This window comes from Balnearium lithotrophicum (assembly GCF_900182585.1).
Classification (GTDB): Bacteria; Aquificota; Aquificia; order Desulfurobacteriales; family Desulfurobacteriaceae; genus Balnearium; species Balnearium lithotrophicum.
This window is the reverse complement of sequence record NZ_FXTM01000003.1, coordinates 1-115,343: the sequence shown is the minus strand read 5'-3', so window position 1 is coordinate 115,343 and position 115,343 is coordinate 1. Positions and strand designations below refer to the sequence as shown.

Here is a 115,343-nt window from a genome sequence, read left to right as displayed (position 1 = left end):
AAGCCCCAATTTACTGGAAAATCTTTATTTTCAATTTTCCTTAAACTTCGTTTTTTCTTTTTTTTAAAAAATTTTATTAGTTCATCTTGAGTTTTAGGTATATCTATAAAAAATATAGAGTTAATATCATTTGATGGATAAGAATTGATTTTATCTTTAAATTGATAAATTCTTAATTTCTTTATTTCTCTATTGGAAGAGAGAAAATCTAAATAATTAGAGAATCTATCAGAATTTATTACACCTCCTGTTTCAACATGGGGAACAGAAACAAATTCATCCTTTAGACCTAATAACCCTTTTACATGAAAAAGAGGAAATATTGATATTATCTCTCCATTCTCTTCTTCATAAAGGTAAAATGGTTTAAAACCGTACGTTTTATGTAATACTGATATCCATTTTGCAGAGTGCCAAAGATATCCTTTTTTTCTATTAAAAGTTTCCCACTTTTCTACTTCCTCTAAATTCTTAGGATTTAGTAATTTTACCAACTTCTAGCAACCTCCTTATAACAATGGAAATTTGATTTGAAACTAAACCTATAAACATTATTATCGAAAATTCTGTAAATCGTATAAATCCCATAGGATTAAGAATGTTGGGGAAAAATAAGCTAATGAGACCTCCAGCAATTGCTCCATAAAAGGAGTATATTGCGAGTGGAATAAAGAAGTACAACGGTTCAAAAACCACGACTGTTGACAGAATAATAAAAAGTGCTCTTAAAAAATCCTTTAACTTAACCTTACTACTACCAGCCTTACGAGGACTTACTTGGATATCTATAAATTTAACTTTGAATTTCAATAAATGTGCTATTATAATAAGGGCTGTTGGAAAGGAATATCTACGTGGAAGAAGGTCAAGATAGTTTAAAATTTTTTCTCTTTTTATAGCTAAAAGTCCTGAATTTATATCTTTAAATTTTTTCTTCACAAAAAAGTTAGTTACTTTTATTAAAATAAATTTTCCAATTGCCTTAAACCATCCAGAAGAAGTTAAAGATTGTCTCTGAGTAAATACTGCATCCACCTCTCCATCCAAGGCTTTAACAACTTTTTTTACTTCGGAAATAGGGTGTTGTCCGTCAGCATCTACTACTATACAGTACTTTCCCTTGGCGTTTTTTATTCCTGTAATTACGGACATTCCCGCTCCTTGATTATTTTCATGTTTCAATACAAGGTCAGCTCCTGATTTAACAGCTGCTTCATAAGTGCCATCAGTTGAACCATCGTCAACAACTATCACTTCAGCTTCTGGAAATGCCTCCTTCAATTCACGAACAACGCTCCCTACTGTTTTTTCTTCGTTGAAAGCCGGAATTACAAAACTTAAGAACACTTTACCCCTCCAAAATTTAGAAAGCAGAGTAGTAATAGTAGTGGAATCTCTTGAAAAACTTCAACGCATAATATGTACTTACAGCGGCAAATACAACGGATCCCACTGTTAAACCAACTATAGCATAATAATACTCAATTAATCTACTAAATGCGAATCCAACAGCTAGGTTAACTAGAACTCCTAATGCTATTGATTTTAAAGCAAAGTTATAACGTGAATAAGCAAAGAAAATAACACAATTAAGAAGGGCCACTGATAAAAAGGTGTAACCAATAGAGGCAAACCAAAAAACTTCTTGGTTAACTAGTATGAAAAATACATTAGCATATTTTAATTTAAACTTAACAGAAAGGATTAATGGGGCGAAAAAGGAAAATATTATTGAGATAATTCCTACAAAAATGAATACTACAAGAGCAAGCCTATATATTCTTAAAAAATGTTCATTGAATTCTTTAACACTGTAAGCGCTTATTTCTTTTATTTTTTGGAAAGAAAGAATTCCTAATTCATTAATAAATACTTCAATAAAAGCTACAGTAACAATAAAAGTAAACAGTGCCCAATCAACTCCAACTTCATAAGGCATATTAAACCACATGAAATATGGCATATAGCCATGGGATGTTGTCCAAGCCATCAACCTATCCATTATTAGAAATAGAAAATAAAGACTACCGTAAATGAAAAAAGGATACAGTGTATAGAATAAAGTTCCTGCTTTAGGTAAAACTACTCCTTCTGCATAGTTCATTAATTCTAATTTCCTTAATTTCCTAAAAGCGATAATGTTTGATATTAATATTAAAATTCCCATACCAAATATTTGAGAAGTATAGATTCCAAAGTGAAAAACTTTAAAGAAGAGTAAAACCAATAAGATTCCTATAAAAGTAAGAAGTGTAAGGGAGAAATAGTCATTTAACATGTAGAAAATAGAAAATACTAGGAATATTATGCTGAGTAAAATGTAATATAAAATTGCTAATTTGAACATATAAAAAGGGAAGAGGTTCATAAGGTAGTTAACAAACGAAATGGTTATAGCATAAACTGCTATTAAAATGAGTCCTATCAGATAAAAACGTTTTGTTATTTTACTTGCAAGTAAGTACTCTCCAAATTTTAAATAAAAAAGTCCTTTTCTACCTATCATTTGAGCTATTCCACCAGTAGAGAAAAGAGCTAACAGTGTTCCAAAAGCTATTGCAGTTGCTTCTCTTAAAGAAAAGTGTATGTATGACCAAATACCAACACCAACAATAACCATTGAAACTATTTGGATAGCCATCGGAAGGGCAAAGAGAGTACCTTTCAAGTAATTCAAGAAAATTCTAATTAGAAAAGGTCTTTCCTCTAAAGTTTCTTTCCGTACTTCATACTTCAATAAATCAACATATTTGTACAGTTCTCTTGCAAGAGAAAATATATCCTCTTTACCCCATTCTTCCCTGGCGTCTATATCTCTTATACCGTTTGACTCTAACAGAGCAGCAATTTCCCAATAATCGGTAGGTTTACTTTTGCCTTCTGTTATTTCTTTAAGGAGCTGAATATATCTATGAGAGTACACCATCTTCCTTTCTTGTAAGTGAAAGATAACTTTCCTTATAGTTTGTAGTCATGTCCTCAATTCTAAATCCATTAAGAACCCTCTGGCGCGATGCAACAGATAGTTCTGCAAGGATTGATGGATTTTCAAATAAATACACTATTTTTTCTGCAAAGGCTCTATAATCTCTTGGTTTTACTAGGAAACCATATCCTTCCAGAACTTCCCTAACTCCTCCTACGTCAGAAGATACAACTGCTTTTTCACAGGCCATAGCTTCAAGAACAGCAAAAGGAAACGCTTCAGAAATGCTGGTAAGAACAAATATATCCCCTTCATTTATCGCTCTTTCAGGAGAGGATGTCTTACCAGCAAAGATAAAATTACCTTCCAAGTTTAACTTCCTTACAAGCTTTTGGCATCTTCCAAAGTATTTTTCATCAACAGGTGGACCGAAAACTTTACAGAGAACATTTGGAATTTTTTTTCTGACTAAATCACAGGCACGTATGAAGGTTTCAATATCTTTCAAAGGGTCTATCCTGGCTATAGTAACAACTGTAGGTCTATCCATTCTGGGAACATCCAATTTTTTAAAACGTTCGACATCTATACCATTGTAGATGACTTTTATTTTTTCTTCTTTCACCTTTCCGAATGTTATTTCCCATCTTTTGTTGTATGCACATACTGGAGATATTTGGTCAGCAAAGTAATAATTAAGCCTTGAAATTAACTTTATAAGCCCCATAATAAATCTCTTTGAAAGAACAGGATACTTTTCACGAGAAACAAAGAGATACTGTTCCCGAACATAGATACCATGTTCTGTAAGTAAAAACTTACTTCCAAACTTTTCCTTTGCCAAAATACACGGTAACCCGCACAACGCAGCAGCACTAGAATGATAAATGTCTGCTTGTGGAAGAGGAGATATAAGAGTTATAAAAAATCTATAAAGCCATCTTAAAGCTTCTACAACGTCATAAATCGATGGAACTTCCTTTTCATATCGATGAATGTCAAGAATTAAGTTGTAAAAGTAATTCCATGTTTCTTCTGATTTAAAGGCCATAGAATAGTCGTGTTTTAAAAAGAAGTTATGAAAATTGTATAAAGTTTCACACACTTTATCCAAATTATTTTCTTTGCCATATATAGCTAAGGTTATAGTTTCTAAATATTCAATAAATTTACTAATGGCTACCGGGTCAGACTTTGTGTTAATTTTTTTCCAAAAAACCTTATGAAAAGGGAGATTTAATAGATATTCTGTTGGTTCCTCTGTTCCCCAGAGGGGTACATTTATCAATTTTGTTACATTTGAAGGCAAATCAAACTTTGCAGACACAAAGGGGTTCATCATTATTGCAAGTATATGGAATTCTATATCTTTAATTTCATGAACAAGGATGTGTGCCCATGTACTAACTCCGCCGGTACTATAAGGATATGTCCCTTCTGTCGTCATTACCACTCTGGCTTTATAGCTCATTTCAAATCACTTCCTTCCATTATTGAAATATCAAATAGAACTTTATTTTCTAGCAATGAAGATAACAAAAGCTTTTTCTTTGTAATTAAAAGGTCATTCCAAGAGGTCATTACAGATATGTAATCACCTAATCCTTCGATATACTTTTCCTTTGATATTTCTAATCGCTTCTTATCCAACTCCAAAATCCTTCCTAACAAGATTTTTTCTCTTTTATAAAGCTTATAATCTTCATACAAAGAAAGAAAGCTTTTGACAGTATTCTTCAAGTCCCTTTTTAAAGTGAGTTTTCTTTTTAATAAGTCAAGTTTTTTCAATAAAAGTTTTCTACCTCTTTCCTTTTCATCAAAAAGAGGATAGGTAATTGTTATTCCTATATCGTAAAAGGGAGACTTCATTACGTTAGAGGCAGTAATTCCACTAGTGAGGGTTACAAGTGGTTTATTTCTCTTTTTTTCGATGTAATAAGAAATAGCAGCATCTTTTATTTTGTACCTATCTATATTGATAATTGGAGAACTTTCCAGAGCTTTTCTTTCTCCTCTGGAAATACTTGGAAAATAGTTAATATCAGGAGGGAGTAATTTTAAGGGGGTAGTATCATTTATACCACCCATCGTTCGTAGTTCTAATTCCCACTTTTTATATACAGTTCTTTCTCTTAAAAGTGCATTCTTTAATTTAAAAATCTCTCTTTCCTCTGTAAGAAGAGCGTATTTAGAAATTTTAGTTTCTTTTTTGTACATTTGCTTCAAAGATAAAAAGAATTTCTTTCTATTCTCTAATTGTTCCTTTATAATATTTATTAGTTCTTGGTGATAAAAGGTCTGTATATACGTAGATACTGCTGAAAGCTTTAATAATTGAACTGCCCTTAGAACTTTTTGCTTTTCTAGAGATAGTACTATATAAAGCTCCTTTTCCAATAAACTTTTTACTCCTCCATCATATAGGACTTTTGAACCTTTGATTGATATAGATTTTTCATTAGAAAAACTGTTATTCATATAATACTTTTCAAGAAAGCTGCCAGAAATAGATAGATTAAAGTTGTAATAGTCTAGATTCCTATAAAAATTTAAAATATTCCTTTTAAAATCCTTAAAACTAATAGAGATGTTTTCATTATTTTTTTCAACTAACTTTAGATAATCAGAAAGGGTCAATATTCTTTCTTTATTTACTAATGTTTTAATCTCTTTGACTTTGTTGCTATGTCTAGACTGCTTCTTTTCAATTGGTTCTATTTTCTGTATTTTTTTTCTTGATTCCTTAAATATAACATTTTTTTTGAACAAATCCTTGGTGGATTTCTTTTTAACTATTTTTTTCTTTTTTTTCTCTGAAATTCCTTTTTCTCTATAAATTTTAGACTTTAACTTCGTATTGAGTTTTCGCAAATCCGAAGGAACAATGGAAATATCTTTTGTTCCAACAATATTCTGAACTTCCTTTATGTGAGAAGAAGCCTCTTTAACTGTTGGTAATAAAAATATTCTAACAGTCCACATTCCTTTATCTGTCTTATAGATAAAGAATTTGTCATTTTTAAGTTTAACTTTATTTAGAAATTGATTGGCAAATTTAAAATTGTTTGATGTATAAACCTGTAATGAATAAGCTATATTACCCTTTGCATAGCAGACAGAAAATCCAAGTAACAGAAGAAAAAACAAAAAATAACTTTTAGACGCTTTCATTTTAATTTTTTAGATTTTATATTTGATTTTATGAATATTTCATTCCCCTCTTTTGGTAAATCGAGACCCATAGCTCCAACCTCCTCAGGTTTAAACTTGAAACTAATAAGACACTTAGTTTGTGGTTGAAGAATGTAATTCCTATTATCCAAAGTCATATATAAAACCATTCTACCCAGAGTAGGGTCAACTATCGGAACAAGCTTTTCTATCTTTGCCTTACCTACATAGGCAGGAACTGTAAAACACTTAACGTCTCCCTCCATTCCCACCTTTAAAAACTGATAAGTTCCTGGAAAAAATGCTCCTTTAAGCTTAACTTTATCAATATTAATTATCTCCCCAATTTCATCGTTCTTGAAAATTTCTTGTCCCTCAATGGGGGAAAGTTTGGCAATAAAACCGCTTATAGGACTAATAATGTATCTATATTTTAGTGCTTCTTTAGCTTTTTCCAGTGCTATCTTGGCTTTTTTTAAATTTTCCAGTGCTTCCTTTCTCTTTTTTTGCAGAAGGTAACTATCTTTTCTGTAGGTATATTCACTTTTCTTCCTGCTTTTTAATAAAGTCTCATAACGTATCTCTGCACTGTGAAGCTCAGAAAGCGATATGTATCCTTTCTTATAAAGTTCATAACTTTTTAAAAGGTCCTCCTTTGCATTATTTATAGCTACGTCACTGGCTGTTATTCTCTGGGGTAGATAGAATTCCTCATACCGAATTTTTGATATTTTATAGTTTATAAGAGCTTGACGATATTTCCTTTCAAGGTCTTTTATATCAAGTTCAAGAATTACCTCTCCCTTTCTAACGTAATCTCCGGTACTTTTATAGATTTTCTTTACCCTTGCAGTAACCGGGGAAATTATCTTTCTGTCTTCTGAAGGATAAATTAAACCTTCTATTGTTACTTTTATAATGTCCTTTGATTTTTCAATTTCCTTTTCTTCAGGAGGTTCAACTTGACATGACCAGACAGTTAGTAGAATTAAAATTACTAATAATATCCTCATTCTCTGAGTTTCCTTAAAAGCTTTTCAATAAGCGTATCCACTGTATCATCCTTCTCAAGGTCAGTCACAGCAATGTTCACTTTTATAGAGTACTCCTTGCTAAATTTCTCAAGATATTTATTGATTCTTTCTATAACAGGTTGAGCTTTTTCTGAGGAAGTATTTGCCAACTGTATTATGAATAAATTTCTATTGTAACGTGCTATGAAATCACTATCCCGGATTATACTTTTTATTCCTGAAACAAGCTCAGCTAAAACTTTCTGAACTTTATGTGGATTAAGTTTTCGCAGCTCTTCTATACCAATAGCAATATAAAGAAATGGAAAGTCGTAACGTTTTAATAGAGAAATAGCTTGTTCTATTTCTCTTTCTAGCTGATATCTACTTAAAGCTCCCGTTTCTAAATCTACAGGGTATATCCTTTCTAAGAAATTAATGTAGGTACTAACTCTTAAGGACCTAATGAAAACTATAATTAGGACAAAAATATACGCAAGTAAAATATGCAGACGTAAGGAAAGTTTTGGAGGTATAACATCAAGGCTAACAATCCTGTATTTGAAGGATATATCTATACCAAGTAAAACCATAATAAGAAGAGAAAGAATCAATCCTAGTTCATATTTAGAAAAGAATGTAGCTATTATAGGATATATAAATATCCATATATTTCTTTCAGGAGGTAAGATTATTGTTAATAACGCATAGAATATAAACGTTGAGGCACTATATACATACTGGAATAAATGAATTTTATCATTCTTTAGTAAGTAAATAGAGAAAATTAAGAATATAATGTGTAACGGCGTGATGAAAAAGAAAATTTTTTCATCACTTAGAGCTACAATGCTACCTATTGTTAGAGATACAACAATGTTTATTAGTGTAAGAACATAATCAAAGTTTTTCTCTCTGTCCTTCAGGTTAAAAAGATACGTCATATCCTCTTCCACTATCTAAAGGTATAAATCGTCCTTTCCATAAGGTTAAATATAATAACGTTTAGGTATAATGACAATATTCATTGTATCTATTTCTATAAAGTTTATGTCTTATACACATTGATATTTATCAAAAACTAAAATAAACTGGAGTTAAGACCTTGTCTCTGCAAACTTTAAGACAGGCTTTAAACCATCTATTATCTGTAAATAATCTGCCTCTCCATTCTCAACTCTGTCCATTAACTCCTCAAGCTCCCTTGTAAATTCTTCCGAGGTGTACTCTGGGAAATTTGTTGATAAGTATTCGTAAACCTTTATTCCCAACCTTGTTGGATACAAGAACTTTCCCTTCTCAACGACGTATCCCCTATCTAAGATTGTTTGAACAATCTTTGCGTACGTTGATGGTCTTCCTATACCTCTCTTTCTCATCTCCTCAACAAGCTCTCCCTGTGTAAATGGGAATGCCTTTGGAATTTTTCTCCTTGAAACAGTAGTAACGTCAAAGTAGTAACTCTCTCCCTCCTTAACTTCAATGGGAATTTCATCTGTTTCAACGGGCCAAACGAGGTTCCAGCCATCTTTAACAATCTCTGTCAGAAACTCTTCCTCCGTTCTAATCTCATCGGGAAGGAGCTTTACCTCTAAAACAACCTTTTCCCCTTTAAAAGGAACCATTTGAGAGGCAATAAATCTCCTGAATATCAGGTCGTAAACTTTAAAGTGCTCCTTTGTCATTCTTGCGGAGGAACCTGAAACAGTTACAAGGGTCCTCAAACCTGACTCATCAATCGGTCTTGTAGGTCTTATACACTCGTGAGCTCCTCCCTCTCCCCAAGGCCTAAGTTTCACAAATTCACTTCCAAACTTTTCAGATATGTACTCCTTTGCAACTCCCATGCCTACCGTTGAAACCCTTGTTGAATCCGTTCTGTGGTAGGTGATAAAGCCACTCTCAAACAAGTCCTGAGCAATTTCCATTATTCTTTCTGCTGAAAGTCCCAATCTGTCCGAGGCCTCCCTGAGGAGCTCCCCAGTGTTGTAAGGAGGTCTTGGATTCTTCTCTACAGTCTCCTGTTTTAAAACTTTTATCTTTAACTTGTCAGCAACTATTCTCTTTAGCTCCTCTAAGTTTTCAACTTTAAATGAAAACTTTAAACCGTTAGACTCAACAATTAATAGACCTATTCTCTCCTTACTTTCCCTGTACCTCTCTATTACCCAGCCTAAAACGGGAGTCTGAACCCTACCGGCAGATAGCCAGTGCTTTTTAAATACCTTCCAGAGGTGCTGGCTCAGTGAAAAACCTACCCACCTGTCGGCAACTCTCCTTACAATTTGAGCTTTGACTAAGTTTTCATCAATTTCCCTTGGATTTTCAAGGGCCTCCATGAATGCCCACTTTGTTACCTCGTGAAATTCCATTCTCTTCATCTTCATCTGATAGGGCTGAAGAACTCTTCCCACGTCCCATCCAATCTTTTCTCCCTCCGTATCTGGGTCACTAGCTATGAAAATCTCATCAACCTCAAGCCCCAATTCCCTCAGTGCTTCAACAATTGTTATCTTGTCAACATCGGGTCTTCCCTCACACTTTGAGCAGAAGGGCTCTGTTGTCTGCTCGTTGCACTTTGTACAGTACTTAATAGTGTCGTAAACGGGAATGTACCTTCCATCCTCCTCCTTAACTCCCCAGATTCCGTCCCTTACGGTTAAGTCGAAGACGTGTCCCTTTGATGCCGTAAGGAGTAGGAGTTTGTTCCCTATGTTTATCTCGTATGCATCAACATCTTTAATTCTTCTCCTTATAGGTTTTCCAAAGAAATTGGCAATTGTCCTTGCCTTGTTTGGAGATTCAACAACGATAAGCCCCGTTGTCACTAAGCTTTTTGTTTCGGGTGTAATTTCCCCTGATAGAATCTTCCTAACCCTCTCCCTGTCCTTATCTATAACTTTAAAAATCCTCTCGAGGTCCCTTTCGTCCACAAGTTCAAATCCGAACTTTTCAGCTAAATCCCTACCTTTGTCATAGTTTAAAACTTTGAAGTTAATGTCCTCGAGGAATATTATGACTCTCTTTCTCAATGAGTTTAGGGCTTTTAAATCGTCCACCAACGTAAGGCTGAGCCCCTTTGTAAGTCCTCCAGCAAACATCCTTGAAGTCCTTCCAGAAGCCTGAACGTAACCTGCTGCATCTCCAACAACTACAAAAAGCTCCCCATCCTTCTCCTTCAAAGAAACAGTTTCAGACTCCTTAATTTTCTCAAGGAAACTCTTGTCTGAAAGGTATCTATCCAAAAATTCCTTAATTTCTGTAAGTTTTTCCTTTATTTTTGGGTACCTATCTAAGAGCTCCTCCTTCAGACTAAGGTACTTCTTTAAGTAGGATACGTACGAGATAGCCCTTACCTGCTCCTCCTCTGGAAGGAGTTCCCTCAAAACAAGGAGCATTCCAAAGAGCTTAATTGGGGCAAGGGTGAGTCTTACACTGAACTCCATCTTTGGAACGCCTATAAAAACGGCATACCTGACGGCCTGTGGTAAATCGATTCCCCTTGCTAAGGGATTTCTGTAACTCGCTATTCCTACTGCAGCCCAAAGGTCTCCCTCAACAAACCTTTTCTGGTTTTCAGGGTCAAAATCCTCGTAGGAAACAGCAGGAATACCGTTCTTGTTGAGAGTATCCACAACAATGTCAACGTAGTCCTTTCCCATATCGCTTGAGATAAAGACAAAAGCTCCCTTACCGTACCTCTTTACCCTCTCAACAGTTTCCTCTAAGAGGTCCTTATCTGTGTAGATGAGAACGTCCTCAACGTTCCTTAAGGCAGTAGCAGACTTTCCTACTTCAAATCCCAAAATTTCCCTAAAAAGCTTAACTCTCCTTGACTTAGGCTGAGAGGTTGCAGATGAGACAACTAAGACGTTATCTATTTCCCTCCTTCTCCTTTCCAAGTATCTCTCATACTTACGAATCCTTTCTATTAGTTTTTTATCGACTTTTTCACCTAACTTTGCAGCTCTTGCCTTTAGGTCAAGAATTTTGAGGGCTAAATTAACATCGTTATCGGTAAATCCTAAGAGCTCTATAACCTTATCAACGTTCTTTGCACTCTTTAGGAGGGAATCTACATCGTCAACAAAGACAAAGTTAAAGGGTTTGGGAATTATTTCAAAGTTCCTGTAGAGAAAGTTTGTTGTAGTAACCAAGATATCGTAATTTCCTCCCTTTATCTCCTCCTTTTCTCTCTTTTTCCCCGTGTAGGCAACGATTTTTTTATCGGTCAGCTTCTTGAGTCTCTCTACAGTTTGAAGGACCAAAAGCCTTGTCGGAACGATTATGTATACTTTTCCTTTTAAAAAGGCACTCGTAACAAGTCCCCACGTTGTTTTCCCAACTCCAGTAGGAGCTATCATAGTAAATGACTTTTTGAGAGCAACCCTTTTAGTCCACATAACCTGGAGGCTCCAAGGGGTAAAACCTGTCTTCTCCTTAAAAAACTCAGAGTACTCCTTAACAAATTCGTCAAGTTCGCAAATTTCAGAAAACCTCTTTAGGTTTCTGTCGAGAGCTCTACAGATTTCCTCCCTCTCCTTGTACTCTATCTCTTTCGGAAGACATTTTTCACATGGTAAACCCTTTCTCAACCTTTCGTCCGAAATAATTCCACCGCAGTTTGGACACATTCTGTGAAACTCAGCAATCTTCATGGTTACTCCTGTTTTATTTGTTAAACTTCACTCTATTAAGTCTATCAAAATTTCAATGGGGTGAACTATGAGACACTTTATCCCTACAAGAGTGGTTTTTGGAAGAAAAGCAGTAAACAGACTATCTGAGGAAATCTCATACCTAAATTTGAATACCAAAAGAACGGCTGTAATCTGCGGTTCATCTGCCGTTTCTTTAGGATACACGAAGAAAATTTCAGAACAGATTGAGGGGGAGGTTAAAGTTTTTCCCCTTGTAAAGGAGGACCCTACGGTAGAAAATGCCGAAGAAGTTCTTAAGGAGGTAAAGGAGTTTTCCCCTACCCTCATTGTAGCAGTGGGAGGAGGAAGTCCCTTAGACGTTTCAAAGGTCGTCTCTGTTATGCTTGAGAATGAAGGAAACATCAGGGAGTTCATAGGGATTCCGGAAGTCTTTAAAAGACCGGGAGTTCCGTTAGTTGCTGTTCCAACTACATCTGGTTCAGGTTCAGAGGTAACTCCCTTTGCAGTTTTAACCGATAGGGAAAAGTTGAGGAAGGCTCCCTTAATATCCCGATTTCTATTTCCTGCTCTTGCGATTGATGACCCTGAGCTGACGATTTCAATGCCCCAGTTTGTAACTGCAAACACAGGTATTGATGCTCTAACCCATTCAATTGAGGCCTTCCTCTCAAAAAGGGCTACACCAATAAGCAGACTCTACTCCTTAGAATCTATGAAGTTAATCTTAAACTACCTTCCCCGAGCCTTTGGAAATCCAAAGGACATTGAGGCAAGGGAAAAGGTTATGTTGGGAAGTTTACTTGGCGGAATGGCAATAGCGGATGCTGGAGCAGGACTCGTTCACACACTTGCTCACATATTAGGAGTACTCTACAGAGTTCCCCACGGACTCTCAAACGGCATCTTCTTAGTTCCCGTTCTTGAATTCTACGGTCTTTCTATAAAGGATAAGTTGGAGGAAATAGGAAATTACATCGGTATGGGAAGAAATTCTCATGGATTCTTAAATTTCCTGAAGGAGTTTCTCTCATTTTTAGGAGTACCTCAAAAGGCATCAACCGTTGGCCTTAAGGAGGACGATATTTCTTTGTTTATCTCCTTGGCAATGGAGAAGAAACACCTGATGGGAAGTCTGCCGAGAATTCCAAGTGAGAGGGATTTAAGGGTTATTTTAGAGGAGTTAATGTGACCTCCTCCCCTCACTAAAGTGAGGGGCTTCCCGCTTCACAGGGTGCCATCGCACCCTCCACGGGCATAAGTTCGGGGCGGTCCACCCCTACCACCCTTTTAAGGCGGGTGAGACCTTCTTTCAACAGGTTAAGCGCTGCGTTAATGTCCCTGTCGTGTTTTGTTTTACATAAGGGACAAGTCCACTCTCTATCAGAGAGTTTTAATCCATCGTTCTTATACCCGCACTTGCTGCACAGTTTTGACGACGGAAAGAATGTATCTACCTTGATTAGCTCTCTACCGTACAGCTTCGCCTTGTATTCAAGATACTGGATAAATCTCCTCCAGCTTGCGTCTGCTATATGCTTTGCAAGTCTTGAGTTCTTTATCATTCCCTTGATGTTTAAATCCTCCACTATCACGGCTTGGTTATCGCCGATTATCTTTCTGCTTAGTTTGTGAAGAAAGTCATCCCTTTGGTTTTTTATCTTTTCGTGGAGCTTAGCTATTCTCTTTTTGAGTCTTAGGAACCTTTTACTTCCTACTTCTTTCCTTGAAAGATGTCTTTGGAGTTTCTTTAGCCTCTTTTCGGATTCTATTAAGTGTTTTGGTTTCTCTATCTTTTCTCCGTTTGATATAGTGCAAAAATGGGTAAGTCCTACGTCTATCGCTACTATTTTGTTTTCTTTCGGTAGAGGTTCTATCTCTCTATCTACCAAGATGTTAAGGTAGAACTTTCCCGTAGGAGTCTTTGTAATCGTGATGGACTTTATTTTCCCTTTTATTTCTCTGTGTTTTATGAATCTTATCGGCTTTTTCAGTTTTGGAATCTTTACTTTGTTCCCTTCTATACGGAAGTGTTGAGGAATTGATATGCTGTTTGTTCTCTTTTTGCTCTTGAACTTGGGAAATTTTGCAAGTCCTTTGAAGAAGTTTTTAAAAGCTCTATCAAGCCATCTTACCGCTTCTTGGAGTGATTGGCTGTTTGCTTCTTTGAGAAATGAAAACTCCTCTTTCAGTTTAGGCAGGAGCTTTTTATACTCATAATAGTTCCACTTCTTACCCTCTACCTCGTAATCTTTCTTTGCTATTTCAAGAAGCTTGTTGTAAACAAATCTACAGTGCCCTATTTGACGGTTCAGAAACTCTATCTGTCCTTCCTTCGGATAAAGCCTGAACCGATAAACGTATAACATTTACTTCCTCTTCTGATTCTCTATATACCTTCGTATTACGTCTTCAGAAATTGAACCTATCGTCTCTATGTAGTAGGAAGGATTCCACAAGTGTCCTTTCCATAGTTTCTTTTTAAGCTCTGGGAATTTCAAAAACAACTTCCTTGCACTTATTCCCTTTACCATTTTTACAATATACGAGGGTGCTACTTTCGGGTGGGCTGATACAAATAGGTGAACGTGGTCTTGTTCCCCTACCTCTACCAGTGCTACGTCAAATCCTTTTTCTATTCCGGTTTCTATTATCACTTTTCTCAGGTAATCCTCTATTTCTGGAGTCAAAACTTTCCGCCTGTATTTGGTTGAAAAAACTATGTGGTAGTTACAGTTATATATGCAGGTTCTTCCTCTCTTTACAGTCGGTTTCAGCTTTGTTTTTCCCATACGGATAGTATACAACAAATTTGCAATAAAACAAGGTGATAACGCTGATTCTCTACTGTCGCATAGTCAGAACAACGGCTTACGCCGTGCGCTGTATCTCTCCTTTGAAAAGGAGAGGATTAGCGCAAAATTTATCCTAAAGAGCCACGAATGTTAGTTTGAACTTCTTACAGAGCTCCTCAACCTTTTCAGGTGTAACAACGTACGTTTTCCCTCCCTCAACGGCTATTCCTTTCCCGCCGAGCTTCTTTACCAGTTTAACCGTCTCAACACCTACCGTTGGAACATCTATTCTCATATCCTGTTTCTTCCTTGCTGCCTTACAAACGATAAATCCCTTTCCAGAGAGCTCTGCTCCCCTTCTTATACACTCATCAGTTCCTTCAACTCCCTCAACTGCAACAACAGTTCCGTTCTTTAAAACGACCGTCTGTCCTATATCAAGGCTTGCAATCTCCCTGGCTATCTCCATTCCCCTCTTCATCTCCCTTAACGTTTCCTCACTCGGAGTAATGCCTAAAACTTTTCCCTTTTTTAAAAGGAGATGTTCTAAAAACTCCTCTGGGGAGAAAATATCGACTTTTAATTTTTCTATTTCGTTAAAAACAGCCCTTATCAGCGTTTCAGGTTTAAAGTCCCTGACACTTGCTAAGACCTTTATAGCCTTTAGGTCAAAGCCTGAAAGGTTGAATGCAACCTTGTGTTCTATCTTTCCAAGGGAAGTTATTCTCTCTATTTTCCTCTTTTCAATCTCTTTAAGGAGCTTTCCCAGTTTAAACGGCTTTATCCAAACCGTTTCCTCTGAAAGCTCTGAAACCTTCCTGTCGGTTATCCCCTCAAGGGCAAAGGTTACAACGCTGACATTTCTTTCCTTGGCCGATTTTAGGAACTCTAAAGGGAGCTCCCCCTTCCCTGCAATTAAACCGATTCTACTTTTCTGCATCTTTCTTAATCTTATCAAGAACTGCATTTATGAACTTGTAGGAATTCTCATCCTCTCCGTAAACCTTTGCGAGGTCAACAGCATCGTTTATAACAACAGCAGGTGGAGAAATGTTTTCCTTCAGGAGTTCGTAGGCTGCAACCCTCAAAATAGACCTGTCCATAGGTAGAAGACGGTCTATTATCCAACCCTTTTTAAGGTGTTTTGAAATTTCTGAATCCACCTCAAGGAGGCTTCTAACTGCCCCCTTTACAAGCCTTTCTGAAAGCTCCTTAACCTCCTTCTTCTCCTTTCCCCTCTCCTCCTCAAGCTCCTCCCAGAAGGTCTCTGCAATCTCCTCAGGAGAGAATCCGGAGACGTCAACCTGGTACATTATTAGGTATGCATACTCCCTTGCCCTCTTTTTGTCCTTGTTAGTTAAATTCTCCATCAGCCTACCTCCTTGAGGAGGTTTACCATCTCAACTGCAGAGAGAGCTGCCTCCCATCCCTTGTTTCCTGCCTTTGCTCCTGCCCTATCTATCGCCTGTTCAACAGTATCCGTGGTAAGAACACCAAAGATTATCGGCTTTTCTGTTTCCAAGGATGCACTTGCAACGCCCTTGGAAACTTCGGCTGCAACATAGTCAAAGTGAGGAGTTTCTCCCCTTATTACTGCACCTAAGGCTATTACGGCATCAAACTTTCCACTCTTTGCCAGCTTCTTTGCAACGAGAGGTATCTCAAAGGAGCCGGGAACCTTGAAAATTTCTACATCCTCATCTCTACATCCGTGCCTTTTTAGGCAGTCTAAAGCTCCCTCAACCAACCTTTCGGTTATAAATGAGTTAAACCTTGATACAACTATTCCGAACCTAAAGCCCTCTGCCCAGAGTTTCCCTTCGTGAATTTTCATCCTTTCTCCCTTAGCAGTTGAAAAACTTACTGCACAATTCTTTTAGCGTTTTCTCTGCTCCCTCCATTATGTCCTTAACAATCTCCTCTGCAGACTCCTCTTTCTTAATGTACCCAACCACTTGACCGGCCATAACGGAGCCCCACTCCACGTCTCCCTTTTCAGCTGCAAGCCTTAACCTTCCCCTTCCAAGCTCCTCCAATTCCTCCTTTGGAGCTCCAGAAAACTCAAGTTCAGCAAACTTCTTGGTCAGTTTATTCTCGATTAGCCTAACAGGATGTCCTGTAGTTATTCCCGTTACTGTAACCTGGTTAAACCTGGCCTTTAGTATTTTTTCCTTGTACTTTGGATGAACGTTGCACTCCTTTGCAGTTAGAAATCTCGTTCCAACCTGAATGCCCTCTGCACCTAAGGCAAAGGCCGCAGCTGCTTGCTCTCCTAAAGCTATTCCTCCGGCCGCAATAACCGGAATACTTACTGCCCTAACAATGGAGGGAATAAGAACCATAGTTGTTAACTTTCCTATGTGTCCTCCTGCTTCCATTCCTTCAGCAACAACAGCGTCAACTCCTATTCTCTCCATCCTCTTTGCCAAGGCATCACTTGCAACAACCGGAATAACTTTTATTCCCTTCTCCTTAAATGCAGGAATGTACTTACCGGGATTTCCGGCTCCCGTAGTTACAACGGGAACTTCTTCCTCCAAACAGACCTTTATTATCTCCTCAGCGTTTGGCATCATGAGCATTATGTTAACACCAAAGGGCTTATCCGTCAGCTCCTTACACTTCCTTATCTCCTGCCTCAACTCCTCTGCACTTCTGCTTCCGCCGGCAATTATTCCGAGAGCTCCAGCATTAGAAACGGCAGCTGCCAATTCTGCATCCGCTATCCATGCCATTCCCCCCTGAAGGAGCGGATACTCAATTCCCAAAATCTCACACAGCCTCGTTTTTAACATTCTCCCTCCGATTAACTAAACTCGTCCTCCTAAAAACAGAATGTAAGGATAAGCCTCCTTTCTATTTTCCCACTCCAAATAATATTCATGAAAAGTGGAAAGAAACCAATATCCTAAAAAGGGCTGAAATTCAGCTAAAAAGTTTTTAGCCCGAGTTAACATTGTATTATAAATACCACTTATTAAATCATTCTCTATTAAGTCACCTTTAATTTCTTTAAAAACCTTTACGTCTTTTTTAGAACTTATAGCATAATAGATAGGAACAACCATAAGTACAAGTTTTTCTACCCCTTCCCATTTAACACTTCTGATTTGCTCAATAGCTTTTCCTAATAAAGTGAAGAGTTCTTTTTTTATACTTTTATCAAGGTTAAATTCTAGTTTTAGAGAATTGTAAGATATCCAACTAAATTTAGTTTCTACGATAATTTCTAAACCATTGTGAAATATAAAATAATCAACTCTTCCGATTTTTTCCTTGCTTCCATTAGTACTTCTATCTGTAAGTTTTTCCCTATCAACTGGGTATTCAGAAAAGACGATTTTCTCTTTAGAAGCCATTCTAAAAGCCGGAATGAGAACGGAAGGTAAAGTTTTTTCACCATATATAAATGGAAAATCTTCTAAATCTTGTCTTACAAAATTCATTGAAACGTTGGCAAAATTTTTCAATGATTCTAAAAGAAATTCATTTAATATCCTTGAAGACTTCCCTTTCAATTCAGATTTGAAATAAACCTTGCCATTTTTACCTAAATTTTCAAATTTTTCCATAAACTTCTCCAAGAACTCAATTTTCTAAAGCCTTACAATACAAGAACCCCAGGTGAATCCTCCACCAAAAGCAGTCATTAGGACTAAATCGCCACTCTTTACTTTTCCCTCTCTAACGGCTTCATCTAAGGCTATGGGAATTGAAGCAGCACTTGTATTCCCGTACCTATCAAGGTTTACAAAGACCTTCTCCTTTGGAATTCCTACCCTTTCAGCTACTGCATTGATTATCCTGATGTTTGCCTGATGAGGGATTAAGAGGGATATATCGTCAGCTTTTAATCCCGTCTTCTCTAAAACCCTACCGATTGAATCAACCATGGTCCTAACAGCAATTTTAAAAACCTCGTTACCCTTCATCCTAACGTAGAATGGATACTCCTCGTTTGAGCCGACGGAGGGAACGGCAAGGAGCTCGCCGTAGGAACCATCTGCCCCTATGTCAAAACCCAATACTCCTTCGTTATCGCTATGTTCTAGTAAAACTGCTCCTGCTCCATCTCCAAAGAGAATGCAGGTCGTCCTATCCTTCCAGTTAACAATCTTGGAAAACCTCTCTGCCCCTACAACTACAGCCTTTTTTACGTTCTTACTCCTCATTATGGAGTCTGCAACGTAAAGGGCGTAGATAAAACCTGAACATGCAGCGGATATATCAAAGACAACGGCACCCTTATTTTCTATCTTTGATTGGACTTTACAGGCAGTTGACGGGAAGAAGGCATCTGGAGTTGCGGTTGCAACTACGATTAATTCAACATCCTCTGGAGAGGATTTTCCGTTTAGAGCCCTTAAAACTGCCTCTGTAGCCATGTCCGATGTTGTCTCACCTTCGCTGATTCTCCTCTCCTTAATTCCCGTCCTTGTAGTTATCCACTCGTCAGACGTTTCGACCATTTTCTCCAAATCGGTGTTTTTAAGGACTCTATCTGGAACGTAGGAACCTGTTGAAACGATGGATACACCCATTTAACTACCCGTACCTCTCTATTTCTTCCTCAATGTGCCTGTTAAGTTCCGACTTAACAAATTGGGTTGCCGTTCTGATGGCGTTCTTTATTGCCTTGGCATTGGAACTTCCATGGGAAATTATAACAGGTGCTTTAATTCCTAAAAGGGGAGCTCCTCCCCACTCTGCATAGTCTATTCTCCTCTTGAACCCCTTTATTGCAGGCTTGAGGGTTATGGCCCCTATTTTTGAAATCCAACTCTTTTCTATCTCTTCCTTTAAAATCTTTGCAAGTATCTTTGCCAAACTCTCACTGAGCTTTAAAACCACATTTCCCACAAAACCATCACAGACAACAACGTCAAAATCTCCCGAGAATATGTCCCTTCCCTCGGCATTTCCGACAAAGTTTAATCCCTTTTTAGAGGCCTCCTTTAAAAGCTTGTATGCCTCCTTAGTCAGTTCGTTTCCCTTTCCTTCCTCTTCACCTATGTTTAAAAGACCTATCCTTGGGTTTTCCTCTCCTAAAACGTACTTTGCATAGGCACTTCCCATTATTGCAAATTGAAGGAGGTGGTTTGGTTTACAGTCAACGTTGGCTCCAACATCAAGGAGAAAGGTATGCCCCTTTAAGTTGGGAAAAATTGTTGTTATAGCTGGTCTTTCAATACCTCTAAGTCTCCCTATCGTAAATAGGGAGATAGCCATTACTGCACCGGTGTTTCCAGCACTAACAAAAGCATCGGCCTCTCCCTTCTTTAAGAGCTCCAATCCCTTATGAATTGAGGAATTTCTCCTCTTTAAAGCCTTTGAAGGCTGTTCGTCCATTGGGACTGAATCTTCAGCGTGGACGACTTCTATCTTCTCAGGTGGGAAAGAAAACTTCCGGAGCTCCCTCTCTACTAACTCCCTATCTCCAACCAGTAAAACGTTAACATCAAGCTCCTTAGCCGCTTGGACTGCTCCCATAACGGGAACATGGGGGGCATAGTCTCCCCCCATAGCGTCAAGGACAATTCTCATTTACTCCTCAACCTCTACTACTGTTTCCCCCTTGTAGTAACCACAGTGCTTACAAACTCTGTGGGGAAGCTTAGGCTGAAGGCAGTTTGGACACACAGAAATAGCAGGATTCTTTGCCTTCCAGTGGGTTCTTCTCTTGTCCCTTCTTGTCCTCGATACCTTTCTCTTTGGAACTGCCATCCTTCTACTCCTTATCCTTTAGTTTATTTTTTAACTCCTTGAGTTTGCTCTTCCAGCTCTCCTCTGCCTCTTCTTTTTCCTCCATATAGTTAACTCCCTCACACTCCTCACTACAGAGGGGTTTAACCGGTAAGTTGAGGAGAATCTGTTCCTCCGTTACCTCTGCAAGGTCAACTACACTTTCGTCCGAGAATTTTACATCAAGGTCGCTTCCCTTTATCTCTCCTCCACCAATTTCAGACGTGGGAAGCATCTTATAATCAAATTCGTTTTCTATCCTCTGCTTGTACTTCTTAAGGCACCTGCTACATGTAAGTTCAACTTCTCCGCTTATTTTCCCTTTAAACTGGTATCCAACGGCCTTCTTTGTTATTTCAACTTCCAACTCAAAGGGGGAGGAACTACTAACTTCCTCCTTTGGTAAGTTCATAATGGAAGGTTGAATAGTTGTTTTTACCTTCAAGGGTTCCTTTGCGGTAATTTCACTGAGATTTACTTTTCTCTTCACTTCTTCACCTTCTATAGGGTTGGGGAAAATTTCCAGCATAAAATTATGCTCGGGATTTTTCTTTGCAATTGGAGTTGAATTTTCCTAAGTTTAGAAAAAACTTTTATTTTCGGAGGATTAAGTTGAAAAGTCTAATTCTATCTGTTCCAGTGGTTTTCTCCCTATCCATAGGAGCTGTCGCAGCCGAAAAAGTTTTAGCAAAGGTAAACGGTAAGGCCATAACTGAAAAGGACTTAGACCAAATGATAAACTCACTTCCACCAAACTACCAGACACTAAAAAACAATCCACAGTTCAGAAAGCAGTTACTTCAAAATTTAATTAAAGAGGAACTTCTCTATCAGGAAGCAATTAAGGAAGGAATTGATAAGGACCCTCAAGTTCAAAAGGAAATTGAACTTATGAAGAGGAGAATACTCGTACAGGCCCTCGTTAGAAAGCACATAAAACTCTCTCCCGTTAGCGTATCAGACAGTGAGGCAAAGGCCTTCTACGAAAAGAACAAGGCAACCTTTAAGGATGCAAACGGAAAAACCATTTCGTACGATGTCATTAAACCCTTTATTGTAAAGAGTTTGCAGCAACAGAAGGAGAAGCAGGAGTTTAGTAGAGCTCTGAATAACTATGTTAACTCCGTTGAGAGAAAGTCAAAGGTTGAGATTTTAACTAAATAGGAGGAAAAAATGGGGCGATTACTTGCCCTCTTTTTTACCTTTTTATTTATCGCTGTTCCATCTTACGGTAAGGTTGTCGACTTCATAGCTGCAGTTGTAAATGGGGAGCCTGTCCTCTACAGTGAGGTTGTTGACTACGCTAAGAAGAACCACATTCCAGACTTAAGGGTAGCAAGGGACAAGGTAATTGAGAGGAAAATCCTACTTACAAAGGCAAAATCTGAGGGGATTACAGTTTCAGATGAGGAACTGAATAGAGCTCTTTCTAATTTCATTAAAAACAGTGGCTTTAAGAATAAAAAGGAGTTTGAGGAAGCCCTGAAGAAAGAGGGGTTAACCCTCTCTGATGTAAGAAAGAGTTTGAGGGAGCAGCTTCTCATTGCAAAGCTCATTGCAAGGGAAGTAAAGTCAAAGATTAGCGTAAGTGACTCTGAGGTTGAGGACGTATGCAAAAAGGAGGAGGGCAAACCTCTAAGAGACGTTTACTACATATACACAAAGAGTTCCGATAGAGCTGAAAAGGCCCTTGAGCTTCTAAAAAACGGTGTTCCCTTTGAAAAGGTTGCAAGGGAGCTCTCTGAGGACAAGGTAACTGGGAGTAGGGGAGGTTACCTTGGGAAAGTTTCACCCGGAATGTTGATTAAACCTTTAGACAGTGCCGTCTGGAGCTTAAAACCGGGTTCCTACAAGGAGGTAAGAACGAACAATGGCTTTTACATCGTATATGTGAAGTCTGAGGAGAAGGGGCACTGTGACAGGAACAGGATAAGGCAGGAGCTCTACATGAGAAAGTTCCAAAAGGCCCTAAATGACTACGTTGATAAACTAAAAAGGGAAGCGAGCGTTAAGGTTTACATGTAGTTCTGGAGGTTTTCCCCTTGGTTACTGTCAGGCTCAAATCCCTTGAGCGGATAGTTGAGGAGCTTAAGGGTTTCAAAAGAGTTTTTATCTTCGGGTGTCAGATAGGCTCTGCAAGGTGTAAAAACGGAGGACTTAGAGAAGCTTACAAGGTAGCGGGATTTTTGGAGGGAAAGGGGTTTAAAGTGACGGGGGTTAAGAGTCCCGGAGGAACGTGTATCCTTGAGAAGTTAACCTCAAAGAACCTGTTGAGAGAAGCTGAGGAATCTGCCGAGGTAATTCTCTCATTAGCCTGTGGAGCTGGAACTCAACTCATTGCTGAAAACGTGAAAATTCCAGTTAGGACGGGAGTTACAACTCTATTTATAGGTGTTGAGAGAGAAGGAAGGTTTTTTGACGAGTACTGTATTGCCTGTGGTGACTGTGTAATCTCCGATACAGGTGGAATATGTCCTGTTGCAAGGTGTCCTAAATCCCTTGTAAACGGGCCCTGCGGTGGAGCAATTGCAGGAAAGTGTGAGGTAAATCCAGACATTCCGTGTGTCTGGTACGAAATAGAGAGGAGACTGGAGATAATAGGAGAGTTAGAAAACGTAAAGGAAAACGTTCCTCCTAAGGATTACTCCAAATCGGTCTATCCAAGAAAGCTGATTCTGGAGGAGTAGTTTGACCTTTAGGGAAAAGGTAGAGAGTGGAAAGTTCGTTATAACTGCAGAGGTTGCACCCCCGAGGGGAACGGATTTTAAGCCTATCGTCGATGGAATAGAACCTTTAAGGGGAAAGGTTGATGCATTCAACGTTACAGACTGCCAGCGTTCAATGGTTAGGATGGGAGCTCTCCCAATGGCAAAGCTCCTCCTTGACTCTAAACTTGAACCAATTTTTCAGCTTACCTGTAGGGACAGAAACAGAATAGCCCTCCAGTCAGACCTTTTGGGAGCCTATGCCCTCGGAATAGAGAACGTCTGTTTAATGACGGGAGACTTTACAACACTGGGAGACCAGCCCGATTCAAAACCTGTCTTTGACGTTGATTCCGTTCAGCTCATTGAAATTGCTGAGAGGTTAAACTCAGGAGAACTGCTAAACGGTAAAAAGCTCAACGGAAAAACTTCCTTTTTTATAGGAGGCGTTTTTAATCCATTTGCAGGTCCGAAGTTCCTACAAGAACTGAAGTTAGAGAAAAAAATAAGGGCGGGAGCTAAGTTTATTCAGACCCAGCCGATTTACGATTCAAATTTGGCGAAAGAGGTTTCCGAGTTAATTTACTCGTTAGGTGCTACTCCTATAATAGGTATTCTTCCAATAAAAAGTTTGAAGATGGCAAACTTTATGAAGAAGCTAAATCCCACATCAGTTCCCAACTCACTGATTGAGGGGTTAGAGAGGGCAGAGAACCCTGAGGAGTATGGCTGGAAGTATGCAATTGACATTGCAAGCTCGTGTTTGGAGTTTGCAGGGGGAATTCACTTTATGTTGGTTGGAAAGGTTCACGAGCTTGCAAACTTCATCGATTATCTAAAGAGAGATTACAACCATAAGTTTTAGGAGCTCTTGAGAATGAAAGGGAATTTGCCTGTTCACGTTGGAATAATAATGGATGGAAATGGAAGGTGGGCCGTAAGGAGAGGTCTTCCAAGGATAGAGGGACACAGGAAGGGAGCAGAAACAACAGAGAAAATAGTAATTGCCGCAAAAAACATTGGAGTAAAGTATTTGTCACTTTATGCCTTTTCAACGGAGAACTGGAAAAGGCCGAGAGAAGAGGTTAACTTCCTCTTTTCCCTGATGTACGAGTACGTAAGGAGTAAGTTGGAGCTCTTTTTGGAAAACAACGTGAGGTTTAGAGTGATAGGGAGGTTATGGGAGCTCCCCGACTTTCTCCAGGAAGGTTTCGGTTGGATGGAGGAACAGACATCAAAGTGTAACGGAATGACTGCAGTCTTTGCCGTTAACTATGGAGGAAGACAAGAGATAGTTGATGCCGTTAACAGAATTATTGGCTCAGGAAAGGAAAAGGTAAACTTGGATGAGTTTAAGAACTACCTCTACATGCCCGAACTTCCCGACCTTGACCTTCTAATCAGGACAAGCGGGGAACTCCGAATCTCCAACTTTTTACTCTGGCAATCGGCATACACAGAACTCTGGTTTACAGATACACTCTGGCCTGACTTTACAGAAGAGGAGTTTAAAAAAGCCATCGAGGACTTTAGGAAGAGAGAGAGGCGCTTTGGTGGTATAAGATGAAAGAGAGAACAGTAGGAGCTCTTATCGTTGTAGTTTATGCACTTTTAATGATCCTCTCCCCCAAACCCCTATACGCTTCACTGGTTTACATGTTAGGAGTCTTTATTATTTCAGAACTCTTTAAAATGGCCTCTTTAGAGAAGTTTTTAACAGTTTCTGTGATAATTTACTCTTTAGTATTTATCCTTTCCACAAATCCTATAGTTGTTAGTCCATTTTTTCACAGTTTCCTCTCATCGGTTTTAATTGCATCTCCGGCCTTTCTCTTTCTGTCCCTATTTTCTTACGCCCTTATCGTTGATGGAAAAATTTCAGAAAGTTTCGTTCCGACTTTGGGATTTCTAATTTATTCAATATTCGGAATCATTTCCCTGTCACTCATATCCAAAAAGGAGTTTATTCTGCTTCTTTCAATTGTCTGGTCAACAGATACATTTGCCTACCTTACAGGAAAGTACTTCGGAAGGAGAAGGTTAATCCCCTCTGTTAGTCCTAAAAAGACGGTTGAAGGTTCAGCCGGGGGTTCAATTTTAGGAACTCTTATTTCCTATTTAGTTGCTGTTAAGTTATCAGTTTTTTCCCAAGGTTTTCAAACTTTCCTTCTTCTGTTTATGCTGACAGTGATTTCCCAGATTGGAGACCTCTTTGAGAGCTCCCTCAAGAGATTCTTCAACGTCAAGGATTCGGGGAAAACAATTCCGGGACACGGAGGAGTCTTGGATAGACTTGACAGTACATTGGCAGTTGCACCGTTTCTCTACGTAATTTCTGGAGGTTAATATGGAGAGAATTGAGATAGGTCATGGAAGTGGAGGAAAGTTAACGAGGGATTTAATTGAGGGACTCTTCTTAAAGTACTTTAAATCACCAGAGCTCCACTCCCTCCAGGATGCGACCTACCTTCCCGGATTTGAGAAAATCGCAATGACGACAGATTCCTTTGTTGTCCAACCTATCTTCTTTCCCGGTGGAGATATAGGAAAACTCTCGGTTGCCGGCACTGTAAACGATTTAACAGTGAGCGGTTCTGTTCCAAAATTCATCTCCGTCAGTTTTATCATTGAGGAGGGATTTCCTATAAGCGACTTGGAAAGGATTGTCTCATCAATCTCAAAAACTGCCGAAAGTGCGGGTGTCAAAATAGTGACCGGCGATACGAAGGTAGTTGAAAAGGGAAAGTGCGATGGAATATACATAAATACGACGGGAATCGGCGATGTGAAGAGGGAGTTATCCCCCAAGTTTGTAAAGCCCGGTGATGTAGTAATCGTTACGGGATTTATCGGAGACCATGGAATTTCCATTTCACTTTCAAGGGAGGAGTTTGAGGTTGAAACTGAAATTAAAAGTGACTGTGCTCCCTTAAACTCTCTGCTGGTTCCACTCTTTGACGTTCCGGGCTTAAGGTTTATGAGGGACCCTACAAGGGGAGGACTTGCAACTGTTCTTGTGGAGCTCTCGGAAACGTCAGGCCTTGGCGTGAGAATATACGAGGACAGGATTCCCGTCAGGGATGAGGTTAGGTTCATATGCGATATGTTAGGTTACGACCCACTGTACCTTGCAAACGAAGGAAAGGCAGTAGTTGTCGTTGATAGAAAGGATGCAGATAGGACGTTGGAAATTTTAAAGTCTCATCCCTTAGGAAAGAACTCTCAAGTTATAGGAGAAGTTACAGAGGAAAAGGGAGTGGTTTTGGTTACATCTGTTGGAGGAATGAGGAGACTGGAGCTCCTTGAAGAAGACCCTCTTCCAAGGATATGCTGATGAATCACTTAATTTTAACTGTAATTGCTTCTTACCTTTTGCTTCTCTTTGTCTCCTTTATCGATAGAACCTTTGGAGTTAAGGCCTGGAAGGAGCTGTTGGTAACCTCCTTTCTCTCCCTCATCCAGCTTTTACTAATAGCGTTTGTTATCCTCTACTTGGTTAAGCTGAAACTTACCGTAATCAATTTTCTATTTGTTCTCTTTTTCTTCTTCAACGCATCATGGATTTCCTACAGGCGGTTGAAACCATTTCCCTACCCATTCTGGAAGGTATTTCCCATTGTTTTTTTCTCAATTTCCCTCTCCTCATCCCTTGTTCTCTTTATTTTCTACCTCGTTGGAATATTAAACTTAAATGCAAATTCGATAATTCCACTTGCAGGGATAATTACCGCAGCGGGAATGAGAAGTTTATCCTTAGCTTTCAGATACTACAAGTCGAAGCTCAGGGATTTAGAGGACGTCATCTTAGGAATGTTTGCCTTAGGAGCTTCAGATTTAACCGTTTTTAAGTTTATATTCAGGGAACTTATAGACGACATTACCGTTCCCGTTAGGGACATGTTTCGCTCTGCAGGAATTGTTCACATTCCTGGGGTAATGGTAGGACTCTTACTTTCGGGAATATTTCCCCTAAAAGCTGCCGTCGTTCAATTTTCGATTCTCAGTGCAATGGTTTTTCAGTTCAGTGTTGTTCCGACAGTTGCCCTGTTTTTACTTGTTTACCTTTTTGGACTAAAAATAATTCCTGCGAGGTAGTTATGAGGGAAAAAATAAGGGATATTGTAAGGGCAATAGAGGATGTTGCCCCTAAGGATAGAAAAGTAAAGATTATGAACGTGTGTGGTTCTCACGAGCACACGATTACCTACTACGGTCTTCGTTCTCTAATTCCAAAAAACATTGAACTCGTTCCTGGACCTGGATGTCCAGTCTGCGTCTGTTCTGAAAGTGATGTTATAAATGCGATTAATCTATCAAAAAGGGATGATACCATCCTCTGTACTTACGGGGATATGCTGAGGGTTCCTACAAGGATTGGTTCAATTCGCTCAAACGGCGGAAACTATAAGATGGTTTCTGCTCCCCATGAGGTTTTGAAAATTGCAGAGGAAAATCCTGACAAGAAAATAGTATTTTTCTCAATAGGTTTTGAAACAACAACAGCCCCAACAGCTGCTTTACTTGAGATGGGCGTTCCTGAGAACTTCTATCTTTTAACATCACAGAAGCTTACCCCAGAAATCATGGAAGTCCTTGTAAAGGATTCAGAGGTTGGAGTAGATGCATTTATAGCTCCTGGGCACGTTTCTGCCATTGTAGGCTCAAACGCTTGGAGAGTTTTCCCTGAGGAGTTTGGAATCCCTACGGTTGTAGCAGGGTTTGAACCTGAAAATTTACTGTTGGCAGTTTTGAGAATCCTGATTCAGATAAGGGAAGGAAAGTCTGATTTGGAAAACGTCTACAGGGGAGTTGTAAGGCCTGAGGGGAACAGGAGAGCTCAAGAACTAATGTACAAGTACTTTGAAAAGGCTGACGTTAACTGGAGGGGAATAGGAAATATTCCAAAGTCGGGATTGGAGCTCCGCCCAGAGTATTCTTACCTGAATGCAAAGGTAGCTTTTGAACTTCCTGAAATCAAGGAGAAAAAAATCCCCGGTTGTATATGCGATAGGGTGGTTTTAGGTAAGGCATATCCCTCGGATTGTAAACTTTTTAAAAGGTCGTGTACTCCAAGGAATCCCAAGGGGCCATGTATGGTGTCTTTAGAGGGGGCTTGCAACATCTGGTACAGGTTTGGTGGAAATGAGAATTAACGAGTGTAAAGTCTTAGTTGTTGAGGACGATAAAACTCAGCTGTCCCTCATATCTGAAATACTGAGGGATTTTGGATTTCAGGTGTACTCAGCATCAAACGCAGAAAAGGGACTTCAAATTATAAACAGAGAGAACCCCTGCGTCGTTGTTACCGATGTTCGACTTCCGGGAATGGATGGCCTCTCATTTATGAGGAAGATAAAATCGGAATTTTCCGATGTTGAGGTTATAGTAATAACTGCTTTCAGCAGTATTGAGGATGCTGTTGAATCCATAAAATCTGGAGCATTTCACTACGTCACAAAACCCTACGAACCGGAAGTTTTAATAAACCTCATTAAAAAGGCGTGTCAGCTTGTAAAACTGAGAAGGGTACCCATAGGAACCTCCAAAATTATTTATGCTTCGAGGGAAATGGAGGAGGTCTTAAAAAGGGCTTCCCTTTTTTCCAAGGGAGAAGCTCCCGTTCTTATCTTAGGGGAAAGCGGAGTCGGTAAGGAGTTGGTTGCGAAATTTATTCATGAGGAGAGTGGTAGGAAGGGAAGGTTTATCTCTGTAAACTGCTCTGCCATTCCGAGGGAGCTCTTTGAATCGGAATTCTTCGGTTACGAGAGAGGAGCATTTACCGGAGCCAATAAGCCAAAACCCGGTCTCTTTGAGGAGGCAGATGGGGGAACACTTTTTTTAGATGAGATAGGAGAGCTCCCATTAGAACATCAACCAAAACTTTTGAGAGTTCTTCAGGAAAGAAGAGTAAGACGGTTGGGAAGCAGTAGAGAAAAGGAGGTAGATGTAAAAATTATTGCAGCAACGAACAGGAACTTAGAAGAAATGGCTATGAGGGAAGAATTTAGGGAAGACCTGCTGTACAGAATTAACGTTCTTCAGATAGAAATTCCTCCTTTGAGGGAAAGACCTGAGGACATAGTTGAGCTTACAGGGTACTTTCTAAAGAAGTACTCGAGAAATTACAACAAATTTGTTTCAATTACTCCAGAAGCCCTCGATGTTCTCTTAAACTACAGTTTCCCCGGAAATGTTAGGGAACTTGAAAACATAGTTCACAGGTTAGTTATAACATCTTTCGGAGAAATAACCCCACAGGAGGTTTCAGCAGTTTTAGGCAAGGGAAAAAGGAAAGTGGACATTGAAATTAACTTTGACAAACCACTTCCGGAATTCTTGGCAGATGTAGAAAGGAAAGCTATAGAAAGGGCTCTTAAATGTACCGGTTACGTCCAAACAAGAGCTGCCAAACTGCTTGGAATAGATGAAAAATCCCTGAGGTACAAGAGAAAAAAGTACGGAATATAGATGAAACATAGAAGAGTTTACCTATTTATTCTGATAATCGTTCTCACACTCTTAGCAGTTATTGCTGATATTTTTTTCATTTGGAATGAGTACAAGAAGTTCTACTACTTCTTTTTAAACGAGGAAACCTCCAGGGTAGAATCTGTTGTAAAGGGAACAATATCCGCCGGCGGTGACCCTGTAGGAGCTCTCGATAACTATCTAAAAAGGTCAAAAATTTTAAAAGGTGTTTCGTACAAACTTGAAGGGAGAAACATTTTTCTACCCAACTCCCAGATTTCTCCAAACTTCATTTCAAGAACAGTTAAGATTCCACCTTTTGAATTTACCCTCTATTACGATGTATCAAAGCTCTTACACTTTAAAGAACACCTTATATTTCTTGCTGTTTTTCTCCTTATTCTAACGTTCATCTTCGTAGCGGTTCTCTTTCTTCTTCTAAAGGAGTACTACAGGGAAAAACTTGAAAGGATAAATGAGAAAGTTCGGAGGAAAAACCTTGAAGTTATAAATTTAGCGATTCATTCAATAGTTCACGAGGTGAAAAATAGATTGAACGTTCTCAGACTGCTCATCTATAGGTACAATTCCACTAAATCGGAAATCTACATCAATAGAATGAAAAAAGAGATTGAGGAACTGAGTAGGTACATAGAGGAAACTTCCGACTTAAGAAAACCCATTTCCTTAGACAAAGAGAGAAGAAATATAGGGGAAGTTTTAAAACAGGTTGTTAATGAGTTTAACAATCTTTTTCTGTCTAAGAACATAAAATTTAACTTATCTGTAGAGGACTTGGAGTTCCCTTTTGATGAGAAGAAAATATCCTCCGCCGTTATTGATATTTTAAAAAATGCTGTAGAGGCTCTTGATTCAACTGATGGCAAACAGAAAGAAATCCGTGTGGTTGGAAAAAAGGATAGGAATAGGTACATTTTGGAAATCTGCGATAACTCTCCATTAGAACTTCCAGAAACTCTTTTTGAGCCCTTCTACTCAACAAAAGAAAAGGGTTTTGGAATTGGTCTGTACAACGTTAAAAGAATAGTTGAGGCTCACGGGGGAAGGGTAAGTGCCGAGAAGAGGGAAGGTTGGTCTATTTTCAGGATGGAGCTCCCGATAGGTTAAGTTCGGAAAAATTTCCGAACAAATAGCCTACCATTCGGAAAAATTTCCGATATCAGCTTAAGAAACTCCCCTATTTTTAATGAGTCCCTATTTGGCATGGAACTTGCTTCTCTAAAGTAGAGAAATTTGATTACAGGAGGTGTGATATGCGCAAGTTATTAACAGCAGCAACTTTAATTGTTACATCATCTGCTCTTTTAACTGGCTGTGGGGGAGGAGGTGGTGGTGCAGCTACGACATCCTCTTCCTCAAGTGTAACCGGTGCAACGTATGCGAGTTTTGTTGAAGGAGCTAAAGTCTGTATTGAGGATTCAAACAAAAATGTAATAACTGTAAATGGAACAGAGCTCTGTTCAACCACTGCTGAGGACGGAACCTTTACAATTCAAATTTCTCAAGGTGTAACCCTATCAAACGATAACCGGGTTGGCCTTTACGTAGTAGACCAAAATGGAGATTCTATTAAAATAGCGGACGTTCCTATAACTCAACTTGAAGTGGATAACTCAACAAACGTCTTGGAAATAACACCGGAAAACTTGGCTGCAGGTAATGAAACGTTGGCAAATCAAATAGGAGCTCTCATACACGCCATCGGAGGTGACCTTGACGGCAACGCAACTGTCGTTGACCTTTCCAATGCTACTATTGAGAATGTTGAAGTTCAAACACAGGATAATCAGACAGAGCCTTTACAGAGTTTATCAAACGTATCCCTTGTAGACCTTTTAAAGAATAAAAAGGCAATAATCATCAAGAATTATCATAAATTACTTAACAAAGAATACCTAATACAGGTTAATGCCACAGATTCTCAAGAGCCTGTGACCTGTAAACTTGGAACGGTAATCAAGAAGTTAAATTACAACTGGAAGGAACATCAAAAAGAAATAGAGGAACACCTCCAAGCACTACAATACCTCGCTTCTGGGAATGTTCAACAGTTTGAGGTCCACAGATTAGCATCCCTCATTGACTCCATTAGTAAAAAATTGCAGACTATTGCTGCGAGTGGTTTACTTCCTTCTGATGAAGGTAGTGACGTTCAATCTGTTGTTTCTGAACTAATGAATATCGTAGAAGACCTTAAAACAAACGGCTTGACGGAGGATACAAAAGACGAAATTCAAAATGCCCTTACTGATGTAAACTCCCTTATAGAAGCCCTTAGTTCTAATAATAATTTCTCTATTAAGAGAAAAGCATTTAGTTTACAAAAATTGGCCAGCGTAATTGAGAATCTAATACAAAACAGCACAGAGGTTGAAATTACACAACAAACCTCAAACGAGACACAAGTTCAGTTAAACCAGGAATTAGAAGGCAGTAATCAAGCACAGGTTCAAACAAACCAGGAATTGCAAGGCTCCAACCAGACTCAGGCACAGGCAAATCAAGAATTGGAGAGCTCCAACCAAGTTCAAGAAAATCAGGAGTTACAGAGTGGCAATCAAGCACAGGCTCAGGTAAACCAGGAATCACATGAAGAACTACAAAGCTCTAACCAAACTCAATCTTAGTTAAAATCTAAGGGAGTGGGGGTTAAATTCCCTGCTCCCTAATTATTTTAAGGAGGTAACATTGAAGCTTCAGAGGTTAGCAATAAGTGATGAGGGATTCATCTTTGACCCTGAAACTGGAAACAGTTACACGGTTAACAAAGTAGGTCTGTTCATCTTAGAGCTCCTTAAAAGGGGAAAATCTCCTCAGGAGATAGTTAAGGCTTTAACCGACGAATTTGAGGTATCCCCTGAGGAAGCTCAAAGGGACCTCATTGATTTTTTAGAACAACTGAGGCTCTTTGGCCTTTTGGAGGGAGAAGTTGTATAAGGTGGCAGTTTCTGGAATTAATGCAATAGACAACCCCGGTCCAGGTATAGGAATAGCAAAGGGAATTAGAGAAAGTGGTTTAAACGTAAAGGTATTTGGACTTGCTTACGATGCAATGGAGCCAGGAATCTATATGAACTGGCTCATAGATAAAAGCTTCATAATGCCCTATCCCTCCTCAGGGGAGACTCCATTTATCAACAGGTTGCTCTACATAAAGGAGAATTACGGTCTTGACGTTGTTATTCCTGCTCTTGATGCAGAACTCCCCCTTTTTATTAAGGGTGTTTCGCTTCTTGAGAGCTACGGTATTAAAACATTTCTTCCTACAGAGGAACAGTTCAAGCTTAGAGGAAAGGATAAGCTGACGGAGGTCGCAGAGAAAATAGGAATAAAAGTTCCTAAGACTTTAGTTGTTACATCCTACGAAGAACTCTCTCAGGCATCCAACGAAATTGGATTTCCTCTGATGGTAAAGGGAATATTCTACAAAGCCTATAAAGCCTACAACATTTCTCAACTTAACTCCTACTTTAACTCAATCGTTTCTGAGTGGGGATATCCTGTTATAGTTCAGGAAGTGGTTACAGGCGAGGAGATGAACGTTGTCGGTGTCGGTGATGGGGAAGGAGGGCACTTCGGGCTTGTTGGAATAAAGAAGCTCTGGATAACTAGTTTAGGAAAGATATGGACAGGGGTAACTGTTAGAAATCAGCCTTTACTTGAAGCAGCTCAGAGGTTCGTTTCAGAATTCCTCTGGAGAGGAGCTTTTGAATTTGAGTGTATAGTTAGGGAAAACGAAATATACCTCATAGAAATAAATCCAAGATTTCCCGCATGGGTCTACTTTTCAACAGGTGTGGGAGTTAACCTTCCTGGAAGGTTGTTGAAAGCGGCTTTGGGCATAGAACCTGAAAGAAGCTGGGATTACGAGGCCGGTAAACTGTACGTACGTTTCACCGATGACTTTGTTACAGAAATAAGTGAATTTCAAAAGGTAGCAACAAGGGGAGAAAGTTAAAATGGAGGTAAATGTGAAAAAAACTTACGAGAAACCGGTTATTCAAAAATTAAAAACAGGTTTTACCAATAAGTTTGGTGGGACAGGATTTTACCTCGGTAGGAATATTAGAAAGGATATAGACGGCGTTTCTATTGAGGAATTAGTTTCTCAATTTGGCTCTCCTTTGTTCGTGTTTTCCGAAAAAAAGCTTCGTCAGAAGTTCAGAGAGCTTAAGGAGGCATTTACCGTCAGGTATCCTAACGTTGAATTTAGTTGGTCGTATAAAACCAACTATTTAGATGCTATCTGTTCTATTCTTCACGATGAAGGAGAAACGGCCGAGGTTGTTTCAGAGTTTGAGTATGAAAAGGCCAGGAGACTTGGAGTTTCAGGTGAGAAGATAATCTACAACGGTCCCTACAAACCTTACGATTCCCTTGTTACTGCCGTTAAGGAAGGGGCAAGAATAAATATTGACCACTTTGAAGAGATTCTCGACCTTGAAAGAGTGGCAGACGAACTTGGAATCAGGCCAAAGGTTGGAATTAGAATCAACATGGACACTGGAATACACCCTCAGTGGAGCCGTTTTGGTTTCAATTTGGAATCGGGACAGGCTTTAGATGCAGTAAAGAGAATTGCTTCCGGAAATAAACTTGAACTTGTAGGACTTCACTGCCACATAGGAACTTTCATCCTGGAACCTAAAGCCTATGAAAAGGAAATCGAAAAGCTTATAAAATTTGCATACCAGATAGAGGATGAATTCGGCTTTAAAATTGAATACTTGGACATTGGTGGTGGATTCCCATCAAAGAACAGGCTTAAGGGGATTTATCTACCTCCAGAAGTTTCTGTTCCATCAATAGATGAATATGCAGAGAGAATTTCCAACGCTCTTTTAAAAAATTTACGTCCTGAGGACTATCCAAAACTGATATTGGAAAGTGGAAGAGCCGTAGTTGATGAATCGGGATATCTCATAACTACAGTTCACGCTGCTAAGAGGCTTCCTTCTGGAATTAAAGCTTACGTTTTAGATGCTGGAGTAAACATCCTCTTTACAGCTTTCTGGTACAAGTTCAACATTGAAATAGATAGGGAAATCTATGGAACGACCGAACCATCGGTTCTCTACGGGCCACTCTGTATGAATATAGACGTTGTCGATGAAATGACCTATCTCCCTCCTCTTCCTAGAGGAACAAGGCTCGTGCTTTCTCCCGTTGGGGCTTACAACGTTACCCAGTGGATGCAGTTTATTCGCTACAGACCAGCTGTCGTTTTAATAGGGGAAAATGGGGAAGTTGACCTGATAAGGGAAAAGGAAGACCTTACAGACATTGTGAGGAGAGAACACTTACCTGAAAGATTGAGAGGAAAATGGGAGTAGAGAAGTATATTGTTCCAATACTAAGAAGTTACTCTGCCGTTTTGTTTAATTCAGAGGCTTACGGTGGAGCTCTTTTACTTTTTCTCTCGTTCCTAAATCCGAATGTTGGCTTTGGAGGTTTGGTCTCCCTTTTATCTGCATACCTCTTTGCAAGGCTTTTAGGATTTAAAAGGGAGTTTTTAAGAATTGATTACTACATCTACAATCCCCTCCTCGTTGGTCTTTCTTTAGGTTACATATTCAAGATTAATACAATCAGTTTTCTGTTCTTCCTGACCGGAGGTATACTGTCATTCCTAACCACATACGTACTTTCTAATCTTTTTTACTACTACTTCAGACTCCCTATACTAAGTCTTCCCTTCGTCATAGTTAGTTCCACTCTATACTTAGCATCCCAACATTTCTCAAATTTGTTTGTTGAGAGCCTCTACCCCCATTTCTACCTTCCAAACATCGACATTACTCCCTTTATTAATGGGTTCTTTAAATCTTTGGGAGCAGTATTCTTCCTCCCTAACACTTTTTGTGGATTGGTGATATTCCTATTAATTTTAAGAATATCACCGATATTAGCATTTCTATCAGTCATAGGATACTCTACTGGAATCCTTACAACTGCCCTGTTTAAGGGTTCCCTCTATCAAGCCATTTCTGATACATCGGCTTTTAACTACATACTCACATCGATGGCAGTTGGGGGTGTTTTTCTCGTTCCATCGCTGAGAAGCTACAAATTTGCCCTTCTTTCATCCTTTATCTCCGTTCCAATAGTTGAAAGTTCAAAGGTTTTCTGGGAAACTTACAGTATTCCTGTCTTTGCTCTACCCTTTAACGTTATTTCCCTTCTGGTGCTTTACGTTTTTATCTTTACAGGATACTCTTTAGTTACAAGAGTTTACAGGGGAACACCTGAGAGAACCTTGGATTACTATCTGACACGTTTAAAACGCTTTCCTTTTACCGGTAGGGAAATAGCCCTTCCTTTTTCGGGGGAGTGGACAGTTTGGCAATCCTTTGACGGAGAGTGGACCCATAAGGGAGCTTGGAGACATGCAGTCGATTTTGTAATAACGGATAGCGAAGGAAAAACTTTTAAAGGAACCGGCTCTTCCCTTTCAGATTACTACTGTTTTGGAAAACCTGTTCTTTCCCCAATCGATGGAACAGTTGTGGATGTTGTTTCTTCTCTACCTGACAACAAACCTGGAGAGGTGGACAAGGAAAACAACTGGGGCAACTACGTTCTACTTTACGATAAGAGGGGATTTTATGTACTTGTCTGCCACTTAAAGCAGAATTCTGTAAACGTTAAGAGGGGAGATTCAGTAACAAAGGGAAGCCTCTTGGGACTCTGTGGAAATTCTGGATACTCTCCTCAACCTCACATCCACATTCACGTTCAGCTTCTGCCCCACTTAGGAGCTCCCACTGTTCCTTTCTCATTTACCTCCTTCATCTCCTCAAAAAACTTCTACGATGTGGGAATTCCAAAAAGGGGGGAGAGGGTTACCCCTGTCTTTGCCGATAAGTCCCTGTTTAGGCGTTTAAACTTTTTGATAGGTCAGGAATTTACGTACTCTTTGTACGATAAAAAGAGGGGAGAGAAGGAAACATTAAAGATTCAGGTTGAAATGGCACCTGACGGGACTTTCTACTTTACAGAAGGAAGGTCTAAACTCTACTTTGGAATTCTTAACTCAACATTTTACTTCTACAGTATTGACGGCGATTTAAGCTCTCCTCTTAAGTACTTCCTTTTCTCAGCACCTAAAATTCCCCTTATAAATTCAGGCGGAGTAGTATGGAGGGACTACCTCCCTTTAACTTCCCTTTTTTCCGAGTTTAAGAGGAAACTTCTCCTCTTCATCTCATCTTTCAAACACGACCTCTTGGAAGTAAGGGTAAAGTCTTGCTGGAGCTCCATTGACACAGTTTCAACGGAGATTATCTTACCGGGAAGTAAAAAAGTTAAAAAAGCAAAACTGAAACTATCCAACCACTTAGGATTTGAGGAAATAAACTATAATAACGAAATAATTCTGAGGAGGGAAAAAAATGAAGAAAACGTTATTAATTCTTAGTTTAGCCTCCCTTATCTTCTCTGAAACAGAGGCAAAAGAAATTCAAGGAAAGAAAATTTACGCTTACGGAGCTCTCTACCCAACCTACATAAATTACAGCGGTTCAAAGTACAAGGACGATGGTTATTCAACAACAGGCTACATTAGTATAGGTGATGGTAAAGAAAACCTTTTCCAGTTTGGTGCTACCTATACCCATTTAAACTACAAGGACGGATACTCAGACCTCAATCAAAGGGATTTTACACTTACGTATTCAAATGTGAATGGAATTCTAAGAAACCACACATTTACCTTTGGTGGACACTACATAAGCAGTGATGACGAACTAACCGACGGCGGATACACCATCTTCTTCGATGGAACTTACTCCTCCTATTCCAAAACCTATCCCTATTACTTTAACTGGAGTGCAGGAGTTGGAACCTACTACTCTCACTACGACAATACTATAAACTTTCACGTAGTACAGATTACTCCCCACACTACATATAGGATTTTTTCCGATTACAGAAGGGGCTCTCTCTATGCCGATTTGATTGGTTACTACATTCACCTTTCCGACTCAGAGAAAGTGGGAGTAGGCATTGATAATTTATACTCGATAGAGGGAGCTCTGAGATACTACTACGGAAACTACGACTTGAAGGTAGGAGCTTGGTCTGGACAGCAGGTCTTTGCAGTGAAAAACGGTGGTTTTGTCGTTTACAACTTAGTTGAGAAGTACAAAAGAGGAGCTTACGCTGAATTAGGATATACTTTCAGAAACGGTCTTAGAATCTCTCTAAACTTAGGAGTAAACAGGTACAAGGAGAGCAGTGACTCTGTTACTCAGACAACAGCAACTCTCTCTTTGGGTTATAGATTTTAGGAGGAGTATTAATGAGATTTTTACTAATCCTAACTGCACTGTTAATTTCTGTTTCCTCCTACGGTATGTCCTACTCTGAAATAAAGAGGCTGTACCAGAAGAGTTACACTTACGAGAAGAATGGCGACTATAAGGATGCAGTAAAGGTTCTCATGCCAATTTACGAAAGTTATCCAAACGGATACACCGTAAACTTGAGATTGGGCTGGCTCTACTACCTGATGAAGAACTATGCTAACTCAGAGTACCACTACAGAAAGGCCTTAAAAGCACTTCCGTCCTCAATTGAAGCTATGTTAGGTCTCTCTCTTCCCCTCATGGCACAATCAAGGTGGAGCGATTTGGAGTCCTTAATGTACAGAGTGATTAAGATAGACTACTACAACTACTACGGTAACTTAAGACTGTGTAAAGCCCTTACTGAGGAGAAAAAGTATTCAATAGCTGAATCAATCTCCCGTAAAATGTTGGTGATATACCCAACGGACGTGAACTTTCTCAACCAACTTGCAATTTCACTCTACAATCAGGGTAAGGTTTCCTACGCTAAGTCTATCTTTGAAAACGTACTAATCCTGGATCCTGAGAATACTACTGCTAAGAAGTACTTAAAACAGATAGAACCAAAAGAGGGAAAAAAGAAGGGGAATTAAATAGTCCCCTTCCTCTTTAAGGCCTTCATTCCAATGTCCTTTCTGTAGTGCATTCCTTCAAAGTGAATCTTTTCAATAGCCCTGTAAGCTCTTTCCCTTGCCTCAACTATGTCCCTTCCAAGTGCCGTTACGTTTAAAACCCTTCCACCGTTTGTAACTAACTTTCCATCCTTAACAGCCGTTCCTGCATGGAAAACAACAACTGTTGGAACCTTCTCAGCCTCCTCAATTCCTGTAATCTCCTTTCCTTTCTCGTACCTTCCGGGATAACCTTTAGAGGCCAGAACAACACAGATTGATGTTTCAGGTTTCCAGTGGAGCTCCTCTACTAAATTCCCCTCTATTGAACTGAGTGAAACGTCAACAAGGTCATCCTCAAGTCTCCTCATTAGAGCTTGAGCTTCAGGGTCACCGAATCTGACGTTGAACTCAAGAACCATCGGTCCTTTTTCCGTAATCATCAATCCTGCATACAGAACGCCTTTAAAGGGAGCTCCTTCCCTTCTCATTCCCTCTAAGATAGGTTTTATAACCCTCTCCTGAACTTCTCTTTCCATATCCTCAGAGAGAACAGGTGCTGGTGAGTAGGCTCCCATTCCTCCCGTGTTTGGCCCCTCATCACCATCAAAAACGGCCTTGTGGTCCTGAGCAGTTGCAAGAGGAACGAAGTTTTTACCGTCTGTTATTACAAGGTAAGAAGCCTCTTCACCCTCCAAACACTCCTCAATAACAACCCTGTTTCCAGATTCTCCAAAGACCTTTTCAACCATTATTCTGTCAATCGCTTCAATGGCCTCCTCAACGGTCTTTGCAACTACTACCCCCTTTCCTGCAGCAAGCCCATCCGCCTTGACAACAATCGGAACTCCTTTTTCCCTTACATACCTCTTAGCTTCCTCGGGATTGTCAAAAACTTGAAATTCCGCAGTAGGTACTCCGTACTTTCTCATCATCTCCTTTGCAAAAACCTTACTACCCTCCAATTTAGCTGCAGCCTTTGAGGGACCAAAAATTCTGAGTCCTCTACTTTCAAACTCGTCAACTATTCCGGCGACGAGTGGCGCTTCCGGACCAACGATTGTTAGGTCAATTTTCTCCTTTTGTGCAAACTCTGCCAGTCCCTCTACATCCGTGGGTTTTATGTCAACACATCTTCCTATCTTCTCTATTCCTGGATTTCCTGGAGCTGCAATGACTTCCTTTACTTTAGGACTCTGGGAAACTTTCCAGGCTAAAGCGTGCTCCCTTCCGCCGCTTCCAACTATGAGAACCTTCATTTCCTCTCTCCCGGAAAACTTTTGCGCCAATTATAACAGCTCTTTTCTGATATTTAACAGCCAGGACGGAAAATCTGTCGCAAGGGCATCAGACTTTGACTTTAAAGCCTTATCAAGGGTTTTCTCATCATCAATAACCCAGGAAACTACCCTCAATCCTAACCTGTGAGCAAAATTAACAGCCTTTTCCGTTGAAAGGTACCACTTGGGAAGGACGAATTCACATCCAATCCTCTTTGCATCAAGAATTTTTCCCGGAGGTTTTGAGTAAATCAGCCCCGTTGTTAGATTCTTATTCCACTCTTTAACTCTAACAAGAGCTTCCTCATAAAAACTTATAAAACCTATCCAGCCTGTTTTACTAACGCTTGAATTAACCGATTTTAAAATCTGCTCTGTTGTTTCTGGCTCCTTTATTTCAATAAACAGGCCACAGTTCCCTTCTACTACATCTAAGACTTCCTCTAAAAGGGGGATTCTTTCACCATCTATACGAACCTCTCTAAGTTCACTATAGGTTAAGTCTGAAACTTTAACATCGATACCTGCAATCCTTTTTAAATTGTCGTCATGGATAACCACCAATTTTCCGTCCTTCGTTCTTCTAACATCACACTCAACAATATCTACCCCCAACTCAATTGCATACTTAAATGCCTCTACTGTGTTCTCCGGCTTCTCCCCAGCTGCTCCCCTGTGTCCTACAACGGAAAAGGGTTTTACAGATAGCCTTTCTAAAATTTCCTTCAACCTATCCTCACTCAAATTTTTGACTTATAACTATTACGTTACCCTCTCTTTTAAGAACAATTCTGTACCTTCTGTTACTTTTTCCCTGATTTCTATACTCCCTTGAAATATTTTTTACGTAACTTATGGTTTCCCTGTAGGGAGGAATTCCCCCATAACGGTCAACTACCCCCTCACCGGCATTGTAGGCAGCAAGTGCTAACCTCCAGTCCCTGTACTTTTTGTAGAGCCTACTCAGAAGGAGAGCTCCCGCATTTAAATTCTCGTCTGGGTCAAAGGGGTTTTTTACTCCAAGTTCCTTTGCAGTTTCCGGCATGAGCTGACACAGTCCTAAAGCTCCCTTCTTTGAAACTGCCCTTGGATTGAAGTTTGATTCGGCCTTTACGAGAGCTCTAAAGAGTTTTACTGGAATACCGTACTTTTTGGCGTAAAAGTCGGCTTTTTTCTCTAAGATTTTGAAGTTCTTGGGTTTTTCAAACTTGTTTTCCCCAACTCCTTTAATGTAGATGACTCCATTTTTCTCAAAAATTCTTATCCAACCAAAAGCCGGAGTTGAGATAAAACTAATTAAAAAGATACATAAGCTCAGTCTCCTCAATATTTCCATTTGTTATCCTTAAGAGATTTCCAATCAGCTCCTCTGTCTTCTCTCCAAACAGCCTTTCAAAGAAACTCCTCTTAGGCTTTACAAAGTAGAGTTTCGCATTTGGGCAGTTTCCTAACTTCTTGGCAATTTCAACGGCCCTTTCAAAGTTTCCCAAGTAGTCAACAAGACCTAACTTCTGGGCCTGTTCTCCGGTAAAGACTCTTCCGTCGGCAAACCTCTTAACCTTTTCTATCGAGAGCCTCCTTCCCTCAGCCACGGCCCTTACAAACTGTTCGTAGGAGTTATTTATCAGGCTCTGGACGACCTTTATCTTCTCCGGATTTGGCTTCTCAAATGGGTTTAAGAGGTCCTTGTACTTTCCACTCTTTACAGTTACAACCTTTATTCCCAATTTCTTTATTAGCTCACTAACGTTATAGGTTTGAATAATAACTCCTATGCTGCCCGTAATTGTTCCCGGATTTGCAACAATTTTTGTCGCAGGGACAGATATGTACAGGCCCCCAGATGCAGCGACGGAACCCATAGAGACAACCACTGGTTTCTTCTTGGCAAGTTCTTTGACCTTATCGTGAATCTCCTGACAGGCCCCAACGATACCACCGGGAGAGTCAACTCTGAGAACAACGGCTTTTACAGTTTTATTCCTCTCTAACTTATCCAGGAACTCCAAATACTTATCAGAACTTCTAATGATTCCGTAAACCTTAACTACGCCAACCTTATCCCCCGGTATTGGAATTTCACTTCTGTTCTTTAGAAAGAGTGAAATTAGACCGATTACCATAATGGAAAAGGCTAAGACTCCAAACACTGTAAAGAACTTACCAATCCTTCCCAATTTACTCCCCTATTTTAAAGTGCTCCTTTACAAATTTTGACCTCATCTCCTTTGGAATTTTACTCAAAATTTCCCTGTTCTTTACGTTTCCCTCAGGAAGTGCAAAACCCAACTCCTTTGAAAGCTCACTCATAACCCTTAACCTTTCGTTCTTTGCAACAATTGAAGCAGCTGCCACTACAACATCATCCTCTCCACAGGGTTTTGCCTCAACATTAATTTCCGGAAAGGCTTTCCTGACAATCTTTTCAACGTTTGGACTGAACTTGTCTATAACTACTTTCCTTGGAGAACACCTCTTCAAAAGTTTTCCAATCAAATCCATATAAATGTTCTCAAGGAGCCTGTTAACATTTCCAAATCTCCTGTACTCCTCGTTGTACTTCTCCGGCTTAAGAACCCTAACGGTACCTTTACAGCTCCTTTTTATTTTTTCAGCAATTTCAGGAATCCTCTCCTTAGGAATCTTCTTCGAATCCTTAACTTCTAATTTAAGGAGCTCCCTCAAACACTCCCTATCTGCGCAGATGCACGAAACAACCAAGGGGCCAAAGAATTCTCCCTTTCCAGCCTCATCGCAGCCTATTCTTGGAATCTCCTCCAGTTTTAATATTTCCTCAATAACCTCCTCCTTCAACCTCTCCCTTTCCCTTCCCGAATAGACGATACTCCCCGTATCGTAAACCATCAGTATTCCATTTCCCTTCCTTAACCTGTAGCTAACATTCTCTGGAGGTTTCTCCTCAACAGCCCCCTTTTTCTTCAGTACTTCTACCAGTTTTTCAACTTTCTCCTTCTCTAACTTCATCTCCTCTCCAGTTCAATGCCAATTCCAAACTCAGCTCCGTAGAAACTGTTGTACCTCAACTCCAAAAAGTACTTTTTGCTGAGCCTCAGCTGAACTCCTCCCCCGTACTCAGGATTTTGTCCTGTAGTTTCATATCCAAAGAGTTTAACCCTCTTTGTCAGTACCTTGACAACGTTGAGCTTTGCAACAGTCTCCCCGTACTTTGTTATGTAAGGCTCTATAGAAAAGTTCTCAACCTTAAGTGCCTTTTTAAAGGTCTCCTCAACAGGTTTGAAGAGTGAAGCTGTCGCATAGTAGGCAACCTGAACTGCAGGGAAAATTTCAGAGGATGCCTCTATCTCTTCTGGAGATGCCCCCGTCATTATCAAATTCAGTATCTGTTCCCTCGTTAGTGGAGGGTCGGAGGTAAGGTAAATGGCAGGACTTTTCAAACTTCCCTCTATCTTCATGTATATGAAGTAACCTGACACGTTAGAGCTGGCGAGAATGTTGATTGTTCCCTCTTTCGCCTCTAAGTTCTCTATCGTTCCAAAACCGTAGAGAATTTCAAACATTTTTCCCATATAGTTTATTTTTCCTTCAGTTGCTACAAAATCACCCTCAATCACAGGCCTTCCGTTTCTCGTCTTTAGGTGCAGCCTCGGAATTATTTTTATGCTGAAGAGCTCCCCCTTTAACTCCACAGGTTCATCAAAAAGTAAATCTACGTTAATCGAAATAGGAACTTTTACAGGTGTTTGTACTGTAGCCTGTTTTTCCTTGTTGAGAAAGACCTTAACTTTAGAAATGGAAAGTTTTCCTTCTAAACTGCTTCCCGTATAGAGAAGTTTTCCTGAAACCTCTCCCTTCCAGCTCCCAACACTTCCAAGTGGAACGCTGGATAAGGTTATAGAAACTCCCTCATTCGTCTTCAGAGCAATTACGTTTCCTATTCCTGTATCAGCAACAGCCTTAACGTCCTCCAGACTACCGTTCCTAAATTTTGCAGAGAGCTCCCTAAATACGAGTTTCTCCAAGAGAAACTCCGACTTTATCTCTATATCCTTTCCAGCAACACTGAGCTGATAGGAAAGTTCCTTGTCGTAAGAAAAACTCCCCGTCACGTACAGGTCGTTCCTTGCATAGTTAATAAACTTGTTGAGCTTGAATAGGTAAACTAACCCTTTAACCCCCAAACTACTCTCAAATTCTCCACTAATTCCACTTAATTTCTTTACCCTTAAGTTCTTGAACCTTATCCAACCATCTATGAAGGAGAGGCTGAAATCCTCAATTTCAATCTTGCCGTTTTCCAAACGGATGTAGATTCCTGAAACCGAATAGAGAGGAAAGAGACTTTCAGGCTTTATCCTAAAAGTAGGAATAGCTAACGTTCCAGAAAGGTTGTTAAGGTTTATATTTACAAATGCCAAATTTATAACTCCCTTTAGATTTTCTCCCTTCAGATTTAAATTCTTAACTGTTCCAACAACTTGAGTTTCAGCTCCATTTACAACTAACTTTAAGTCACTATTTTCTCCTTCTAAGGAAATAACTCCAACATTTTGAGGCTCCATTAGACTTCCAAAAATCCTTAAGTTTACAAGTCTTCCTAAAAATGGAGAGTCAAAAGTTGAATTACCGCTAACTTCTACAACGAATTTAGAGGTCAAACCGGATATTCTTGAACCTATTCTGAAGTTTAGGCTTCCTACACTCCACCTTCCTGAGCCTGAAAAGGTAAATTCACCCAAAATTTCATCGTTTTTTAGATTAACTTCTAAGCTACCTGACAAAACACTCTCTAACGAAGGTATTACTGGTTTCACTCTTTCAAATTTAACAGAAAGCTTGTTCTTAAAAAGTGAAACAGAAATGTTTCCACCGTTAAACTTTTGTCCCTTAAAAATTCCATTCTCCAATTTACCGGTTAAATTAACTGACAATTCAGAGTCAAAATAGGATATGCTCCCAGCAGCAATTCCTGTTGCACTCAAAATTTCGTTTGAGAAACTTCCATGGAATCTATCTATATAAACAAGTGCAGTGTAAGTATCCCTTCTTTTAACATCCTTGGCCTCAATTTTGAAACTACCGGAAACAGAACCCTTCAATTTAAAGGGCAGTTTTACTCTGTATCCATTTAAAACTCCTAAAACTTTTTCTGAAGAAATTTCCTGAACTTTTCCAGAAAGGAAAAATGAGATAGGACGTTTTAAGTGGACAGAAAGCCTATCTATAAAGAGATTCTCCGCAAATGCAGATATGTTCAAGTAAAAGTCCTTAAGTCTGACCTCTCCATTGGCCTCATTAAGAGGTTGGTTAAAGAGATAAACAACCTTTGAGGAAAAGGAGAATTGACCTTTTGGATTTTTTAAACTGCCGTAGAGCCTTCCCCCTCCACGGACCATTCCCTTAAGACCTAAAGACCTTAAAAAATCAAGTGAATTAAGGGAGAGGTTTTCCCCTTTATACTCCGAATCGATAGTTAATTTTCTTATGTTTATACTACCCTTTGACTCAACAGTCCCATCCTTTCCCGAAATTTTACCGCTAAAGTTCAGGAATTCTCTATTTCCACTGATATTTAGATTCCCAATTCCGGCATAACCTCGGAAGTAGAACCTTTTAAGGAAAAAAGTTCCCCTATAGGTGAGTCCCCTTTCATCTCTTCTTAATTTTAAATTTCCGGAGAACTCCAAGGAAGGAATCCACTTTCCATACTTACTCCTGTAGCTTCTAATCCTCTTAAACTCGTTAATTTTTAAATTTTTAAAGAAAAAGTTTCCCTCAAAATTACTTAACTTCCCTGAAAGGCTTCCCCTTATAGCTTTAGAACTAAAGCTAACGTTAAATTTCCTCTTAGGGGAAATAGAGGCTGTAGCCTTAATCCTACTCAGGTCCAGAATGGGAGTTTCTAACTTTTCTGCCTCTCCAGTAACTCTAACTTCCGGACCTTTAATGTTTCCTTTTACTTCTATCTGAGAATTAAAGTTGACAACTTTTATCTCCCTAAACTTTAAAGTAGAGCCATGAACCCTACCAGAAAAGATAAATCTGTCCCCCTTTAACTCTCCAGAACCTCTAAAGGAGGTATTTTCAAAACTTCCCCTTAAGCTCTCAATTTTTACTTTGGTTTTTGTAAAAAGGAGCTCCCCCTCTCCGTAAGTTCTTTTTCCAAAGGAACTACCTTTCCAGACTACGTTGATGGATTTACCGTATTTCTTTACGGTTAGTTTTCCAAGGTAGTAGGGGCAGGAGAGTTCCAAGTTACTTTGAGCTTCTTCAAAGCCCTTGAATGCTACACTTCCCTGACCGCTACATCCGTTATAACTAAAGGATACGGAGGGAATTCTGAAAAGGTTGTTCTCCTTAAATCCCGAAAAGGGAGAGACCCATAAGTCTTTCCCAAACACCTTTCCCTCTAATCCTCCAGAGGAAATCGACCTGTTGTTAAGCTTAATTCCGTTTAAAAGGAGCTCCACATCCTTTGAAATAAGAGCAAAACTTGAAACCTTCAAATTTTCAATCTTTACTGGAACTTTAGGAAAACGTAAGTTTTTCTTTTTTCCCCTTCTCTCCAAAATAAAAAGCCTACCACTCTCCAATCTAAGGCTTGAAACTGTAGGAGTTAAACTCTTGAGTGTTTTTAGAACGTCTAAATCTACCTTAACTTTAGAAAGTTCTAATTCAAAACCTGGACTTTTTAAGAAGACAGAATCAGCAGAGGCCCACAAAATCTTATCTTTCCAGTCAAATCCCCACCTAAAGTTCTTCTTTATCAGTGTAATATTTGCCTTTTCCCTAACTAAATACTTAGAGATATCAAAAAGGGAGATAGCTGAAAGGATTACAAAGGCTGATACGAGTAAAAACCTTAAAAGGTAATGAATTCTTCCTTTTCTAACGGATTTAAGAAGCTCCCTGAGGAACTCTCTATACCTCACCGTTTATCCTCAACGTCTCCCAACCTTTACACTTTGGGCACATCCAGTCAAAGTGGTCGGTTTTAAAACCGCAGGATTCACACTTGTAGAGCCTTTTATTCTCCTTTAGAAGGGAAAGGAGGGAAATGACTTCCTCTGCAACCCTCTTTCTCTTTCCAGAGTTCCAGAGAATTTTTATATACTCCTCAAAAAGTTCTGGGTCAAACGTCCTTCCCCTCTTCCAGAGGGATTCCAGAACAGTAAGAGCTCTCTCCCCTTTACCTTCCTCTATAAGCTTATAGACCAACTTTCTAACTATCGGAACGGAGAAGCCTAACTTCTCAAGAAGTCCTTCAAGTTTGCTCCTATTAAGGGAATCGTACCTCTCTATAACCTCCAAAAAAGGCTCTGCCCTGTCAGGGCATATTCTCATTCCCTTAAAGGCCGTCTCGTACCCTTTTTTAATCTCTCCAACAGAGTAAAAAAGTTTTGAAAGAACGTAGTAGTAAAATTGAATAGGTATAGAAATTTTCAACTTTCTAATAATTTTCAGGGCTCTATCAGTTCTTCCCGAATCGATGTAACTGTTTGCTAAAAGCAGCTTTGTGTAGATTAGGTCATCTAAAAAACTGCCTTTTAACTCAACGGCCTTCTCTAAAAGGTCAACGGATTCCTCCAACTTACCTTCCGACTTTAGAATTTGAGCAAGTTCGTAGTAGAAGAAACTCTCCGTAGGATAGAGGGAAATTCCCTCTCTCAAAACCTGTTCAGCCCTATCAACAAATCCTGCAGACCTGTAAACCAGAGCTAAGTTAAGAATAACTAACTTTTTCTCCTCCTCTGAGAGTTCCTCTTCCTTCAGACTTTCAAGTACCTTCAGACTTTTGTAGTACTCCCCCTTTTCTTTGAGCAAAATGGCAAAGGTTATAAAGGCATTTACGGGCCTTTTCAGGTCAACGTCAAAGGATGTGTCGTCTATTAAATCGTACCTGTTTACAGCTAACTTTTTTAAATAGAGGTCGATGGAGGGTTTCCCCTCTACTGAAAAGAATTCTTTTATTTTCTTTAACATTATTCCCAGCACTTTTTTAACGTTTCATAGGTTTCTTCAAGTGATTGAGGAATTACCTTTACCCCAGAAACAACGGGAAGGAAATTTGTGTCACCAATCCAGCGGGGAACAACGTGGTAGTGGATGTGGGTATCAACACTTCCTCCGGAAGCCTTTCCCAAATTTAGACCGATGTTGAATCCGTCAGGATTGTAAGCCCTCTTCAGTGCTTTTAGGGCTCTCTTTAGTAAGTCGTTAATCTCAACAACTTCTTCAGTTAAAAGTGAAGTGAAGTCCCCTGTATGCCTTACAGGACAAACCATAAGGTGCCCTGTGTTGTAGGGAAACTTGTTGAGAATAACCAGAGCTCTCTCTCCCCTGTACAGAACTAAGTTTTCCTTAGCCCTCTCTGGGTACTCCTTTGCAGCTTTACATATAAAGCACCCGTTATCCTCCTTTCCAACACGTGAAACGTAGGAGAGCCTCCACGGAGCCCAAATTATCTCCAACACTACCTCCTATTCTGCAAACCCAAACTTTTTGAGGTTTTCTATAATAAACTTAAGCTCGTTTCCTTTACACGCATCTGGATTTTCAACGAGTTTCTCTTGAATAGTTGAAAGCTTCTGGTAAACAAGCGATTTAACGTCCTTAGGAAACTCCTTTAAAAGTTCCTTACATTCACAGCTCTTTAAGAAAGCCCTAATCATTGGACTGTATCTCAATTCTTCTAGACACTTCCTCATTGAACGTTCCAGGAATCTCTGGGAATTTCTGTTTGCAAAGTCAGTTATAAACTTCTCAAAATTCAGAATAGTATAATTAGGTAAATCCAACATTAAAAAGGCTACATCCTCATCTCCTACCGTTTCCTTCGCTTCTTGAGAGAGCTCCGCTAAAACTTCATCCGCTGCCCTTTCAACGGCCAAATTGTAGGATTTTTGGAGCTCCTTAACTGGGATACTGTAAGAGTTAGCTAACTCTGAAAGTACGTTCAGTTTCCCTACAACTTTAGGTTCAAATTTATACTCTAACTTAAAGTGAGAAGAACACGTCAAAAATTGAGAGTAGGCTTTAGCCCAAGTAATAGCAGGTTTAGATATAAACTTCTCCTTTATTATCTGACCGGCAGTAGAATTTTGAAAAAGAAAAATTGTCAGAAAGAGAAACAAAGCCTTATTCATAGTACCCTCCAAACTTATAACTTTAACTATACCAAAGAGAACTAAAAGGAGAAAAAAATGAGAAGAAAGATTGGCTTTTGGGAAGCCTATTCAATAGGTGTAGGTGGAATGATTGGAGGAGGAATATTTGCGGTTCTTGGTTTAACTATTCTCCTGTCTAAAGGAGCAGCTCCGGTAGCTTTTATTTTTGCAGGTATTATAGCTCTAATTACATCCTACTCCTACGCAAAGCTTTCAGTTAGGTATCCAAGTGAAGGAGGAACAGTTGAGTTTTTAGTAAGAGGATTCGGGAACAATTTGTTTACAGCTTACTTGAATACGCTACTTTTAGTCAGTTACGTAATAATGCTTTCACTGTACTCCTATGCCTTTGGTAGTTATGGTTCTGCCCTCATCTTTGGTCATGAAATTGCCCTCTATAAAAAATTATTGATAGCCGGTGTTATCTTCTTTTTTGCACTTGTTAACTTTCTCGGTGCTTACGTAAGTGGAAAGGCAGAGGATGTAATGGTATTTTTAAAACTTGGAATCCTTTTACTTTTTTCTGGATTAGGTTTTCTAACAGGTAACTTTTCAAAGCTCTCTCCTGAAAATTGGGAGAGTTTACTAAAAATAATGGTAGGAGGACTGATAATTTTCCTAGCCTACGAAGGGTTTGAGCTTATAGCGAATACTGCTCGAGACATTAAAAATCCTGAGAAAAATTTACCAAGAGCTTTTTATGCCAGTGTTTTAACAGTTATATTCGTTTACGTTCTAGTATCTGCTGTGGCTGTAGCAAATTTAAGTTATGAGGAGGTTGTTAAATACAAGGATTACGCTCTTGCAGTTGCTGCTGAACCAATTTTAGGAAAATTTGGATTCATACTTATAGGAATAGCTGCTCTTTTATCAACGGCATCTGCAATAAATGCAACCCTCTACGGTAGTGCAAGGGTCAGTTATTTGGTAGCAAAGTTTGGAGTTCTTCCCAAAAATTTAACAAGAAAAGTTTGGAAAGAAGGAACTGAAGGACTTTTGATAATTTCTATTTTATCAGTTTTCTTTGCCGTAACGTTTAATCTTGAAAATATTTCGATAGCAGGAAGTTTCGGATTTTTATCTATCTTTGCAGCGGTAAACTTTGCTAATTGGAGGTTGAGAAATTACACCGATTCAATAGGTTCAATCTCTCTTTTAGGTTTTATCCTTTGTTTAATTTCTGGAACCGTTCTCATAGGGTACAACATAAAAACTTCTCCCTCATCTCTTGAGTCCCTAACGTTAGTTTTATTGGGAACATTTATTTTTGAACTCTTCTATAGAACCTTTACAACTGTCAGGCTTAAACCTTACATAGACTGGAGATTGGAAGAAGGTGAAAGATTCATCAAAAATTTTGAGTACTTCCTAACTCTTTTTGAGAAAAATTTAAAACACGAATTTGAAGATGCTGAAGTTAAAGTTGAAGGTAATATAAACAAGGGAAAGGAAAAAGCTGGTTTTGTTAGACTTAGATTAACTTCAAAAACTCCAAATAAACTTAAAAAGAAACTTCCTGATATTCTGAGGAAATCACATATAAAGTCGTACCATCCTATTGAAGTTATTGTGGAAGATAAGGGCAACGAAAATCGGGTCAGTAATTAAAGCTATAAAAACTAAAAACCAAAATATTTGACTAATTTTGAATCCAAAAACTTCTGCAAGGTATGCAAATTAAATAGTTTTTAAGAAAAAGCGAACTTTGCTGCAGAAATCAAGCCTGCACAGCCGTAAAGCATGGCATCTCCCAAAGGATAGGCAAATTCCCCGTAACCTTTAGCCAGACTCCTGTTAGGGCCGACTACGTATATTTTTTCAGGATTAACAGAAGAGAAAATGAGAGCTCCATGACCTCCATCATTAAAGATTTCCTCAAAGGTCAACGTTCCATTTATGAGCTTTTCCGTGATTTTCCTTATTTTTCCACTGTTTAACATCTTTGTGTGGTGCTCAAAAATTCCCTGAACTTCTCCACTCTTTACTGAGGCCCCCAGTGTATGTCCATTTCCAACATCAAGAACTACAAACTCCCTTATCCCCTCCCTCTCTGCGTAATCAACCATACCTGAAATAGCTGCTATTTTGCTGTCCATAACAAAACCTTCTATTCCCCTCTCCTCTAACTGTTCAATGATTGAATCAAACCTAGAAAAGAAACCGGTTTTTTTCTTTATAAAAAGCTTCTTTGGATTTCTCTCCTTCTCCAGTATAGTTTTAAAGTAGTTGAACCTTGTAACTCTGTCACTCTGTCCTTCCTTGTATCCGTGGTCCTGACAGGCAATTCCTATCCTATTGAGGGGCTTTTCTATAAAACTCAAGAACCTTTCGTAAACATTAAAGTCCAAATCTGAAAGAAAAATATCACAATTTTGAACTTCATTCACAATTTCAAATCCAAATTTCTCAACTTCTGAGAGGTTATCTCTGATAGTTTTCGCTGCTTTCTCTGTAATCCTTACTCTGTATCCTCTCTTTATATGCTCTATAAGTGCTTTTTTAACAGGTCCTCCTCCCATTGTACAGCCACAGACAGTTATATCCCTTCTTAGATTTCGAATTCTTTTAGATAAAACCTCTGTAGGAGAAGGGAGAATTAACTTCGGCCAGTTCTCTTCCACCTCTCCATCTAAGGGAAAAACTAAATCCTGTGTTCCTTTCCCAACATCAACGGCTAAAAATTCCATTGCAAAGTACCTCCTTGGAACTTACTATTCTATCGTAACAGTGAGAAATTTTGGAGGAAAGGAATGTTTGACATATCTGAGGAGACTTTTCAGGGACCTGTAATAAAAATTATCGGAGTTGGCGGTGGCGGTGGAAATGCTGTCTCCCGAATGATGGAGAAGGGAATAGAAGGAGTCGAGTTTGCAGTTGTAAATACAGACGTTCAAGTCCTTATGAAGTCAAAGGTACCGATAAAGGTTCAAATAGGTGAAAAGCTAACAAAGGGACTGGGAGCCGGTGGCCGTCCCGAAATAGGGGAACAGGCAGCTTTAGAGGACGAACCGAAAATCAGGGAGGTTTTGGAAGGTTCGGACATGGTCTTTATAACTGCAGGTATGGGAGGGGGAACGGGAACGGGAGCTGCTCCGATTGTTGCAAAAATTGCTAAAGACATGGGAATACTTACGGTCGGCGTTGTTACAAAACCCTTTGATTTTGAAGGGAAAAGGAGGTTGAACTATGCAGAGGAGGGAATAAAGAGATTGAGGGAGTTCGTCGATACTCTGATGGTGATACCTAACCAGAAGTTGATAACTGTAGCTCCTAAAAAGATAGGAATTGTCGATGCATTTAAGATGGCAGATAACGTTCTGTACCAGGCAGTCAAAGGCATAACGGAAGTTATAACAAAGCCCGGCCTCATAAACCTTGACTTTGCAGACGTTAAGTCTGTAATGCACAGTGGAGGATACGCTCTTATGGGAACCGGAGAGGCTGACGGAGAGGATAGAGCTCTCACCGCTGCCCGCAAGGCCATAGATAATCCGCTCTTGGAAAACGTTCAAGTTGAAGGAGCAAGTAGAATTTTGGTTAATATAAGTGGAGGTAGTGACTTAACGTTAGACGAAGCCCACGCTGCTGCCGGTCTGATAAAGGAGAGGACAAAGAGGGACGACACAAACTTCTTCTTTGGTGTGACGTTGGATGAGAACTTGGAGGGAACGATTAGAGTTACAGTTATAGCCACAGGATTTGACGAAAAGGGGAGAATCATGAGGCCATTCTCGGAGAGTTTAAACGAGGAGAGGGAAGGAGAATTTAAACCCTTTGATATTGATGAAATTCTAAAGAGCTTAAACGAGGATTAAATCCCTTTTCTCTAAGACTATGCAGCCTCCTCTGAGGAGCTCCTCAACAGCTCTTTGGGAGCTCTCCTCTCCAATTCCCTTTACGGCATCGTTGAGGAGAAAAACGGTATACCCTAAGTTAATTCCGCCGATACAGGTATTCTTAACGCAGAACTCCGTTGCAACTCCGCAGACAAATAGTCTCTTAATGCCCCTTTCCTTCAGGAGCTCATTTAAAACCGTTCCCTGAAATCCCGAGTAAGCCTCAAGTTCGGGTCTATCACCCTTATTAACTATGAACGTTTCAGGTGGAATTTCAAGACCTTCGGCAAAGTCAGCTCCCCTGCTCCACTGGACACAGTGAACTGGCCACTTACCTCCATTGACCTTAAATGAGATGTGGTTTTCCGGATGCCAGTCCCTCGTTGCAAATATAGGAAGTCCCCTTTCAAAAAAGAGTTTAATGTACTTGTTTACCTTTGGAATGATTTTGTCTGCCTCGGGGACAGGTAGACTTCCCCAAGGCATGAAGTCATTCTGCATGTCAACAACGATAAGGGCATCTCTGTCTGTAAGTGATACCATACTAAGCCTCTATCAGAAGTTTAAATGCGTTAACAACTATTTCTGAAGCAGATTCAGCAGGAACCTTTGATGAGTTAATCTTCATGTGGAATAGGTCAATTCTGTTAATGTCCTCTCCACATATGTCCTTGTAGAATAGGACTTCCTTATCGTCAATCTTTCTCAACTCCCTCTCAGCTTCTTCAAAGCTCCTTCCCGTGTTTTCAGAAAAGGCCTTTACCCTGTCCTCAAAAGGAGCTTCTACCTTTATGTGGAGTGAATTTGGATACTCCTGAAGAATACAGGCAGCTCCGTGGCCAACAATTACAACGTTGTTTGAAACTGCAAAGGCCGTTACTGCTTTAACCAAGGCCTCTCTAAACTCCTCAAACGTGACCTCCTTCTTCTTTCCACCAAACAGAGCTCCAAAGTCTATTAAATCCTTCTCCAACTGAAAGAGGTCAAAGAGTGAAAGCTTTGATGGTACGTACTTAAACTCCTCAAAGTTCTCTATCTTCCACTCAGGAACCCCAAGCCTCTTTGCTACTTCTGTAAGTATTTCTGAAAAGACTACTCTGTAGTCAAGCTTCTCTGCAACCTTCTTTGCAATCTCAAGGCCTCCTGAACCAAGTTCATAGGTAACTGTTATAACTCCCATATTTCCCTCCAAAAATTTCTCTTTGTAACTCGGGTTTGATAGTAAGTTTACCCTAATCCTGTTGGCAAGTTCAACAAAGAAATCTCCATCAATCCAGTCTGGGAGAGTCCTATTCAAATCTAATAGAAACTTCTCCACTCTTGGCAGGGCCTCTTCACAGCACTCTGCTAACGATTCGTCCTCATAAATTAGCTCAACTGCTTCCTGAATTCTCTCCAACGTTCTCTCCAATAAGTAGGTCAACAGGTGGTAAATCCTCAAGGGAATTAAGTCCAAAGTGAACCAAGAACTCCTCTGTTGTCCGGTACAGTTTTGGACGCCCTGGTACTGGAGCTCTTCCAGCAACCTCTATAAGTCCCTTTTCAATGAGGGATTTTAGAGCTCCATCTGGATTCTGTCCCCTTATCTGAAAAATCTCCCTTTTTGTTATTGGTTGGTTGTAGGCCACTATTGCCAAAACCTCTAAAAGGTTTTTGGACAGCTTAACCGGCCTATCCTCAACGAACGGTTTCAAGCCTTTAGAAATGGAAGGGTCTGTTTGAAACCTGTAACCTCCTCCAACCTTCTTTATCTGGATTCCCCTGTTCCTGTACTCCTCCTGGAGCTCCTCTATCAGCTTTTCAACGGTCTCAAGGGGAATGTTGAGCTTTTGAGATAGTTCACTAACCTTTACAGGAGTCTGAGATAGAAAAATGGCAGCTTCTATCAATTTCTTCTGCTGCATACCCTCTCCACTACCGTTTCAGTTGCATAAGGCCTTGAAAACTTTAGGAAGTTTTCCCTCAGTTTACTCCTTAAAATTCTATCAAACAGGAGTCTTTCAACCTCTTCAGAGAATATTTTTTCAGTTAGTTCTCCTTGAGTTTTACAGAGAGCTCCTCCAATTTTCTCCACGTACTCTGCATTTTTTAGCTGGTGATTGTCTGCTGCAAATGGAAATGGAATGAGAAGAGAAGGAACACCAAACAGGGACATTTCCGATATCGCGAGAGCTCCAGCCCTTGAAACGGCCGCATCGGCCAACCTGTAGATTTTTCCAACGTCCCTGTAAAATGGAAAAACGAGGGCCTTAACGTTAAACTCCCTGTACTTTTCCTTAAGTTCCTCTTCCTTTTTTGACCTTCCAGTAATGTGAACAACCTGAAGGGGGAGTTTTGAAATCAGAGGAATGGACTTTAAGACTAACTCGTTTATCCATAGAGCTCCCTGACTTCCTCCAATTACAACCAAGACCTTTTTATCTCTATCGAGTCCGAACTCCTCAAGGAGCACTTCCCTTTTCAACTTCCTCTTCTCTAAAACCCCTCTCCTTACCGGATTCCCGGTGAATTCAGCGGTTTCTGACAAATAGGAGGAAGCTGGGGGAAACCCCAAGAAACACCTTTCAGAAAACCTCGAAAGTAGTCTGTTAACCCTTCCGGGAACGGAATTTTGCTCCTGAACGAACAGAGGAACTCCCCTGATGACAGAGGAGATGCCCACCGGTAGCGACGAGTAACCTCCAAAAACGACTGCTGCATCTGGTTTAAATTCTTCAATTAACTTTAAAACCTTAAAGGTAGAGGTTACAAACCTGTAGGATTCTAAATATCCCCTGATTCCCCTTCCGATAAATCCAGAGACTTTTAATAGGACCTTTTTAGTAGGGAATTTCTCCCTCTCCTCTATTCCACCAAAAGAGCCGACGTAGAGAACCTCGTTTCCCCTCCTCAAGAGCTCCTTCGATACTGCAAGTGCAGGGAAGAAGTGGCCTCCCGTTCCTCCTCCTGCTACTAAGAGCCTCAACTAAGCGTACCTCCCCTTTCCAACAACCCTTGCCTTTACCTTTGATTCTGAGGGAAGGCTCTTTGCAACTGCCATAAGAACCCCTACTGCAAGGAAGTTTGAAATTAGGGAGCTCCCTCCTGCACTCATAAAGGGAAGGGTTATTCCTGTAGTAGGTAAGAGTCCTATGTTAACCCCTATGTGAACAACTGCCTGTAGGAAGATGTACGTAGTCAATCCAAGTGCAAGGTACTTTCCAATCTGTTCATCGGTTCTATCTGCTATCGAAAGTCCCGAGTAGAGGATAAACAGAAAGAGCAAGAGAATGAAAATTGCTCCTAAAGCTCCTACTTCCTCAGCAATGTGAGCATACATAAAGTCGCTGTAAGCGTAGGTGAGAAACTGAAACTTTGCCTGAATTCCTTCTCCTATCCCAAGGCCTGTCAACTTTCCCTTTGCAAAGGCAACGAATGCCTGAACCAACTGGTAACTGCTGTACTTTCCCGTTGTTTGAATGTAGTTTTCGGGGTGGAGGAGAATCTTTATCCTCATCAGCCTGTAGGGAGTTGTAACAACTGCAAACAGGAATAGGAGGAATCCCAAACCTATTGGAAGAAGTGTGTACCTGTAGTTTAGCCTCGTCACGAGTAAAACGGCAAAGACTGAGAGGGATAAAATCATCGCAGAGCCTAAATCTCCCTCGGCAAGTATCAGAATATCCGGTAGAAAGAGGCCAAAAACCATAAATGCTACAAAGATTCTAAAGTTGTTCTGGATGTCGTACCACCTGTACTTAAGGTAGGTAGAAACAAAGACTATTATTAGAACCTTTGACAGCTCGGCGGGTTGAAGAGAAAATCCCCCTATTACCAGCCAGCTCTTTGAGTTGTTTATCTCCTTTCCGAATATCAGAACCAATATCAGTAGAAGGATGGCGGTTAAATAAATTAACCGTAAAATTTTACGGTTAACCAAATCCCTGTAGTTGAGAAATCTGTAGATGGAGAGAGCTCCGAGAACACCTATAAAGAGAGCAACTCCCTGCTTTAGGGCGTAGGAGTAAGGAGAAACTCCCTGCCTCAAGCACCAGAAGTAACTTCCCGTATAGACAAAGACAACGCCCAAGAGGGATAGAAAGAGGGCTGTGAAGAAGATGGACCAGCCGTAAACTCTCCTATTTACCAATCTCTACCTCCAGTTTTTTGACAACCTCCTTGAACTTCTCTCCCCTATCCTCAAAGTTTTCAAACATATCGAAACTTGCACATCCTGGAGATAGGAGAACGGTGTCCCCCCTTTCTGCTCTATTGAAGGCCTCCCTAACTGCTTCCTCCATTGAAGGGGCCTTTACAGAGGGAATCAGGTCTCCAAAGGTCTCCAAGAACCTATCGGCAGTCTCTCCAATTGCTATTAGGTGTTTAACCCTTTCCCTAAAGAGCTCCCTCAGGGAAGAAAAGTCGAGTCCCTTATCGCTCCCACCTGCTATTAAAATTACACTACTAAAGCTCTCGAGTGCCTTTTTAAGGGAATCTACGTTCGTCGATTTTGAATCGTTCACAAAGGTTACTCCATCAACAACCGAAACAACCTCCGTCCTGTGGGGAAGCCCCTTGAAACTGAGGAATCCCTTTAGTATCTCATCCTCCTTAAGACCAAGGACTCTCAAAATTAGAGTGGAGGCAAGGTAGTTTTCAACGTTGTGGACCCCCTTTAGAGGGAGCTCCGAAACGGGAATCTTAACGCCGTCTGAGATTAGAAACGTTCCGTCAAAGTAGGCATCGGCTGGGGAAGTTCTACTGAAGAATAGAAACTTATTTCCTTTTAATTTCCTTAGGTTTTCATCATCCCCATTGAGGACAACGATATCTGAGAGCCCTGTAATTTTCAGCTTCGATTTAAGGTAGTCTGAAAACGAGGAGTACCTGTTAAGGTGGTCTGGAGTAACGTTTAGAACGGCAGAAACTTTAGCTCTAAATGAAATTAAGTCCTCTATCTGGAACGAGGAGAGCTCCAAAACGGAAGTGGAGTTATCGTCTGTATCCAAGCAGAAGTCGGAAAAGGGAATTCCGAAGTTTCCCCCTATGAAGGCACTGTAGTTATTCCTCTTTAACGTTTCGTAAACGAGTGCAGTTGTTGTGCTCTTTCCGTTGGTTCCGGTTATCCCAACAATCTCCCCTTTAGAGAACCTATAGGCAAGTTCAATTTCACCGTAAACCTTAATTCCCAAATTCCTAAGTTCTTGAACTAACCAGTGTTCATTGGGAATTCCCGGCGACTTAACGGCAAGGTCAAAATCTATTTTCTCAAGTGAATCTCCATCCTGAAAGTAGGTAACGCTCACTCCAAAACGGGAGAGTAACTTTCCTGCAGAGGTTCCGCTCTTCCCCTTTCCTAAAACAAGAGCTTTCAAGATTACCTCCGGTTAAAGTGAAGTTTAATTTATAATTCTTGCCATGGTAAGGGTAGAAAGGTTAGACAACGGAGTAAAGGTTGCTGTAAGAACGAGACGTGACCTAAACTCGGTTACCGTCTCGGTTTGGGTAAGGGCAGGAGCTTCCTACGAAAAGGAGGAGAACAGGGGAGTTGCCCACTTTTTGGAGCACATGATTTTTAACGGAAGTCAAAATCTCCCTCCCGGAAGCGCAGACCTTTTGGTCGAATCGGTTGGAGGTGAAATAAATGCAGCAACATCCTACGATTATACGTACTACTACATAAACCTTCCTGCCAAACACTTTAAAACGGCCCTCTACGTTCTATCCGACTTAGTTTTAAATCCACTTCTTTCCGAGGATATGGTAGAGAAGGAAATTCCCATAGTTTTAGAGGAAATAGCAAGGAGTGAGGATAACCCCCACGAGGTTTTTACAGAGAGGTTCTTAAGTGAAATGTACACTGAAGCTCCTTACCGCTTTCCCATTTTGGGTTTTAAGGAGACCGTTTCAAAATTTTCATCAAGGACCGTAAGGGATTTCTACGAGGAGCTCTACATTCCTGAGAGGTTGACTGTTGTTGTGTGCGGGAATGTAGATGAAGATGAAGTTTTAAAAGAGTGCGAGAAGCTATTTGGAAAGTTTAAAAGGGACGGAAAAGTTGAGGAACCTCCTCTTGAGAGGAGTCCACTTAACCCAAAGTTTTTCAGGATGGAGCACCCGGCAGTTTCTATTCCCTACGTCCTGTTGGGATGGAAGTTAGGACCTGCCGGAAGAACCGATATAAACTTTGATGTTTTGGACTCAGTTCTCTCCTCGGGAAGGAGCTCCCTTCTCTACAGAAATCTCCGGGAAAAGGGATTTGCCTTTTCCGCCTCCTCAAACTACCAGAACCTACTCCTTGGCTCAAACTTTTTGATAGGAATCTCAACGGAAAGAGTGGATGAGTCACTCTCCCAAACGAGAGAGGTTCTAAAGGAGGTAGTAAATTTGGATGAGGAGGAGTTTCTCTTAGGAAAGAGAAAGCTTTTTAAGAACGAGATATTTTCAAGAGAGGATGGGCACGCAGAGGCAGAAGCTTTAGGATTTGCACTTGGAATAATGGAGGACTTAGGTTACTATACAGAAGCTCTTTCGGATTTAGAGAAACTAAAGATTGAGGAGTTTAGGAGCTCCATCCAGTTTTTAAAAGAGGAGCCCCTAATTGGAGTCTTAGTCCCTGCAGCAGGAGGCAGGTCTTAGGATTTTCAAACCGTACTTTTTCTTAAGCGCGGAAACAATTCTATTCTTCTCCTTCTTCGCTCTCTTCTCCTTTAACATTTCCTTTATTTCGTTATAGACATCTCCCAATGGAAGAATTTCCGACGGCTTCCTTTTCTCAGTAATTATGAGTAGGGTTTTTCCGGAAGGAACGTTCAGAAGGTTGTACTTTTCCCTTGTTGAAAAGACGAGTTGTGAAACTGGATTTTCCTTATCCGATGAGAGAACGGTCCATTCCCTTGCAGTTGAAAGGTAGTTCCTTGGAACAGCCTCTTTTAACGTTTTTCCAGATTTTAAATTATTGAGGGCTTCCTTTGCCTCTTCTTCAGAGTCAAACTCAACTATCATAACCCTCGCTGACTCTGGCGTTTTAAACTCCTCTCTATGCTTTCTGTAGTAGCTCTTTATCTCATCGTCGCTAACGTGAACTCTGCTCAACAGCTTTTTCTCAAAGTCAGAAACGGCAAGGTTCTCCTTCATGTAAAGGATAGAGTTTCTGTAATCTGGAAATTTGTCAAGGCCTTCTTCCTTGGCCTTAAGGTAAATGGCATAGGAAGTAAGAGCTCTTTCAAGCTCTCTCTTTGAGAACTTCCTTGGAAGTAAGGGTTTTATGTCGCCGTAGGTTATTTTTCTTCCGTCGAAAACTGCAACAACGTCATTTAGAGATTTTGGATGTGAATTCTTTATGAGGATTTTTGATTTCACACTGTTAAGTATCTTTTCCCTATTAGAAACAATCTTCCTCACCTCAAGATTTACCTTGACAGAGTGGCGGAGCTCCGGAGTTACCTTTTTACTCCTGTAGTGTTTCCTTATCTCCTCATCGATTTCCCTTTCAGAAACACTAACCTTACTAAGCTTTTTTGACATGTACAGTGCTGACAAGTTCTTAATTTCAGCTCTGATTAATTTCTCCTTCAGGTCAGGTCTATTAAAAAGGCCCTCCTTTTCGTACTTCTCAAGAATAAGCTGCCTTTCAGCCATTTTATCCTCAAGTTTTTTTAACCCCTCATCTCCACCGTAGTACTTCTTTATGACCCATTCAGGGATTTTTGAAACAACGTAGTTAAAGTATGAGCAGTCAACATACCTACCATCAACCTTGATAATCGGCGTTTGAGGAGAGCACTCAGAACCAAGCGAAGGTGGAGAAAGAAGAGAGAAGGTTAAAGCTAAAGAGATAGCTGTTCTCATTTTTCCTCCAAGTGTTTAGTTATTGTCTAATTTTATCAATAAGTTTATTGATAATAAGCTTAATATAATCCCTTGATTCTATACAGGAAAGCCAATCCTTAGGGATTGAACCAACTCCTAAGTACCCTCCAAGGAGAGCTCCGACCAAAAAAGCAACTGCGTCTGTATCCCCACCAAAGTCACCGTAGGAGTTTACGGCAGTTAAGAGACCCTTCCTGAAGGAGTTAGGGTTTTGTAGTGTTATAAACAAAGAAAGTGAAAAGGCCTCCGGGGCAAAACTTCCATTTCCAAGCATGAGAATTGCATCATCTAAAGAAGAAACTTCCTTTCTGAGTGCTTGAACCAAAAGGTCTAAGTAGGCTCTCACCATCTCCGTTTTGGAAAACTCCCTTAAGACTTCAACAAAACCCAATCTATCCTCCTGAGAGGAAAGCAAAACTCTCCCTCCTACAAGCTCTGAGACTGCAACGGCAATAACACCTGCAGTATCTATCAGGGCTTCATCGTTGTGGGTTAAAGAGGCTATGTAGCTACCCTCTGAATAGGCATCGTAACTGCTGTCCCACCTGAAAAGACCTGCAGCAACCGCTGGGAGAGCTCCATCTATATCACAGCTCTTTACCCTTGCCTCGTCAGGTTCTAAACCTGCAGCGTAGGAAAGGGCAGCGTTTACGTGTGAACCTGCAGGGTACCTGTGAGACCTCTCATCCTTAACCCACTCAATCAGCTTCTCTATGTAGAGAATCTCATCAAAGTATCCCTTTTCGGCGTAGACCTCCAAAGCCATTAGAAAAACCTGCGACTCGTGTGAGTACTGCCCCTTTTTAAGAAAAGGGCAAACTGAAAGTGGCGATGGCTCAACAAATCCGATAATAGGGCCTCCGTAGGCCTTCTTCACAGTTTCCCTGTCCATCTCCTCAACAAGCGTTCCCAACGCATCCCCTATAACGGAACCAAAAACGCTTCCCTCTATTCTCTCCTCTAACATTCAACCTCCGGAAATTCTTGGTCTTATAATTCTATTCCCATTAAACGAAGGAAAGGGGAAAAATGGAACCTGACAGACTATTTGCACTGAAGGGAGCGGAAGTATTAAAAAGGAGGAGGAAAGCCCAAAAATTATCCCTCATTCTGCCAGGATTAGGTCAGATTTACGAGGGAAGGAATTTAACAGGAGTTTCTATTTTTTCAATATTTTCATTTCCATTTTACTACTGGTACCTTTTAAACTTTCCGGTTAACTACGGTTCACTGACCCTTCTAATTTCACAGGCTCTCCTTTATGCACTTCAAGCCTACGATGCAGGAAGGGGAAAGAAGAGGGAAACCTCTCCCTGTGAGGACTTCTGCCCTGCAGGTGTAAAAGTTCCCTCCTTTATGTCTCTATGTGAAAAAGGAGAGCTTGAAAAGGCTTTTGGAGTTTTCTTTTTATCGTCTCCCTTTCCGTTTACGCTGGGAGAGCTCTGTCCAGCACCCTGTGAGGAAAAGTGTGGGGTTCTTCCGGAAAGGCCTCTGAGGATAAAGGAAGTACACAGGGAAATGGCAAGAAATGTTCTTGAGAAGATAGAAGTTAGAGAGAGGGAACCATTCTTCCCAAAGGTTGGAAAAAGGGTTGCAGTTGTTGGAGGTGGAGTAGCTGGAATAACTGTTGCTTACTACTTATCGTCCGTCGGAGTTCAGGTCGACTTATTTGAAAGAGAGGGTGAGCTTGGTGGAATTCTAAACGTTATTCCAGATTTCAAGCTTGATAGGAAAATCTCAAAGAAGGAGATAGCCTTTGTCACTTCGTTTAAAAATTTGAAAATCCATTTAAACCGTGAAGTTAGGGAAAGACCTGAGGGTTACGATGCAGTTGTTCTATCCGTTGGAGCTCAGAGAGAAAGGAAATTGGACGAGAGCTTAATTAAGAACTTCTCAGGAAGGGTAATTTACCCTCTGGAGTTTTTGAAGAATCCGCCACACTTGAAGGGAAAGAAGTTAGCCGTTATAGGGGCAGGTGATACGGCTTTTGACGTTTCAAGGCTTGCTGTAAGGAGGGGGGCAGAGGTTGTTGTAATTTACAGGGGGGAGAGCTCTCAGATAAGGGCAAACAGGAGGGAGCTAACGGAGGCTATAAAGGAGGGAGTTAGAGTTTATACAGAGTGTGAACTAAAAGGGTCCAAGGGTAGAGTAGTTTCATTTTCGTGTGGTAGTTTCTCTCCAGACTACATCGTTCCGGCGATAGGTTTTGACGTTGATAGGGAGTTGTTGTCAAGGTTTGAGGGAGATAATATTTTCGTCACAGGAGATGCGGCAACTGGAATGACGACATTTGTTGAGGCCTCAGCTAAGGCAAAAGAAACGGCATACAAAATTTTAAAAAAGTTAGGATTGAAGGACAGGGCTTGGTTTACAGTTGACTTTTACTTTCCTAAACCTGAAAGGAGCTCCGGCTCAAACCTCTTTGTTGCATCTGAGAGCTCCCTCTGTCAGCACTGCGGAATAAAGGTTAAAAGTTAGTGGAACTTAACGGAGTTAGGTTTATATTTATTCTAAACTACCAATGAAGGGAAGAGAAATGGAAGATAAGTTAGCCCCAAGGTTAGAGGACTACCTTGAGACAATCTACCTGATTGAGAGGGAAAACGGAGTAGCAAGGGTAAAGGAGATTGCCAAGGCAAGAAGTGTAAAGATGCCTACGGTAACAGAGGTTCTAAAGAGACTCTCTGAAAGGGGGTTCATCAAGTACGAACCCTACGGCTACGTGAGAACAACCAAAAAGGGTAAGGAGTATGCAGAAGCCCTCTACAGAAAGCACGAGGTTTTAAGGGAATTTCTTATGGACGTTTTAGGACTCTCAAAGGAGAGGGCTGAAGAAGAGGGTTGTCTTATGGAACACCATCTCTCAAAGGATACCATAAGGAGGATTCAGAAGTTGACTGAAACGTTAAAGGAGAAGGGCATAAGAGTAGAAGGGGAAGATTGATGGTTGATATTAAGGAGATTTTAGACCCTGAGCTTGTTGAGGACAGGGAGCTCCTTCCCATAGCTGAGAAGGTTTTAAGCGGAGAGAGGCTCTCCTTTGAGGATGGAGTAAAACTCTTTAAAACAAACGATATCCTGACCTTGGGGAGGATTGCAAACTTTGTAAATGAGGGAAAAAACGGGAAGTTGGTTTACTTCATAGTTAATAGGCACATAAACCTAACAAACCTGTGTAAGGGGTCTTGTAAGTTCTGTGCCTTTAGGAAGGAGAGGGGAGAGGAAGGTGCTTACGAGCTCTCACTTGAGGATGCAGTTAAAAAGGCCAAGGAATTTGAGGGAGTAAGTGAGATTCACATAGTTAGCGGTCTTCATCCTGACTGGAACTACGAAAAGTACATTGAGTTCGTTAGTGAAATTAAGAGGGCGAATCCGAATGCAAAGATTCAGGCGTTCACAGCCGAAGAAGTAGACCACCTGTGTAGAATCTCGGGAAGGAGTCTGGAGGAGGTTCTAATAGACCTAATTGAGGCCGGAGTTGATGCTCTTCCAGGAGGGGGAGCCGAAGTTTTCAGTAGTAGAGTTAGGGAAAAACTCTGTCCTGAGAAACTCTCTGCAGAGAGATACCTTGAAATCCACAAGGTTGCTCACTCCTTTGGACTTAAAACAAATACATCAATTCTCTACGGTCACATAGAAACTGTAGAGGAGAGGGTTGACCACCTTTTGAGGCTGAGGGAGCTCCAAGACGAAACGGGAGGTTTTCAGGCATTCATCTCGTTTGCATACCAGCCGAAGAACACCAAACTTGGAGGAAACTTTACAACGGGGTTTGACGACCTGAAGATGCTCTCGGCAGCAAGGCTCCTCCTTGACAACTTCAGGCACGTAAGGGCCTTCTGGATAACCTTAGGCGAAAAGTTGGCTCAGATTTCCCTACACTTTGGAGTAAACGACCTTGATGGAACGGTCGTTGAGGAGACGATAACAAGGTCTGCAGGGGCAGAAAGTTCATCGTTCATGCCAAAGGAGAGGCTTATAAAGCTCATAAAGGAGGCCGGAAAAATTCCAGTTGAGAGGGACACAAACTACAACGTTTTGAGGGTTTACCGATGAACTTTATAAGAGATGAGAGGTTAATTCCCATAGCTGAAAAGGTTTTAAACGGCGAGAGGCTCTCCTTTGAGGATGGACTTACCCTCTTTGAATCTAACGACATTCACACGATAGGATATCTGGCAAACTTGGTTTCAGAGAGGAAGAACGGAAAGTTTGCCTACTTTAACGTTAACGTTCACATAACTCCCACAAACATCTGCATTGGAACGTGTAAGTTCTGTGCCTTTAGAAAGAAAAAGGGAGAAGAGGGAGCATACGAACTAACAGTTGGAGAAATCCTTGAAAAGCTGAGGAACTACAAGGAGCAGAACCCGGGACTTACAGAGGTTCACATAGTTGGAGGCCTTCATCCCGACTGGGGATACGAGGATTACTTAGATATTGTAAGGAAAGTTAAAGAGGAGTTTCCAGACATTCACGTTAAAGCCTACACTGCAGAGGAGATTAAGTACATATCCGAGAGGGGAAGTAGAACTATTGAGGAGACTCTGAAGGACCTAATAGAAGCAGGACTCGGTTCAATTCCAGGAGGTGGTGGAGAGATATTTTCCGAAGGTGTTAGAAAAAGGATATGTCCCGATAAGATTTCAGGGGAGGAGTACTTAGAGATACACAAAACGGCACACAGGTTGGGTTTGAAGAGTAATGCAACGATGCTCTTTGGACACATTGAATCCTTTGAGGACAGGGTTGACCACTTAATCAGGTTGAGGGAGGCTCAGGACGAAACGGGAGGATTTCAAACGTTCATACCCCTTGCATTCCACCCTATCAATACAGAAATTCCCAATGCCAACTACACAACAGGGTTTGATGAAATTAAGACGATAGCAGTTTCAAGGCTTCTCCTTGATAACTTTCAACACGTAAAGGCCTACTGGGTAATGTTGGGCGAAAAGATAGCCCAGCTTGCACTCCAGTTTGGAGCAGACGACATTGACGGAACGGTTACAGAGGAGGATATTACTCAGGCTGCAGGAGCAAGAGCAGGACAGTATATACCAAAAAAGAGGCTCATTAGGCTCATAAGGGAAGCCGGAAAAATCCCTGTAGAGAGGGATACTCTCTACAACGTGATTGAAGTTTACAGGGAGGTGTAGATGAGTGAGAACACGATTTTAGGGATAATATGTACAATAATTGCAATTGCCCTTCCTCTCTCCTTTGCAGTGCTTGCATGGAAACACACGTTGGAGGAAAAGAGGAAGGTTAAATAACGTTTTTCTTTATCAGGTATCTGGCTATATCTGAACGGGAAATAATTCCAACTAACTTCATAGATTCAAAATCTGAGACAACGGGAGCTCTGCCGTAACCGTAGTTTGCAAAGAGCTTCATAACCTCTAATAAGTTCCAATCCGGAAGGACACATGCAGGTTTGGGAGTCATTATTTCAAAGACCTTTGTAGTCTTCATTTTTTCCGGCTCAACCTTTAAAACATCCGACGTTGTAACTATTCCAATTACCTGATTCTTCTCATTAACAATAGGTATTCCCGCAATAAACTTTTTAGCCATTATCTCCTTTGCTTCAAGAACGGAAGCATTTGGATGGAGGGCTATTACATTCCTGGTCATAACCTCCTTCACCCTTGCAGTTTTCAAAATGAAGGCCTTTAGTTCATCTCTGTGGAATGGAGACTCAAGTCTGTTTAAGAGTTGGTACTCAAAGAGCGTTTTCTCAAATCCTGCAAGATTATGGGCAATTACCAGTGATAGGAGGGCGTACGGAAGAATGTCGTACCCTCTTGTCATTTCAGATACCAGGATAATTGTGGAAAGAGGAGCGCTTGCAGCTGCAGTAAATACGGAAATCATTCCTACAATTGTCATCATTCCAGGATTAAAAACGGGACCTCCAAGTAAATCGTTAAATAGAATTGAGAGTGAAGCTCCCGTAATTCCACCTACAACCAAGGATGGACCAAAAACACCACCAGACCCACCAGAACCCAACGTGAATGAGAGTGAAAGAATAACAACAGGAATACTAAGGAGGATTAGTGGAAATGATAAGTACAAGAATTCTCCTTTCATAAACATCTGAATCCAGCCGTAAGAGTTTCCCACAGCAAGGGGAGTGAGGATTCCACAGATTCCAGCTAAGAAGCCACCAACTGCAGGTTTCAGGATTGGATGGATTTTTAAGTTTTTAAACAGGTTCTTTACACTGTAAAAGGTGAAAATCATGAACTTTGCAATAAATGCTGAAACGATGCCTAAAACGATGTACCCTGCAATCTCCTCGGTTGTAAATTTTGGAAAAACGACCTCCGTTTTAAACAGGGGTTCGTATCCTACAAAGAATCCAGCAACGATGTAGGCTACAATGGAGGAGACAAATCCTGGAATCAGTGCCTCTACTTCAAAGTCCTCCTTGTAGAAGACCTCAGCGCTTAAAATTCCCCCTGCAAAGGGAGCTCTAAAAACGGCTCCAATTCCGGCTCCTAAGCCTGCTGCAAGGAGAATGTTCTTCTCCTCCTGAGTCAGTTTTAGAGCTTCCCCAAACCACCTTCCAATACCGGCACCTATAAGTGCCATAGGACCTTCTCTACCTGATGAGCCACCACTTCCAATGGTTATAGCCGAGGTAATGAGTTTTAAGATGGAGCTCTTTAAACCTATCGGAAGACCGTAGTGGAAGGCCTTTATTGCAACGTCCGTACCTACGCCTGCTGCCTCAGGTGCAAAAAGATAGACCAGTATTCCTACAATTAATCCTCCAATGGCGGTTACAAGTGGAAGGAGAAACCTGTGAGAGATGAAGAAAACGTACGTTTCTCCTCCTCCCTCTCCGAAGGGCTTTGGAGGATGATAGCCTACGATATTTCCCAAGAAGAGGTTTGTAGAGAAATCCAGTGAATAGAGAAATCCAACTGCCAGAAGTCCAGAAAGAATCCCTACTGGAATAGATAGAAGTAAGAGCTTTCTTATTTCGTAGATTTCCTTTATCATGATTCAAAATAATAACTCTTTTTCTTAATTGGAAAAAGTTGTTAGGACAATAAGAATAATATCAGTTGATTTTAAGAAGAGATTCCAATAATCTTAAAAGTAAAAAGTTTGGGGAGGAGAATATGAAATTAAGCAGTGTGATTTTAAGGCAGATTATAGATGAAATTCCGGCTATTGTTATTATATATGAGAAGGATAAGCCCGTATGGTTCAATAAGTATACGTTAAAATTGACAAATTATAGTGAAAAGGAGATAAAAAGTAGAACAATTCAAGAGTTATTTCCATCATTTAAGAAAAGTAAAACTGGAATCTCCGAGGATAAATCACAAGAGAATTTTTATATCCTGGCTTTATTAAAGAAAGATAGTAAGTTTGTCTATCTTAAATCGTTGAAAAAAACTATTAAAATAGGAAATCAATATTATGGACTAATTATAGGAATTGATATAACAAGTAAAGTCGATTTAGAAAATAAAATAAAGACTATAACCATTCCAATTCAAGAAGTAGAAGTAAACAGGAAAACAAAGGCCGTTAAAATTATTTACCTCAACAGTGCAATCTTTGAATTAACAGGATACGATAAGAGTGATTTAGGAGACTTTGAGTCTTTTATAGAAAAAGTCCATTCAGATGATAGAGAAAATTTTTTAAACCTTATAAATCAAAACTATAAAAATAAGAAGAAAATTACAGTAATTTTCAGATTTAAGAAGAAAACTGGCAGATATCTCTGGATAAAAGCTATTAAAAATAATATAAGAGAGGAAAGTCATACAATAAAATTCTTACTAATTTTGATTGATATAACAAAAGAGAAGCGCTTGCAGAAAAAATTAGAGAAAACTTTATCGACTCTTGAAAATTTAATGAAGTACTCTCCCGATATCCTATTCCTATTGGATAGGAAAGGGAAAATACTTTATCAAAGTGAGTCCTTAACCAAACTGGGTTATTACGACAAAGAGACAGTAGGAAAGAGTATTTTTGATTTTATTTCTGCCGACGATAGAGAGAAGTTCATATACGTTCTCAATCAAGCATTAGAAAATCCAGATAAAACAATTAAAGTTGAATATAAGTTCTTAACAAGGAACGGAATTCCTGTCTGGTTTGAAGGACATATGGTATTTTCCAAAAAACTTAAAAAATTTATTTTAATAGGAAGGAATATATCTGACAGAAAAATTATAGAAACAAAACTAAAAAGGGCCATTTTCTACGATTTAGAAACTGGACTAGCAAATATTCTTATGTTCAAAAAGTACTTAAGACCAATCATTAGAATCGCTAAATCGAGAAATGAGAATTTTATAATAGCTTCAATAAAAATCGTAAACTTGAGAGATTTACTGTTTCTGTCCTATTCAAATAAAGTAACGGTAAAGAATGTGATATTAGAAATTGTCAAAAGAATGGAAAGTGCATTTCCTACAGTCTATGTAGCTAGAATATCATTCGACGAATTTATTATTTCTGTTTATACTAAAATAAATCAAAGTTTAGACAACTTTATAAAGACCTTAAAGGAGATTTTTGAAAAACCCATACTTGGACAGTTTGTTCCTCTTTATAACGTTGGAATAGCAGTTTTTCCTACAGATGCTGAAAATGAAACGGAGCTACTGAAAAAGTCACTTTTAGCTCTTAAAAAAGCTACGGAATTAGGCATTAACACAATATCCCTGTACAGCTCAGAGTTGGAAAAAGAGTTGTTAGAAAAGCAGATGATAAGGGCAAAATTATCAGAGGCTCTAAAAAATAGAGAGTTAACAGTGTACTATCAACCAATCTACTCACTGAAGGACAATAGAATTGTAGGGTTTGAAGCCCTTATAAGGTGGTTTTCAAAGGATTTAGGGGCAGTTCCACCTGATAAATTTATACCGATAGCAGAAGAAACGGACCTAATTTTAGAAATTGGAAGGTTTGCTCTACGAAAGAGCCTGGAGGATATGAAAAATTTGGGTAAAAGTTGCTTTGTTTCTGTTAACTTCTCATCAAAGCAGTTTTCCTCAGAAAATTTTTTAAACGATATTATGGATGCCCTTGAGTATTACAGGTTCAATCCTGAACTCCTTGTTGTGGAAATTACAGAAAGGACTGCAATGGAGAATCCAGAGTATACATCTAAACTATTGGAGGAGTTGAGGAAGAAGAGGATAAAAATAGCCTTAGATGACTTTGGTAAAGGATATTCAAATATGGAATATCTGATAGACTTTGATATTGATAAATTGAAAATAGATAAGGATTTTGTTCTCAAAATGTTAGAGACGAAAAGGGCAAGGAGCGTTGTGAGGACAGTTATAGACCTGGCACATTCCGTTGGAGCAACTGCTTTAGCAGAAGGTATAGAAAACGAAGAGACATTAAAGGAGCTGAGAGAAATGGGGTGTGAAGAGGGACAGGGGTTCTACTTTATGCCTCCAGTTCCTTTTGAAAGAATCAAGGAAGTTGTAGAAAGGAGTTACTGTGAATAAAAGAAAAAAGCTTAAGAGACTTTTAATTGAACTTTCAGTTGAATTGGGTGATAAAACTCTGAGGGAGATTTTGGAAAAAGTTCTCTATCAGTTAGGAAAGGAGAATATGGAAATTCCTGAGAATCCCGTAAACTTGGACTTTTCTAAATTTTCTGAAGAGGATTTAGAGAATTTCGCTCTTCTCTTAGCAGAGGAGTTGGAGGTCCTCAATGAACTTGGATACAAGGAGAGGGTTTTAGAAGAGTGGGGAAGTGCAAGTTAAAATTTAACAAATTTGCAGGTAATCCTGTAGATACTCTATTGCCCTAAAAAAATGTTTGACATAATTTAAATAACAGATATAAACTAAAGAGGAGGGAGACAGATGGTAATCAGAAAAGAACACGCCTTAGCACTTATGAGAGTTAGGGAGGAGGAGAAGAATCAAGCTCCGACGTGTCAGCTCTTCTTAAAGTCTGAGGAGCCGCCCTACTTAGAGCTTGAGAGAATGAACCTTCTTAGACAGGTAAGGCCTTTAGAGTATGCCCTTACATACTGGGGAAGGGCTTTAGCCAACATCTTAGATGACATGGTTGAGAAGAAGTTTATTCTCCATCCGTCAAAGTGGGATGAGGAGTTTAGGTGGCTCGGTTCAGAAGTTTTGATGATGATTGAAACAGCAATTGAGAACGATGATATTCCAGGAGAGCTAACCGAGAAGGAGCTTGAAAAGAGGGGCTTCATTGAGGAGAGGAAGGTAGAGAAGAAGGGAGTATTCAGGACAGTTAACCAGTACGCAAAGGATATCTACGAGATATTTAAGAATGCCCATCCAAGGTTGATTATAGACAGGGAACTCTGTCAGTACATAAAGGAGATGCCGGCAGGACCTGCCGAGTCCTCAATGCTTCCTGCAGGGGGAAGGTTCCCTATTCTAATGGGAGCAATGAGGTTACTGGCATTTTCAGTTCCAACGTCTGACATCTACTCATTAACTCCACTTGGAAGGGAGATAAAGGCTGCGTGCGAAACGATAGCTCCAACGTTGGAAACTGTTATCTCTGAAGACATAATGGACTCATTGGAGAGGGCCGTTTACGAGGGATTTGAGGCCGTTACAGACGAGGAGAAGGAGGTTCTATTCCAGCTTGCGCTGATTGATGATGAGGGCAATCCATTACCTGCTGGGGAACACCTACTTGAGGCCTACAGGATTTGGAAGGAGAGGAGCTTTAAACCCGTTAAGTCGATAAACGTTGAGGTGATTGATGCAGAGCTCCTAAGGGGAATCGAAGAGGTTTGGAAGCACAACGAAAGCGACCCATCAACGCTTCCTACTGTAGATGAGCTTGTCCACTACCTGTTCTACAAACCACTTAAGGAGTACAAGCATCTCCTTGAGTACTACGGAAGGAGACTCTATCAGGACTTAGGTTATCAGAAGAAGGAAGAAATTCAGAAGAAGTTTGGTGAGGTTAAGACTGTTGAGGAGCTCTTCAAGTCCTTCTACGAGAAGGGTAACCAGTGGTACGAGAAGATGTACGACTTGGTTCAGGAGTCCCTCTATACCCTTGAATCGTTCAACCTGATAAGGGCAGAGGAAAAAGAGGGGAAGAAGGTTCACTACCTAACAGAGTTCGGTAAAAAGGTCCTTGAGGACATGAAGACGAGGGGAATTAGGGAAATACCGGCAGTTGGAGTTAAAGCGATAACTGTTACAAACAAAGAGTTTGCAGCTCCAAACGTTGAGTGGTATCAAAAGGGTGTTGAGGCTCAGCTTATAGGCGGAGGGGAGGCAACGGAAGCAGGAAAGATGTATGCTCAAATGGCCTACGAAATAAGGAGGCTTCCGCACATTACAAGGTTTGAACTCCAGGTTCTCCACAAGATTCCTGAAAAGGGATTCTTTGTTAAGGATGTTTACGAACAGTTTGACGAGACGTGGAAGGAGGAGGTTGAGTACGCACTCAACAAATTGGAAGCTCGCGGTTACATAGATATCCTCCAGAACGAGGCAATAATCCTCACAGAGCCAGGAAAGCTAATCAAGAGAGCTCTCTCCGGAACACCTGAAGGTTTCGGAAATCCTATAACACCTCTTGCAGTGAGAGTTCTTGAAGCCTTAAGGAAGGTCGGAACGCTCTATGAGAAGGAAAGGAAGGTAAGGGTCCTTCCAAAGAACTTTAAGGAAGCTATGAAGCTTTCAGGGCTTGACCCTGAGTCTTTTGAAAGAGAGCTTGTAATTCTTAGGGCTTCAAACCTCATAGGTAAGAGCTCCATAAACGAGGCAGGTCTTTTGATACTTGAAGCTCTTGAAAAACTCAACTAATTCTGGGCGGTTTAGCCGCCCTTAAACTAAATATTGGGAGGGAGAGATGGCACACATCTACGGAAGAGTAGAAGGACCGGATGACATAAGGAGAATAAACTGCATAATCAGAGATGAGATGTTGGAGGTTGAAACACCTGAGCAGCTTACAGACCTCAAGAAACGCTCAGATTACCTCTGCACGCTAACCTATTCACCCTTCTGGAAGAAGAAGTTTGGCTCAATGGTTGAGGAGTTGAGGGAGGTTGCCCTTGAGGAGAACAGGGTAACGGTCAGACTGGCAAACTACATAGCAAGGTACAAAAACTGGGATAAGGAGTACTCCCCCTGGGGAAGCGAAAATAAAACGATAGATGAGAGGTTAAAGGAGATTCCTGAGAAGATTCTCAAGGAAATCCTTGAGAGCGTTGTTGACTTAAAGCTTTCTCCAGAAATCCTTGAGGAGTTAAGGAGAAACTTCTGTGAAATAAGAAAGGCAATGGTTTTGGCAGAGAGCGAGGAGACGCTCGAAAGGCTGAAGAAACAGGGAGACATAATAGTTGCAGTTACAAAGCTTCCCGATTTCAGGGAGAGGTTTGAGGATATTTTAGATAGGATAGACGAGCTTGTTGAGAGAGAAGAGGAGAGAAACGTTAAGCTTGCAAACATAATTGCTACTGTTAAGGGGTGGAAAGTCGAGTTTGAAGTTTGGACTGAGAACGAGATAAGGGAAGATGAAACGATTGAGCAGTACGTCCAGAGGCTCTTAGAGGAGGAGGAGAAAGCCGAGAAGTACATACCAACAGAGGCTAAGTACAAGGAAGGAAAGGTTTTGTGGCTTGTTTACTATCACGAGGGTAGGGATAGACACTACGCAAAGAGAATCTACTTCCCAGGTTCTGCTAAGGATATAGAGTTAGAGGGGCCTGGCGAGTTTGAGAACAAATTCGGAAGAAAGGTTTGGGGGGTAAGGATTAAGTACAAGGCAAAGGTTGCACCTGCCGTAATAAGAATAGGTAAAAGGAGAATCCACCTTCCTGAGAGGTGGGTGGAAAGGACTAAAGTTGTTCCCCTACCGAAGGAGGCCAAGGACATCAAGTTAGTTGAGGAAAGGCCACCATTTGCATATCCTGTTGCTTAAAAATTTGCCGGCTAAATGGCCGGCTTATCCCTTCAGGTTATATATTGGTTTTATAAACTTTTCTATTTCAACGGTCTTTGGAAGAAACTCCAAAATCTCTTTAGGGTCCTTGTATGCAAAGGGGGCCTCATCAAGGGTTTCCCTTGAAACTGTAGAAGAGTAAACGCCCGCTTCCTCAACAGCCTTTCTAAATTCACTGACAGAAAAGAGTTCTTTTGCCTTTTTTCTGCTAACCTTTCTTCCAGCCCCATGGGGAGCAGAAAAGTTAAGTTCCCTAACTCCCTTTCCCTTTCCTACAATTAATCCAGTTGTAAGATTAAAGGGGATAACTACCCTTTCCCCCAAGTGGGCAGAGATAGCCCCTTTCCTAACGCACATGTCCCTATCAACATCTATATAGTTGTGAACGCTCCTTATAATTCTCTCCTCCTGAAATTCTTCCTTGAAGAATTCCTCAACAATGATTTTTAAAATTACCCTCCTGTTAAGGTCGGCATATCTTTGGGCTAACCTCATAGCCCTTATGTACTCCTTTCCTCCCTTATTAATAGGAAGGATTGAAAGCTCCTTCGGTAGGTTTGGCATAACTTTTTTCGTGTACTCCTTTGCTTTGTTGTAGAAAAAGTTACAAACCCTTAAACCCAAGTTTCTTGAGCCTGTATGAACAGTTAGGTAAAGCTGACCTTCATCATCTACTCCCAACTCCAAAAAGTGATTTCCACTTCCTAAGGTTCCAACTTGGAGTAGTGGCTCCTGAAGGTCTATCCCGTAGGTATTTATAAGGACGAAGCGAATCTCTGAGAGGAGCTCCCTATCCTCCTTAGAAAGGGGGAGTTTCTTAGCATTTGACTTTGTTCTGGATGTAAGTCCTATTGGAATTTTACCCTTTACAAAAGCATCAAACTTTCTAAGGTCTATTTCTTCTCTCGGATTTTCCCTGTTAACCTTTATGTTGAGTGGATACGTGTAAACACCACAGCCTATGTCAACTCCAACTATGTTTGGAATTACTACGTCGTCGAAGTAACCTGTAAAACCTATAACACATCCCTTTCCTGCATGGCAGTCAGGCATAATTACAATTCTTTCCCTAAAAAGGGGTAAGTCCCTTATTCTCTCTATCTGGTTTAAAACTCCTGGTTCCAAGTCTTTTGCATAGACGTATATCGGAACCCTTCCCTCTATTACAACTGGTTCCATAGATTTTCCCCTTCTATTGAAATTTTTACAAAATTTTTACATAATTTTTACTAACTTTTCGAAAGCAATGGAGAATTTAAATATAGGGAGGAAAGATGGGACTAAACATTGTACAAAAAATCATCAAGACCCACTTAGTTGAGGGGGACATGACCCCGGGAAAGCCTATAGCCATAAGGATTGACCAGACCCTCACTCAGGATGCTACTGGAACGATGGCGTACCTCCACTTTGAGGCTATGGGGCTTCCGAAGGTTCAAACGGAGCTCTCTGTTTCCTACGTTGACCACAACACACTCCAGGCAGGAGGACCTGAAAACGCAAACGACCACCTCTTCCTCCAAACAGCAGCTGCAAAGTTTGGAGTTTTCTTCAGCAAGGCCGGAAATGGCATATGCCACCAGGTTCACCTTGAAAGGTTTGCAGTTCCCGGAAAGACCCTCTTAGGTTCAGACTCCCATACACCTACCTCCGGTGGAATCGGAATGCTTGCAATAGGTGCCGGTGGAATGGACGTAGCCCTCGCAATGGCGGGAGAGCCATTCTACCTTACAATGCCAAAGGTTGTAAGGGTAAACCTATACGGCAAGCTGAGACCTTTTGTTTCTGCTAAGGACATTATCCTGGAGCTCCTCAGGAGATTAACAGTTAAAGGTGGACTTGGAAGGATATTTGAGTACGGTGGAGAGGGTGTTAAGTATTTAACAGTTCCCGAGAGGGCAACAATTACTAACATGGGAGCAGAATTAGGTGCAACAACATCAATATTCCCAAGTGATGAGCAGACATACCTCTTTATGAAAGCTCAGGGAAGGGAAGCCCAGTGGAGACCTCTACAGGCTGACCCTGATGCGACCTACGATGAGGTTATAGATATAGACCTCTCCGAACTTGAACCCCTCATTGCCTGCCCCCACATGCCGGACAACGTCAAAAAGGTTAAAGAAGTTGAAGGATTGAGAGTTCACCAAGTTGCAATCGGTTCATGTACAAACTCATCCTACAGGGATCTTAAAACTGTAGGGGAAATGTTTAAGAGAACAGGAAAGATGGTTCACCCTCTCGTATCGGCAGCCATCTCTCCCGGTTCGAAGCAGGTACTCAGAATGATGGACAAGGAAGGTTACTACGATGTTTTCCTAAGGGCAGGATTCAGAATTCTCGAAAATGCCTGCGGTCCCTGTATTGGAATGGGATTTGCACCACCTTCAGGAGGCGTTTCCGTAAGGACGTTCAACAGGAACTTCTACGGACGTTCAGGAACAAAGGATGCTCAGGTTTACCTTGCATCTCCAGAAACGGCTGCAGCAACGGCCATGAAGGGTGTAATAACAGACCCGAGGGATTTGGGACTTGAGGAAATTAAGGTATTCCTTCCCGAAAAATTTGAGATTGACGACTCAATGATTTTTGCCCCAGCTGCAGACCCGGATGAGGTTGAAATCTACAAGGGTCCAACAATCAACTATGTAGGATACAAGGAACCTCTTGGAGATAAGCTTGAGGGAGAGGTTCTCCTTAAGGTTGGCGATAACATAACAACGGACCACATCATACCGGGTGGGGCAAAGATTCTCCCACTGCGTTCAAACATTCCTGCAATCTCTGAATACGTTTACTCCGTTGTAGACGAAACGTTTGCTCAAAGGGCTAAGGAGAAAGGAGGTGGATTTATCGTAGGTGGAGAAAACTACGGTCAGGGTTCTTCAAGGGAACACGCGGCGATAGGACCAATGTACCTTGGAATTAAGGCAGTTATTGCCAAGTCCTTTGCCCGTATTCACCATGCGAACCTAATCAACTTTGGAATTCTTCCGCTTGTATTTGTAAACAAGGAGGACTACGACAAGATTGACCAGGGGGACTGGTTGGAGATTGACCTTTCAAACTTTGCACCTGGAGAGGACAACATCATAACAGTAATAAACAGAACGAAAGGTATATCAATACCTACAAAGCATGGACTAAACAAGCGTCAGGTTGAAATCATTAAGGCTGGTGGCGTATTGGCCTACGTTAAGCAGAAGTTTGAAGGACAGAACAACTAAACAATAGGGGGCTCTGCCCCCTTAAAATATCTTAAAGGAGGAGGAAAGTATGGCAAAAAGGCCAACTATTGTCTGGACGAAGACCGATGAGGCACCTTTACTTGCAACCTATTCACTTCTTCCAATAGTAAGACAGTTTGTAAAACATGCAGGTGTTAACGTTGACCTAAAGGATATTTCACTTGCCGGAAGAATACTTGCTCAATTTGGTTATGCTCCCGATGACCTTGCATACTTGGGTGAATTGGTTCACAAGCCAGAGGCCAACATAGTTAAGCTTCCAAACATCTCAGCCTCCGTACCACAGCTTGTTGAGGCTATAAAGGAGCTCCAGTCACAGGGCTTTGACCTACCAGACTACCCTGAAAACCCTCAAACCGAGGAAGAGAAGGAGATAAAGGCCAAGTACGATAGGTGTGTGGGTAGTGTAGTTAACCCCGTTCTAAGGCAGGGTAACTCCGACAGGAGAATTGCTCCACCTGTGAAAAACTACGCAAAGAAACACCCACACAGAATGAAGGAGGTGTCTCCAAAGAGTGAAAGTTACGTTGCCTACATGAAGAGTGGAGACTTCTACGAGAATGAAAAGTCTGTAACTCTGAAGAAGGATACAAAAATCAGGTATGAATTTGTAGATGAGAATGGAAACGTTCAGGTTCTAAAAGAGTTTGATATGGGGATGGGGGACGTAGTTGATGGAACGTTTATGAGCAGGAGAAAGCTCAAGGAGTTCTTTGAGGAAGTCATAAACGATGCCAAGTTCAAGGACATCCTCTTCTCCCTTCACGTTAAGGCTACAATGATGAAGGTCTCTGACCCTGCTATTTTTGGTGATGCAATAAGGGTTTACTATAAAAAACTCTTTGAGAGACACGGAAAGGAACTTGAGGAAATCGGATTTGACCCTAACAAGGGACTTATCGACCTTGAAAATAAACTCTCAAAGCTACCTCCAGAAAAGCAGGAGGAGATAAAGAAGACCTTAGAGGAGATATACAAGGAGCAACCAAGGCTCTACATGGTTGACTCTGATAGGGGAATAACAAACCTCCACAGGCCGAACGATGTAATTATCGATGCATCAATTCCTGCAGTTCTTAAAAACGGACTTCAGGGTTGGGGTCCAAGTGGAGAGACGGATGACTGTGTAATAACAGTTCCAGATAGGTGTTATGCAACAATGTACTCAGAAATTGTTGAGGACGTTAAAGTTCGCGGACAGTTTGACCCAACAAAGGTTGGTACCGTTCAAAACATCGGCCTTATGGCGATGAAGGCAGAGGAGTACGGTTCCCACGATAAAACATTTTTTGCTCCAAGCAACGGTAAGTTTAGGATTGTTGATGAGGATGGAAATGTCTTGATGGAGCATGAGGTTGAAGAAGGGGACATCTACAGAAGCTGCCATGCAAAGGATATAGCAATTCGCGACTGGGTAAAGCTTGCAGTTAACAGGGCCAAGGAAACTGGACTTCCAATCGTATTCTGGCTCGACTCCTTGAGGGCCCACGACAGGGAGCTCATTGAGAAGGTGAAGGAGGAGCTCCAGAAGTACGACCTTGAAGGAGTAGAGTGGTACATCAAGCCTCCAAGGGAAGCAATGAAGTTTACACTTGAGAGGTTCAGAAAGGGACTTGACACGATTTCCGTAACAGGAAACGTTCTGAGGGACTATCTGACAGACCTCTTCCCAATCATAGAGGTTGGGACATCTGCAAGGGCTCTCTCAATAGTTCCCCTCCTTGCTGGAGGAGGTCTCTTTGAAACTGGAGCTGGTGGCTCTGCTCCAAAGCACGTTCAACAGTTTGTTAAGGAAGGACACCTAAGGTGGGATTCCTTGGGTGAGTACTTAGCATTCGTTGAGGCCCTGAAGCTTGCCTACAAGCAGGGTGGAAGTGAGAATAAGAAAATCTTAGTTATGGCAGAAGCTCTATCAAAGGCCGTTGAAAGGTACTTGGACGAGGATAAGACCCCCAAGAGAAAGGTTGGTCAGCTCGATACGAGGGGAAGCCACTATTGGCTTGCAAGGTTCTGGGCTGAGGAGTTGGCTGCTCAAAGTGAGGATGCTGAACTTGCCAAGATATTTGAACCTGTTGCTGCAAAATTGGTAGAAAACGAGGAGAAAATTCTTTCAGAAATTGCCCAGACTGAGGGAACTCCCAAGGACATCGGAGGTTACTACCACCCTGACGATGATAAGACAACGGCAGCAATGAGGCCTTCAAAGACCTTAAACGAAATTATTGATAACCTGTAAACAAACTGTTAAAAAGTTGTTAAAATTAGGGGGGCATTGTGCCCCCCTTTTTAGTATGTAACTAATTTAGGAGGAGATAGATGGCTCAGAGAGGAATTAGGGAGTACGACGGCAAGAGAATTCTTGCCCAGCACTGGAACGAGTATTTCTCACCGGAATTTGAGTACGATTTCAAATCTGTACTCGTAACTCCAGAAACGGACCTCAACAAACTTCCTGAAAAGTACCCATGGCTGAAGGAAGTCCCACTCGTTGCAAAACCTGACATGCTCTTTGGAAAGAGGGGAAAGTTGGGGCTCATTCTCTTTAAGAAGGAAAAGCCCTGTGACGTTGATTACGAGACTGTCAAGGAGTGGATTAAGAAGAAGATGGAGGAAGAGGTTGAGATTAAGGGTAAAAAGGGAAAGTTGACACACTTTCTCATTGAGCCCTGTATTCCCCACTCTCCGGAGGATGAGTACTACGTTGCAATGACACTTGGTTACGACGGAGACCACATCTACATGTCTGCATTTGGTGGAATTGATGTTGAGGAGAATTGGGACAAGGTGAAGGAAGTTGTCATTCCTCCTCTTGCAACGGAAGAAGAGATTGACAGGCTTATAGAGGAGAATGTTCCACCTGAAATAAAGGATAAGGAAAAGTACGCAGACTTTGTTAAGAGACTCTACAGGTTCTTTAGGGATATGCACTTTGCATACCTTGAAATTAACCCACTTGTAATGGTTGGTAATAAGGTCTATCCTCTTGACTTTGTTGGAAGGGTTGATGATACAGCCCAGTTTTTAGTTGGAAGGAAGTGGGGAGAGTTAGAGTTTCCTGCAGGATTTGGTGGGGAGCTCTCACCTGAAGAGAAATACATCAAGGAGATGGATGAAAAGTCCGGAGCTTCCCTTAAACTTACAATTCTTAATCCTGAAGGAAGAATCTGGACGTTGGTCGCTGGTGGTGGAGCTTCTGTTGTTTATGCAGACACAGTTGCAGACTTGGGATACGTTAAGGAGCTTGCAAACTACGGTGAGTACTCCGGTAACCCGTCAAGGGCTGAAACGAGGGAGTATGTTAAGACAGTTCTTGACCTAATGACACGTCACAAGGACCCTCAGGGAAGGCCAAAGATTCTCATCATAGGTGGGGCAATTGCAAACTTCACAGACGTAGCAAAGACATTTGACGGTATCATTGACGCCCTTAAGGAGTACGCAGATAAGCTGAAGGAAGTTGGGGTTAAGATTTACGTTCGCCGCGGAGGTCCAAACTACGAGGTAGGACTTGCAAAGATTAAGAAGGCTGCCGAGGAGCTCGGGCTTCCAATTGAGGTTTACGGTCCTGAAACCCATATAACGGCAATTGTTGAAAAAGCTCTTAAGGAGAATCCATAAGGAGGGGAAAATGGCAAGGCCTGACTACATACTTTTTGATAGAAATACAAAGGCAATTTTCTGGAACTTGAACAGAAACGCTATTCAGAGAATGCTTGACTACGACTACCTTGTAGGTCGTTCTCCATCAATCGTTGCTATTGTAGCTCCTACACAGAGCAGGAAATTTGAGAAGTTCTTCTACGGAACTGAAGAGATTATGATTCCTATATACAGATCAACTACAGAGGCTGCAGAGGAACACCCAGATGCCGATGTCTTAGTTAACTTTGCCTCCTTTAGAACAGCTTACGACGTAACAATTGAGGCCATCAATCTCCCTACAATAAGGACTATTGCTATTACTGCCGAGGGAATTCCTGAGAGGCTTGCAAGGGATATGGCTGCAAGGGCAAAAGCCTCTGGAAAGTGGATTATAGGTCCAGCTACAGTCGGTGGAATTGCAGCTGGTGCCTTCAGGATTGGAAACGCAGGTGGAACCCTTGAAAACATTGTCAAGTCAAAGCTTCACAGACCCGGTTCCTGTGGACTCGTTACAAGGTCTGGAGGTCTCTTTAACGAGCTTTCAAACATCATCGCAAGGAATGCAGATGGAATAGTTGAGGGAATTGCAATCGGTGGAGACAGGTTCCCAGGTTCTGACTTCTTAGACCACCTAATGAGATTCCAGAAGAACCCGGCAGTCAAGTACATGATAATGTTGGGAGAAGTAGGTGGAGAGTTAGAGTACAGGGTTGCTGAGGCAATCAAGAGGGGAGACATAACAAAGCCTGTAATTGCTTGGTGTATAGGAACGATAGCCAAGCACTTTGGAGGAGAGGTTCAGTTCGGCCACGCTGGAGCAAAGGCTGGAGCAGACAGGGAAACTGCCGATGCTAAGAACAGAGCTCTGAAAGAGGCAGGTGCGATAGTTCCCGAATCGTTCAACGACTTTCCAGAGGTTATACGCTCTGTTTACGAGGACTTGAAAGCCAAGGGAGAAATCGGAGAAATTGAAGAACCTGAAGTTCCACCGATTCCTGAGGACTACGATAAGGCAAGAAAGGCCGGAAAGGTTAGAAGACCAACTCACTTCATCTGTACAATCTCGGACGACAGGGGAGAAGAGGCCACTTACTGTGGAGTTCCCATCTCCGAGGTTGTAGAGAAGGGATACTCTATTGCAGACGTTATTGGACTTCTATGGTTTAAGAGGAAGTTTCCAAGCTGGGCATCACAGTTTATCGATATGGTCCTAAAGATTGTTGCTGACCACGGACCTGCAGTCTCTGGAGCCCACAATGCTAAGGTAACTGCAAGAGCTGGAAAGGACCTAATTTCATCCCTCGTAACAGGACTTTTAACGATTGGCCCGAGGTTCGGTGGTGCTATTGACGGAGCTGCCAAGTACTTCAAGATGGCAAAAGAGAAGGGGATGGACCCCTTTGAGTTTGTCGAGTACATGAAAAAGGTTGAAAAGAAACCAATTCCAGGAATCGGACACAGAATTAAGTCAACAAAGAACCCGGATAAGAGGGTGGAGCTCCTCAAGAACTTCGCCAAGGAGAACTTTCCATCAACAGAGCTCCTTAACTATGCCCTTGAAGTTGAGAAAGTAACGACATCCAAGAAAGAGAACCTGATTCTCAACGTTGATGGAACTATTGGTGTTCTCTTAGTTGATATGTTCAGGAGCTTGGGCTTCTCAGAGGAGGAAATTGACGAGCTTATTGAAGCCGGAGCATTTAACGCATTCTTTGTCTTAGGACGTTCAATTGGATTTATCGGCCACATCTTAGATGAAAAGCGCCTTGCAATGCCCCTCTACAGACATCCTTGGGATGACATCCTTTACGACGTTAAAAGACCGGAAGGAACCTAAATTGAGGGGGCTTTGCCCCCTAATTTAACTCTATTTTTATTTTTTTAGGTTCAGGTTCAGGCTTACCTATAAAGTAACCTTGTCCTAAAGAAACTCCTACTTCCTTCATAAGTCTATAAGTTTCCTCATCTTCAATAAATTCGGCCAAACTACGAAGTTTAAAAGCTCTGGCAACTTGAACTATCGACTTGACAATTGTTAAATCCCTTATATCGTTCTTTGAATTTCTAATGAATGCTCCATCTATTTTAAGAACATCTGCAGGAAACTTTTTTAGATACATAAAGTTTGAATATCCGGCTCCAAAGTCATCAACTGCTACTTTAGCGTTAAACTCCTTAAACATCTTGAATAGTGTTACAGCAGTTCCTTCCTGAACAATTCTTTGAGACTCTGTGATTTCAAAAATCACATTTGATAGGTCGAGAGAGTGTTGTTTTGTAATTTGGAATATGTTGTTTAATTCACGGAAAAAGTATTTCATAGATAAGTTAAAGAAGAGTTTGTAATCGCTAAAGAAATTTATTGCTTTTAAAAAAAGCTGCTTATCGATATCTGGAGTTAAAGCTAAAGAATCTGCTACTGCAAAAACGTAATCCCCCCTTAATAGTTCTCCATCCACAAAAATTCTTGACAGCACTTCATAACCGAAAATTTCTCCTGTTCTGAGGGATACTATCGGTTGAAAGTACGGAACTACTCCCGAATCCCTAATAGCCTTGATTAACTTCTCCCTCGTTCTTTTGAATTTTTCAAAGTCCTTAAACTTAAAGTTTTCATGGGTTACTAATGTATTTTTTAGGTTTTTGGCCTCAAAAAGTGCCTCTTCTGCCTCAAGAAACACTTTTTCATAGTTAACGTTACCACTACTAACACCTACACTGTTAGTAATTCTTACAGAATCTGCGTTTAATCTAAATTCAACAAAGTGAAGATACCTTTTAAAAACTTCCTCTATTCTAACCACAGGAACATCATTAAATATCAGTACTCCAAATTGGTTGGCTCCAGTCCTTGCTACATATACATTTTTAAAGTGATAACCTAAAATTTTCTTAAAGTAAGAGGATGCAGATTTTAAAATAAGGTCACCTATTCTATAACCGTAAGTGAAGTTAACAAAACGAAAATTATCGATATCTATAAGGAGAACTGTGACAGAAGTCCCCTCTTCTATAGAAAGGAGCTTGGAGAAGAATGCCTTTCTGGAAGGAAGACCTGTTAAATCATCCCTCATATTCTTAGCTCTTTTCTCTCTTCAAGAATATCCTTTACCTGGGATACGTCCTTGTCTCCCCTTCCTGAAAGGTTGATAATAATCAACTTGTCCCTTAGTTTATCCTTGTTCTTTATTACCCATGCAACCGCATGGGAACTCTCAAGGGCAGGAATAATTCCCTCAGTCTTTGAAAGAATTTGAAAGGCCTTTAAAGCCTCATCGTCAGTTACCGCATCGTACGTTGCCCTACCAATCTCCTTTAGTAGAGAGTGTTCTGGACCTACACCGGGATAGTCAAGTCCTGCCGAAACTGAGTGAGTTGGTGTTACCTGACCATCCTCTGTTTGAAGAAGGTAGGACTTTGCCCCGTGGAAAACTCCAACTTTACCCCTACATAGAGTTGCAGCGTGCTTGTCAGTGTCCAAGCCGTATCCTCCCGCTTCAACACCTACAAGCTCAACATCCTCATTCTCAACGAATGGATAAAATATTCCAATTGCATTACTACCACCACCAACACAGGCAACTATCAAGTCAGGATACCTTCCCTCAGCCTCTAAAATCTGAGACTTTGCCTCCTTTCCAATAACAGACTGAAAGTCCCTCACCATCATTGGGTAGGGGTGGGGACCTACAGCTGAACCTATTATGTAGTGAGTTGTTCTAACGTTTGTAACCCAATCCCTTATGGCCTCGTTAACTGCATCTTTAAGCGTCCTGCTTCCGCTTTTAACGACCTCAACTTTTGCTCCAAGGAGTTCCATCCTGAAAACATTCAGCGCCTGCCTGCGAACGTCCTCCTCTCCCATGTATACAATGCACTCGAGTCCCAAAAATGCGCAGGCCGTTGCAGTTGCAACCCCGTGTTGTCCAGCTCCAGTTTCTGCAATTATCCTTCTCTTTCCCAACCTCTTTGCAAGGAGAGCCTGGCCTAAGGCATTGTTTATCTTATGTGCTCCTGTATGGTTTAAGTCCTCTCTCTTTAGATAAACCTTAATACCATTTCCTAAGTACTCTGAAAATCCCTTTGCAAACTGAAGGGGAGTAGGTCTTCCAACGTAAACTTTTAGTAGATTTTGAAACTCTTCCTGAAATTCAGGGTCATCCTTAATTCTCCTGTACCCCTCCTCTAATTCAGATAGGGCAGCCATTAAAGTTTCAGGAACGTACTTTCCCCCAAATTCTCCAAATTTACCTCTAACATCAGGATAACTGTACAAACTTAACCTCCAAACTACTTAATTATTCCCGTTGCAATCCCCCACCTGTGGGCGTACATCCTTCCGTAAGGCCTTGCACTGACGGGAACTATCTTTGTAAAGGGCTCTGATAGTATTTCCTCTACTGGTATGTTAAAGGCCTCTGAAAATCCCTTTAACTCATCAGTAAGGAGTTTTAAGTCCTTTACGTCCGGTTCAAAAACCTTTACTTCCCTTCCCAAAAATCTCTTTGGAACTTCTCCCCTAACAAATATAACCCCACCGTGCATTCCTGTTGCACAGTAATCTCCCACTATATCCTCTCCTGGTTTTCTGTTAAGACCAAGAAGTATCAGTATTCCACCGGCCATGTACTCACCGAAGAAGTTTCCAGCCTTTCCACCTACTATAAAAGTTGGAACAAGGTTCTTGTATCCCTTCATGTGTATTCCAACCCTGTAACCGACATCTCCCTCTATGTAGACCTTACCTCCCCTCATACCGTAACCGCAGACGTCCCCTGCATGGCCACGAACAACAATCTTCCCTGTCCTCATAGTATTTCCAACACCGTCTTGGGCATTTCCAAAAACCTCAATTTCAGGACCGTATAGGAAAATTCCAAGGTCGTTTCCGGCAGTTCCGTAAACTTCTATCTTTACGTTCTCCTTTATTCCAGTTCCTATGTACCTCTGACCGTAGACTTCCTTAAGAATGACCTTCTTTGCTCCTTTGTTAACGAGCTCCTTTACCTTTTTATTCACCTCTCTGTAGTGAACATTTCCACACTCTATTTCGTAAATCCCATCTGAAATAGCCTTTACCTTCATGGTTCACTCCTTAAGCAGGGTAGCAAACGTCCTCTTCCTTACAGTGGTTTAAAAGAGCAATAACAGGCTCCCCGGCCTTTGGCATCCAAACTCTATCAGGTTCCTCGCATACCACTCTAATGGCAGATTCTTCACTAGCCATGTAAACAGTATCTCCCTTTTCTGCAGCAACAAAGGGTCTGAGCTTTATTCTATCGTTAAATCCAATAACCCCATCCTTAAAGGCAAAGAGCATTGCAAACGGACCGTTGAGCATTGCTGAAGAGTAAACAGTTCTAATCATCCTTGCCATTTCATAGGTCTTTTCAAGTCCTGTTTCTCTATAGTGTTCTATGTCCTTCCAGAATGGAGATGCCATAGCCATAAAGACAGCCCTTATTGGGAGTCTATGTTTTCTAAAGAGTAAATCGAAGAGGTAGGCTGCAACCTCTGTATCGGTTAAGAGCGTACATCTGTAACCGTACATCTCAACGTACCTTTTGTTCGTACCGTAAGATGTAATCTCACCGTTGTGAACTATTGCCCAATCAAGGAGAGTAAACGGGTGAGCTCCTCCCCACCAGCCAGGGGTGTTTGTTGGAAATCGGGTATGGGCAAGCCAGATGTAACCCTTGTACTCTTTTATTTCAAAAAAGTCTCCTATCTCGTCAGGATGTCCTACACCCTTAAAGGCTCCCATGTTTTTTCCACTTGAAATTACGTAAGCTCCCTTAACCTTTTCGTTAATTGTCATAACAGTTCTTACTACCAAGTCCTCCTCAGACTCCATAGGTAAGCGGGCATCATCCCTCGGTTCAACAAAGTACCTATAGAAAACGGGAGGTTTTGTTTTCTTGTAGAGTGAAGGAACCTCTTTTGTCGGTATTATCTCGCTCTTTACAATTTTAAAACTCCTGTTGAGAACGGTATTTACTTCACTTTCGTAGTCCAAATCGTCCAACATTACGTGAAACGCATAGTAGTCTGCCATTTCAGGATATATACCGTAGGCGGCAAAACCTGCCCCCATTCCATTTCCACGCTCTTTCATAGAGGTTATCGAATCGTAGATAAACTTACCGCTTATTTTTTCACCGTTTCTGTTAACAATTCCGGCCAAACCGCATCCCGACATTTCACTGTAGTAAGGAGACATTAGACAGCCCTCCAATCCTTATAGGCGGTTTTATCATTTTTAAGTTTTTCCTCTCTCCACCATTTGGGAAGGTCAACGAGTCCAAAATCAAGTTCAACCAACCTTTCCTTAAAGTCACTTACATCAACTTTTTGTCTAATCAGGTTTGTAAGAATTCCCACTCTATCAATTTCTCCTATCGCAATAAAGCCTATGAGCTTGCCGTTTCTCACAATAGCCTTTCTGTAGAAACCTTTCTTTTCAAACTTATCGTTAATAAATACTTCACAGGAATCATCTGTAGGTTCAACTGCACCAGCATTGAGAACCGGAACTGGCAGGAACTTCAAGGAGTTGAGGACAAAACCTCCAAGATATCCCATACCTTTCCCGGCCATATTTAATCCTGCAATAAATCCCTGTTCAAAGGCTAAAGGAAAGAGCGGAATCAGTTTTTTTGTATTGTCAACTGTGTCTAAACACTCAATACAGTCACCGGCTGCGAATATATCCTTAACAGATGTTTCCATTTTATCGTTAGTCTCTATTCCCCTGTTTACTTTAACTCCGGCAGTTTGAGCAAGTTCTGTGTTCGGTCTAACTCCTATTGCAACAACAACAGCACCAGCTTTCAGAACATCCCCCGACTTAAGCTTTACACTGCTTACTTTTCCATCCCCCATAATCTCTTCAACCGTGTTGTTGAAAATAAACTCAACTCCCTTTTCCCTCAGCATGTTCTCTACTATCTGAGAAGCCCTCCTATCCAAGGCCCTTGCTAAAACCCTATCAAGGAGCTCCACAACCTTAACGTTTATACCTAACTCCCTCAAAAAGTAGGCAACTTCAAGACCTATAAATCCTGAACCTATTACAACAACGTTCTCAACGCTATTTTCCTTTATGTACTCCTTAAATCTCTTTGCTGAGGAGAGCTCCGTAAACGTAAAAACTCCCTCCAAGTTACTCCCCTTTATTGGAGGAACAAAGGGCTTTCCTCCAGTAGCTATGAGGAGTTTATCGTAGGGAACAATCTCGTTCGAATCCAGAGTAACGACCTTACTCTCTGTGTTTATGTTAATCGCTCTGTGTCCTAAGATTTGGGTAACTCCATTCTCCTCGAAGAAGGAGCTATCCCTGTAAGTAAGCTTTTCCTCAGGGATATCGACCAAAATGTCCGCTATCATAGGCTTTGAGTAGCACTTATCCTCGTAGGAGATAACAACTATCTCTCCATCCTTATCCACCTTTCTTATTCCAGTTATACATCCAATAGCAGCTGCACTGTTTCCAACAATGACGTACTTCATCTCAATCACCTCTCAAAGTCGTAGATGAGAGCTCTGTTTGGACAGGCTTCCACACAGGCTGGAAATCCCCTATCTTCACAGAGGTCACACTTGAACGAGTGCCTCTTCTCCTCTTTAATTATTGGATGGGCTGCTCCAAACGGACAGACCAGAACGCAGTTCCAACAACCAACACACTTTTCTTCATCTAATTTTACTTTGCCACTTTTATCAACCGTTATTGCCCCAGAGATACAGGCATCAAAACAGAAAGGATGCTTACAGTGGCGACACATGAGTGATAGAGAAACTTCTTCCTTTACTTCAACGGTGGCCCTTGGAAGTAGATTCTCCAATTTGTAAGCCTTTACAGGGTCCTTGCTTTCACTGTGAACCATAGTACAGGCAACCTCACAGTACCTACAGGAGATGCAGTTTTCCTCTATTGGATAAACCTTCATCAACTTTCTCTTCTTAGACATTTTCACCTCTCCTACATTCCTGCTGGTAAAACACCTAAAATTTTATTCTCCTGCTCTGTAAGTCCCCAGCTGCGAAGTCTCAGTCTGTTTCCCTTAATTGACTCAATGGCGTTTATTCCCATCGCTCCTAAGAGCTCCTTAATATCGTGAGCCCAAGCCCTCAAGAGGTTGTAGAGATTTTCAGCAACTATTTCAGGATTTAACCTCTTTGCAAGCTTTGGATTGTTCGTAGTTATTCCCCAAGCACACCTTCCTGTATGGCACTGTTGGCACTGGGTACATCCGGCAGCAATCTTTGCAAGTGTTCCGGCATAAACTGCATCAGCTCCGAGGGCAATTGCCTTTAAGACATCGACTGCGCTCCTAAATCCCCCTGCCGCTATGAGGGAAACTTGATTTCTGAGTCCCTCCTTTCTCAATCTATCGTCAACAGCTGCAATGGCTAACTCTATTGGAATTCCGACGTGATCCCTGAGGGATTTAGGTGTAGCTCCAGTTCCTCCCCTAACCCCGTCTATTGCTATAGCATCAGCCCCAGCATGGGCAATACCGCAGGCAATTGCAGCAACGTTATGGACTGCAGCTATCTTTACAAAAACAGGCTTTTCGTAGTTTGTTGCCTCCTTCAATGCATATATGAGCTGCCTCAAATCCTCAATGGAGTAAATGTCGTGGTGTGGAGCAGGAGATATGGCGTCTGAACCAACGGGAATCATCCTCGTCTCTGCAATTCCCTCGTTAACCTTCTCCCCCGGAAGGTGCCCACCGATTCCGGGCTTTGCCCCCTGACCAATTTTAATTTCAATTGCAGCTGAGGTTTCAAGGTACTCAAGGTCAACTCCGAATCTACCTGAAGCTACCTGAACAATTGTGTGGTCCTTGAACTCCCTAAGGGATTTATGGAGTCCTCCTTCCCCCGTATTCCAGTACGTTCCAAACTCCCTGCATGCCATTGCCATGGCCTTTTGAAGGTTTAAGTTAATTGACCCGTAGGACATTGCAGAAAACATAACGGGAATTTCAAGCTCAAGCTGTTTACCTATCGTTGTCTTGATTGAAACTCCATCCTTGTCAAACTCTAACTGGTCAGTTTTTCTTCCTACAAACGTTTTAAGTTCCATAGGTTCCCTTAGAGGATCAATTGGTGGGTTTGTAACTTGACAGGCATCAAGGAGGAGGTGGTCAAAGTAGTTTTTAATCGGCTTATCGTTTCCTGTTGAGGTGAGAATCACTGCTCCCGTTAACATCTGAACGTGAACATCCCTTATAGCTTCGGGAGTCCAGTTGGCATCAGGGTGAAATGTCGAAGGATTTTTGACAACTTTAATAGCATCAGTAGGACAGAATGCCTCACACCTTTTACAATTTACGCAGTTTTCGTGGTGGTTCATTATCATATCAAGGTCTTCATCGTAGTAAGTTGCATCAAAGGAGCACTGGTCAACACATGATTTACACCTTACGCACCTATAGTCGTCCCTTAATACCATGAAAGGATAGAATGCAACCTGAGGTTTCTTAAAGAGCATCTTTTTCACCCCCAAAGTGAGTAAAGGAGATTTTACTAAAAATTGGTTTGAATTATTATCTTTTTTAGAAATTTATTTACATCAAACATTCCAACGTACCTTTCAGAACTATCGACTACTGGTATCTGGCCAACTTCGAATAGAGCAACCACTTTTAGGATTTCTTCCGGCGGGGAGTTAAGGGTTAGGACAAAAGGTTCTGGTGTCATTATTTCTTTTACATAAAGGTTTGTTTGTTCCTCTATTGCTGCAAGTTCTAAGTCTCTAACAGAAACTATTCCAACTAAAGTTCTATCCTTAGGTGATTTGACAACGGGCAGATATCTAACTTCATCGTTTAAAAATCTCTTGAGAACGTAACTTATATGGGATGTCTCATAAACAGGTTTTACAGGTTTTATAAATTCTTTAACGTTTAAACTCCTTAATCTCGATTTCAATAGCTCATCAATCTTCACTCCCCTGTGAAGGAGAGCTCTCTTTAGAAGGGACGTTTCGTTAAAACTTCCAATGAAGTAGTTTGTCAGGACAGAAGTAAGAAGGGTTGGAATTACAAGCTGATAGTTGTGAGTTAGTTCAACTATTATGAGAGTAGAACGAAAAGGGGCCCTTGAAATTCCACTTAGAAAGGCAGCCGAGCCGACGAGAGCAAATACCCTTGGGTCAAACTGGGAAAAATCTCCGATAAAATAGCCCAAGAATGAACCCATGAATATAGAGGGAGCAAGAAGACCTCCAAACACTCCACTTCCAAAGGAGAGAACAACGGCTAAAAATTTTGAAATGAAAACTTCAAGAGCCCTATCTGGGGAAAAACCATTCTGAAAGAGTTTAGTTACAGAACTATAACCGACTCCGGCAATTTCAGGGTAGATGTATATGAGAAGACCAACCAAAAATCCAAATATAAACGAGATTTTTCCCCAAAGTTTTCTGTATCTGATGCGAAAGAATGAGAAAAATTCAAGGAGGAAGAAGAATAAAATAGACATTAATGCTGAGAGAAAACTAATTACTAAAAATAGCGGGATTTCAGAGTCCTGAAAAGAAAGTTTTGGAACGTAGAAAGCTGTGAAATTTCCTAAAAATTTCCTTGAAATAAGGGTTGCAACACTTGAAGAGATAACAAGTGGAATAATTATATAGCTGTTTATCTTTCCTAAAACAATTTCAATTCCAAATAAGACTGCAGCTATTGGTGCATTAAATGTTGCAGATAGAGCCGATGAAACACCGCAGGTTAGGTATATTGGAAGGTGGATTCTGTCGATTTTAAATACCTTTGAAAAGAGCTCTGAGAGAACTCCCCCCAACTTGGCAATCGGACCTTCACGTCCTACAGGAACGCCAAAACCGATATTAAAGGAGGTCAATCCTAAAACCAACAGTCCTTTTTTGATGTTGAATCCGCCTTTCTCGACGGATATCTTTTTAGCAATCTCATCAATAGTTACATTCTCTGGAGAAACTAAGAGTTTTCTGGACACGGTGTAGGTAAAAAGAAATACAAAGGGCATAAGAATAACGTAATATATACTGTTGTTTCCTGAGAAGAGATTAAAAATTACATTGCTAAGCTTTATTAATTTTCTGAACAGTATAGCTGAAAAACCACCTAAGATACCAATTATTGTAGGTATTATAAAAAGGTATAAGACTTGCTTTAAAAATTTCATATGTTACATAATTCCAAAGTGCTAAAATTTAGAAAAATTATACCAAATAAATAAATGAGTTATAATGTTTTTTAAGTTAGGATTCTGGAGGGAAGATGGGCGCAGGAAAAGAACTATTTATGAAAGACCCAATATTTACTGTCTTTTACATCTTAGGTTATGTGTACATGTTGGGGGCTCTCCTCGCAGGTCTTTACATAACTTACGATTGGTGGAAGGAGAAGAAAAAGAAAGGGGAGGGAAACAATGGCTCTGACAATAGATGATTTCAAAGAAAAAACGGTTGAGGAAACAATAAGAGAGCTTAAAACAGACCCTCATAAAGGATTTTCATCTGAAGAAGTTAAAAAAAGACTTAAAGAATTTGGCTTTAACGAAATTCCTGAAAAGGAAGAACCTCTATGGCACAGAATATTCAGGAGATTCTGGGGGCCAATCCCCTGGATGATAGAGATTGCAGCCGTTCTCTCTGCCCTTGTTAAAAAGTGGGAAGACTTCACGATTATTCTCATTCTCCTCTTTGTAAACGCCTTTGTTGACTTCTGGCAGGAACACAAGGCCCTCTCAGCTCTAAAGGTTTTAAAGGAGAAGCTTGCAAGGAAGGCCCTCGTTTTAAGGGATGGGAAGTGGCAGGAGGTTGATGCAAGGGAAATCGTCCCGGGAGACATCGTTAAGCTAAAGATAGGGGACATTGTCCCTGCAGATATGAAATTGATAGGTGGAGGGGATTACCTCTTGGTTGACCAGTCTGCACTTACAGGGGAGTCCCTTCCCGTTACAAAAAAGCCCGGTGACGTTGTTTACGGTAACTCAATAGTTAAAAAGGGAGAGATGATAGGTGTTGTAGTTGCAACGGGGCTCAACACCTACTTTGGAAGGACTGTTTCCTTAGTTGCAAAGGCCGAGAGGGAACAGAGAAGCCACTTCCAAGAAATGGTTATAAAGGTCGGGAACTTCCTGATAATTGTAGCCGTGATAATAGTCACTATCTTAGTTATTATTGAACTTATGAGGGGAACGAACAAGATAGAGCTCCTTCGATATGCCCTTGTTCTAACTGTGGCGTCAATTCCTGTTGCCCTCCCAGCAGTTTTAACGGTTACAATGGCAATAGGAGCTCTTGACTTGGCAAGGAGACAGGTAATAGTTAGCAGACTTGCAGCAATTGAGGAGCTTGCAGGTGTTGATGTTCTATGCTCGGACAAAACGGGAACGTTAACTAAAAACCAGATGACGGTATCAACGCCTTACACTGTAAGGGACTACAAACCAGAGGACTTAATGTTCTACGCAGCACTTGCCTCAAAGGAGGAGAACAGAGACCCAATTGAAATACCGATTTTTGACTGGTTAAAGGAGAAGGGAATCTACGAAAAGGTAAAGGAGTGTACTCAGGAGAAGTTCATCCCCTTTGACCCTGTGAGAAAGAGGACCGAAGCCCTTGTAAACTGTAGGGGAGAGAAACTCTACGTTACAAAGGGAGCTCCACAGGTAATTCTATCCCTCTCTAACCCACATGAATTTGACGTTAAAGAAGCCTACAAGAAAGTTGAGGAATTTGCAGAAAACGGATTTAGAACGTTAGGAGTCGCTGTCAAAAAGCCAGATGAAAAGCTCTTCCACTTTGTTGGTCTAATTCCGCTCTTTGATCCGCCAAGGGAAGATTCAAAAGCTGCAATTGAGGAGGCTAAGAAGTTTGGTGTTGAAGTTAAGATGGTAACTGGTGACAACATAGCAATTGCAAAGTACATAGCAAGGATTTTAGGAATCGGTGAAAACATAATTAGTGCAAGGGAATTAAGGGAGGCAACGAACGAGGAGTATGCCGAGCTTGCAGGAATTATTGCAAAGGCAATTATGAGGGTTGAGGGACTGAGTGAGGAGGAAGCTGAGAAGAAGGCTAAGGAGGTCGTAAAGTTAGTTGAGAAGGAGCTCGAACATACAAAACTTAAAGTCGGAACTGTTAAGAGGCACGAGTCTGAAATAATAAAAATCATTGAGGAAGCAAACGGATTTGCAGAGGTATTTCCCGAGGACAAGTACTTTATCGTTGATAAACTCCAAAAGGCAGGCCACATAGTAGGAATGACGGGAGACGGCGTTAACGATGCCCCTGCCTTGAGGAAGGCAGACTGTGGAATTGCAGTTTCAAATGCAACAGATGCTGCAAGGGCAGCTGCAGACTTGGTTCTCCTAAAACCGGGTCTCATGGTAATCATAAAGGCCTTTGAAATTGCAAGGCAGATTTTTGGAAGGATGGAGGCCTATACGATCTATAGGATAGCAGAAACGATAAGAATAATAGGATTTATTGCTCTTTCAATTATCTTCTTCCACTTTTATCCTATCACTGCGATAATGATTATTCTATTAGCTCTCCTTAACGACATTCCAATTCTTGCAATTGCCTACGACAGGGTAAGGATATCTCCAAAACCCGTTAGATGGGACATGTACGAAATAAACGTTATGGCAACCTACCTTGGTCTTGCAGGTGTCGTTGAATCGTTCGTTGCTGTTTTCTTACTTTTCAAGTACTTTCACCTTCCGATTGACTTGATTCAAACAGTTGTCTTTTTAAAACTTGCCATAAAGGGACATGGAACCCTCTACAACACAAGGATTATGGATCACTTATGGAAAAAGCCCTGGCCGGCTCCCATTCTCTGGGCTGCTACATACTGGACAAGGATTATAGGAACAATAATTGGAGTTTACGGATTTGGACTCATGACTCCGGCAGGATGGGGATGGGCACTGTTTATGTGGGGATACGCAATGGTCTGGCTCTTTATAAACGACTCTGTGAAACTCTGGGTCTGGAGAATGTACAAGGAGAAGAAGTTCATGTTTGCTCCAGGCCACTTTAAATTCTTGAAGAAGGTTTTCTCTGCTTAGTTTTTCCCTCCTCTCCTGTTTCAGGAATATAATTAATCCTACCTAAGAAGCAGGAGAGGAGATGTCCTACACGGCAATACCGAGAAAGTACAGACCTCAGAAGTTCAGCGAGGTTACAGGTCAGGAGTTTATAACAGAAACTCTTAAAAATGCCATAAAGAACAACAGGTTTGCCCACGCATACATATTTGCAGGTCCAAGGGGCGTAGGAAAAACAACAACTGCAAGAATCGTTGCAAAGGCCCTCAACTGTGAAAACTTAGAGGATGGTGAACCCTGCAACAGGTGCAGTCAGTGTGTTGAAATAAATAGAGGTTCCCACCCAGATGTAATAGAGATTGATGCGGCATCAAACAGGGGAGTTGACCAGATTAGGGAGCTCCGAGAGTCCGTTCACTACGCTCCAACAAAGGGTAGGAAGAAGGTCTACATAATTGATGAATTCCACATGCTTACAAAGGAGGCCTTTAACGCTCTCCTTAAGACTCTTGAGGAACCTCCGGAACACGTAGCCTTTATTCTTGCAACAACTGAGCTTGACAAGATTCCGGAGACTATTCTTTCAAGGTGCCAGAAGTTCATCTTCAGGAAAATTCCAGAAGAGACTATGGTTAAAACCCTTTCACATATATGCCGTCAGGAAAATGTGGACTACGAAGAGGAAGCTCTAAGGCTCATATCCGTTTACTCCGAAGGGTGCATGAGGGATGCAGAGAGCCTCTTGGACCAGGCAATAGCCTTGGGTGAAGGAAAGGTAGAAACAAAAACAGTTTCTGAATTTTTAGGACTTTTGACTGGAAAGGAGCTTTTGGAGCTCCTCAACTTAGGGTTTGAGGGAAAAAAGGGGGAGCTCCGGGAGAGAATAAAAAGGTTAGAGAGGGAAGGTTACAACCCGAACTTTGTTTTTAAACAGCTGATAGAGACCGTCGAGAGGGAGTTTGTCAGAGGTTCCGACTTTAGCGATGAGGAGCTTATCTCCGCCTACCAGATTCTCTCAAACGGCTACAGGGAAGCTTTGAATCACCCGTATCCCTTTACTGCTCTCTTTTTTACTCTCTTTAAACTCTCTTACTTCAGTGAGGTCAAAAAACTCAGTGAGGTTCTTGAGTCTGGATTGGACCTTAAGGTAATTTCGAAGAAGACGGAAAAAAAAACTGAAAATGAACCTTTAAAGGCTTTTGTAGAGAAGGTGGAAGAGAAGGGGGACTTCGTAGAAGTTTTACCTAAGGGGGAAACTGCCTATAACACTTTGGTTAGAAAGTTGGATAAGTTGGAAAAACTCTACGGAAAACCTGTTAAGCTTCTAAAGCCTAAGATTTCCAATGGTACAAAACAGTTTAAAATTTCAGATGAAACAAATAGAAAGTTGGATAAAACTTTAGAAATTCTCGGTGCAAAAATAATAGAGATAAGACCGAAAGGTGAAGGATGAGGGTTTTAGTCGTTGATGATGAGAGAACTATAAGAGAAACGTTAAAGGAAATCCTTGAGGATGAGGGATTCGAAGTCTTTACTGAAGAATTGGGCTCGAGAGTTTTGGAAAGGGTTAGAGAGCTATCCCCAGACATTCTTATTTTAGACCTTTTTTTACCGGGAATCTCAGGAACGGAAGTTCTTAGGAAGATGAACGAGGAGGGGTTAACAGATAGGGTTTCGGTTATCATCGTCTCAGGACACGGAACTGTGGAAACTGCAGTAAGGGCTATGAAGTTAGGTGCATTTGATTTTATAGAGAAACCGATAAAGTACGAAAAATTTTTCAATGCCATACAGTCGGCAGTTAGTAGAAGAAAACAGGAGAAAACTTTAAATAAGGACTACAGTAACCTACCATTGAGGCAGGCTAAGGAGAAGTTTGAGAGGGACTACATAGTTTCCCTTTTAAAAAGGTTTAACGGAGACCTAAAGAAGACGGCATCTTTTATGGAAATTGACATATCAAACCTCTATAGGAAACTAAACAAGTACGGAATAGACCACGAGGAAAATGGATTGGATTGAAGGGGAGTTAATAGATTTAAAGAAGAGACACCTATACAGAAAACTACTCAGGATTTCTTCTCTCCAAGGGAAAACTATAGAAATAAACGGTAAGAAGCTCTTGAACTTTTCATCAAACGACTATTTGGGGCTTTCAAGGAAGGTTAATTTAGAGTGCTTTAAAAAATGGGGAGGGGGTAGTGGAGCATCAAGACTAGTCTGTGGGAATTTCTCCGTCCATGAGGAATTGGAGGAAAGGCTTGCTACCTTAAAAAAGACAGAGAGCTCCCTCCTCTTCTCCTCCGGTTACATGGCAAACGTTGGAGTAATTTCAACGCTGGCCGGAGAAGGGGATTTGATTCTCTCAGATGAGCTTAACCATGCATCACTCATTGACGGATGTAGGCTATCAAAGGCAAAAAAGATTGTCTATCCTCACAACGACACAGATACGCTTGAATTTATCCTATCTAAGGAAAGGAAAAACTACAGAAGGTGTTTCATAGTTACCGACACAGTTTTCAGTATGGACGGGGATTTAGCCGATTTAAAGAGTCTATTCCAAATTAAGGATACGTACGACTGCACTCTCATACTTGACGATGCCCACGGAACGGGGGTTGTTGGATGGTCGAGCTTAGACCTTTTTGAACTGAGGCCAGATGAGAGAACTGTAATTGTTGGAACGTTGGGAAAGGCATTAGGAACCTTTGGAGCATTTGTTTGCGGAACAAAATTCCTGAGAGAATACCTAATTAACAAATGTAGAACGTTTATATTTACAACGGCTCTACCTCCCTCTATTGCATGTCAGACACTTGAAAATTTAAAAGAAGTTCCAGATAGAATGGAAAAACTTCAGGAAAAAATCTCTTTTTTCAGGGAAATTTCCCAAATTCAATCGCAGTCTGCGATATTTCCTCTCATTGTTGGAAGTGAGGAGAAGGCTTTGAAAATTTCGGAGGAACTCTACAAGGAAGGCTTTTTTGTACCTGCAATAAGACCACCTACTGTTAAGGAAAGTAGATTGAGAATAACTGTAACTTCAGAACATACAAAAAAGGAGATAGAATTACTTTGGAATGCTATTCATAATCTACTTTAGGAAAAGAAATTGGGACATCACCACCATCACAGTTTAGAGGGAAGAGCCCTTTTAACGGCTGTTATTCTCAATGTTGTAATAACATTAACTCAGATAGTTGGTGGCATCTGGTCTGGAAGTTTAGCACTCCTCAGTGATGCCGTCCACAATCTCAGTGACGTTTTATCCTTGGTAATTGCATGGTGGGCAAATAGAATTTCAAAAAAACCGAGAACTGAGGAAAAGACGTTTGGATACAAGAGGGCAGAAACCATAGCAGCTCTCTTTAATTCAACTTTTCTTTTTGGAATTGCTGTCTTCCTGATTGTGGAATCTTTGGACAGATTAATCCACCCTCAAAGTGTAACTGCCGACTTGGTCATCTGGCTTGGAGTTTTAAGCATTTTACTTAACGGCCTAAGCGTTTTTCTATTAAAGGAGCATGAACATGAAAATCTAAACATAAGGGCGGCTTACCTTCATCTTCTTACGGATGTTATGACGAGCTTTGCAGTCGTTCTCGGTGGCATTTTAATAAAGTACTTTCACGTACTCTGGATTGATAGTTTAGTATCAATTTTAATTGCAGTTTATTTAATGAAGTCCTCGTATCCTCTTATCAGGGAATCAATCGATATTCTTATGCAGGGAGCTCCTCCGAATATAAACATTGAGGATATAAAGAGGAGCATAGAATCAAAATTTAACGAGGTTGAGAACCTCCACCACATCCACCTCTGGAGGTTGGACGAAAAGACAGTTCATTTTGAGGCTCACGTTGATTTTGATGAGGATTTAAACCTCAGCAAAGCAACGGAAACTATAGGAGAAATTGAAAAATTCCTCAAGGAGAAGTTTGGGATAAACCACGTTACCCTTCAACCGGAGTTTAACAGAAGGGATAGAAAAGAATTAATCTACAGAGAGGATTAAATGGCAAAGTTGGTTCTTGTTAGACATGGTCAATCGTTGTGGAACCTACAGAACAGATTTACAGGCTGGACTGATGTTCCCTTAACAGAAAAAGGACGAGAGGAAGCAAAATTTGCAGGAGAGGTATTAAAGTACTCGGGTATAGCCTTTGATGTGGCATACACGTCTGTTCTGATAAGGGCTATAGAGACTCTTGAGATTATTCTTCAGGTTTTGGATACAGAAATCCCTGTTATAAGGGATGCTGCCCTTAACGAGAGGTTCTACGGAGATCTTCAAGGTCTTAACAAGGACAGAACGAGGGAGATTTACGGAAAGGAGATTGTCCACCTTTGGAGGAGAAGTTACCACATTCCTCCTCATGGTGAGTCACTGGAGGATACGGCAAATAGAACTGTACCATTTTTAAAAAGAGCAATTCTTCAGGACGTAACCGATGGGAGAAACGTTTTAGTTGTTGCCCACGGGAATTCCCTTCGTTCAATAGTTATGTACTTGGAAAAGTACTCTCCTGAGGAAATTATGAACGTTGAAATCCCAACGGGAATTCCGTACGTGTACGATATTGACAGAAACGGGAAAATCCTCTCTAAAAGGTTCTAAACAGGAGATTCTCTAAGAATAGTTAAAGCTTCATCAACTGTTTTATTCTCGATGGTTATGGCGTATATCGCATTTGCCATTCTAACGGCATCTTCTATCGTATTCTGGTGAATGTTTCTTCCCGTTCCGTTTCCTCTGGTTCCACCAATGTGAATTTGCTCGTAGAGCTCCCTTAGAAACTCCTCAGGATTCTCCTTCTTTCCTCCCTCGCACAGAACACCTGTATTTCCTGCTGCTAAAACTGCTTCTCTCAAAGCCTCTGCAGATTTTTTTCCGTTTATAATCGGAACCTTCACCTTAACAAAGTCGGCTCCAAGGCAGTTTGCAACGCCGGCCGCACCTGCTATTAAGTGAGGATCGTGTTCGTTCTTTATAGCCTTTCCCTTTGGGTACATCCACAAAACTGCAACCATTCCTTCACTGTGAGCTGCATGAACTAAAGATGCAGCTTCCTTTAACATTAAGTGTTCAAACTCGCTTCCTAAATAAACGGTGTATCCAATTCCGTAGATTTTGAGACCGCTCTTTTCCTTAAAATCAACAACATCCTCAAAGGAGTACCAGGCTAAGCTTACAGGGTCCCTTATTTCGTAAGGTGTTAAGTTTGTTTTTGAATTTATTTTCACCAAATAGGGAACATTAGGGTACTTTTCCCCATACCTTGCTATTAGTCCAAGCTGGGTTGCAAAAACTCCAATTTTAGCGATGGAGGCTACTCTAAAAAGGTGCTCCGGCTGTGAGTCATCAATAGGAATGTTCTCTCCGTAGAAGTCATCGTTTAGGTGTTCAACTTTTTGGTCTCCTGCAAACAGCATTAATCTTCCCGTTCCTTTTGTGATTTCATTCATGTTTTTAATGAAATCTTCTTTTCTTTCTTCAGGGACATCTAATGGCACTGAAAAACTCAAATTTTCCACAGCTTCCCCCATGAATTTCGTTGTATATTTACAACTATACCAAATAGGAGAAAATAATTGAAAGAAAGAGTAAAGGAGAGGCTAAAAAAATTAGGGCCTGGGATAATAACAGGTGGGGCAGGAGATGACCCTGCAGGAATACTCACCTATACGATAGTTGGTGCTACAACAGGATTTTCTCAGCTATGGCTTTTACTTCTTTCAACACCAATGATGATAGCAGTTCAAAATACTGCAGCAAAGTTGGCATTAGTAACTGGAAAGAGCCTTCCTGAAATCCTCAGTAAGTTCTATCCTAAAAAATTTACGTACGGAATTGTTCTTCTACTCTCGGTTGCTAACATATTAACAATTGGAGCCGATCTAGAGGCAGTTGCATCTATTTTTCAGATTCTAACAGGTGTTAAAAGCATTTACTACTTGGTCCCAATAACAGCTCTGATTGCCTATTTAGTAACGTTTAAACGTTATAGAACTGTTAAGAAAGTTCTCATTGGGTTAACCAGTATTTTAAGCCTTTACATTCTATCAGCGATTATGTCAAAACCTCATGTAAAGAGCCTTTTACTAAGTACATTTATTCCCCATATAGATTTCAAAATAGCCTTTCTTCTCTCTGCCTTAGGTCTTTTAGGGACGACAATTTCTCCGTACATGATTTTCTGGCAGGCATCGGAGGAAAAGGAAGAACATGCAACGGTAGCTCAGGCAAAGGTGGCAGAGTGGGATACTATCTTAGGAATGGTATATTCAAATATTATTGCCTATGCAATAATAGTCTCATCTGCAGTCATGCTCCACAACCAGAAGAACATAGAGGAGATTTCAGATGCTGCTCTTGCCCTCAAACCTGTAGCTGGAGAGTATGCTTTTTTAATTTTCAGTCTTGGCGTTTTAGTATCTGGATTCCTTGCAGTGCCTGTTTTGGCTGGGTCAACAGCCTATGCAGTAGCAGATACATTTGGTTGGAGGGAAGGTCTTGAAAACAGAGTTAGTGATGCAAGGGGATTTTATTTTGTTTTCCTATCTTCTCTTTTAATCGGCGACTTTATTGACTTTTCCCCAATATCAGCAGTAGATGCTCTCTTCTACAGTCAGGTTTTGGATGGAATACTTCTTCCTGTTATGAGCTTTCTCCTCTTAATTTTGGGAAATAATAGAAAAATTTTAGGTGAACAAAAAAATAAACTTCCTACAAACGTCCTTTTGCTTTTAACCCTGATAACAAGTTTCTCTGCAACAGTTTACTTGCTCTCTAATATCCTCTAAAACGGTGTCTGTGGCGGTATCCACATCCAAATTCTGCTTCCTCTTCATCTTCCTTGTAGTATGACAGTACCATGTTTACAATATCCTCAGCATCGAGCCAGTTTTGAAGAGTTCTTTCATCACCCTTTCCTGTAATCTCCCAGATTTTGTAGGCAACCTTTCTTATAAGCTCTTTTCTATCCTTCTTTTTTTAAAAATTATTAAAGGGGGCAGAAGCCCCCTGAATTACTCCTCTTTGTTTTCTTCCTTAGTTTCTTCCTTTTTCTCCTCTTCGGCAGTCTTGATTTCGGCACTCTTTGGAGGGAGCTCCTCTTTCCTAACCTCAAAGGTAAACTCACCCTTATCCTTGTCGTAGTCAACTACTACTGTATCTCCCTCCTTAACGCTTCCCTCAAGAATCTTCACGGACAACGGAGTTTCAATCTCCCTCTGAATTGTCCTCCTCAAAGGCCTTGCACCAAACTCAGGAACGTAACCTCTTTTAGCAAGTTCGCTCTTAGCAGCTTCTGTAAGCTCAACCTTAATTCCCCTCTCCTCAAGTCTTTTGTTGAGCCTATCAATGAGAATATCAACAATCTTCTTAATCTCCTCTTCACTTAACGGATGGAAGATGATAATCTCGTCAATCCTGTTGAGGAATTCGGGCCTGAACCTTGCCTTCAGCTGGTTCATTATCTGCTCTTTAATCTTATCGTAGTTCTTCTCAAACTCCTCCTTGGAGAGGTTCATGAGGTACTCAGAACCCACGTTACTCGTCATGATTATCACAGTGTTGCTGAAGTCAACAGTCCTACCCTTGGCATCTGTAAGCCTTCCATCGTCAAGAATCTGGAGTAGAATGTTGAATACGTCAGGATGTGCCTTTTCAATCTCGTCAAGGAGAATTACGCTGTAAGGCTTCCTCCTAACGGCCTCTGTTAGCTGACCTCCCTCCTCGTATCCTACGTATCCTGGAGGAGCTCCTATGAGTTTGGAAACGGCATGTTTCTCCATGTATTCAGACATATCAAGCCTGATGATTGCACTCTCATCACCGAATAGGTACTCTGCAAGGGCCTTTGCAAGTTCTGTCTTACCTACCCCGGTAGGTCCAAGAAAGAGGAAGCTTCCAAGTGGTCTGTGTGCAGGCTGAAGTCCTGCCCTTGCCCTCCTAATTGCCTCAGAAACTGCTTTGATAGCCCTCTCCTGACCAATTACCCTCTTGTGGAGCTCCTCCTCCATTCTGAGGAGTTTCTGAACTTCCTCCTCCTGAAGCTTGGAGGTCGGAATTCCTGTCATTTCAGATATAACTTCAGCAACGTCCTCAGCCGTTACAACGGGAACTTCTCCCTCTTCACTTCTCTTTTCTATCTTCTTCTCAAGCTCCTTAATTTTTTCCTCAATGTCCTTAATCTCCTTCTTGAGCTTGGCAGCCTTGTCAAACTCCTCGTTCTTAACGGCTTCATCGAGCTCAGCCCTTAAAGCGTGGAGCTTATCCTTTAACTCGGAGAGCTCTGGAGAGCTGTAAGTAGCCTCAATCTTTTTCCTTGCACAAGCTTCGTCAAGGACATCAATTGCCTTGTCGGGTAGGTATCTTCCCTGAATGTACTTTTTGGAGAGTTTAACTGCTGCCTCTATAGCTTCATCAGTAATTTTTACCCTGTGGTGCTCCTCGAGCTTTGGCCTTAGACCTTTAAGCATGAGTATTGCGGTATCAATGTCGGGCTCGCCTACCCAAACAGGAGCAAAACGCCTCTCAAGTGCCGGATCCTTCTCAATGTACTTTCTATACTCGTCTGCAGTTGTAGCTCCAATAACTCTAAACTCTCCACGGGCAAGTGCAGGTTTCATGATGTTGGCAGCATCCATTGAACCTTCAGCTGCTCCAGCTCCAACAACGGTATGGAGCTCATCAATGAAGAGAATGATGTTTCCTTCCTCCTTAACGGCATCAAGAACCTGTTTTAGTCTTTCCTCAAACTCACCTCTGTACTTCGTTCCAGCAACAAGGGCTGCCATATCAAGGGCAACTATCCTCTTATCCTTTAAGTTTTCCGGAACCTCACCGTTTGCAATCTTCTGAGCAACACCCTCAACAATTGCGGTTTTACCAACACCTGCAGGACCAACTAAGACAGGGTTGTTCTTTGTTCTACGGGAGAGAATCTGGATAACCCTCTTGATTTCATTTTCCCTATCGATAACTGGGTCTAACTTCCCTTCCTCTGCTAAACCTGTAAGGTCGATTCCGTACTTCCTGAGAACCTCTGGAACCTGCCTTCCTCCTCCCTTAGCCTTTGCTCCAATCTCACGGGATACTTTTGCTCTTCCTTCCCTGTACTTCTTAACAGCTCTAACGGCCTCGTCCTTTTCAAGTCCAAATTTGATGAGAATTCTGTAGGCCATTCCTTCAGGAACTTCGTAGAATGCCAAGAACAGGTGTTCTAAGTCAATACTCCTTGCCTTCATCTGACGGGCAATGTCTAACGAAGCATCAAAGACCTTTTTGAGGGTAGGAGTTATGTAAATTTCCTCATGTTCCATGTATCTGGAACTTGGGATTCCGAGTCTTCCAACCCTGTCTACCTGCTCCCTGATGAACTTTTTAGCCCTTACAGGGTCAAATCCTGCAAGTGTGAAAATGTCAAGTATAGGTGAACCTGGAAGTTCAACCATTGCAAGTAAGAGGTGCTCAGTATCTACGTACCTATCGCCTAACTGCCTTGCAATCTCCTGGGAGAGCAAAACTGCATCCTTTGCCCTTCCACTTAAAACGTCCCAGATGTTCATCTCTTCCCTCCTTCTATTTTTTTAGGATTTCTAAAATTCTCTCCTTATCAAGCTCACTGAAGTTGAGCTCCTCTAAGATTGATATGAGGAGCTTTTTTGTTTCCTCATCAATCCTCTTGGAAATTTCGTTAAATAGGTTTTCTAAATCGTCCTCAAGATTTAGTATTAGATGGGTTCCTGCAACGTTAACGCCCTTTTTACGGGTAAGAGAAACAATTCTCTTTATCCTTAACAGGTCCCTTTCAGAGTAGAGTCTCGTTTTTCCCTCGGTTCTTGAGGGTTTTATGAGACCTTCGTTTTCGTAAAACCTGAGAGTCTGGGGGTGGACACCAGCAATTTTTGCAACAACACTTATCATGTAAACGGGAGTATCCTTATCAATCACAGTTCCACCCTCCAATTAACTTCTAAAAATGAAGTTAATTCTGTTTCAGAATTTTGTCAACTTTTCTAAAATTTCTTTTTAATCTTTTTGATATAAAGTATTCTTACTTAAGATTTAACTCTTGTAGAAAGAGAAGGGGAGCTCCCTCAGTATGGGAGCTTTTCCCAATTGACGTTTTCCTTTATCCACTGAACGTAGAGGGGAATTCCCTCCTCTATCTGAGTTTGAGGATACCAGCCCAATATCTCCTTCGTCTCTGTTAAATCGGCCTCTGTATAGTTTTGATAGAAGTCGTAGGGGTTATCAAAGTACTCAGTCTCAGCATCAACGCCTAATGTTTTCTTTATTATTTCTACTACTTCGTTAAAACTTCTTGCCCTTCCCGTTCCAACGTTAACAATTCCACTCCTTTCAGAAAATGCTCCCCTTATGTTTGCCTCAACGCAGTCCATAACGTAAACAAAATCCCTCTTCTGTTCTCCCCACTTAAACAGCCTCGGTCTTTTCCCCTTTAGTATCTGGACTGTAAGCTGGAGAACCATACTTGCCATTTTCCCCTTATGGGTTTCCCTTGGACCGTAAACGTTGAAGTATCTGAGCCCTACAACGGGAACGGTTGGGTTTTCCCTCATAAACCTGTAAGAGTACATGTCCATAGAGAGCTTTGAAAAACCGTAGACGTTTTCAGGCTTTAGTCCCTCATTTACCTTCATGGGAGGAGGAGTATTTCCGTAAACGGCAGCTGATGAGGCGTAGACTATCCTCCCCTTGGACTCCCTTACAACTTCGAGGAGCTCCTTAAAGGCCTCACAGTTAACTTCCATCATTCTTCTCTGGTTTGTATCTGTTGTATCGACGTTTGCAGCCTGATGGAAGATTACATCAAACCTGTACTTCTTCAACCTTTCTACAGTTTCCCTCTCAGTTATTGAACCTGTTATCGTTTCCCCTCTAAAGTCAACCAAGTTTTTAAAGTAACCGGAAGAGAAGTCGTCAAGGACAAAAACTTCCCAGTCAGGGAATCTTTTTTGGAGCTCCAAAACCAAGTTTGAACCTACAAAGCCGGCTCCTCCCGTAACAAGAACCCTCATTCTCCAAGCTCCCCTTTTAAGTGAGTTTCGTAACCTTTACTTTCAAAGAACTCCTTTAGAGCCCTTCCGTACTTCCTTGCCAAACTCCACCTGTGGAAGACCCCGTAGGTCGAGGCCTCCTCAATATCATCTCCGTTTAACCTTACAACCGAAACTCCCCACTCAAACTTTTGAAGGGAGTCGTCCAAGTAAACTCTCTGGACAAAAACGTCGCAAACTTTTGGATTTTCTCCTAAAAGTTCAGATAGCTCCTCAGGCGACTTTCCAAGGGCATCCGCCATCAACTCCCTAAAGAACTCATCTCCCATAATTCCCCCTACTTTTCAACAATCGTTTCCTTAACCTTCATTCCAAAGTGTCTTCCCGGCTCCTCAGTGTAAACCAAAACTTCATCCCCCTCCTTTAGGTCAACAACGGAAATCGGTTCACCTTTAGGGGAGGTTAATCTTATGGTTTCCGCATTTTGGAGTATTCCACTTACTTTCTTTCCATCCTCAGTTTCAGCCTCAATGAGGAGCATAGGTCTCCTTTCAACCTTTGCTCTACCTACATAGGCAATCCTTCCCTCTCCCTTGTAGTTGTAAATCATAATTTCATCACCGCTCTCTATTTCGGCCAAGTACTTGGTTCTTCCTCCCGGAAGCCTTACGTACATGTGAACTGCGCCTGCGTTAACCCTGAAAGGCCTTGCAGCAACGTAAGGATTTGACTCCGTTTCTGCGTGAACTAAGAACATTCCTGCAGAGGAATTTCCAACAAGAGCTCCCTCACCCCTCTTCATGTTTGAACAGGTGTCTATACAGACCCTGTCGCACATTCCTATCGGTTTAACCCTCTTTATCCTTGCAACTTCTAACTTAACGTTCTCCCCTACTAAACTTATTGCTTCTCCGGTAGCCTTAATTTCATTTACATCCTCTGTGTCAAGGACTACTCCTTTAACCCCCTTCTCCAAAATCGTTATTGCAGTTTCAGCCTCTTTAGAATTTCTAACCCAGGCGTAAACCTCATCTCCCTGGGCTAAGAGGTTTTCAAGGGGAATAATCGTCCAGTCCGTAGTCTTAACTATAACCTTCTTTCCCTTTTTAAGGAGCTCTGCAGCCCTCTCTTCATCCTCCTTTCCCCTTATCTCAACAATTACAAACTCCTCTCCCAACTTGTAGTCCCCATCTGGAGCAATCGTTTTAACTTTTGCAAGGGATTTAACCTTCTTACTTTCAGGCTTATCAAGGAGAATTGCACTGACTCCAGATTCAAGTGCAGCGGTTACAACCTTTTTATTCTCAGGACTTTTAACGTAAACTATTAACTCTTTCTTCATACTATCCTCCAATTAGTATTTCCTTTCTCCAAATAGTGCCGTTCCTATCCTAACAATTGTTGCTCCCTCTTCAACTGCGACTGTAAAGTCGTGGGACATTCCCATGGAGAGCTCCGGAAATTTCCTGCCAAACACTTCTTCCATCTTATCCCTAATTTCCCTTAACTTCCTAAAGTAAGGTCTAACCTCCTCCAAATTTTCAAGGTAGGGAGGAACTGTCATAAAACCTAAAATTTCTATCTGTGGAAACTCTAAAGTGTAGGAAAGGAGCTCCTCAACCTTCTCTGGAGAACAGCCGTGCTTTGACTCCTCAGGAGAGAGTTTTACTTCAATTAGTCCCTTTATCCTCTCTAATCCCTTTTTCTCCAATCTTTTAACGATTTCGTCAACAAGCTCCCTTCTATCTATCGTTTCAATCCAGTTAAAGAGCTCTACTGCATACTTTACCTTGTTTGTTTGAAGATGGCCTATCATGTGCCACTCTGCATCTCTTAAGTCCTTAAGTTCAGGAATCTTCTCCCTTGCCTCCTGAACTCTGTTTTCCCCAAAAAGTCTAACTCCTGCTTCGTAAGCCTCTCTAATTTCGTCGGGGGTTCTTGTCTTTGTAGCAGCAAGAATCTTAACTTCCTCAGGACTCCTTCCTACTCTCAAACAGCTTTTTTCAATTTTTTCCTTAATTTTTTCAAAATTTTCCCTAATCATTTTCCAACCTCTCGTAAACCTCGTCTGCAAAGAACCACAAATCATCGCTAAGATTTGATTCAGAGTTTTCCAAAAAGGACTTCCAGTTCTTCAGGTATCCGTACTTGTACATATGATAACTCGAGACAACAAATCCAGAGTCTTCAAAGGAGTTTTTTCCGTCAAACCTAAAAATCTCCAAGTCAACAAAACTCCTTACACCAGAATGAAAGAGAGATTCAGAGATGTGGCGCCAGAACTCATAGTTACTCTTTTTGAGAAAGAGCCTCGTTTTCCTTCCAAGAATGGGAGAACCATCCTTCGTAAAGAACTCATACTTTATCTTTACCCTCACACCTAAACCGTTTGGGGAGTTGAAGAACTCTAAGTCGGAGCTCTTAATCGGAAGAGTCTTTGCATAGTAGCCTAACCTCTCTGCTAAAGGCGAGGAGAGCTTTGCACTGTTAAAAACATCAATAACTTTGTTTATCTCTTTTAAAACCTGACTTTTATCAATATTATCCTTTGGCTTTACAGGGATTAATTGAGTATAGAAATGGTTTTTGTAGATAAATCCTGAATCTCCCTTTAAAATAACCGAACCTGCCTTAACTTTAACAGACTTTTCCCCATCGGACAGGATTGAATTCCTGTTTAAAACAGAAATGGAATAGACCTCCCTATTAATGTTAAATCTAAACTGTCCTATTGGAAAAATTCTATTATTAAAGATGAAAAAAACGCCTTTTCCTGAGAAATAGACAACATCTCCTCTGTTTAAGTTAATGCCGTCAATCTTTATGGGTTCAGAAATTATTGAGTACTCTAACTGAATTTCTCCCGTTTTTTTTAAAAGGGGTAGTGTATAGTTACAGTAGTCAAGGTTAATCCAACCGTCCTCCATTTTCCCCCAAAACTGGAGTACATTTCCAAGTTCCCTCTCACTTCCCCTATCTAACGTCTTCTCTATTTTTCCGAATGGAACTTCCCTTACAGAGGCAGAGTCTGTAAGAACGGTTACTTCCTGAGAATGGAGAATTCCAGGTATTAGTAAAACGAGAAAAATCAGGAGCTTTGTTCTCATTCCTTACTCTCCTTCAAAACAAACATGAGGGCTTCTGCCTCTGCAACGGTTTTGCCGTTCAATTTCTTCATAACTGCCTTAGTTATCTTGTATTTCCTCCTGTCCGACTCAATCCAGGCTTTTACCTCAACCTCTTCATCCGCATAGAGGGGAGAGTGGAATTTAACAGTTATTTTTCCCGTTAAAAACCTTTCTTCGAGGGATTGAAGGTAGGCCATAGCCTCGTCAAGAATGAGTGAGATTATGCCACCGTGGATAACGTTTTCGTAACCCTGATAGTAGTTGGGAAGGGAAAATCTTGCAGTTACGCAGTCTTCTTTCTTTTCAAAGGAGAGATGCATTCCCCTTGGATTTTCCTTTCCACAGACAAAACAAAAGTTGTCCCTTTTTAATTTCCCTTCACTCATAATGGGAAAATTATAATTTAAAGTTAAATGTGTTAGGAGGGGGGTAAGGTGAAGAACAAGGAATTAGCAGACATTTTTGATAAGTGGGCCGACATTCTTGAATTTATGGGGGATAATCCTTACCATATAAGGGCTTACAGGAATGCAGCAAGGCTAATTAGGGACTTATCAGAGGATATTGAAGTACTTGCAAAGGAAGGAAAGCTCTCTCAGCTTCCGGGAATAGGCCAGAGGTTACAGGCAAAAATCCTTGAGTTTCTCAGGACAGGAAAGATAGAGGAATTTGAAAAGTTAAAACAGCAGGTTCCGGATACCGTATTCACACTACTGGATATTCCTGGAGTTGGTCCTAAAACGGTTAAGCTTCTCTACGATAAATTGGGAATTAGGAGTATTGAGGATTTAAAGAGGGCAATAGAAAGGGGGGATTTACTGAAACTTCCCGGTTTTGGAGTGAAAAAGGTTGAGAAGATTAAAAAGGGAATAGAGCTCCTTGAAAGTAGTGGTGGAAGAATTCTCTTAGGGGTTGCAGTATTCATTGCAGACAAAATCATAGACCAGTTAAAGGAGCATTCGGCCGTTGAGAGGATTTCGGTCTGTGGTTCAACAAGGAGAATGAAGGAGACGGTAGGTGATATAGACATTCTTGCGACGGGAAAGAACTTAGAAATAATAGATGCCTTCGTTAACCTTCCAAATGTTAAAGAGATTCTCTGGAAGGGAACAAAGAAGGCCACGGTTATTGTTGAGGAGGGAGAGCAGGTTGATTTAAGGGTGATAGAACCCGAATCGTACGGAGCAGCACTCCAGTACTTTACAGGCTCAAAAGCTCACAACATTCACTTAAGGACAATTTGTTTAAAGTTGGGGTTGAAACTGAACGAGTATGGTCTTTTTAAAGGGAATGAAAAGATTGCTGGAAGGACGGAAGAGGAAATATACAGCGCTTTAGGAATGGATACTCCACCACCTGAAATAAGGGAGGATACCGGAGAAATTGAAGCAGCCTTAGAGCACAGACTCCCAAAACTTGTTGATTACAGTGAGATAAAGGGAGACCTTCACATTCACTCAAACTGGTCTGATGGTGCATCAACCATTGAGGACTACGTTAAAAAGGCAATTGAGATGGGATACAGATACATAGCAATAACGGACCACTCAAAGAGTCTAAAGGTTGCCAACGGGCTTTCAGAGGAGGATTTGGAGAGGAGGAACTACGAGATAGACAAAATAAACGAGAAGTACAAGGGAAAGATAAGAGTTTTAAAGGGTGCAGAGGTTGATATACTCCCCGACGGTTCGTTGGACTATCCCAACGAGATTTTAAAGGAATTGGATTTTGTAGTTGCAGCCATCCACTCAAGGTTCTCTCAGGATAATACAGAGAGAATAATAAGGGCAATGAACAACCCTTACGTCAATGCGATAGCCCATCCTACGGGTAGGATAATAGGCCAGAGGGACGGCTATCCCTTAGACATTGAGAAAATAATGAAAACGGCGGCAGAAACGGGAACTGCTCTTGAAGTTAACTCCTACTACAACAGACTTGACTTAAGGGATGCTCACTGTAGGTTGGCCGTAAAGTTTGGAGCAAAACTTGTAATAAGCACAGACTCCCACCATACAGACCACATGTGGATGATAAAGTTGGGAGTTGGAACTGCAAGGAGGGGATGGGTTGAGAAAAAGGACGTTGTCAATGCAGGGGGATTGAGAGAAATCAAAAAATTTGTAAAAGAAAAGAGGAAAAAGTTTGGAGTCAAATAGTTGACTTATAAAAAACTTTTACTTAATTTAAAGTTAGATTTAAACTAAACTAAAACCTAATTGAAGGAGGGAGAGATGTTTGGAGGATTCTTTGGAAGAGGTAGGAGAGGGTTTGACCCCTTTGAGGATATGTTCAGACACTTCCAAGAGATTGAGAGAATGATGTCTGAAATGATGAGGGGATTTGGAGGATTCGGAAGGGAGTTTCCCGGATTTGAAGCAGGTTTTGAACCAAAAATTGAAATGTACGAAACGCCGGATGAGTTAGTAGTAAAGGCTGAAATGCCCGGCCTTGATAAAGACAGCATTGATGTAAAGGTTAGAGGGAACTACTTAATTATCCGTGGTGTCAAAAAGCAGGAGCAGAAGGAAGAAAAGGACAACGTGTTCTTCAGTGAAACTTTCTATGGAGAGTTCCAAAGAGTAATTCCGTTACCTGTTGAGGTAAAAGAGGAAGGAATTGAGGCCTACTACGATAAGGGAGTTCTTGAAATAAGGCTTCCAAAGGCTGAAGCAGCAAGGAAGGAAGTTAAGATTATCGTTAAAGAGCCGGAAGAGAAGAAGAAAGAGGATAAAGGAGATGAAAATAAGGAGAAGTAATTAGAATTTTCTCTAAAATTTCCAATATAGGCCACCCGAAAGGGTGGCTTTTTCATTTATTCCGAAGTATTTTTGTTGAAAACAGTTCTTGTTTAGGAGTTTAATGTCAGAGTTAACCCTTGTCCGTGAATGTCAACACCTTGTCTACAAAAAGGGAAATTTAAAGATTTTACTTGTATATCCAGGAGCTGAAAACGTTGGATTTTCAAGCCTTTCCCTCCACAGAATCTATTCCCTCTTAAATTCAATAGAGGGTATAAGCTGCGACCTTATTTTTGAAGAAATGGAAAGTTCCTACTTTTTAGAACTTAATCCTAAAGAGTTTGACGTAATTGCCTTTACAGTAACGTATGAAAATCACCTTTTTAAGATTGTGGAGCTCCTCTTAAACTGGGAAATTGAGCCATTAAGGGAAAAAAGAAAAAATTCCCCTTTGATAATAGGTGGAGGAATAGGCCTTTACTACAACCCAGTCCCCTTCTTGCCCATTTTAGACGCAGTTTACTTGGGAGAAGCTGAGGGACGTATAGAGGAAGTTTTTCAATCTTTAGTAGAAAAACCTTCTATTGAGAGTTTAGAGAAATTTGATAATGTAGTATTGAGTGAGAATTATACGTTCAGCTACGATGGCCTAAAGGTTGTTTCAATTTCAGGAGAGAGGAGAAAAATTTATCGTTCTCCAATTTTTAGGATTACACCTTCCCACTCGTGTTTTATATCAGAAAGTACAACATTCAACGAGATGTTTCTGATAGAGCTCAACAGGGGATGCGTAGAAAAGTGCAGATTCTGTGTTGCCTCCTATATGGGACTTCCCTACAGGGAAAAGGATATTAGTGTTGTTGAGAGGGAAATAGAGATTGCTTCAAAATACGTTAGTAGAGTTGGTTTAATAGGTGCTGGAGTTACAGACTATTCAAGAATGGAGGAGCTCTATAAGGTACTGAAAAAGTGCAGTATGAGAGCCTCTTTTTCATCTATGAAAGCCTCATCAACATCTCCATTTATATTTGAAATACTCAAGGAATCGGGACAAAAGACAGTAACCCTTGCTCCTGAGGCCGGTTCTGAGGAACTTCGATTTTCAATTAATAAAAAGGTTAAGGATGAGAGGTACTTTGAGTTTGCGGAAAAGTGCTTGGAGAGCGGGGCTGAGAATTTAAAGCTCTACTTTTTAATAGGTCTTCCAGGAGAAACGGATGAGGATATCGAAAAAATTCCCGAAATGGCAGGGAAGTTTGTGAAAATAGCTACTCCCTTTTGGAAGGAAAAAGGAAAAAGGGGAGAGGTTCATCTAAGTATTAATCCAGTAATTGCAAAGCCCTTCACCCCCTTTCAGTGGTACGGATTGAACAGTAAGGGAACTATAGAAAAGAAGTTAAAGAAGATTTCAAAGTTGGTTAGAAAACTACCTGGAGTTTCACTGACTTACGAGAAACCAAAGGAAGTAGTTCTCCAAGCAATTATTTCAAGGGGAGATACAAGAATTGGTAAGGCAGCAGTTAAGAGCGTAAAGGAGAGAGCTCCCTTTAGAAGAGTAATAAAGGAAATGGGGCTGCCGTTTGAGGAGCTCTACACCAGGGAAAGGGAAAAGGAAGAAGTATTTCCCTGGGACTTCATAGAGAGTGGAATTGACAAAGAGTATCTCTGGAGGGAGTATCGAAATACTTATGAAAGAAAAGCAACTCCAGCCTGTTTCCCCGGTTGTAAAGTGTGCGGTCTCTGTAAGTAGAAATGCAATTTTGCAAATCAGAAATAGATTTAGGAAGCGAAATTGGGCTATTTCTCCGTATAATTTCCCAAATTCTTTGGAGAGTTAAATGCAGGTTTATCAGAGGACGATTTCTAAAGAGGTCAAGTTCAGCGGAATTGGTCTTCATACGGGAAGGAAAGTAAACGTAAAACTCTCACCTGCTCCAGCAGATACAGGAATTGTTTTTATTAGAACAGATATAAAAGGTTCTCCCTCTATTAAAGCATCGCCTGTGTACCTCTCAAAACTCTTCTATGCCACAAACTTATCAAACGGGGAGATTAGTGTTCAAACCGTTGAGCACCTTATGGCTGCACTTTCTGCCTTTGGAATAGACAACCTATTTGTGTTTTTGGATTCTGAGGAAATTCCAATTTTGGATGGGAGCTCCGCACCTTACATTCTCCTCTTTGAGGAAACTGGAATTAGGGAGCTTAAAAAGAAGAGAAAGTATGCTTTCCTAAGAAAGGAAGTTTTAATTGAATTTGAGAACAAGAGAATTTACGCAGAACCGAACAATAAACTCGTAATAGACAATACAATTTCCTTTAACCACTCCTATAAGAAGGTACAGTATCAAAGAATTACATATACCCACAGCATTGAGAACTTCAAAAAGATTGCAAAAGCAAGGACGTTCTGTTTTTACAATGAGGTAGAAAAACTTAGGGCTGCGGGTTTGGCTAAGGGAGGTAGTTTAGAGAATGCTATTGTAATAGACAACAATGGGATTATTAATGAAGGGGGATTAAGAATAGAAAACGAATTCGTTGCCCACAAAACTCTTGATTTAATAGGGGATTTATACATTTTAGGTTATCCCCTACTTGCAAAAATAACAGCCTATAAAACGGGACATGCTCTAAATGCCTCCCTAGTAAAGAGAATTTATAGCGAGAAACTCTATGAACTCGTTGAGCTTGAGGAGGAAACTCTTAAAAATAGAGGTTTTCTACTTGGAAAAGAGGGAGCTTTCGCAACTGATTGAAAAGTATAAACTGCAAATTGGTATCTTCTCCTTCTTTTTTCTCCTTTCTGCTCAAGTTCCGTTCTTTTATCTCAAATATTTTCCCAACTTTCAGTTAAATCTCTTAAGTTTAAGGTGTCTAATTCTTAACAGCCTTTCTTTTCTTCTTTTTCTGTTTTTTAAAGGTGGTAAATTCAAAAAGCTTACCATATTTCCTTCTTTTGGAGTATTAACTTCCCTGGGTTATCTATATTCTGGTAATCCTCTACTGATGCCCCTGTGTACATCGTCCACAGCAACTTCAATTATTGAAGTTGCTCTTGTTGCATTTATAACAATCAAAGTAAAACTCTGAAAAATATTTTAACTATCATAAAAAGATGCAGATATCTTTAATAAAACAACGTTTAGAAACCAAGTAGGATTAGAGAAATATAGTAGTTACTACCTACTAAACTCGAAAAAGGTGTTACTGAAGTTCAGAAAAAAGGTGGACACCCTAAAATAAGATTTAAACTCCAACAAAAGGAGGTGTCCACCAATGAAACAATTAAAGAAATTCAAAGGTGCATCCCTGCACATATCAAATACACCCTTCAAAAAAACAATCAAAAGAGGAACGAAAATCAAAACCAAACTCGACCTAACAAAAGACCCAAACGTGAGAAAAAGACTTAAATGGATTCAACACTACGAAAAACACCAAAATGCAAGACTAACCTGCAGATACTTCGGAATAAGTCCAACTACCTTCTACAAGTGGAAAAATAGATACAAAAAGTACGGTTTAGAAGGCCTCAAAGACAGAAACAAAAGACCTCACAGAGTAAGACAACCTCAGATAGAACCAGAACTTGAATTCCTCATAATCACAGTAAGAGAAAAATTCCCTACCTGGAGCAAAGAAAAAATATCAGTCTTTATAGAAAAATACCTCGACATAAAAGTCTCTCCTTCAACCATCTACAGAGTTTTAAAGAGAAACAATCTGATAGAAAGAACCAGAAAACTCACATGGAACTTTAAGAAAAGAAAACAAATAGGGAAAAAGAACCGCACCAGAAGAGGACTTAGAGCCGATAAACCCGGAACAGTCCTCATAGATGTCAAATACCTCTACTGGTGCGGAAAAACCTTCTACCAGTTTTCAGCAATAGATAAATTCACCAGAATAGGCTTTGCAAAGGTTTATTCTACAAAAAGCAGCAGGAGTGGGAAACGATTTTTCCAAGAACTTGAAAAG

General features: G+C 40.8%; 103 protein-coding genes and 1 pseudogene (1 of these 104 running past the window's edge). 47 read left to right on the top strand and 57 right to left on the bottom strand.

Annotated features, from left to right (window positions below; genetic code table 11):
* From FN732_RS01820 to rgy, 8 genes are all read right to left on the bottom strand, one after another.
* Positions 1-494 carry the beginning of a GNAT family N-acetyltransferase gene (locus tag FN732_RS01820; RefSeq protein WP_142934038.1) on the bottom strand. The gene continues 532 nt to the left of window position 1, outside the view, so 494 of the gene's 1,026 nt are visible here — the first part of the coding sequence; the start codon lies at positions 492-494; its stop codon lies beyond the left edge, outside the window.
* Positions 472-1,347, bottom strand: coding sequence for a glycosyltransferase family 2 protein (locus FN732_RS01815; protein ID WP_185954202.1), 876 nt, complete (start codon positions 1,345-1,347; stop codon positions 472-474). Before FN732_RS01815 ends, FN732_RS01820 begins: the two co-directional genes overlap by 23 nt.
* Positions 1,348-1,363: 16 nt before the next feature.
* The gene (locus FN732_RS01810; protein WP_142934033.1) at positions 1,364-2,923 is read right to left on the bottom strand and encodes an MATE family efflux transporter; all 1,560 of its coding nucleotides are present in this window, start codon (positions 2,921-2,923) and stop codon (positions 1,364-1,366) included.
* Positions 2,910-4,397 (bottom strand): GT4 family glycosyltransferase PelF, encoded by a 1,488-nt coding sequence (gene pelF, locus FN732_RS01805; RefSeq protein ID WP_142934031.1) that lies wholly within the window; start codon positions 4,395-4,397, stop codon positions 2,910-2,912. The genes FN732_RS01810 and pelF overlap by 14 nt, the downstream gene beginning before the upstream one ends.
* A complete protein-coding gene (locus FN732_RS01800; RefSeq protein WP_142934029.1) occupies positions 4,394-6,097 on the bottom strand; it encodes a TolC family protein in 1,704 nt (567 codons plus the stop codon). The genes pelF and FN732_RS01800 overlap by 4 nt, the downstream gene beginning before the upstream one ends.
* Positions 6,094-7,110, bottom strand: coding sequence for an HlyD family secretion protein (locus tag FN732_RS01795; protein ID WP_142934027.1), 1,017 nt, complete (start codon positions 7,108-7,110; stop codon positions 6,094-6,096). The genes FN732_RS01800 and FN732_RS01795 overlap by 4 nt, the downstream gene beginning before the upstream one ends.
* Entirely contained in the window at positions 7,107-8,066 is a 960-nt protein-coding gene (locus FN732_RS01790; protein ID WP_185954200.1) for a GGDEF domain-containing protein, read from the bottom strand. The genes FN732_RS01795 and FN732_RS01790 overlap by 4 nt, the downstream gene beginning before the upstream one ends.
* A 141-nt stretch (positions 8,067-8,207) precedes the next feature.
* Complete coding sequence (gene rgy, locus FN732_RS01785) at positions 8,208-11,768, bottom strand: reverse gyrase (protein ID WP_142934022.1); 3,561 nt, start codon at positions 11,766-11,768, stop codon at positions 8,208-8,210.
* A 67-nt stretch (positions 11,769-11,835) separates the two neighbouring features.
* Between rgy and FN732_RS01780 the strand changes: the two genes are divergently transcribed.
* The gene (locus FN732_RS01780; RefSeq protein WP_142934019.1) at positions 11,836-12,960 is read left to right on the top strand and encodes an iron-containing alcohol dehydrogenase family protein; all 1,125 of its coding nucleotides are present in this window, start codon (positions 11,836-11,838) and stop codon (positions 12,958-12,960) included.
* A 13-nt stretch (positions 12,961-12,973) separates the two neighbouring features.
* On the opposite strand, the gene tnpB is transcribed toward FN732_RS01780, so the two are convergent.
* The 11 genes from tnpB to FN732_RS01725 form a co-directional block, all read right to left on the bottom strand.
* Entirely contained in the window at positions 12,974-14,137 is a 1,164-nt protein-coding gene (tnpB, locus tag FN732_RS01775) for an IS200/IS605 family element RNA-guided endonuclease TnpB (protein WP_142934017.1), read from the bottom strand.
* A complete protein-coding gene (tnpA, locus tag FN732_RS01770) occupies positions 14,138-14,560 on the bottom strand; it encodes an IS200/IS605 family transposase (protein ID WP_142934015.1) in 423 nt (140 codons plus the stop codon).
* Between the two features lie 136 nt (positions 14,561-14,696).
* Positions 14,697-15,530 carry an LpxI family protein gene (locus tag FN732_RS01765; RefSeq protein WP_246051282.1) on the bottom strand — a complete coding sequence of 278 codons (834 nt, stop codon included), beginning with the start codon at positions 15,528-15,530 and terminating at the stop codon, positions 14,697-14,699.
* Positions 15,490-15,933: a transcription antitermination factor NusB gene (gene nusB, locus FN732_RS01760; protein ID WP_142934012.1), complete on the bottom strand. Its 444-nt coding sequence runs from the start codon at positions 15,931-15,933 to the stop codon at positions 15,490-15,492. The genes FN732_RS01765 and nusB overlap by 41 nt, the downstream gene beginning before the upstream one ends.
* A complete protein-coding gene (gene ribH / locus FN732_RS01755) occupies positions 15,933-16,397 on the bottom strand; it encodes a 6,7-dimethyl-8-ribityllumazine synthase (RefSeq protein WP_142934010.1) in 465 nt (154 codons plus the stop codon). Before ribH ends, nusB begins: the two co-directional genes overlap by 1 nt.
* A gap of 10 nt (positions 16,398-16,407) precedes the next feature.
* Positions 16,408-17,358, bottom strand: a complete 951-nt coding sequence (fabK, locus tag FN732_RS01750) for an enoyl-[acyl-carrier-protein] reductase FabK (protein WP_142934008.1) — start codon at positions 17,356-17,358, stop codon at positions 16,408-16,410.
* 15 nt (positions 17,359-17,373) lie between these two features.
* Complete coding sequence (locus FN732_RS01745) at positions 17,374-18,135, bottom strand: hypothetical protein (RefSeq protein WP_142934006.1); 762 nt, start codon at positions 18,133-18,135, stop codon at positions 17,374-17,376.
* 24 nt (positions 18,136-18,159) lie between these two features.
* Entirely contained in the window at positions 18,160-19,104 is a 945-nt protein-coding gene (locus FN732_RS01740) for a beta-ketoacyl-ACP synthase III (RefSeq protein ID WP_142934004.1), read from the bottom strand.
* 4 nt (positions 19,105-19,108) lie between these two features.
* The gene (plsX, locus tag FN732_RS01735) at positions 19,109-20,107 is read right to left on the bottom strand and encodes a phosphate acyltransferase PlsX (RefSeq protein WP_142934002.1); all 999 of its coding nucleotides are present in this window, start codon (positions 20,105-20,107) and stop codon (positions 19,109-19,111) included.
* Positions 20,108-20,287, bottom strand: a complete 180-nt coding sequence (gene rpmF, locus FN732_RS01730) for a 50S ribosomal protein L32 (RefSeq protein WP_142934000.1) — start codon at positions 20,285-20,287, stop codon at positions 20,108-20,110.
* A 4-nt stretch (positions 20,288-20,291) separates the two neighbouring features.
* Positions 20,292-20,795, bottom strand: coding sequence for a YceD family protein (locus FN732_RS01725; protein ID WP_142933997.1), 504 nt, complete (start codon positions 20,793-20,795; stop codon positions 20,292-20,294).
* A gap of 122 nt (positions 20,796-20,917) precedes the next feature.
* On the opposite strand from FN732_RS01725, the gene FN732_RS01720 reads away from it, so the two are divergent.
* The 18 genes from FN732_RS01720 to FN732_RS01635 all read left to right on the top strand — a co-directional run bounded on the left by FN732_RS01720 (position 20,918) and on the right by FN732_RS01635 (position 38,440).
* Positions 20,918-21,469 carry a SurA N-terminal domain-containing protein gene (locus tag FN732_RS01720; RefSeq protein ID WP_185954199.1) on the top strand — a complete coding sequence of 184 codons (552 nt, stop codon included), beginning with the start codon at positions 20,918-20,920 and terminating at the stop codon, positions 21,467-21,469.
* Positions 21,470-21,478: 9 nt separating this feature from the next.
* Positions 21,479-22,330, top strand: coding sequence for a peptidylprolyl isomerase (locus FN732_RS01715; RefSeq protein ID WP_142933993.1), 852 nt, complete (start codon positions 21,479-21,481; stop codon positions 22,328-22,330).
* Between the two features lie 17 nt (positions 22,331-22,347).
* A complete protein-coding gene (locus FN732_RS01710; RefSeq protein WP_142933991.1) occupies positions 22,348-22,992 on the top strand; it encodes a methylenetetrahydrofolate reductase C-terminal domain-containing protein in 645 nt (214 codons plus the stop codon).
* 1 nt (position 22,993) lies between these two features.
* Positions 22,994-23,875, top strand: coding sequence for a methylenetetrahydrofolate reductase (locus tag FN732_RS01705; RefSeq protein WP_142933989.1), 882 nt, complete (start codon positions 22,994-22,996; stop codon positions 23,873-23,875).
* A 12-nt stretch (positions 23,876-23,887) separates the two neighbouring features.
* Complete coding sequence (locus tag FN732_RS01700; protein WP_142933987.1) at positions 23,888-24,577, top strand: undecaprenyl pyrophosphate synthase; 690 nt, start codon at positions 23,888-23,890, stop codon at positions 24,575-24,577.
* A complete protein-coding gene (locus FN732_RS01695) occupies positions 24,574-25,356 on the top strand; it encodes a phosphatidate cytidylyltransferase (RefSeq protein WP_142933986.1) in 783 nt (260 codons plus the stop codon). The genes FN732_RS01700 and FN732_RS01695 overlap by 4 nt, the downstream gene beginning before the upstream one ends.
* Before the next feature lies 1 nt (position 25,357).
* On the top strand, positions 25,358-26,344 hold the full coding sequence (hypE, locus tag FN732_RS01690; protein ID WP_142933984.1) for a hydrogenase expression/formation protein HypE: 987 nt from the start codon (positions 25,358-25,360) through the stop codon (positions 26,342-26,344).
* The gene (locus FN732_RS01685) at positions 26,344-27,105 is read left to right on the top strand and encodes an ABC transporter permease (protein ID WP_246051281.1); all 762 of its coding nucleotides are present in this window, start codon (positions 26,344-26,346) and stop codon (positions 27,103-27,105) included. The genes hypE and FN732_RS01685 overlap by 1 nt, the downstream gene beginning before the upstream one ends.
* A 2-nt stretch (positions 27,106-27,107) precedes the next feature.
* Positions 27,108-28,163 (top strand): hydrogenase formation protein HypD, encoded by a 1,056-nt coding sequence (gene hypD / locus FN732_RS01680; protein ID WP_142933980.1) that lies wholly within the window; start codon positions 27,108-27,110, stop codon positions 28,161-28,163.
* The gene (locus FN732_RS01675) at positions 28,153-29,478 is read left to right on the top strand and encodes a sigma-54-dependent transcriptional regulator (RefSeq protein WP_246051276.1); all 1,326 of its coding nucleotides are present in this window, start codon (positions 28,153-28,155) and stop codon (positions 29,476-29,478) included. The genes hypD and FN732_RS01675 overlap by 11 nt, the downstream gene beginning before the upstream one ends.
* On the top strand, positions 29,479-30,606 hold the full coding sequence (locus FN732_RS01670) for a sensor histidine kinase (protein ID WP_142933975.1): 1,128 nt from the start codon (positions 29,479-29,481) through the stop codon (positions 30,604-30,606). It abuts the gene before it with no gap.
* Between the two features lie 146 nt (positions 30,607-30,752).
* Positions 30,753-32,126: a hypothetical protein gene (locus tag FN732_RS01665; RefSeq protein WP_142933973.1), complete on the top strand. Its 1,374-nt coding sequence runs from the start codon at positions 30,753-30,755 to the stop codon at positions 32,124-32,126.
* 61 nt (positions 32,127-32,187) lie between these two features.
* Positions 32,188-32,436, top strand: coding sequence for an HPr-rel-A system PqqD family peptide chaperone (locus FN732_RS01660; RefSeq protein ID WP_142933970.1), 249 nt, complete (start codon positions 32,188-32,190; stop codon positions 32,434-32,436).
* A 1-nt stretch (position 32,437) separates the two neighbouring features.
* Positions 32,438-33,457, top strand: a complete 1,020-nt coding sequence (locus FN732_RS01655; RefSeq protein ID WP_246051284.1) for an ATP-grasp domain-containing protein — start codon at positions 32,438-32,440, stop codon at positions 33,455-33,457.
* Positions 33,458-33,470: 13 nt separating this feature from the next.
* Positions 33,471-34,832 carry an alanine racemase gene (locus tag FN732_RS01650; RefSeq protein WP_142933966.1) on the top strand — a complete coding sequence of 454 codons (1,362 nt, stop codon included), beginning with the start codon at positions 33,471-33,473 and terminating at the stop codon, positions 34,830-34,832.
* On the top strand, positions 34,823-36,916 hold the full coding sequence (locus FN732_RS01645; RefSeq protein ID WP_142933964.1) for an urea transporter: 2,094 nt from the start codon (positions 34,823-34,825) through the stop codon (positions 36,914-36,916). Before FN732_RS01650 ends, FN732_RS01645 begins: the two co-directional genes overlap by 10 nt.
* Positions 36,891-37,787, top strand: coding sequence for a TonB-dependent receptor (locus FN732_RS01640; protein WP_142933962.1), 897 nt, complete (start codon positions 36,891-36,893; stop codon positions 37,785-37,787). The genes FN732_RS01645 and FN732_RS01640 overlap by 26 nt, the downstream gene beginning before the upstream one ends.
* Positions 37,788-37,798: 11 nt before the next feature.
* Positions 37,799-38,440 carry a tetratricopeptide repeat protein gene (locus tag FN732_RS01635; protein ID WP_142933960.1) on the top strand — a complete coding sequence of 214 codons (642 nt, stop codon included), beginning with the start codon at positions 37,799-37,801 and terminating at the stop codon, positions 38,438-38,440.
* Here the strand turns inward: FN732_RS01635 and purD are convergent.
* The 9 genes from purD to FN732_RS01590 are packed head-to-tail and all read right to left on the bottom strand — an operon-like array spanning position 38,437 to position 48,863.
* On the bottom strand, positions 38,437-39,717 hold the full coding sequence (gene purD / locus FN732_RS01630) for a phosphoribosylamine--glycine ligase (protein ID WP_142933958.1): 1,281 nt from the start codon (positions 39,715-39,717) through the stop codon (positions 38,437-38,439). The two genes, FN732_RS01635 and purD, sit on opposite strands and share 4 nt — an antisense overlap.
* Positions 39,718-39,747: 30 nt before the next feature.
* Complete coding sequence (locus tag FN732_RS01625; protein WP_221928587.1) at positions 39,748-40,467, bottom strand: glycerophosphodiester phosphodiesterase; 720 nt, start codon at positions 40,465-40,467, stop codon at positions 39,748-39,750.
* Between the two features lie 7 nt (positions 40,468-40,474).
* Positions 40,475-41,065 (bottom strand): lytic transglycosylase domain-containing protein, encoded by a 591-nt coding sequence (locus tag FN732_RS01620; RefSeq protein ID WP_425456857.1) that lies wholly within the window; start codon positions 41,063-41,065, stop codon positions 40,475-40,477.
* On the bottom strand, positions 41,031-41,915 hold the full coding sequence (sppA, locus tag FN732_RS01615; RefSeq protein WP_142933952.1) for a signal peptide peptidase SppA: 885 nt from the start codon (positions 41,913-41,915) through the stop codon (positions 41,031-41,033). Before sppA ends, FN732_RS01620 begins: the two co-directional genes overlap by 35 nt.
* 1 nt (position 41,916) lies before the next feature.
* Positions 41,917-42,723, bottom strand: a complete 807-nt coding sequence (gene rnhC / locus FN732_RS01610; RefSeq protein ID WP_142933950.1) for a ribonuclease HIII — start codon at positions 42,721-42,723, stop codon at positions 41,917-41,919.
* A complete protein-coding gene (locus tag FN732_RS01605) occupies positions 42,720-46,649 on the bottom strand; it encodes a translocation/assembly module TamB domain-containing protein (protein WP_142933948.1) in 3,930 nt (1,309 codons plus the stop codon). The genes rnhC and FN732_RS01605 overlap by 4 nt, the downstream gene beginning before the upstream one ends.
* Positions 46,639-47,700: a tetratricopeptide repeat protein gene (locus FN732_RS01600; RefSeq protein ID WP_142933946.1), complete on the bottom strand. Its 1,062-nt coding sequence runs from the start codon at positions 47,698-47,700 to the stop codon at positions 46,639-46,641. Before FN732_RS01600 ends, FN732_RS01605 begins: the two co-directional genes overlap by 11 nt.
* Positions 47,700-48,191, bottom strand: coding sequence for an HIT family protein (locus FN732_RS01595; RefSeq protein ID WP_246051274.1), 492 nt, complete (start codon positions 48,189-48,191; stop codon positions 47,700-47,702). The genes FN732_RS01600 and FN732_RS01595 overlap by 1 nt, the downstream gene beginning before the upstream one ends.
* A gap of 6 nt (positions 48,192-48,197) precedes the next feature.
* A complete protein-coding gene (locus tag FN732_RS01590) occupies positions 48,198-48,863 on the bottom strand; it encodes a hypothetical protein (RefSeq protein WP_142933942.1) in 666 nt (221 codons plus the stop codon).
* 57 nt (positions 48,864-48,920) lie between these two features.
* Here FN732_RS01590 and FN732_RS01585 point away from each other — a divergent pair, with 57 nt between their 5' ends.
* The gene (locus FN732_RS01585; RefSeq protein ID WP_142933940.1) at positions 48,921-50,492 is read left to right on the top strand and encodes an APC family permease; all 1,572 of its coding nucleotides are present in this window, start codon (positions 48,921-48,923) and stop codon (positions 50,490-50,492) included.
* Between the two features lie 80 nt (positions 50,493-50,572).
* Here FN732_RS01585 and FN732_RS01580 read toward each other — a convergent pair whose 3' ends face one another.
* Positions 50,573-51,571 (bottom strand): DUF1786 domain-containing protein, encoded by a 999-nt coding sequence (locus FN732_RS01580; protein WP_142933938.1) that lies wholly within the window; start codon positions 51,569-51,571, stop codon positions 50,573-50,575.
* A 63-nt stretch (positions 51,572-51,634) separates the two neighbouring features.
* Between FN732_RS01580 and ftsZ the strand changes: the two genes are divergently transcribed.
* Positions 51,635-52,699, top strand: a complete 1,065-nt coding sequence (ftsZ, locus tag FN732_RS01575) for a cell division protein FtsZ (RefSeq protein WP_142933936.1) — start codon at positions 51,635-51,637, stop codon at positions 52,697-52,699.
* Here ftsZ and FN732_RS01570 read toward each other — a convergent pair.
* From FN732_RS01570 to murD, 6 genes are read right to left on the bottom strand one after another with little or no spacing between them, the layout of a single operon-like run.
* Positions 52,685-53,263: a nicotinamidase gene (locus FN732_RS01570; protein ID WP_142933934.1), complete on the bottom strand. Its 579-nt coding sequence runs from the start codon at positions 53,261-53,263 to the stop codon at positions 52,685-52,687. The two genes, ftsZ and FN732_RS01570, sit on opposite strands and share 15 nt — an antisense overlap.
* Before the next feature lies 1 nt (position 53,264).
* Positions 53,265-54,119: a cytidylate kinase-like family protein gene (locus tag FN732_RS01565; RefSeq protein WP_142933932.1), complete on the bottom strand. Its 855-nt coding sequence runs from the start codon at positions 54,117-54,119 to the stop codon at positions 53,265-53,267.
* Positions 54,094-54,624 carry an SMC-Scp complex subunit ScpB gene (scpB, locus tag FN732_RS01560; protein WP_142933930.1) on the bottom strand — a complete coding sequence of 177 codons (531 nt, stop codon included), beginning with the start codon at positions 54,622-54,624 and terminating at the stop codon, positions 54,094-54,096. Before scpB ends, FN732_RS01565 begins: the two co-directional genes overlap by 26 nt.
* The gene (gene murG / locus FN732_RS01555; protein WP_142933928.1) at positions 54,606-55,685 is read right to left on the bottom strand and encodes an undecaprenyldiphospho-muramoylpentapeptide beta-N-acetylglucosaminyltransferase; all 1,080 of its coding nucleotides are present in this window, start codon (positions 55,683-55,685) and stop codon (positions 54,606-54,608) included. Before murG ends, scpB begins: the two co-directional genes overlap by 19 nt.
* Entirely contained in the window at positions 55,686-56,849 is a 1,164-nt protein-coding gene (locus FN732_RS01550) for an FtsW/RodA/SpoVE family cell cycle protein (protein WP_142933926.1), read from the bottom strand. It lies immediately after the preceding gene.
* Positions 56,839-58,074, bottom strand: coding sequence for a UDP-N-acetylmuramoyl-L-alanine--D-glutamate ligase (murD, locus tag FN732_RS01545; protein ID WP_142933924.1), 1,236 nt, complete (start codon positions 58,072-58,074; stop codon positions 56,839-56,841). Before murD ends, FN732_RS01550 begins: the two co-directional genes overlap by 11 nt.
* A 43-nt stretch (positions 58,075-58,117) precedes the next feature.
* Here murD and FN732_RS01540 point away from each other — a divergent pair, with 43 nt between their 5' ends.
* Positions 58,118-59,338: a M16 family metallopeptidase gene (locus FN732_RS01540; RefSeq protein WP_142933922.1), complete on the top strand. Its 1,221-nt coding sequence runs from the start codon at positions 58,118-58,120 to the stop codon at positions 59,336-59,338.
* Here FN732_RS01540 and FN732_RS01535 read toward each other — a convergent pair.
* Positions 59,309-60,550, bottom strand: coding sequence for a peptidyl-prolyl cis-trans isomerase (locus FN732_RS01535; protein ID WP_142933920.1), 1,242 nt, complete (start codon positions 60,548-60,550; stop codon positions 59,309-59,311). The two genes, FN732_RS01540 and FN732_RS01535, sit on opposite strands and share 30 nt — an antisense overlap.
* Positions 60,551-60,569: 19 nt before the next feature.
* On the bottom strand, positions 60,570-61,538 hold the full coding sequence (locus tag FN732_RS01530) for an ADP-ribosylglycohydrolase family protein (RefSeq protein WP_142933918.1): 969 nt from the start codon (positions 61,536-61,538) through the stop codon (positions 60,570-60,572).
* Positions 61,539-61,600: 62 nt separating this feature from the next.
* Here FN732_RS01530 and FN732_RS01525 point away from each other — a divergent pair, with 62 nt between their 5' ends.
* Genes FN732_RS01525 through mqnE (FN732_RS01510) form a run of 4 tightly spaced genes read left to right on the top strand, consistent with a single transcriptional unit; the run spans position 61,601 to position 65,730 of the window.
* Positions 61,601-63,049, top strand: a complete 1,449-nt coding sequence (locus tag FN732_RS01525; protein WP_142933916.1) for an FAD-dependent oxidoreductase — start codon at positions 61,601-61,603, stop codon at positions 63,047-63,049.
* Positions 63,050-63,107: 58 nt separating this feature from the next.
* Positions 63,108-63,515, top strand: a complete 408-nt coding sequence (locus FN732_RS01520) for a metal-dependent transcriptional regulator (protein ID WP_142933914.1) — start codon at positions 63,108-63,110, stop codon at positions 63,513-63,515.
* A complete protein-coding gene (mqnE, locus tag FN732_RS01515) occupies positions 63,515-64,627 on the top strand; it encodes an aminofutalosine synthase MqnE (protein ID WP_142933911.1) in 1,113 nt (370 codons plus the stop codon). The genes FN732_RS01520 and mqnE (FN732_RS01515) overlap by 1 nt, the downstream gene beginning before the upstream one ends.
* Complete coding sequence (gene mqnE, locus FN732_RS01510) at positions 64,624-65,730, top strand: aminofutalosine synthase MqnE (protein WP_142933909.1); 1,107 nt, start codon at positions 64,624-64,626, stop codon at positions 65,728-65,730. Before mqnE (FN732_RS01515) ends, mqnE (FN732_RS01510) begins: the two co-directional genes overlap by 4 nt.
* 109 nt (positions 65,731-65,839) lie before the next feature.
* On the opposite strand, the gene FN732_RS01505 is transcribed toward mqnE (FN732_RS01510), so the two are convergent.
* Entirely contained in the window at positions 65,840-67,585 is a 1,746-nt protein-coding gene (locus FN732_RS01505; protein WP_142933907.1) for a chloride channel protein, read from the bottom strand.
* Positions 67,586-67,707: 122 nt separating this feature from the next.
* On the opposite strand from FN732_RS01505, the gene FN732_RS01500 reads away from it, so the two are divergent.
* The 4 genes from FN732_RS01500 (at position 67,708) to FN732_RS01485 (ending at position 73,499) form a co-directional block, all read left to right on the top strand.
* Entirely contained in the window at positions 67,708-70,071 is a 2,364-nt protein-coding gene (locus tag FN732_RS01500) for a GGDEF domain-containing phosphodiesterase (protein ID WP_142933905.1), read from the top strand.
* On the top strand, positions 70,064-70,333 hold the full coding sequence (locus FN732_RS01495) for a hypothetical protein (protein WP_142933903.1): 270 nt from the start codon (positions 70,064-70,066) through the stop codon (positions 70,331-70,333). The genes FN732_RS01500 and FN732_RS01495 overlap by 8 nt, the downstream gene beginning before the upstream one ends.
* A gap of 102 nt (positions 70,334-70,435) precedes the next feature.
* Positions 70,436-72,379, top strand: a complete 1,944-nt coding sequence (locus tag FN732_RS01490) for a DUF505 domain-containing protein (protein ID WP_142933901.1) — start codon at positions 70,436-70,438, stop codon at positions 72,377-72,379.
* 46 nt (positions 72,380-72,425) lie between these two features.
* A complete protein-coding gene (locus FN732_RS01485) occupies positions 72,426-73,499 on the top strand; it encodes a hypothetical protein (RefSeq protein ID WP_142933899.1) in 1,074 nt (357 codons plus the stop codon).
* A 24-nt stretch (positions 73,500-73,523) separates the two neighbouring features.
* Here FN732_RS01485 and FN732_RS01480 read toward each other — a convergent pair whose 3' ends face one another.
* The gene (locus FN732_RS01480; RefSeq protein ID WP_142933897.1) at positions 73,524-74,699 is read right to left on the bottom strand and encodes an RtcB family protein; all 1,176 of its coding nucleotides are present in this window, start codon (positions 74,697-74,699) and stop codon (positions 73,524-73,526) included.
* A 95-nt stretch (positions 74,700-74,794) separates the two neighbouring features.
* On the opposite strand from FN732_RS01480, the gene FN732_RS01475 reads away from it, so the two are divergent.
* The 4 genes from FN732_RS01475 (at position 74,795) to FN732_RS01460 (ending at position 82,247) form a co-directional block, all read left to right on the top strand.
* Positions 74,795-76,747 carry an aconitate hydratase gene (locus tag FN732_RS01475; protein WP_142933895.1) on the top strand — a complete coding sequence of 651 codons (1,953 nt, stop codon included), beginning with the start codon at positions 74,795-74,797 and terminating at the stop codon, positions 76,745-76,747.
* A gap of 49 nt (positions 76,748-76,796) precedes the next feature.
* The gene (locus FN732_RS01470; protein WP_142933893.1) at positions 76,797-79,004 is read left to right on the top strand and encodes an NADP-dependent isocitrate dehydrogenase; all 2,208 of its coding nucleotides are present in this window, start codon (positions 76,797-76,799) and stop codon (positions 79,002-79,004) included.
* An 80-nt stretch (positions 79,005-79,084) separates the two neighbouring features.
* On the top strand, positions 79,085-80,386 hold the full coding sequence (locus tag FN732_RS01465) for an ATP citrate lyase citrate-binding domain-containing protein (protein ID WP_142933891.1): 1,302 nt from the start codon (positions 79,085-79,087) through the stop codon (positions 80,384-80,386).
* Between the two features lie 10 nt (positions 80,387-80,396).
* Complete coding sequence (locus FN732_RS01460) at positions 80,397-82,247, top strand: citrate/2-methylcitrate synthase (RefSeq protein WP_142933889.1); 1,851 nt, start codon at positions 80,397-80,399, stop codon at positions 82,245-82,247.
* Between the two features lie 19 nt (positions 82,248-82,266).
* Here the strand turns inward: FN732_RS01460 and FN732_RS01455 are convergent, their stop codons facing one another.
* Genes FN732_RS01455 through FN732_RS01420 form a run of 8 tightly spaced genes read right to left on the bottom strand, consistent with a single transcriptional unit; the run spans position 82,267 to position 91,426 of the window.
* Positions 82,267-83,484, bottom strand: coding sequence for a bifunctional diguanylate cyclase/phosphodiesterase (locus tag FN732_RS01455; protein WP_142933887.1), 1,218 nt, complete (start codon positions 83,482-83,484; stop codon positions 82,267-82,269).
* A complete protein-coding gene (gene trpB, locus FN732_RS01450; RefSeq protein WP_142933884.1) occupies positions 83,481-84,686 on the bottom strand; it encodes a tryptophan synthase subunit beta in 1,206 nt (401 codons plus the stop codon). Before trpB ends, FN732_RS01455 begins: the two co-directional genes overlap by 4 nt.
* Before the next feature lie 14 nt (positions 84,687-84,700).
* Positions 84,701-85,495 (bottom strand): GltB/FmdC/FwdC-like GXGXG domain-containing protein, encoded by a 795-nt coding sequence (locus FN732_RS01445; protein ID WP_142933881.1) that lies wholly within the window; start codon positions 85,493-85,495, stop codon positions 84,701-84,703.
* Positions 85,496-85,505: 10 nt separating this feature from the next.
* Positions 85,506-86,630 carry a class II glutamine amidotransferase gene (locus FN732_RS01440; protein ID WP_142933879.1) on the bottom strand — a complete coding sequence of 375 codons (1,125 nt, stop codon included), beginning with the start codon at positions 86,628-86,630 and terminating at the stop codon, positions 85,506-85,508.
* Positions 86,630-87,919 (bottom strand): NAD(P)/FAD-dependent oxidoreductase, encoded by a 1,290-nt coding sequence (locus FN732_RS01435; protein ID WP_142933877.1) that lies wholly within the window; start codon positions 87,917-87,919, stop codon positions 86,630-86,632. The genes FN732_RS01440 and FN732_RS01435 overlap by 1 nt, the downstream gene beginning before the upstream one ends.
* 5 nt (positions 87,920-87,924) lie before the next feature.
* Positions 87,925-88,380: a 4Fe-4S dicluster domain-containing protein gene (locus FN732_RS01430; RefSeq protein ID WP_142933875.1), complete on the bottom strand. Its 456-nt coding sequence runs from the start codon at positions 88,378-88,380 to the stop codon at positions 87,925-87,927.
* An 11-nt stretch (positions 88,381-88,391) separates the two neighbouring features.
* The gene (locus FN732_RS01425; RefSeq protein WP_142933873.1) at positions 88,392-89,909 is read right to left on the bottom strand and encodes a glutamate synthase-related protein; all 1,518 of its coding nucleotides are present in this window, start codon (positions 89,907-89,909) and stop codon (positions 88,392-88,394) included.
* Between the two features lie 35 nt (positions 89,910-89,944).
* Positions 89,945-91,426 (bottom strand): chloride channel protein, encoded by a 1,482-nt coding sequence (locus tag FN732_RS01420; protein WP_221928586.1) that lies wholly within the window; start codon positions 91,424-91,426, stop codon positions 89,945-89,947.
* 254 nt (positions 91,427-91,680) lie between these two features.
* Here FN732_RS01420 and FN732_RS09540 point away from each other — a divergent pair, with 254 nt between their 5' ends.
* From FN732_RS09540 to FN732_RS01390, 7 genes are all read left to right on the top strand, one after another.
* On the top strand, positions 91,681-91,851 hold the full coding sequence (locus FN732_RS09540; RefSeq protein WP_185954198.1) for a hypothetical protein: 171 nt from the start codon (positions 91,681-91,683) through the stop codon (positions 91,849-91,851).
* Positions 91,832-94,483, top strand: a complete 2,652-nt coding sequence (locus tag FN732_RS01415; protein WP_142933869.1) for a plasma-membrane proton-efflux P-type ATPase — start codon at positions 91,832-91,834, stop codon at positions 94,481-94,483. Before FN732_RS09540 ends, FN732_RS01415 begins: the two co-directional genes overlap by 20 nt.
* Before the next feature lie 61 nt (positions 94,484-94,544).
* Complete coding sequence (gene dnaX, locus FN732_RS01410) at positions 94,545-95,915, top strand: DNA polymerase III subunit gamma/tau (protein WP_142933867.1); 1,371 nt, start codon at positions 94,545-94,547, stop codon at positions 95,913-95,915.
* Positions 95,912-96,484 carry a response regulator gene (locus FN732_RS01405; RefSeq protein ID WP_142933865.1) on the top strand — a complete coding sequence of 191 codons (573 nt, stop codon included), beginning with the start codon at positions 95,912-95,914 and terminating at the stop codon, positions 96,482-96,484. The genes dnaX and FN732_RS01405 overlap by 4 nt, the downstream gene beginning before the upstream one ends.
* Positions 96,471-97,568 carry an 8-amino-7-oxononanoate synthase gene (gene bioF / locus FN732_RS01400; protein WP_142933863.1) on the top strand — a complete coding sequence of 366 codons (1,098 nt, stop codon included), beginning with the start codon at positions 96,471-96,473 and terminating at the stop codon, positions 97,566-97,568. The genes FN732_RS01405 and bioF overlap by 14 nt, the downstream gene beginning before the upstream one ends.
* Before the next feature lie 9 nt (positions 97,569-97,577).
* Positions 97,578-98,480 carry a cation diffusion facilitator family transporter gene (locus FN732_RS01395; RefSeq protein WP_142933860.1) on the top strand — a complete coding sequence of 301 codons (903 nt, stop codon included), beginning with the start codon at positions 97,578-97,580 and terminating at the stop codon, positions 98,478-98,480.
* Positions 98,481-99,083, top strand: coding sequence for a 2,3-bisphosphoglycerate-dependent phosphoglycerate mutase (locus FN732_RS01390; RefSeq protein ID WP_142933858.1), 603 nt, complete (start codon positions 98,481-98,483; stop codon positions 99,081-99,083).
* Here the strand turns inward: FN732_RS01390 and FN732_RS01385 are convergent.
* The gene (locus FN732_RS01385) at positions 99,080-100,012 is read right to left on the bottom strand and encodes a beta/alpha barrel domain-containing protein (protein ID WP_142933856.1); all 933 of its coding nucleotides are present in this window, start codon (positions 100,010-100,012) and stop codon (positions 99,080-99,082) included. The two genes, FN732_RS01390 and FN732_RS01385, sit on opposite strands and share 4 nt — an antisense overlap.
* 45 nt (positions 100,013-100,057) lie before the next feature.
* On the opposite strand from FN732_RS01385, the gene FN732_RS01380 reads away from it, so the two are divergent.
* The gene (locus FN732_RS01380) at positions 100,058-101,269 is read left to right on the top strand and encodes an Nramp family divalent metal transporter (RefSeq protein WP_142933854.1); all 1,212 of its coding nucleotides are present in this window, start codon (positions 100,058-100,060) and stop codon (positions 101,267-101,269) included.
* Here the strand turns inward: FN732_RS01380 and FN732_RS09830 are convergent.
* From FN732_RS09830 to FN732_RS01335, 9 genes and pseudogenes are all read right to left on the bottom strand, one after another.
* Positions 101,256-101,438, bottom strand: a pseudogene (locus FN732_RS09830) (DUF2934 domain-containing protein); the annotation flags it as partial. The gene FN732_RS01380 and the pseudogene FN732_RS09830 sit on opposite strands and share 14 nt — an antisense overlap.
* Before the next feature lie 56 nt (positions 101,439-101,494).
* Positions 101,495-104,038, bottom strand: a complete 2,544-nt coding sequence (locus tag FN732_RS01370) for an ATP-dependent Clp protease ATP-binding subunit (RefSeq protein ID WP_142933852.1) — start codon at positions 104,036-104,038, stop codon at positions 101,495-101,497.
* Between the two features lie 13 nt (positions 104,039-104,051).
* The gene (locus FN732_RS01365; protein WP_185954197.1) at positions 104,052-104,423 is read right to left on the bottom strand and encodes a MerR family transcriptional regulator; all 372 of its coding nucleotides are present in this window, start codon (positions 104,421-104,423) and stop codon (positions 104,052-104,054) included.
* 146 nt (positions 104,424-104,569) lie between these two features.
* On the bottom strand, positions 104,570-105,514 hold the full coding sequence (rfaD, locus tag FN732_RS01360; RefSeq protein ID WP_142933850.1) for an ADP-glyceromanno-heptose 6-epimerase: 945 nt from the start codon (positions 105,512-105,514) through the stop codon (positions 104,570-104,572).
* Positions 105,511-105,822: a hypothetical protein gene (locus tag FN732_RS01355; protein ID WP_142933848.1), complete on the bottom strand. Its 312-nt coding sequence runs from the start codon at positions 105,820-105,822 to the stop codon at positions 105,511-105,513. Before FN732_RS01355 ends, rfaD begins: the two co-directional genes overlap by 4 nt.
* 8 nt (positions 105,823-105,830) lie before the next feature.
* Complete coding sequence (locus tag FN732_RS01350; protein ID WP_142933845.1) at positions 105,831-106,835, bottom strand: 3-dehydroquinate synthase II; 1,005 nt, start codon at positions 106,833-106,835, stop codon at positions 105,831-105,833.
* A 12-nt stretch (positions 106,836-106,847) separates the two neighbouring features.
* Positions 106,848-107,537 carry a YggS family pyridoxal phosphate-dependent enzyme gene (locus tag FN732_RS01345; RefSeq protein WP_142933843.1) on the bottom strand — a complete coding sequence of 230 codons (690 nt, stop codon included), beginning with the start codon at positions 107,535-107,537 and terminating at the stop codon, positions 106,848-106,850.
* The gene (locus FN732_RS01340; protein ID WP_142933841.1) at positions 107,530-108,600 is read right to left on the bottom strand and encodes a hypothetical protein; all 1,071 of its coding nucleotides are present in this window, start codon (positions 108,598-108,600) and stop codon (positions 107,530-107,532) included. The genes FN732_RS01345 and FN732_RS01340 overlap by 8 nt, the downstream gene beginning before the upstream one ends.
* Positions 108,597-109,007, bottom strand: a complete 411-nt coding sequence (locus FN732_RS01335; RefSeq protein WP_142933840.1) for a PaaI family thioesterase — start codon at positions 109,005-109,007, stop codon at positions 108,597-108,599. The genes FN732_RS01340 and FN732_RS01335 overlap by 4 nt, the downstream gene beginning before the upstream one ends.
* A gap of 48 nt (positions 109,008-109,055) precedes the next feature.
* On the opposite strand from FN732_RS01335, the gene polX reads away from it, so the two are divergent.
* The 5 genes from polX to FN732_RS01310 form a co-directional block, all read left to right on the top strand.
* Complete coding sequence (gene polX / locus FN732_RS01330) at positions 109,056-110,780, top strand: DNA polymerase/3'-5' exonuclease PolX (protein ID WP_142933838.1); 1,725 nt, start codon at positions 109,056-109,058, stop codon at positions 110,778-110,780.
* A gap of 75 nt (positions 110,781-110,855) precedes the next feature.
* A complete protein-coding gene (locus tag FN732_RS01325) occupies positions 110,856-111,380 on the top strand; it encodes an Hsp20/alpha crystallin family protein (RefSeq protein WP_142933836.1) in 525 nt (174 codons plus the stop codon).
* Between the two features lie 103 nt (positions 111,381-111,483).
* On the top strand, positions 111,484-113,112 hold the full coding sequence (locus FN732_RS01320) for a radical SAM protein (protein WP_142933834.1): 1,629 nt from the start codon (positions 111,484-111,486) through the stop codon (positions 113,110-113,112).
* A gap of 88 nt (positions 113,113-113,200) precedes the next feature.
* Positions 113,201-114,121: a UDP-3-O-acyl-N-acetylglucosamine deacetylase gene (lpxC, locus tag FN732_RS01315; RefSeq protein WP_142933832.1), complete on the top strand. Its 921-nt coding sequence runs from the start codon at positions 113,201-113,203 to the stop codon at positions 114,119-114,121.
* Between the two features lie 520 nt (positions 114,122-114,641).
* A partial coding sequence (locus tag FN732_RS01310) for a helix-turn-helix domain-containing protein (RefSeq protein WP_142933830.1) occupies positions 114,642-115,343 on the top strand: 702 nt, incomplete at its 3' end.

Excerpts from the sequence above, each read along its gene's own strand:
- pelF (WP_142934031.1), bottom strand. The coding sequence starts at position 4,397 with ATGAGCTATAAAGCCAGAGTGGTAATGACGACAGAAGGGACATATCCT.
- FN732_RS01800 (WP_142934029.1), bottom strand. The coding sequence starts at position 6,097 with ATGAAAGCGTCTAAAAGTTATTTTTTGTTTTTTCTTCTGTTACTTGGA.
- FN732_RS01795 (WP_142934027.1), bottom strand. The coding sequence starts at position 7,110 with ATGAGGATATTATTAGTAATTTTAATTCTACTAACTGTCTGGTCATGT.
- rgy (WP_142934022.1), bottom strand. The coding sequence starts at position 11,768 with ATGAAGATTGCTGAGTTTCACAGAATGTGTCCAAACTGCGGTGGAATT.
- FN732_RS01780 (WP_142934019.1), top strand. The coding sequence starts at position 11,836 with ATGAGACACTTTATCCCTACAAGAGTGGTTTTTGGAAGAAAAGCAGTA.
- tnpB (WP_142934017.1), bottom strand. The coding sequence starts at position 14,137 with ATGTTATACGTTTATCGGTTCAGGCTTTATCCGAAGGAAGGACAGATA.
- tnpA (WP_142934015.1), bottom strand. The coding sequence starts at position 14,560 with ATGGGAAAAACAAAGCTGAAACCGACTGTAAAGAGAGGAAGAACCTGC.
- FN732_RS01765 (WP_246051282.1), bottom strand. The coding sequence starts at position 15,530 with ATGCAGTTCTTGATAAGATTAAGAAAGATGCAGAAAAGTAGAATCGGT.
- nusB (WP_142934012.1), bottom strand. The coding sequence starts at position 15,933 with ATGGAGAATTTAACTAACAAGGACAAAAAGAGGGCAAGGGAGTATGCA.
- ribH (WP_142934010.1), bottom strand. The coding sequence starts at position 16,397 with ATGAAAATTCACGAAGGGAAACTCTGGGCAGAGGGCTTTAGGTTCGGA.
- fabK (WP_142934008.1), bottom strand. The coding sequence starts at position 17,358 with ATGTTAAAAACGAGGCTGTGTGAGATTTTGGGAATTGAGTATCCGCTC.
- FN732_RS01745 (WP_142934006.1), bottom strand. The coding sequence starts at position 18,135 with ATGGAAAAATTTGAAAATTTAGGTAAAAATGGCAAGGTTTATTTCAAA.
- FN732_RS01740 (WP_142934004.1), bottom strand. The coding sequence starts at position 19,104 with ATGGGTGTATCCATCGTTTCAACAGGTTCCTACGTTCCAGATAGAGTC.
- plsX (WP_142934002.1), bottom strand. The coding sequence starts at position 20,107 with ATGAGAATTGTCCTTGACGCTATGGGGGGAGACTATGCCCCCCATGTT.
- rpmF (WP_142934000.1), bottom strand. The coding sequence starts at position 20,287 with ATGGCAGTTCCAAAGAGAAAGGTATCGAGGACAAGAAGGGACAAGAGA.
- FN732_RS01715 (WP_142933993.1), top strand. The coding sequence starts at position 21,479 with ATGGGGCGATTACTTGCCCTCTTTTTTACCTTTTTATTTATCGCTGTT.
- FN732_RS01700 (WP_142933987.1), top strand. The coding sequence starts at position 23,888 with ATGAAAGGGAATTTGCCTGTTCACGTTGGAATAATAATGGATGGAAAT.
- FN732_RS01695 (WP_142933986.1), top strand. The coding sequence starts at position 24,574 with ATGAAAGAGAGAACAGTAGGAGCTCTTATCGTTGTAGTTTATGCACTT.
- hypE (WP_142933984.1), top strand. The coding sequence starts at position 25,358 with ATGGAGAGAATTGAGATAGGTCATGGAAGTGGAGGAAAGTTAACGAGG.
- FN732_RS01685 (WP_246051281.1), top strand. The coding sequence starts at position 26,344 with ATGAATCACTTAATTTTAACTGTAATTGCTTCTTACCTTTTGCTTCTC.
- hypD (WP_142933980.1), top strand. The coding sequence starts at position 27,108 with ATGAGGGAAAAAATAAGGGATATTGTAAGGGCAATAGAGGATGTTGCC.
- FN732_RS01675 (WP_246051276.1), top strand. The coding sequence starts at position 28,153 with ATGAGAATTAACGAGTGTAAAGTCTTAGTTGTTGAGGACGATAAAACT.
- FN732_RS01670 (WP_142933975.1), top strand. The coding sequence starts at position 29,479 with ATGAAACATAGAAGAGTTTACCTATTTATTCTGATAATCGTTCTCACA.
- FN732_RS01665 (WP_142933973.1), top strand. The coding sequence starts at position 30,753 with ATGCGCAAGTTATTAACAGCAGCAACTTTAATTGTTACATCATCTGCT.
- FN732_RS01645 (WP_142933964.1), top strand. The coding sequence starts at position 34,823 with ATGGGAGTAGAGAAGTATATTGTTCCAATACTAAGAAGTTACTCTGCC.
- FN732_RS01640 (WP_142933962.1), top strand. The coding sequence starts at position 36,891 with ATGAAGAAAACGTTATTAATTCTTAGTTTAGCCTCCCTTATCTTCTCT.
- FN732_RS01635 (WP_142933960.1), top strand. The coding sequence starts at position 37,799 with ATGAGATTTTTACTAATCCTAACTGCACTGTTAATTTCTGTTTCCTCC.
- purD (WP_142933958.1), bottom strand. The coding sequence starts at position 39,717 with ATGAAGGTTCTCATAGTTGGAAGCGGCGGAAGGGAGCACGCTTTAGCC.
- rnhC (WP_142933950.1), bottom strand. The coding sequence starts at position 42,723 with ATGAAGTTAGAGAAGGAGAAAGTTGAAAAACTGGTAGAAGTACTGAAG.
- FN732_RS01600 (WP_142933946.1), bottom strand. The coding sequence starts at position 47,700 with ATGTTAAAGAAAATAAAAGAATTCTTTTCAGTAGAGGGGAAACCCTCC.
- FN732_RS01590 (WP_142933942.1), bottom strand. The coding sequence starts at position 48,863 with ATGAATAAGGCTTTGTTTCTCTTTCTGACAATTTTTCTTTTTCAAAAT.
- FN732_RS01585 (WP_142933940.1), top strand. The coding sequence starts at position 48,921 with ATGAGAAGAAAGATTGGCTTTTGGGAAGCCTATTCAATAGGTGTAGGT.
- FN732_RS01580 (WP_142933938.1), bottom strand. The coding sequence starts at position 51,571 with ATGGAATTTTTAGCCGTTGATGTTGGGAAAGGAACACAGGATTTAGTT.
- ftsZ (WP_142933936.1), top strand. The coding sequence starts at position 51,635 with ATGTTTGACATATCTGAGGAGACTTTTCAGGGACCTGTAATAAAAATT.
- FN732_RS01570 (WP_142933934.1), bottom strand. The coding sequence starts at position 53,263 with ATGGTATCACTTACAGACAGAGATGCCCTTATCGTTGTTGACATGCAG.
- scpB (WP_142933930.1), bottom strand. The coding sequence starts at position 54,624 with ATGCAGCAGAAGAAATTGATAGAAGCTGCCATTTTTCTATCTCAGACT.
- FN732_RS01540 (WP_142933922.1), top strand. The coding sequence starts at position 58,118 with ATGGTAAGGGTAGAAAGGTTAGACAACGGAGTAAAGGTTGCTGTAAGA.
- FN732_RS01535 (WP_142933920.1), bottom strand. The coding sequence starts at position 60,550 with ATGAGAACAGCTATCTCTTTAGCTTTAACCTTCTCTCTTCTTTCTCCA.
- FN732_RS01530 (WP_142933918.1), bottom strand. The coding sequence starts at position 61,538 with ATGTTAGAGGAGAGAATAGAGGGAAGCGTTTTTGGTTCCGTTATAGGG.
- FN732_RS01525 (WP_142933916.1), top strand. The coding sequence starts at position 61,601 with ATGGAACCTGACAGACTATTTGCACTGAAGGGAGCGGAAGTATTAAAA.
- FN732_RS01520 (WP_142933914.1), top strand. The coding sequence starts at position 63,108 with ATGGAAGATAAGTTAGCCCCAAGGTTAGAGGACTACCTTGAGACAATC.
- mqnE (WP_142933911.1), top strand. The coding sequence starts at position 63,515 with ATGGTTGATATTAAGGAGATTTTAGACCCTGAGCTTGTTGAGGACAGG.
- mqnE (WP_142933909.1), top strand. The coding sequence starts at position 64,624 with ATGAACTTTATAAGAGATGAGAGGTTAATTCCCATAGCTGAAAAGGTT.
- FN732_RS01505 (WP_142933907.1), bottom strand. The coding sequence starts at position 67,585 with ATGATAAAGGAAATCTACGAAATAAGAAAGCTCTTACTTCTATCTATT.
- FN732_RS01500 (WP_142933905.1), top strand. The coding sequence starts at position 67,708 with ATGAAATTAAGCAGTGTGATTTTAAGGCAGATTATAGATGAAATTCCG.
- FN732_RS01490 (WP_142933901.1), top strand. The coding sequence starts at position 70,436 with ATGGTAATCAGAAAAGAACACGCCTTAGCACTTATGAGAGTTAGGGAG.
- FN732_RS01485 (WP_142933899.1), top strand. The coding sequence starts at position 72,426 with ATGGCACACATCTACGGAAGAGTAGAAGGACCGGATGACATAAGGAGA.
- FN732_RS01480 (WP_142933897.1), bottom strand. The coding sequence starts at position 74,699 with ATGGAACCAGTTGTAATAGAGGGAAGGGTTCCGATATACGTCTATGCA.
- FN732_RS01475 (WP_142933895.1), top strand. The coding sequence starts at position 74,795 with ATGGGACTAAACATTGTACAAAAAATCATCAAGACCCACTTAGTTGAG.
- FN732_RS01470 (WP_142933893.1), top strand. The coding sequence starts at position 76,797 with ATGGCAAAAAGGCCAACTATTGTCTGGACGAAGACCGATGAGGCACCT.
- FN732_RS01465 (WP_142933891.1), top strand. The coding sequence starts at position 79,085 with ATGGCTCAGAGAGGAATTAGGGAGTACGACGGCAAGAGAATTCTTGCC.
- FN732_RS01460 (WP_142933889.1), top strand. The coding sequence starts at position 80,397 with ATGGCAAGGCCTGACTACATACTTTTTGATAGAAATACAAAGGCAATT.
- FN732_RS01455 (WP_142933887.1), bottom strand. The coding sequence starts at position 83,484 with ATGAGGGATGATTTAACAGGTCTTCCTTCCAGAAAGGCATTCTTCTCC.
- FN732_RS01445 (WP_142933881.1), bottom strand. The coding sequence starts at position 85,495 with ATGAAGGTAAAGGCTATTTCAGATGGGATTTACGAAATAGAGTGTGGA.
- FN732_RS01440 (WP_142933879.1), bottom strand. The coding sequence starts at position 86,630 with ATGTCTCCTTACTACAGTGAAATGTCGGGATGCGGTTTGGCCGGAATT.
- FN732_RS01435 (WP_142933877.1), bottom strand. The coding sequence starts at position 87,919 with ATGAAGTACGTCATTGTTGGAAACAGTGCAGCTGCTATTGGATGTATA.
- FN732_RS01430 (WP_142933875.1), bottom strand. The coding sequence starts at position 88,380 with ATGTCTAAGAAGAGAAAGTTGATGAAGGTTTATCCAATAGAGGAAAAC.
- FN732_RS01425 (WP_142933873.1), bottom strand. The coding sequence starts at position 89,909 with ATGCTCTTTAAGAAACCTCAGGTTGCATTCTATCCTTTCATGGTATTA.
- FN732_RS01420 (WP_221928586.1), bottom strand. The coding sequence starts at position 91,426 with ATGCCCTTTGTATTTCTTTTTACCTACACCGTGTCCAGAAAACTCTTA.
- FN732_RS09540 (WP_185954198.1), top strand. The coding sequence starts at position 91,681 with ATGGGCGCAGGAAAAGAACTATTTATGAAAGACCCAATATTTACTGTC.
- FN732_RS01415 (WP_142933869.1), top strand. The coding sequence starts at position 91,832 with ATGGCTCTGACAATAGATGATTTCAAAGAAAAAACGGTTGAGGAAACA.
- dnaX (WP_142933867.1), top strand. The coding sequence starts at position 94,545 with ATGTCCTACACGGCAATACCGAGAAAGTACAGACCTCAGAAGTTCAGC.
- FN732_RS01405 (WP_142933865.1), top strand. The coding sequence starts at position 95,912 with ATGAGGGTTTTAGTCGTTGATGATGAGAGAACTATAAGAGAAACGTTA.
- bioF (WP_142933863.1), top strand. The coding sequence starts at position 96,471 with ATGGATTGGATTGAAGGGGAGTTAATAGATTTAAAGAAGAGACACCTA.
- FN732_RS01390 (WP_142933858.1), top strand. The coding sequence starts at position 98,481 with ATGGCAAAGTTGGTTCTTGTTAGACATGGTCAATCGTTGTGGAACCTA.
- FN732_RS01385 (WP_142933856.1), bottom strand. The coding sequence starts at position 100,012 with ATGGGGGAAGCTGTGGAAAATTTGAGTTTTTCAGTGCCATTAGATGTC.
- FN732_RS01370 (WP_142933852.1), bottom strand. The coding sequence starts at position 104,038 with ATGAACATCTGGGACGTTTTAAGTGGAAGGGCAAAGGATGCAGTTTTG.
- rfaD (WP_142933850.1), bottom strand. The coding sequence starts at position 105,514 with ATGAGGGTTCTTGTTACGGGAGGAGCCGGCTTTGTAGGTTCAAACTTG.
- FN732_RS01355 (WP_142933848.1), bottom strand. The coding sequence starts at position 105,822 with ATGGGAGATGAGTTCTTTAGGGAGTTGATGGCGGATGCCCTTGGAAAG.
- FN732_RS01350 (WP_142933845.1), bottom strand. The coding sequence starts at position 106,835 with ATGAAGAAAGAGTTAATAGTTTACGTTAAAAGTCCTGAGAATAAAAAG.
- FN732_RS01345 (WP_142933843.1), bottom strand. The coding sequence starts at position 107,537 with ATGATTAGGGAAAATTTTGAAAAAATTAAGGAAAAAATTGAAAAAAGC.
- FN732_RS01340 (WP_142933841.1), bottom strand. The coding sequence starts at position 108,600 with ATGAGAACAAAGCTCCTGATTTTTCTCGTTTTACTAATACCTGGAATT.
- FN732_RS01335 (WP_142933840.1), bottom strand. The coding sequence starts at position 109,007 with ATGAGTGAAGGGAAATTAAAAAGGGACAACTTTTGTTTTGTCTGTGGA.
- FN732_RS01325 (WP_142933836.1), top strand. The coding sequence starts at position 110,856 with ATGTTTGGAGGATTCTTTGGAAGAGGTAGGAGAGGGTTTGACCCCTTT.
- FN732_RS01320 (WP_142933834.1), top strand. The coding sequence starts at position 111,484 with ATGTCAGAGTTAACCCTTGTCCGTGAATGTCAACACCTTGTCTACAAA.
- lpxC (WP_142933832.1), top strand. The coding sequence starts at position 113,201 with ATGCAGGTTTATCAGAGGACGATTTCTAAAGAGGTCAAGTTCAGCGGA.